This is a genomic window from Streptomyces sp. B21-105, from assembly GCF_036898465.1.
Taxonomy (GTDB): Bacteria; Actinomycetota; Actinomycetes; order Streptomycetales; family Streptomycetaceae; genus Streptomyces.
Window position 1 is genome coordinate 7,906,544 of sequence record NZ_JARUMJ010000001.1, and the last position, 114,338, is coordinate 8,020,881.

The window sequence follows — 114,338 nt, forward strand, 5'->3', positions numbered from 1 at the left end:
GCGCCCTCCAGGCTCACGTAGAGGCTGAACCACTCCGGCAGGACGTCGTGGTAGCGCTGCCACCAGCCGGGACGGTTCGCCTCCTCGGTGAGCGAGACGAACGCCTCCGCCTCGTCCCGGGGGACGCCGTACTCCTCCAGCAGGACCTGCACGTACGGGACTTTCAGTGCGACGTCGGCCGTCTCCATGCGCCGTACGGTCGCCGGGGCGACGCGCAGCGCACGGGCCGCCTCGTCGCGGCTGAGGCTTGCCGCCTCGCGCAGTTCCTGCAGCCGCCTGCCGAGTACCACCTGGCCCACCGTGGGCGCGGGCCGTCGCTCACTCACCCCACGTCTCCCCTGCGTGTCGAGGCACGCGGGCCAGTGTGTCACGTCCAGGCCGCGATCTCACGGGTAGCGGAGCAGGGCATTCAATCGGGGACGGATCGGCGACTGATCGAGGATGGATCGGGGACGGATCGGGGACGGATCGGGGACGGATCGGGGACTGATCGGGGACGGATCGGGGACGGATCGGGGACTGATCGGGGATGGATCAGCGCCGGACCAGGGCTGGATCGGGGGCGAGGGCCGGCTGTGCGTCAGTCGATCAGGCCGTGCAGGTACTTGGCCGTCGCCGGGTCGGCGGGCAGGAACGTCTCGATGGCGAGCTCGGCGACCGTCACGTCCATGGGAGTGTTGAAAGTGGCGACCGAAGAGATGAAGGAGAGAACCCGCCCCTCGTGCTCGATCAGCATCGGCAGCGCGAAATAGGGGACGGGCTCGCTCGGTTCCGCGGGCGACCCGGTCTGCGCGACCGGATAGGCGGCCACCTCCTCGTACAGCTCCCGCAGCGGCCCCGAGCGGTACAGGGCGATCTGGCGTTCCATCTGCGCGAGCAGGTGACCGCGCCACTCGGGCAGATTGCGGATGCGCGGCGCGAGGCCCTGCGGGTGCAGGGTGAGACGCATGGCGTTCAGCGGCGGCGCCAACAGGGACTCCGGCACGCCCTCCAGCAGCATCGCGATGCCCCGGTTGGCCGCCACCACGTCGTAGCGGGCGTCCATGACCAGCGCCGGATACGGCTCGTAACCCTGGATCAGCCGTTCCAGGCCAGAGCGCAGCGCCTCCAGCGCCGGGTCGTCCAGCGGGGTCTGCGGGAAACGCGGTGCGTAACCGGCCGCCAGCAGCAGGGCGTTGCGCTCACGCACGGGCACCTCGAGCTGCTCGGCCAGCCGCAGCACCATGTCCTCGCTCGGCCGGGAACGACCCGTCTCGACGAAGCTGATGTGCCGGGCCGAGGAGTCGGCGCGCAGCGCCAGCTCCAGCTGACTCATCCGGCGCCGTTCCCGCCAGGCCCGCAGCAACGGGCCCACGCCACCGCCCGCGCCGACGGGGACGGCGGATGCGGCGGGGGTGGCGGATGCGGAGGATGCGCTGGGGGTGGTGGATGCGGCGGTGGCGTCTGTACCGGTCGCGGCTACGGTCATGCTCACGACCGTAGTTCACCCACAGGGAGCGCACTCACCTGGCCGGACGGATCGGCGCGACGGGCCGGCGACGGCACCCCGGATCGTCGTGATCCCCGGGTAGCCCCGCTGACCAGGGCCGTCCCGGCATTCCTGTGGCACGCTGGACAGGTACGCGACACCCACGAAGGGAGCCGGCCATGGCCGAACCGCTGTCGCCGAGCGAGATCGAGGAGCGTCTGGGCGAGCTGCCAGGCTGGTCCCTGGACGACGGCCGTCTCACCCGCGCCTACCGGCTCGACTCGCATTTCGCCGCGACCTCCCTGGTCATCCATGTCGCACAGATCCAGGAGGAGCTCAACCACCACTCCGACCTCACTCTCGGCTACAACACCGTGTCGCTGAGCGTGCACACCCATAGTGCGGGTGGCGCCGTCACAGGCCTGGACGTCGAGCTCGCCCGCCGCGTGGAGGCCGTGGCCCCCGCGCACGGGGCGCACTGACCCGCGCGGCCGGCGAGGGGGGCGGGCGGTGCTGGACTACGACAAGGAAGCCGAACGCTACGACACCCTGCGTGGCGGCGAGCCCCGGGCCGCCGCGGCGGCGGACGGCGTCCTCGGCCTGGTGCCGGGCGGGGCGCGCAGCCTGCTGGACGTCGCGTGCGGCACCGGCATCGTCACCCGGCGGCTCGCCGACGCACGGGCCGGCCTGCGCGTGACGGGCGTGGACCGGGCCCCGGCCATGGCCGGCCACGCCGCCGCCCGGCTGCCGGGCGCGGTGGTCCTCGCCGACGCCCGCCGGCTCCCCTTCGGCGCGGAACGATTCGACGCCGTCAGCAGTGTCTGGCTGCTGCACCTCGTGGAGGACCCGGCTGACGCGCGGCGGATCGTCGCCGAGTGCGCCCGGGTACTGCGTCCGGGCGGGGTGTACGTCACCACGGTCGACAAGGGCGCGTCGCACAACGTGGGCAGCGACATCGATGTCGTGCTGGCCTCACGTCCCCCTCGGCCGGCCTCGGACGCCGCCGCGCTCGTGGAGTCGTACGCCGTCGCCTCCGGCCTGGTCCCCGCTGGGCAGGCCTGCTTTCCCGGCCGAGGGCAGGGCCGCAGCCCGCGCCGGGCCATCGCCGACCTGCGACGCGGCTGGTTCGTCACGCTGCCGCCCGGACACCCGCTGGCCGACGGTTTCGCCGCGCGGCTCGCCGCCCTGCCCGACCAGGACCGGCCCCGCCCGGATCCCGTGTTCGCCCTGAGAGCGTTTCGGAAGCCGCTTCCAGGCCAGTTGCCGGCGCGGGCGTCGGCGCACTCGCCGGCGGGGTGCCACCCGGGCCCGCAGGACGTCTGAACCAGGCTGCCCGCCTGCCCGGCGGGCAATGCGGGAACCGCTTTCCGGCCTGTTGCCGGGCAGTTTCGTTGCGGGAACCGCTTCCTGGCCTGTTGCCCCGCCACGGTCGTTTCGGAAGCCGCTTCCAGGCCTGTTGCCGGGCAGTTTCGTTGCGGGAACCGCTTCCCGGCCTGTTGCCCCGCCACGATCGTTTCGGAAGCCGCTTCCAGGCCTGTTGCCGGGCGCGTTCGTTTCGGAAGCCGCTTTCTTCCCGGTCTGTCCACCCGTGCTCCAGGAGCAAGGCCGGTCCGGACGGCGTGCGCCTGAACCCAACCGCCCGACCCGGCAACTCGGCCGACCGCGGCGGCGACTGAGAGAGCGGAACCCGTCCGTCCCTCTCAGGAGGTACGTCTCGTGCAGCAGCCGCACCCGCACCCCCCTCGGCAGCCGCGAACACCGCGAACACCGCGATCACCGCGGGAGCAGTCGCCGCAGTCCCGTCCGCGCCGGCACCGCAGACGCAGGGCTGTCCTCACCGCGCTGGCCTGCGCCGCGGTCCTGGTGGGCGCCGGACCGACCGCCCTCGGCACCGGCGCGTCCCCCGCACTCGAGCTCACGCGCGCGGGAGCAGCCCCCCTGGCCGCGACCGCTCGTCAGGTCGAGGCCCTCGACCGGGGCGTCGTGAGCGTGCACACCGACAGCGGAAACCTGGTCAGCTGGCGCTGGCTCGGAACCGATTCCGACACGGTTTCCTTCAATGTGTACCGGGCCGGCACGAAGGTGAACGCCACGCCGGTCACCGGCTCCACGAACTACTTCCACGCAGGCGCCCCCGCACAGGCCGACTACACGGTCCGCGCGATCGTGGGCGGCGTCGAACAGGCCGACTCCGTCCACGCCGTGCAGTTGCGCACCGGCTACAAGGACGTTCCGCTCACGCCGCCGGCCGGCGGCACCACCCCCGACGGCGTGGCCTACACCTACGAGGCCAACGACGCCTCCGTCGGCGATCTGGACGGCGACGGCGCGCTGGACATCGTCCTGAAGTGGCAGCCGACGAACGCGAAGGACAACTCCCAGTCGGGCTACACCGGAAACACGTTTCTCGACGGAGTCAAGCTCGACGGGACCCGCCTGTGGCGGATCGACCTGGGCCGCAACATCCGTTCCGGCGCCCACTACACGCAGTTCCAGGTCTACGACTACGACGGCGACCGTCAGGCCGAGGTCGCTGTGAAGACCTCCGACGGCACCGTCGACGGCGGCGGCACGGTGATCGGCAGTGCCTCCGCAGACCACCGCAACTCCAGCGGGTACGTGCTGACCGGCCCCGAGTACCTGACCATGTTCAACGGCCGGACCGGGCGGGCGATGCAGTCCGTCGGCTACGTCCCGGCGCGGGGCACGGTCTCGTCCTGGGGCGACTCGTACGGAAACCGCGTCGACCGTTTTCTTGCCGGAACCGCTTACCTGGACGGTGCCCGCCCGTCACTGATCATGGCACGCGGTTACTACACGCGTACCGTGATCGCGGCCTGGGACTGGCGCGGCGGCGCTTTCACCCGCCGCTGGACCTTCGACACCAACTCCTCGTCCAACACCGGCAAGGGGTACGACGGCCAGGGCTCGCACAGCCTCTCCGTCGGCGACGTCGACGGCGACGGCAAGGACGAGATCGTCTACGGCGCGATGGCGGTGGACGACAACGGCAGCGGACTGTGGACGACGAAGACCGGGCACGGCGACGCCCAGCACCTGGGCGACCTAGACCCCTCACACGCTGGCCTGGAGTACTTCAAGGTCTCGGAATCTGCCGGTCAGCCCGCCGAGCTGTACATCGACCCGGCGAAGGGAACCGTGAACTGGAAGCTGGCGGCCTGCTGCGACAACGGCCGCGGAGTCGCCGGCGACATCTGGGCGGGCAACGCCGGCGCCGAAGTCTGGTCGGCATCCGACAGTTCGATCCGCGACGAGGCGGGCGCGACCAAGGGGCGGGAGCCGTCCTCCGTCAACTTCCTCTCCTGGTGGGACGCCGATCCCGTCCGCGAACTCCTCGACGGCACCCGCATCGACAAGTACGGGCCGTCCTCGGACACCCGGCTGCTGACCGGCTCCGGCGTCCACTCCAACAACAGCACCAAGGCGACCCCGTCCCTGTCGGGGGACATCCTCGGCGACTGGCGTGAGGAGGTCGTCTGGCCGACCAGCGACAACCGGGCCCTGCGCGTCTACTCGACGCCGTACGAGACGAGCACGCGGATCACGACCCTGCTGCACGACACGATGTACCGCACCGGTCTGGCCTGGCAGAACACCGCCTACAACCAGCCGCCGCACCCGAGCTTCTTCCTCGGCGACGGCATGGCCACCGCGCCCAGGCCGGCGGTCTACACGCCCTGACGAAGAGCTGAGGCGGCCCCGCCCGGTCCGGGCGGAGCCGCCTCCTCACGCTCGTGCGTCAAGCGGGTTCGGTTCAGGGCCTTCGGCACGTTCCCGTAGAACGTGATGGTCGGCCGACCACGCGAGGTACGAGCGAAAAGGGGGCCGTGGTGCTGAACGACATCGTCCGGTCGCCCGCTGCGCGGCTCACCCCACCGCGCAGCTCCGGTCGCCCAGTCTGAACGCCGTCGGTTCGGTGTTCGTGCCCGACCAACTGCCCGTGAAGCCGAAGCTGACGGACGAGCCGGCGGCCACGTTGCCGTTCCAGGCGATGTTCTTCGCCGTCACCGTCGAACCTGACTGGGTGTGGTCGGCGTTCCACAGCTGGGAGATGCTCTGCCCGCCTGTGAACGTCCAGTTGAGGCTCCAGCCGGACCAGGCGCTCGTGCCGGTGTTGGTGAGCTTGACGTCCGCCTGGAACCCGCCCGACCACTGGTTGGTGATCGTGTATTTCACCGCACAGGCGCCCGTCGGCGTGGGCGTCGGGTCCGTGCCGCCGTCCCCGCCCCCGTCACCGCCGCCGGTGTCGGAGGTGTCGCCGTAGATCACCCCCCGGCCGTTGGTCGAGACGTACACCCGCCCGTACACCCGCGGGTCGCCGGTGATGGCCGCGCCGGTCCAACCCCACTGATGGGCGTCGTCGTTGATGCGCGTCCAGGTGACTCCCTTGTCCGTCGAACGGAAGACGCCACGGACCCCGGCGATCTTCGCGCTGGTGTAGAGCGTCTGGTACGAGGCGCCCGCGGCCGCCTTGCCGAAGCCGATCGTGTCGGCCTGCTGCACGGACGACAGCTTGGTGAAGGTGGCTCCGGAGTCGGTGGAGTGCCACAGGCCGTACGCCCCGTCGCTCGCCCCGCCGGCCAGCCAGACGTCGCCCTTGCCGCCGGGCAGCGCCTTGAACCGCACGCTGTCGCCGCTCGGCAGACCGCTCGCGGCGGACGCGGTGAACGTCGCGCCGCCGTCCGAACTCACGTAGAACTTGCCGGACTTGAAGCCGTAGAAGGTTCTGGCGTCGACCCGGTCGGATTCGACGACCGCCCCGGCGGGGATACCGCTCGACGCCGACCAGGAGGTGCCGAACCCGGTGGCGTACTGCACGCCGGTGCCCTCCGGACTCCACACGAAGCGGCTGCCGTCCGCGGACGCGGCGACCGTGCCGCCGCCGCTGACACCCGAAGGGTCGGTTCCCGCGAACCAGTTGGCCCCGTTGTCCGTCGAGAACGCCACATGCGGCCCCGAGTCGAGATTGCCGACCCGCACCACGGTGCCGGGGTTCGTCTCGGCGAAGTCCAGGCTCGTCGTCGTCGTGAAGTTCGGGGAGGTGAACATCATCGACGGCACCTGCGTCAGGTCCGTGTGGCGGAAGCCGCCGATGTCACCGAGCGCGCTCAGCAGCGGGGCGCCGGTCGGGGGAGAGGCGAGGTCGTTGACCGCCGTCTCCTCCAGTCCCCGCACCATCGGCTTGACGGTGAACTGGCCGCCGCTGTCCCAGTTGGCGAGGTTCTCCGTGCCGTAGATGGTCGCGCCCGTCCCGTACATCATGCGGCTGGAGTTGAACGGGTCGATCTCCAACGCCTCGGTCATCCAGCCGAGTTTGGGCGCCTGCTCCGGCGGCGACGGATTCGCGCCCCAGGTCAGCCACGGCGACGAGGAGACGTCCATCGTGAAGCGGTTGGAGCGGTTGGGGTACGAGGTGTAGTCCCAGGCCTTCGTCCAGGCTCCGCCGCTGTTCGTGGAACGGAAGATCTGGGTGTCCGGCCACCAGGCGCTGTAGGCGGTGGCCATGACGGTGCCCGGCTTCTGCCGGTCGATCGTCAGTCCGCTGAAGCCGTAGTAGGTGTCGGCCTCCGCCACCGGGGAGACGTCCGTCCAGGTCCCGGTGGCCGTCGCATAGCGCCACAACCGGCCCTTGCCGCCGTCGTACGGCCCGCCCTTGTCACTGTAGGCCAGGTACAGGTAGCCGTTGACGGCGTCCAGGACGCCCTTGTGCGCCAGATATCCCGTCGGCTGCCCGGCCAGCCGCGACCAGGTCGCGCCGGCGTCCGTCGAGCGGTACACCGCGTTGTCCTTGTCCGCCACCCCGACGTAGATCGTCTTGGTGGCGGTGCCGGACGTGCCCGTCGACTCGTCGAAGGTGACCCAGACGATGCCCTGGTTGTCGGACGCGTACCCGCTCGTGTCGGTCGGATCCTGCTGGTAGTTGCCGACGTTGGGGAAGTTCGCCACCTGCGACCACGAGACGCCCGAGTCCGTCGACCGCCACAGGCCCTTGCCGCTCGGCGCGCCCAGGTACAGCACGCTGTTGCGGTTCGGGTCGACGGCGAGCCGCTCGCCCATGCCCCGGCCCGGCATGTTCCCGCCCAGCTTGAAGGGCAGGTCCGTCTTCTGCCAGGCGGCGCCCCGGTCGGCGGAGCGCAGCACCGCCCCGTTCCCCGGATCCCAGCTGTTGGTGTAGGTGCCGACCGCCGCGTACACCTTGTTCGGGTCGACGGAGTCGGAGGCCAGGCTCACCACGCCGGTGTGCCCCCAGTCCGTCCAGCCGACCGAGTCCAGCAACGGCGTCCACGTCTTGCTCGACTCCTGCCAGCGGTACGCGCCGCCGATGTCGGTGCGCGCGTAGGCGAGGTTCTTCTCCTTGCGGTTGAAGACGATGCCCGGCACGAAGCCGCCACCGTCGATCCGGGCGTTCTTCCAGCTGTACGACTCGGCGGCCAGTGCCGTCTTCGGGCTGCCGTCCGCGGCCAGCACGGGCGGGCTGCCCGCGATCAGACCGGCGGCGAGCGCCAGTACGGCCGTGAGGATGCGGGTTCTTCGCACGGTGGGGGTCCTTCCTCGCGAAATGCCATGGGAGGGGACGGTGCGGGGGGAGGTGCGGGACGTGCGGTCGCCCAGGGCGCGGTCGCCGTGGGGGCGGTGGGTGCGGTGGGTGCCGTCGCCCGGGAACCGGGGTTGCCGGCGGGGACGCGCCGGGAGGCGGCGGGACGTGCGATTGCCGGGCGGCCCCCTGTGCGGGTGGGGGCCGCCCGGCCAGGGCCCCGTCGTCCGGTGACGGAGCCACGTACGCGAAGCCTCGAGCGGTTCCGCGGGGGAGCGGTGCCCCCCGCGCCCCGGGGCCCCGAAGGGGCGACCAGGGGGCGCGGGGAACTGCGCGACCGGCCACGTCCGGCCCGCAGCCGAACACCGCCCGACCCGCGGAGCGCTCAGCGGGGGTTTATTCGAGAAGCTCCGCGTACGAGCCCATGGCCAGGGCGATGTCCGCCTGGGCCCAGAAGCGGTGGTACGTGAACACGGGCGCGGCGCCGCCCGCGAGATAGCTCTCGATCTTCGACCAGGCCGGGTCGTTCTTGTAGAACGATCGCAGCGAGGCGAAGGTCGAGGAGGAGCTGATCGTGTCGCCGTTCGGCATCGTGCCGCTGAAGCCGCTCGGGACGTACACGCCGTCGTCGAAGCGGTTGTAGTCGGCGCGGGTCTCCGGGACCGCGATGCCGAGGGCGTCCTGGTTGTGGGACCACATGCCGTCCAGGAGCGCCTTCGCCGTCGTCTTCGCCTCCGTGTCACCGGACTTGGCGGCGTAGTACGTCAGCGTCTTGGCGTACGCGGCGGCCACGCCGACGTCGTCGGTGTAATCGGCGACGGTGACATGAAGTCCGTTGTTTGCGCCCGGACTTGACGCGTTCCAGGTGTCGGGCTGACCCGACCACTGGAGCGTGGAGGGGATCCGGAAGGTGCCGTCCGGGTTGATCGTGGTCTTGGACAGCGCCCAGTCGACCCACTTGTCGAGGACCGCCTTCGCGCTCGCGTTCCCCGTCTGCTGGTAGTACTCGGCCACCCGCTCCATCGACCACGCCTGGAAGCCGAACCACTGGTTGGACGGCGGGTCGTGGTAGACGGGCTGCTGGTCGTAGTACATGCCGTAGAAGGTCGACGTGCCGGCCGGGGGAGTCGCGTAGCGGCCCGCCCAGCTGTTCGTCGCGCCGCCCGCGATGGCGCCCTCGCTGGACTGCAGCCAGCGGTAGAACTCCAGCTGCCGGGTGAGCGACTTCGCCCAGTCCGCCTGGCCCGTCGCCGACTTGGGCTTCAGGTCGGCATAGCTGCTGAGCGCGTAGGCGGCCAGGGGGTTCTGGTAGCCGCCGTGGGTGTGACTGGAGCCGATGCGCCACGCCCAGCCGGCGCTGGTGTCGGTCGCGCCGCCCCAGGCGTAGTACCAGGACAGCAGGTAGTGCGAGGCGTCCTTGCCGGTGCCGGCCGGGCAGGCGGTCGGTCCGACGCAGTTGCCGATCTTCTTGAAGTACTTGTCGTACATCGCGTAGCGCAGGTAGTCGCCCATCTTCGCCGCCTTGCCGACGGCCGCGGAGACGGCGCTGCCCTTGCCCTGGGCCTTGGCCCAGATGTCCGCCCAGTACGCGGCCTGCACGACGCGTGCGTCGGCGTCGGGGGCGTTGGTGAACTTCCACTGCTTGGCGTAGGAGGCGTCACCGGTGAAGAGGTCCAGGTAACCGTTCTTGCCGCCGTACTTGAAGGCGTCGCAAGTCGGTTGCGGAACCGTTTCCCACACCGATTCCTGCGCGCCGCGCTGGAAGGTGTTGATGTACGACGGACCGGTGTCGGTCGGGCCCGCCTCGCACTTGCCGGGCGAGTTGCCGTAGCCGTAGGTGTTGTCCACGTCCTGCAGCCAGTGCATGCCGTAGACGTCGTCCGTGCCGTACGCGGACTTCAGTTCGCCCGCGATCGGATCCGACCCCACGGACACCCCGGTGTCCAGCTTCGCCGGATACTCGTTCGGCGTGTCCAGCTCGGGTGCGTAGGTGGCCGGCTTGGAGGCGTTGTAGAAGGAGTTCGTCGGCTGGTCGGCGTGGGTGGGGATCATGTACTTCTCCATGATGTCCCAGGCGCCGTTGAACTTGGTCCAGTCGCCGGTGATCTTCCCGTACATCGCCTGCAGCCACAGCAGGTAGCTGTAGGCCTCGGACGTGGTCTCGTGGCCCTGGTCCGGGGCTTCGACGATCAGCGTCTCGACCGAGTGGTACGGGATGCCCTCGGGGGAGAAGTAGCCGTTCGCCGGGTTGGTGATCTTGCCGTAGAGGTCGAGGAAGCGGGCGTCGTACGCCTTTGTCCCGGCGATCTCGGTGGCCGTGACCGTCGCCTTCGCGTGTCCGGTGGCCGTCGACTCGAAGGTCGCGGCGCCCGTGCCGGAGGCGTTGGCGGTGATGGTCACGTTCTGGGCGGTGTTCCAGTTCGACGGGGTGAAGGTCAGGCTCGCGCCGCCGGTCACCGTCAGGCCCGTGTTGCCGGCGGTTCGGGCGGTCGTGACGGTCACGTTGGCCGAGGGCTGGGTCGACAGCTTCAGCGTGAACGTGCCCGTCTTGCCCTGCTGGACGGCCAGTTGGGTGGTGGAGGCGACCACGGCGGGCCCGGAGGCGACCGTGATGCCGACCGGTGTGGACGACGCCGACGCGCCCAGGCTGTCGTAGGCCTTGGCGACCAGGGAGTGGTTGCCGACGGACAGCCCCGAGGCGGACAGGGTGTACGGCGCGCTGGTGTCCGTGCCCAGCAGTGTCGTGTCGTCGTAGAACTCGATCTTGGTGATGGTCGCGTTGTCGGCGGCGGCGGCGGTCGCCTGGAGCGGCACCGCGCCGCCCTGGGTGTAGACGGCGCCCGCGGTCGGGCTGGTCAGCACCGTGACCGGCGGCTGGTGCGCGCCGGCGCAAGGAGTGCCGTTGACCGCGAAGTTCGTGGGAGCGGCGTTCGCGCCGCTGTAGGTGAACTGCGCGCCCGTGCCGACCGCGGCGCCGGGAGCGATCGTCCCGTTGTAGGTGGCGTTGTTCACGGTGATCTGCTGACCGGACTGCGACCAGCTGCCGTTCCAGCCGTTCGACAGCTTCTGGTTGCCGGCGTAGGAGTACGTCAGGGCCCAGCCGCTGATCGGGTCGGTACCGCGGTTGGTGAGGGTCAGGTCGGCGGTGAACCCGGAGCCCCAGTCGTTGGTCTTGTAGTCGACGCTGCACTGAAGCGCGGCCGCCTGGGCGGGCGTCGTGCTCGTGCTCAGCATGGCGAGGGGGAGCGCGAGGGCCGCCACGGCGGCGGTCCACAGGCGCCGCGCCCCGCGGCGTCTGCGTGAGGGTTTCATGGTGCTGGTTCCTCCTTGCGGCTCGGGGAGTGGGGGAGGAGCAACAAGCCTTGAACCAGTGGGAGCGCTCCCATAGTGGGGATGCGGGTGAAGGCGGTCAAGATGTTTGAAGAGTCGAAAAGATTCGATGTCGGGAGTTGAGGGAAAGTCAGTCACTCCCATTGTTCTTTGCCTCCACTTGGCGCTAACTTCGAGACACCAGTGGGAGCGGTTCCATCAGTCGACGCGTCTGTCACGACGCGCCTGAGCTGCAAGGAGTCGCTCATGCGTCACCCCCCGCGTTCAGTACTTTTAGCCGTGGCCGGCACGAGCGCCCTTGTCGCGGGTGCCCTGTTACCGGTCGTCACGGCGCAAGGAGCGGCGCCTGCCTGCACGGTGGAGTACTCGGTCACCAGCCAGTGGGACACCGGTTTCCAGGGCGCCGTGAAGATCACCAACAACGCGGCGGCCGTGAGCAGTTGGAGTCTTGCCTTCGATTTCGCGGGCGGCCAGAAGGTCACCCAGGGCTGGAACGCCAAGTGGTCCCAGTCCGGGACGACGGTCACCGCCGCGAACGAGAGCTGGAACGGCTCCCTGGGCACGGGCGCGAGCGTCAGCGCGGGATTCATCGCCTCGAAGGCGGGGGCGAACGCCGTACCGACCACCTTCCGGCTCAACGGCACGACCTGCAACGCCGGCACCGACCCCACACCCACCCCTACACCCACCTCCACGCCGACCCCCACCGCACCGCCCTCGACCGTCCCGCCCGGCACCGGTGACGAGCCGCCCGCCCTGCACGTCTTGGGCAACAAGCTCGTGGACGCCGCCGGAAACACCCGCCGGCTGCTCGGCGTGAACCGCTCCGGCGGCGAGTTCATGTGCGTGCAGGGGCGCGGCATCTGGGACGGACCGGTCGACGACGCAGCCATCGCGGCGATCGCCGCCTGGCACGTCGGCACCGTCCGCATTCCGCTCAACGAGGAGTGCTGGCTGGGTCTTTCGAACATCGACCCCGCATACCGCGGCGCCACCTACGTCAACGCCGTGAAGGACCTGGTCGCCCGCGTCAAGGCGCACGGCATGACGCCGATCGTCGAACTGCACTGGACGTACGGCCAGTACACGGGCAACTCGGCCGGCTGTTCCGACGTGCACGCCGGCTGCCAGAAGCCGATGCCCGACATGCAGTACACGCCGTCGTTCTGGACGTCGGTCGCCAACGTCTTCAAGAACGACCAGAGCGTGGTCTTCGACCTGTTCAACGAGCCCTACCCGGACCGCGCCACCGCCACGACCGCCCAGGCGTGGCAGTGCTGGCGGGACGGCGGGACCTGCCCCGGCATCGGCTACGAGGTCGCCGGCATGCAGGACCTCGTCGACTCCGTACGGGCGACCGGGGCCAAGAACGTGATCCTGGCCGGCGGGATCGCCTACTCCAACGACCTCGGTCAGTGGCTGACCCACAAGCCCACCGACCCCACCGGCAATCTCGCCGCCGCGTACCACGTCTACAACTTCAACTCCTGTGCCAACGAGAACTGTTGGAACTCCACCCTCGCCCCCGTGGCCGCCCAGGTGCCGCTGGTGGCCGGGGAGATCGGCGAGAACACCTGCTCACATGGTTTCGTCGACCGCGTCATGAAGTGGTTCGACGATCGCGGCCTGTCGTACCTGGGCTGGACCTGGAACGCGTGGGACTGCTCCACCGGTCCGTCCCTCATCTCCGCCTACGACGGGACGCCCACGGCGTACGGCATCGGACTGCGCGACCATCTGCGCGCACTCGACGGATAGGCGCCACCCGGCAGAACAGCAGAACGGACAACACCCTCGACCACGAAGGAAACCCGCACTCATGAGCCGTAGCAGAACAGCGGTACTCGCCGCGCTGGCGCTGGTCGCCGGCGCCTCGGGGACGGCACTCGCCGTGGTCCCCGGTGACTCGGGGCTCGCCGCCGTCCCGTGCAGCGTCGACTACAAGGTGCAGAACGACTGGGGAAGCGGTTTCACCGCCGCCGTCACCGTCACCAACAACTCGGCTGCCAAGTCGAGTTGGGCGGTCAAGTGGTCGTACGCCGGCAGCCAGAAGGTCACCAACGCCTGGAACGCGAAGGTCACCCAGGCCGGTACGGCCGTCACCGCCGCCAATGAGACCTACAACGGGACGCTGGCGACCGGCGGTTCGGTCAGCTTCGGGTTCCAGGGCACCTACAGCGGCAGCAACGCCGTGCCGACCTCGTTCACCCTCGACGGGGCCACCTGCAACGTGGACGGCGGGACCGGTCCCACCGACCCCGGTCCGACGGACCCCGGCCCCACCGACCCCGGCCCCTCCAACAGGGTCGACAACCCCTACGCCGGCGCCAAGGTGTACGTGAACCCCGAATGGTCGGCGAACGCCGCCGCCGAGCCGGGCGGCAGCCGTATCTCCAGCCAGCCCACCGGTGTCTGGCTCGACCGCATCGCCGCCATCAACGGCGCAGGCGGCCACATGGGGCTGCGCGCCCACCTGGACGCGGCCCTCGCACAGAAGGGCAGCGGCGAAGAGGTCGTCCAGCTGGTCGTCTACGACCTCCCCGGGCGTGACTGCTCCGCCCTCGCCTCCAACGGCGAGCTCGGCCCGACGGAGATCGACAAGTACAAGACGCAGTTCATCGACCCGATCGCGGCGATCCTGTCCGACAGCAAGTACGCGGGGCTGCGGATCGTCACCACCGTCGAGATCGACTCGCTGCCCAACCTCGTCACCAACACGGGCAGCCGGCCGACCGCCACCCCGACCTGCGACGTTATGAAGGCCAACGGCAACTACGTGAAGGGCGTCGGCTACGCGCTGAACAAGCTCGGCGCCATTCCCAACGTCTACAACTACATCGACGCCGGTCACCACGGCTGGCTCGGCTGGGACGACAACTTCGCCGCCTCCGCCGAGATCATGTTCCAGGCCGCGAACGCCGAGGGCGCGACCGTCGACGACGTGCACGGCTTCATCACCAACACGGCGAACTACAGTGCCCTGAAGGAGAACAACTTCACCATCAACGACTCGGTGGCCGGCAAGTCGGTCCGTGAGTCCAAGTGGGTGGACTGGAACCGGTACACCGATGAGCTGTCGTACGCCCAGGCGTTCCGCAACCAGCTGGTCACGACCGGCTTCCGGTCCAACATCGGCATGCTGATCGACACCTCCCGCAACGGCTGGGGCGGCTCCGCCCGGCCCGCCGGCCCGGGCGCCACGACCAGCGTGGACACCTATGTGAACGGCGGACGTTACGACCGTCGGATCCACGTCGGCAACTGGTGCAACCAGTCCGGCGCCGGACTCGGCGAGCGCCCGAAGGCCGCTCCGGCTGCCGGGATCGACGCCTACGTCTGGATGAAGCCGCCGGGCGAGTCCGACGGTTCCAGCTCCGCCATCGCCAACGACGAGGGCAAGGGCTTCGACCGGATGTGCGACCCGACGTACACGGGCAACCCCCGCAACGGCAACAGCATGTCGGGCTCCCTGGCGAACGCACCGCTGTCCGGACACTGGTTCTCGGCCCAGTTCCAGCAGCTGATGCAGAACGCTTACCCCGCGCTGTAGGCGGCCGGTGAGCGGATCCGCACGACCGTGAAACAGGGGTGAAACGTGATCCGTCGGGCGGTCGGCCCTCCCGGGCCGGGCCCCGGCGGATCATTGTCCCGACGGCCGGGCGGGCCAGTCCAGCCGTTCCAGGACGCGGAAACGGGTGGAGAGGACAGGCGCAGAAACGGGCACAGAAAACGGGTGCGGAAACGGGTGCGGAGCGGCTTGCCGTCCGCGCCCGTCTTTTTGCCGTCCCGGCAACAGAAGTGGCCCTCCTCCGGTGCGTCGGCGCACGCTGACGGCACACCGGACGAGAGGCTGACCACCATGGCGCACCACCCGCACGCATCCCACGCCGACCAGGACACGCACGGCGACGGCCAACCGCACAGCCATGGCAATGGCAACGGCAACTGTCACCGCACCGACATCGACTGGGCCGAGCTGGCGCCGTATCTGGAGGCGCAGGCCGAACTCTTCACCCCTCTCTACGAGCGGGCCCTGTCCTGGCTCGGGAAGGAGGTGACCGAGCCCGGCCTGATCGTGGACGCGGGCAGCGGTCCCGGGGTCGTCTCCTGTCTGTTCGCCGAGACCTTCCCCGGGGCGCGCGTCCTGGCGGTCGACAGCTCCGAGCCGCTGCTCCGGCGGGCCGGGGAACGGGCGGCCCGACTCGGATACGCCGACCGGTTCGGCACCCTGGCCGGTGAACTGCCCGGCGTACTGGATGAGTTGGACTACCCGGCCAACCTGCTGTGGGCCGGGCGCAGCCTGCATCACCTGGGCGACCAGCGCGCCGCCCTGTCCGCCTTCGCGCAGCGCCTCGGGCCCGGCGGAACGCTGGCGATCATGGAGGGCGGACTGCCGACCCGGTTCCTGCCGCGCGACCTGGGCTTCGGGCGACCGGGCCTCGAGGCACGGCTCGACGCGCTGGAGGCGGAGCGGTTCGCGCGGATGCGGGCCGACCTGCCGGGCTCCGTGGCTGAGACGGAGGACTGGGCGGCGTTGCTCGGCGCCGTGGGCCTGAGGCGCAGCCGCAGCCGCAGCTTCCTGCTGGATCTGCCCGCGCCCGCCTCCGACCGGGCCCGCACCTACGTCGCGGAGAGCCTGTCCCGGCTGCGGGAAGGATTCGGCGAGGAGCTCGACCCCGTCGACCGCGCCACCGTCGACCGCCTCCTCGACCCGGACGACGAGGCGAGTGTGCACCGCCGGGCCGATGTCTTCGTGCTCGCCGCCCACACCGTGCACACCGCCGTACGGGCGGTCTGACGACGCAATCCGGTCATCGGTGATCGGTCATCGGTGACGGGAGATCGGTGTGCGGCGGGTGGGCCGGGGCGCTGAGCGGGCCGGCGGGCGGCCGGGCGTCGGCGGCAAGCACCGGCACGGCCGGGTTTCCGCTCCCGCAGGGACGCCCGTCAGGCGGTGCGGTTCACCGCGAACGCACGCTGGAAGATCACCGAGGGCGGGAAGCTGCTGCTGCCGGAGATCGGCGCGGTGGCGGTGTCATGGTCCCGAGCCCTGCCCGCGGTGCCGTCCTCGGTCACCGTGATCAAGGACGCAGCCGGACGGTCCTTCGCGTCCTCGTCGTCGACACCGATCCGGACGCCGATGCCGCCGTGATGCCCGCCACCGCCCAGAGCGTCGGTGTCGACCTGGGGCTGACCCGTTTCGCGGTCCTCTCCGACGGTACGAAGGTCGGCTCCCCGCGGTTTCTGCGCCGGGCGGAGAAGAAGCTGAAGAAGGCGCAGAAGGACCTCGCCCGCAAGCGGAAGGGGTCGAAGAACCGCGAGAAAGCGAGAGGGAGGGTCGCCCGGGCGCACGCGAAGGTCGCCGACGCGCGCCGCGAGTTCCACCACCAGCTCTCCACGAAGCTGATCCGCGAGAACCAAGCGGTCGCGGTGGAGGACCTGGCGGTCAGGGCACTGGCGCGCACGAGGCCGGCCAAGAGCGTGCACGACGCGGGCTGGTCACAGTTCACGGCCACGCTCGCGTACAAGGCGGAGCGGTACGGTCGCACCTTCGTCAAGATCGACCGGTTCGAGCCGACCGGCCAGGTCTGCTCCGCCTGCGGCCATAGTGACGGTCCCAAACCCCTCGACGTGCGCGAGTGGACCTGCCCCGCCTGCGGGACCGTCCACGACCGCGACGTGAACGCTGCACAGAACGTGAAACAGGCCGCCGGACCGGCGGTGACAGCCTGCGGAGCGCGGGTAAGACGCGGGACTCGTCCCGGCACAGCGCGAAGAAACAGGAAGCCACGGAATCCCTACAGGAATCTGTGCCGCATAGCGGCACGGCACCCCGTAGGGACGGCCGGAATCCTCGGGCTTCAGCCCGAGGAGCATGTCAAAGCCCGTGCGGGACGCGCCGGTCGGACCCGGCTGCCGCCGTCGAGGCGTGCGCGCGGGCGGTCGGCGGGCACGGCACTAGGCGTGACGGAGGTGCGCCGCTGCCTCTGCGCCTACTGCCCTGTCTGTGAGGGCACTTGACTTCGAGAGCGCTCCAGCTGATGGACTCCCCGCGGTGCACCGACACCGAACACCGAACACCGAACACGGAACACAGGGGAAGCCATGACCGACTCTCCGGTCACACTGATCACCGGCGGCGGCAGCGGCATCGGGGCCGCAGTTGCACGGCAACTGCTGGACCTCGGGCACCGGGTCGCCGTCACCGGCCGGGGCGAGGAGCGGCTGCGCGCGTTCGCCGCGGACCTCGGCGACCCGAAGGCCCTGTCGACGTTCGCCGGGAACGCCGCCGACTACGACAGCGTACGGTCGGCGGTGGACCGTACCCTCGACGCCTACGGTCGACTGGACGCGGTCGTCGCCAACGCGGGGACCGCCACCCATGACTCGGTCGCCGAGGGCGACCCGGCCGGGTGGACCGAGATGGTGCTGACCAACGTCCTCGGGCCCGCGCTGCTCATCCGGGCGTCGATCGACGCGCTGAAGGAGACCCGGGGACGGATCGTGCTGGTCGGCAGCGTCGCCGGCTTCGTGCCCACCCCGGGCAACCTGTACGGCGCGACCAAGTACGCGGTTACCGGACTTGCGGAGAACACTCGCCGCCAGGTCACCGAGTGGGGCGTCGGCGTGACGCTGGTCGCGCCCGGCCGGGTGGAGACCCCGTTCTGGGACAGCTACGGCAGCCTGCCGCCCGGCCATCTGCTGACCGCGGACCAGATCGCCGACTCCGTCGTGTGGGCCCTGCGGCAGCCCGCCGGAGTCGACGTCAACACCGTCGTCGTCCGGCCGATCGGGCAGCCCAACTGACGAGCCGCGCGACGCGCCGAGGGCGCCCCGGGCGGGGGCGCCCTCGATGCGAGTGGGGACCGTCAGCCGACGTCGAACGTGGCCGGGTCCGGACCGATGCGACGATCCTCGTTCAGGGCGCTGATCGCCGCGAGGTCCTCGGTGTCCAGGCTGAAGTCGAACACGTCGATGTTCTCCTTGATCCGCGACGGCGTCACGGACTTCGGGATCACCACGTTGCCGAGCTGGAGGTGCCAGCGCAGCACCACCTGGGCCGGCGTGCGGTCGTGCTTGCGGGCGATGGCCACCACCGCCGGGACCTCGAGCAGGCCCTTGCCCTGGCCGAGCGGGGACCAGGCCTCGGTGGCGATGCCCCGATCCGCGTGGAACGCGCGGGACTCCTGCTGCTGCAGATGCGGGTGCAGCTCGATCTGGTTGACGGCCGGCACGACCGACGTCTCGTCGATCAACCGCTCGAGGTGCTCCGGCAGGAAGTTCGACACGCCGATCGCCTTGACGCGGCCGTCGGCGAGGAGCTTCTCGAAGGCCTTGTACGTGTCGACGTACTGACCGCGGGCCGGCCGCGGCCAGTGGATCAGGTACAGGTCCACGTAGTCCAGGCCGAGCTTTGCCAGGGAAGCGTCGAAGGCGCGCAGCGTCGCGTCGTGTCCCTGGTCGGCGTTCCAGAGCTTCGTGGTGACGAAGACGTCCCGGCGGGGCACGCCGGAGGCGGCGAGGGCCTTGCCGGTGCCCTCCTCGTTGCCGTAGATCGCCGCTGTGTCGATGCTGCGGTACCCGGCCTCCAGTGCGGTGGTGACCGCCTGCTCCGCCTCGTCGTCCGGCACCTGCCAGACCCCGAAGCCCAGCTGGGGCATCTCGACGCCGTTGTTGAGGATGATCGGGGGACCTTGCTGCTCACGAGCTCTTGATCCTTCGGTTGTCCGTCAAGGGGTACAGCCATCGTCAACGATCACGACGGTCGATGCATTCCAGGTGTTCCTCCCCCTCCGGTACCCGCTCCCCGCCCGTCCAAGTCCTGAGGCCCCCTCCGACTCAGGAGTCCCGGGGACGTCGCAGGCTCAGGAGTTGTACAGCGCCTCGACCTCGTCCGCGTAAGCGTTCTCGATCGCCTTGCGCTTCAGTTTCAGTGACGGGGTCAGCAGCCCGTGTTCCTCGCTGAAGGGCTGGCCGAGGATGCGGAACGTGCGGATCGACTCCGCTTTCGAGACCAGCGTGTTGGCGGCCACCACCGCGCGGCGCACCTCTGCCTCCAGGTCGGCGTCGTGGACCAGCTCCGCGGGTGTCATCTGCGGCTTGTCGCGCATCTCCAGCCAGTGTTCGACGGCCTCGTGGTCGAGCGTGATCAGGGCGGCCACGAACGGCCGGTCGTTGCCCACCAGGAGGCACTGGTGGACCAGGGGGTGGTCGCGCACCCGCTCCTCCAGCAGCCCGGGCGCGACGCTCTTGCCCCCGGAGGTGACCAGGATCTCCTTCTTGCGGCCGGTGATGGTGAGATACCCGTCCTCGTCCAGGGCACCGAGGTCGCCGGTGGCCAGCCAGCCGTCGTGCAGCGCCTCGTCGGTGGCCTTGGGGTTGTTGAGGTACCCCTGGAAGACGTTGTCGCCGCGCAGCCAGATCTCGCCGTCGTCCGCGATGTGCACGGTCATGCCGGGGATGGGCTGGCCGACTGTGCCGTACCGGGTGCGCCCGGGCGGGTTCGCGGTCGCCGCCGCTGTCGTTTCCGTCAGGCCGTAGCCCTCGTAGATCTGCACGCCCGCGCCGGCGAAGAAGAGGCCGAGTCTGCGGTCCATGGCCGAGCCGCCGGACATCGCCTGCCGCACCCGGCCGCCCATGGCCGCGCGCAGCTTGGAGTAGACGAGCTTGTCGAACAGCTGGTGCTGCATGCGCAGCCCGGCCGACGGCCCCGGTCCGGTGCCCCAGGCCTTCGCCTCGATCGCCTCGGCGTAGTGCACGGCCACGTCGACGGCCTTCTCGAACGGCCCCGCCCTGCCTTCCCGTTCCGCCTTGCGCCGGGCGGAGCCGAACACCTTCTCGAAGATGTAGGGCACGGCCAGGAAGAACGTCGGGCGGAACGCCTGCAGGTCGGGGAGCAGCGCGGCCGCGTTGAGCTGCGGCTGGTGGCCGAAGCGGACCCTGCCGCGGATCGCGGCGATCTGCACCATCCGCCCGAAGACGTGCGCCAGGGGCAGGAACAGCAGGGTCGCCGCCTCGTCCCCTTTCCTGGAGTGGAACACCGGCTCCCAGCGTTCGATGACGGTGTCCGCCTCGAACATGAAGTTGCCGTGCGAGACGACGCAGCCCTTGGGCCGGCCGGTGGTCCCGGAGGTGTAGATGATCGTCGCGGTCGAGTCGGGGGTGACCGCCTCCCGGTGCCGGTGGACCACGTCGTCCTCGATGGCCGCGCCCGCGTCGTACAGCTCCTGCACGCAGCCCGAGTCCAGCTGCCACAGCTGTCGCAGCTGCGGGAGGCGGTCGATGACGGTGGCGATCGTCATCGCGTGGTCCTCGTGCTCGACGACGGCGGCGGTGCACTCGGCGTCGTAGAGCATCCAGAAGCACTGCTCGGCGGACGAGGAAGGGTAGACCGGCACCACCTGGGCGCCGATGGTCCACAGGGCGTAGTCGAACAGGGTCCACTCGTAGCGGGTGCGGGACATGATCGCGACGCGGTCGCCGAACCGGATGCCCCCGGCGAGGAGGCCTTTGGCCAGGGCGAGGACCTCGTCGCGGAACTCGGCGGAGGTGACGTCGCGCCATTCGCCGCGCTCGTCCTTGCGGCCGAGCGCGATGTAGTGCGGGTCGTCCTGGGCGTGCTGGAAGACGACGTCGGCCAGGCCGCCGACCGGCGGTGGCAGCGCCAACGCAGGGTTGGTGAACTCCCGCAAACTTCGCACCCCGCTTCCGCACCCCGTTTCTCATGGCCGCACAGCGCCGTGAAAGCTACCCCACCCGGCGACGGGGCGGGAGGGGTGCAAAAGGCGGGCGACGTTCCAGTTCGTGCTGGTCAGGGCGGGAAAAAGGGTTCACAAGGGGAAGGGTCGGACACAAAGCTGACGGTTGAGTAAGTTTCGGTACCGTAATCTCCACCGAATCTGCCCCTACCGCTTACGCCACCCGCCCCTCCCGCTGAGCCCCTCCTGCCGAGCCCCTCGCGGCGCGGAGCGGCGGGGCCCCGCCCGGGGGCGAGCCCGGGCCGGCGGGCGGTCACGCGGCCGGTTGCGGGGCGGTAGGCGGTTACGGGACGAGTTGCGGGGCGGTGTCGCGGCGCGCGTGCGGGGCGAGGTCGGTCGTGGGGCAGTAGGCGGTTACGGGACGGGTGGCGGGGCGGTGCCGCGGCGCGGCGGGTGGCGGCGAGGCCGGTCGTGGGGCGGTAGGCGGTTACGGGACGGGTGGCGAGGCCGTGGGTGGGGCGGTGGGCAATTGCGTGGCGCGTTGCGAGGCGGCGGGTCGTCGGTGCAGACGGTCGCCGCCTGCCAGGATCGCCGCTGCCAGAGCGTCGGCGGCGCTCTCGGCCGACGTGCGTCTGCGCCCGTGCACCAGCACGAAGTCGACCCTGCCCAGCTCGGGCAGCCCGGCCCGGTCCGGGATCCGCACCAGACCGGGCGGGATCAGGCCCCGGGAGTGCGCCATCACGCCCAGGCCCGCGCGGGCCGCGGCGATGAGACCGTTCAGGCTTCCGCTCGTGCACACGATCCGCCAGGGCCGCCCCTGGCGCTCCAGCGCCTCCAGCGCCAGGGCGCGGGTGATGCCCGGCGGCGGGAACACGATCAGCGGGACCGGTCGTCCGGCGTCCAGGCGCACCCGTTCCGCGCCGATCCAGACCAGCTCGTCGTGCCACACCGGCTCGCCGCGCGGATCCTCTGGGCGTCGCTTGGCCAGCACCAGGTCCAGTCTTCCCGCGGCGAGCCGCTCGTGCAGGGTGCCCGACAACTCCACCGTCAGCTCCAGATCGACCTCGGGGTGATCGGAGCGGAAACTTTCCAGAATCTCCGGCAACCGGGTCAGCACGAAGTCCTCGGACGCGCCGAAGCGCAGCCGGCCGCGCAGCCGGGTGCCGGTGAAGAACGCGGTGGCCTGCTCGTGGACGTCCAGGATCCGGTGCGCGAACCCGAGCATCGCCTCACCGTCCTCGGTCAGTTCCACCGAGTGCGTGTCCCGGGTGAACAGGACGCGTCCGGTCGCCTCCTCCAGTCGCCGCACGTGCTGACTGACGGTGGACTGGCGTAGCCCGAGCCGCCGCGCCGCCTGCGTGAAACTGAGCGTCTGGGCCACGGCGAGGAAGGTACGCAGATGGGAGGGGTCATACACACCGCCAGCCTAGCCTTGTCATCGTGATCCGTGATGACAGTGAGAGCGGTGTACGGGATTCCCGATCACGGACCGGGGGAGGACGATGGCTCGAGAAGGACGACGGCTCGACACGGACGACGGCTCCGCCGACGGTGCGGCGCGCGCAACGGGGTCGTAAGCCTTTTCAGGAACAAGCACCCCTTCGAACAGCACGTGGAGCACCGTGAAACGCTTGCAGTGGCCGAGTCGGATGCCGCTCGACCCCTACATCCTGCTGTTGCTCGCGACCGTCGGGCTCGCCGCGCTGTTTCCGGCGCGTGGCGGCGGCGCCGATGTGGCTTCCGGCGCCTCGACCGCGGCCATCGCCGTCCTCTTCTTCCTGTACGGCGCCCGCCTGTCCACCCGCGAGGCGCTGGACGGACTGAAGCACTGGCGACTGCATGTGACGGTTCTGGCCTGCACGTTCGTGGTCTTCCCGCTGCTCGGCCTGGCCGCCCGCGGCCTCGTGCCGGTCTTCCTCACCCACCCGCTCTACCAGGGGCTGCTGTTCCTGACCCTCGTCCCGTCGACCGTCCAGTCGTCGATCGTCTTCACCTCGATCGCCCGCGGCAACGTGCCTGCGGCGATCTGCGCGGGCTCCTTCTCGTCGCTGGTCGGCATCGTCGTCACCCCGCTGCTGGCGGCGGCCCTGCTCGGCAGCAGCGGCGGTGGTTTCTCCGCGGACTCGATCGTCGAGATCGTGCTGCAACTGCTCGTGCCGTTCCTCGCGGGGCAGGTGCTGCGCCGCTGGATCGGCGGCTTCGTCACCCGGCACAAGAAGGTGCTCTCATTCGTCGACCGCGGTTCGATCCTCCTCGTCGTCTACACCGCTTTCAGCGAGGGCATGGTCCAGGGCATCTGGCACCAGGTGAGCGCGGCGCGGCTGGGCGCGCTGCTCGTGGTCGAGGCCGTGCTGCTCGCGGTGATGCTCACCCTCACCTGGTACGGCGGCAGGGCGCTGCGGTTCGGCCGGGCGGACCGGATCGCCCTGCAGTTCGCCGGCTCCAAGAAGTCCCTGGCCGCCGGACTGCCCATGGCGAGCGTCCTGTTCGGCGCGCACGCCTCCCTCGCGGTACTGCCGCTGATGCTCTTCCACCAGATGCAGCTCATGGTCTGCGCGGTCATCGCCAAGCGACGGGCCCGCGATCCGCTGGAGCCGCCGCGCGAACACACCGGCGAGCGGACGTCGGCAACGGCGTGAAACGGCGTCGGGGCGGGGCCAGGGTGGGGTCAGGGCCGGGGGCCCGGCAGGGAGAAACCGTTACGACGGCTGCGCCCGACCTTCGCGCGCCCGTGAGGCGCACTGCTCGCGCCCCGCAGTCCGAGAAGTGCAGCAGTTCACGCGTCTGTTGATCCGGATCTCCGGCACGGACGGCTGACGGGGGATAACGTTCCGTCATGACCGTCCCTCTCGCGCTCGATCCCGCGCGCACCGCACTGATCCTCGTCGATCTGATGGACCGCATCGTCGCCCTCCCCCTGGCGCCCCGCAAGGGTGCCGAAGTGCTGGTGGCGGCACAGGAGTTGGCGGACTCCTTCCGCTCGGCCGGAGCCCTCGTCGTGCTCGTCCGCGTCGAGCGTCCGGGGGTCGCCGAGCAGCCGTCCGGCAGCGGACTGGTCCAGGGGCTGGCACGGGACGGCGACGTGGAGATCGTCAAACGCACGATCGGCGCCTTCCAGGGGACCGGACTGGACGAGCGTCTGCGTGAACGGGGCGTCACCACCTGCGTGTTCGCGGGCATCGCGACGAATCTTGGCGTAGAGTCCACCGCTCGCGCCGCCGGTGACCTCGGCTACGAGCTGGTCTTCGTCGAGGACGCGATGGCGGCCCTCACCGGGCCCGAGCACGAGGCGTCCGTGAAGCTCGACTTCCCCCGGCTCGGCACCGTGGCCCGCGCGGCCGACGTGCGCTTCGCGCGCGGCTGAGCCGGCGTCGGCACGGCACGGGGCGGGCGGCGGGCTGAGGAGGGCGCCGGCGGACGGCGCGAGGGGCGGCGGGCTCCGGACGCCCGGCGAGACGCCGCCCGGCCGGCCGACTGGGGCACCGCCCGACGGCGGGGCCGGAGCGCGAAAGCAGGCGATCCGACGGCGGCCCAAGACACGGCACGGGGAGGCGCGGCGCCGGGCACTCCGAAGCCGGAGGCGCGCCAGGGAACGGTCCGGCACAGGGGCAGGCCGGGCAAGGGCAGGGCCTGGCCAGTGGCGCGGGTTCCGGGACTGGGCGCCGGGCCGGATCCCGGATGAGCGTGGCGTGCCTGCAGCGGGTTCCTTGCGGCGCGCAGGGGGCGCTCCCCACCGGCCGCTGCCCCACCGGCCGGGCCTCGCCGGCCGGATGCGCGCTGGCCGGGCCCCCGCTGGGGGTGCGCGCCGGCCTCGGCCCCACGGCCCGGAGCCCTGCCGGTCGGGGCCCTGCGGCCCGGAGCCCCGCCGGTTGGAGCCTCGCGTCGGGTCTCGCTGGCCGGGGGCGTGCCGGCCGCGGGCGTGCTGGTCAGGGACTCGCGGTTGTGGCGTGGGGAACCGGGTCAGCCCTGGGCGGCCGCCGTGCTGAGGGCTATGCGGTCCTCTCCCGCGTACACGTTCATGGAGCTGCCACGCAGGAAGCCCACCAGGGTCAGCCCGGTCTCCGCGGCCAGGTCCACCGCCAGCGAGGAGGGCGCGGAGACCGCCGCGAGCACCGGGATGCCCGCCATCACCGCCTTCTGCGCCAGCTCGAACGAGGCCCGGCCCGAGACCATCAGGATCGCCCGCGACAGTGGCAGGTCGCCGTTCTGCAGGGCGCGGCCGACCAGCTTGTCCACCGCGTTGTGCCGGCCCACGTCCTCCCGGACGTCGAGCAGTTCGCCGTCCTCGGAGAACAGGGCCGCGCCATGCAGCCCCCCGGTCCGGTCGAACACCCGCTGGGTCGCGCGCAGCCGGTCGGGGAGGACGGCGAGCAGCTCGGGCCCGATCCGCAGCGGGGGAGTGTCGGCGACGGGCCAGCGCGTCGTCGTGCGGACCGCGTCCAGGCTCGCCTTGCCGCACAGGCCGCAGGAGGAGGTGGTGTAGACGTTGCGCTCGAGGGTGACGTCGGGGATCGCCACCCCGGGCGCAGTGCGCACGTCCACCACGTTGTAGGTGTTGCTCCCGTCGGCTGTGGCGCCCGCGCAGTAGACGATGTTCTGGAGGTCGTCCTGCTCGGCCAGCACGCCCTCGCTGACCAGGAAGCCGGCGGCCAGCGCGAAGTCGTCACCGGGCGTGCGCATCGTGATCGCCAGCGGCTTTCCGTTGAGCCGGATCTCCAGCGGCTCCTCGGCGACCAGGGTGTCCGGGCGGGTGGAGACCACGCCGTCCCTGATGCGGACCACCTTGCGTCGTTCGGTGACTCGTCCCATGTCGTGATCAGCCCCGGTTCTGTACGTGCTGGTAGCCGAAGCGGCCCTGGATGCAGAGGTTGCCGTGGGTCACCGGGTTGTCGTGCGGTGACGTGACCTTCACGATCTCATTGTCCTGCACATGGAGCGTGAGACCGCGGCCCACCCCTCCGACCCACCCCACCCCAGCCCACCCCGCAGCCGGACGGTCGGGCGGTCGGAAGCTCCGACCGTTCGGCGCATCCCGCCTACCGCTCACCGCAAACGCCCGTCGCTCCCCCTTCTCAGTGTCAGAAACAGGTTTCTACCGTTCAGGTTTCATGAGTCCCCCCATCGCACCGCCCGGCTGGAGCCGTTGGCTCGTCCCCCCGGCCGCCCTCTCGGTCCACCTCTCCATCGGTCAGGCCTACGCCTGGTCCGTGTTCAAACCGCCGCTGGAGTCCGCGCTCGGCCTCAGCGGCACGCAGAGCGCGCTTCCGTTCCAGCTCGCCATCGTGATGCTCGGCCTGTCCGCGGCCTTCGGCGGCACCCTGGTCGAGCGCAACGGGCCGCGCTGGGCGATGACCGTCGCCCTGGTCTGTTTCTCATCCGGTTTCCTGATCTCGGCCCTCGGCGCCGCCGTCGAGCAGTACTGGCTGATCGTCCTCGGCTACGGCTTCGTCGGCGGAATCGGGCTGGGAATCGGTTACATCTCGCCCGTCTCCACCCTGATCAAGTGGTTCCCGGACCGTCCCGGCATGGCCACCGGAATCGCCATCATGGGCTTCGGCGGCGGCGCGCTCATCGCCTCCCCCTGGTCGGCGCAGATGCTCCAGTCGTTCGGCTCCGACAGCTCGGGCATCGCCCTCGCGTTCCTCGTGCACGGTCTGTCGTACGCGGTCTTCATGACGTTGGGCGTCCTGCTGGTGCGGGTGCCGCGCGGTGAGCGGCCGGTCGCCGGCGCGCCGAGCGCCGTCGAGGGCGTGCAGGTCTCGGCGCGCAGCGCGGTGCGCACCCCGCAGTTCTGGTGCCTGTGGATCGTGCTCTGCATGAACGTGACCGCCGGCATCGGCATCCTCGAGAAGGCCGCGCCCATGATCTCGGACTTCTTCGCCGACACCTCCACCCCGGTCTCGGCCTCCGCGGCCGCCGGCTTCGTCGCCCTGCTGTCCGCGGCCAACATGGCCGGCCGGATCGGCTGGTCGTCCACCTCCGACCTCGTCGGGCGCAAGAACGTCTACCGTCTGTACCTGGGCGCCGGCGCCCTGATGTACGCCCTCATCGCCCTGATCGGCGACTCGTCGAAACCGCTTTTCGTCCTGTGCGCGCTGGTGATCCTCTCCTTCTACGGCGGGGGCTTCGCGACCATTCCCGCCTACCTCAAGGACCTGTTCGGGACCTATCAGGTGGGCGCGATCCACGGTCGGCTGCTCACGGCGTGGTCGACGGCCGGGGTGCTGGGTCCGCTGATCGTCAACTGGATCGCCGACCGCCAGGAGGCGGCCGGCAAGGACGGCTCGTCGCTGTACACCCTGTCCCTGTTCATCATGATCGGGCTGCTGGCCGTCGGTTTCGTCGCCAACGAGCTCGTCCGGCCCGTCGACGTCCGCCACCACGTACCCGCCCAGAGGAAGGCAGCCGATGCCGAACGACAGCAGCCCGAGTCCGCAGCCTGACCGGCGGCCGTTGACCGCCTTCGCCTGGCTGTGGGTGGGCGCGCCGCTTGTTTACGGGCTGTACGAGCTCGTGCGGAAGGCGACGCAGCTCTTCACCGGTTAGCGGTGATCTGGGGGCGCGTGTTCGGCGGGCGGGCGTTCGGCAGCTGCTCGGGCGTCCGAGAGCTATGGGGAAGCCGACAACCGGGGAACCGGTTTCCTGTCGCTTCACGCGCCCTCGTACCGGTGAGTCACTGATCAGACTGGTGGATCCCGCAACCCACGGCAACGAGGGGACCCCCCGAATGAACGGCTCGCGCATCACCGCCGTCGGCCACTACCAGCCCGCCAAGGTGCTCACCAACGAGGACCTGGCGGAACTGGTGGACACCAATGACGAGTGGATCAGGAGCCGGGTGGGCATCCGCACGCGCCACATCGCCGGTCCCGACGAGCCGGTGGACGAGCTCGCCGCGCACGCCGCGGCCAAGGCGCTCGCCACGGCGGGCCTCGCGCCGGACGAGATCGATCTGGTGCTCGTCGCCACCTCCACGGCCGTCGACCGCTCGCCCAACATGGCCGCGAGGGTCGCCGCCCGCCTCGGCATCCCGCAGCCCGCAGCGATGGACGTCAACGTCGTCTGCGCCGGCTTCACCCACGCGCTGGCCACCGCCGACCACACCCTCCGGGCCGGCGCCGCCACCCGGGCCCTGGTCATCGGCGCCGACAAGATGTCCGAGGTGACGGACTGGAGCGACCGCACCACCTGCGTGCTCGTCGGCGACGGAGCGGGCGCCGCCGTGGTCGAGTCCTGTCCCGACGGCGTCGAGCCCGGGATCGGGCCAGTGCTGTGGGGCTCGGTGCCCGAGATGGGGCACGCGGTGCGCATCGAGGGGCAGCCGGCCCGGTTCGCTCAGGAGGGGCAGAGCGTCTACCGCTGGGCCACCACCCGGCTGCCGCCGCTCGCCCGGCAGGCCTGCGAGCGGGCGGGATTCAAGCCCGAGGACCTGGCCGCCGTCGTTCTGCACCAGGCTAACCTGCGCATCATCGAGCCCCTCGCGGCGAAGATCGGAGCCGTCAACGCGGTCGTCGCGCGTGACGTCACCGAGTCGGGCAACACCTCCGCCGCCAGCATCCCGCTCGCCTTCTCCAAGCTCGTCGAGCAGGGCGCCGTCTCCACGGGCGACCCGGTGCTGCTGTTCGGCTTCGGCGGCAACCTGTCGTACGCCGGCCAGGTCGTACGCTGCCCGTGACCGCGTGCCGCGTGACCGCGTGCCGCGTGACCGCGTGACACGGCGAGGGGCGAGGGGCGAGCGGTGACACTGCCCCGGCCGGCGGGGGCCGCCCGGTGTACGGTCGTCCGCGCTCGGCCGACCACGGCCGTTCGCGACGTCGTCCGATGCGCCGCTCCGGCCGCGGTCGCCCGGCGCTTGCCCAGGAGGGGACCCGACCGATGTTGTCGCCAGGACTGCCGCAGGGCGCGGTGCCCAAGCTCGAACGGCCGGGCCCGCTGCGCGACCGCGTCTACGAGGCACTGCTCGAACTCATCACCACGCGTGCTCTGCAGCCCGGACGGCACCTCGTCGAGAGCGAACTCGCCAGTCACCTCGGCGTCTCACGGCAGCCGGTGCGTGAGGCGCTGCAGCGGCTGAACACCGAGGGCTGGGTCGATCTCCGGCCGGCCCAGGGTGCGTTCGTGCACGAGCCGACCGCGGAAGAGGCGGACCAACTCCTCGCCGTGCGCACCCTGCTGGAGACCGAAGCCGCACGTCTCGCGGCGGTTCACGCGGACGAGTCCGGCATCGCCGCCCTGAACGAGATCCTGACGCAGAGCGTGTCGGCCGGCACCGAGAACGCCGAGAACGCCGAGAACGACGTGGACGCCGAGAACGCTCGGGACGCCCGCTTCCACGCCAAGGTCATGGAGCTCGCGGGGAACGCGGTCCTCGCAGGGCTGGCGGCCCAGGTCGACCGCCGGGTGCGCTGGTACTGCCCGCCGATCGCACGGCAGCGCGGTCACCGGTCGTGGATCGAGCACCGCGACCTGATCGCGGCCATCGCCGACCGCGACGAACAGCGGGCCGCCCGGCTGATGCGCGAGCACACCGAGCACACCCGGCGGACCTGGGCCGCCGTTACCCTGCGCGGCCAGCGGATATGCAGGTGAGAGCCACCCCGAAAGCTTGGTATTGTTGTCCGTGTCGCCGCGGGGAACGCCTCGTCCGCGACATCACCTGGTCCGGGTGGCGGAATGGCAGACGCGCTAGCTTGAGGTGCTAGTGCCCTTTATCGGGCGTGGGGGTTCAAGTCCCCCCTCGGACACTCTCACTCTCCGTATCGAGCGGATTTCGCTCGGTAGTAATTCAATGGCCCGTATTCGGCGTTCGCCGGATGCGGGTTTTTGTTGTTTTCGGTATCGATTGGCTCCGAATGTCACGGAAGGCCGCTTATCGGTTGTCGTGTCGCGCTGCTTGATGCGGCCGTAACAAAGGCGGTCGCCCGGCCGTTCAACCGTCGCCCACCAGTACGGCTGACGGATCGTCAATGTTCATCTCGGTGGCCATATTGGCGGTCTGGTGTTCCTTCTTGTGGTGATACGATCACGCTCGCTTGTGAGCGGGCGGATGGGTGCAAGACGACATCTCCGGCTACGGGGGGCAGTCCGGGCGGTCGTCCGGTGCGGGCGGTCCGCCGGTCCACCCGCGTTGACGGGAATTCAGCAAATGGCCGTCAGTCGCCTGAAGAGAGTCTTATGACTGATTACATACAGAACCCGGTACTCTGGGCTCTCCTCGCCGCCGTACTCATCGCAGTCGCCCTGATTGTTCGCCAGCGCAGGGCGGCGCGGGCCTTAAGGCAGGAGATCGCGGGGCTCAGATCCCACTACTCCGCGTTGGAAAACGAGTACGCGCAATCTGTCGAGGCTGCTCAGGAAAGAGCCGAAGAGGCTACGAAAACGGTCCTCAAGTCCGCGATGCGGACCCTTCAGGGCCTCGCCGCGGAACAGCAGTTGATCGTTTCCCGGCTGCAGAACAAGTACGGCGAGTCGGTCATCCTCCAGGACCTCCTGGAGATCGACCACACCAACTCGCAGTTCGGCCGGCGCGCCCAGTCCATCGCGGTGCTCTGCGACGGATGGCTGGGACGCGCGCGCGATGTCGCGTCCGTGTACGACGTGGTGCGCAGCGCCCAGGGCAGGGTGCGGCACTACCGGCGGGTGGAGATCCTCTCCCAGGTCGACTTCGGCATCACGAGCCGTGCCGTCGAGCCCGTCGCACTGGCCCTCGCCGAGCTGCTCGACAACGCCACGAGCTATTCCAGCCCGGACACCGTCGTCGAGATCAACATTCGCACCGTGCCCAAGGGCATCTGCATCGTCGTCGACGACGCCGGTGTCGGTATGAACGACGAGGAGCGGGCCCGCGCGGACAAACTCCTGTCGACCGAGCGCGTGTCGGGCGTCTCCGGCCTCGGCAACCCCCCGCAGTTCGGCTTCGCGGTGATCGGCGTGCTCAGCGAGCGCTTCGGCTTCGAGGTGTCCGTGGACTCCACCTCGCCGTACGGAGGCGTTCGCGCCGTTCTCCTCCTGCCGCACGACCTGCTCACCAACGCACCCGAGCAGAAGGAACCGGCTCCGGTCGTTCCCGCTGCCTCGCCCGCCCCCGTAGGCGGCGGCCCCGAGACCGCGCTGACCGCGACCACCACGTCCGACGGCCTGCCGAGGCGGCGCCGCAAGCGGCCGATGGCCATCGTGCCCGGCAGCGCGTCGAACGCCTCCGGCTCCTCCCGCACGGGAGCGGAGACGGCGGCGATCATGGGCGCCTTCCAGCGCGGCACCCGGTCGGGCCGGGCCGCGCAGACGGACCCCGCGGAACAGTCGAGCACCCGTGGTGCAAGCAGCGAAGGGCATGAGTTCTCGTGATTGACGATCTGTCATGGATGCTTGACAGCGCCCTGGAGATTCCCGGGGCCCTGCACGCCGTCCTGATCTCCGCGGACGGCCTGCTGATGGCGCGGACGCAGGACTTCGACAAGGACGACGCGGACCGGGTGGCCGCCGCGATGAGCGGTGTGCAGTCGCTCAGCCGCTCTCTCGCCTTCTTCTGCGAGGACCCGCAGATGCGCTGGCGCCAGACGCTGGTCGAGTTCGAAGGCGGGTGGGTCTTCCTGATCTCCGCCGGTGAGGGCGCCTACCTCGGCGTCTCCGCCTCCCCGGACGTCGACATGGCGGACATCACCTTCCGGATGCAGCAGCTCGTCGGCCAGCTCGGCAAGGCGCTCACCACGCCGCCGCGCGAGAACCTCGGCGTGCGGTCATGACGGGCTACGGCGAACTCGAGCCGCAGACGCCGGAGTTAGTGCGTCCGTACGTCATCACCAAGGGTCGCGGGCTGCCCGACGAAGGGCAGCTGTCCCTCATCACGCTGGTCACGGCGGCCGCCGACCACGAGCAGCGGCCCACCAGGCTGTCCCCCGAGGAACAGAAGCTGCTGGACCTGTGCGAGGCCGGCTACCTCTCGGTCGCAGAGATCGCCGGGCACACCCAACTGCCCCTGGGAGTGGTGAAGATCCTCCTGGCCGCGCTCACCGAGGGCGGCTATCTCATCACCCGCCCGCCCGTCCAGCGGGCTCCGCTCGCCGACCGGGACATCCTGGAGGAGGTGCTGAATGGTCTCAGGGCCAAGTTTGGATGAGCAGGCGTACGTCAGGCGCGGTGAGACGCAGACGGCCGTCAAGATCCTCGTCGTGGGCCACTTCGCGGTCGGCAAGACCACGTTCATCGGGGCGATCTCCGAGATCGAGCCGCTGTCGACCGAGGAGACGATGACCCGGGCGGCCGAGGCGGTCGACGACCTCAAGGGCGTCCAGGGCAAGACCACCACCACGGTCGCCATGGACTTCGGCCGGCTGACCATCAGCGACCGGGTCGTGCTGTACCTGTTCGGAACGCCGGGCCAGCAGCGTTTCGTGCAGATGTGGGAGGACATGGCACGCGGCGCGCTCGGCGCGCTGGTGCTCGTCGACCCCGAGCGGCTCGCGGACTCCTTCGCCGTGATCGACCTGATCGAACAGTACGGACTCGACTACGCCATCGCCGTCAACCACTTCGACGGCGCCCCGCCGCGGGACGAGAACGCTCTGCGCGAAGCACTCGACCTGCTCGACGACACCCCCGTCGTCACCTGCGACGCGCGAGACGAGCGGTCGTCGGCCGACGCGCTGATCACCCTCGTCCGTCATCTGCAGGACCGTGCACACTAGGAGCACACATGGAACAACCCACCGCACCCGTGCCCCCGCCCGGGTGCCCGGCGCACCAGGCCGACGGCAGAGTGCCGTTGTACGGACCGGAGTTCGCGGCCGACCCGCAGGCCTACTACACCTACCTGCGCCACTACGGGCCCACCGCGCCCGTCGAGCTGTCACCGGGGGTGGAGGCCACCCTCGTCACGGACTACGCCTTCGCCCTGCAACTGCTCCAGGACTCCGGCGCGTTCCGTAAGGACGCGCGCCGCTGGCGGGACCTCAACGAAGGCCGCATCCCCGCGGACAGCCCGGTCGGGCCGCTGCTGTCCTACCGGCCCAACGCCATGTTCAGCGACGGCGCCGAGCACCACCGGCTGCGCCAGGCGATCACGGACAGCATGGCGCGCGTCGACTCGCGCAAGCTGAGCCAGACCACCGAGCAGGTCTCCAACTACCTGATCTCGCAGTTCGGTTCACGTGGCTCGGCCGATCTGCTCGGCGACTACGCCAAGCAGCTGCCGCTGTTCGTGTTCAACGAGCTGTTCGGCTGCACCGCCGACATCGGGGACCGCGTCGTCTTCGGCATCACCGGCATGTTCGACGGTGTGAACGCCGAGCAGGCGGTCGGGGTGATGTTCGGGGCCATCGGTGAACTCGTCGCGCTCAAGCGGTCCAAGCCCGGCGACGACGTCCCCTCGTGGCTGATGCAGCACCCGGCCAAGCTCACCGACGAGGAGATGGTCCACCAGATCGCCCTGCTGCTGGTGGCGGGCAACGAGCCGCTGCGCAACCTCATCGGCAACACACTGCACCGCCTGCTCACCCACGACGCGTACGCCCACCAGGGCGGTCTGATCGACGAGGCGATCGACGACACGCTGTGGGAGAACCCGCCGATGCAGAACCTCGGCGCCCACTACCCGGCGTCCGACATGGAGTTCGCCGGGCAGAAGCTGCACGCCGGCGACCTCGTGATGGTCAGCTACGCCGCGGCCAACACCGGCCCGGCGCTGACGGCGGCACGCCAGGCCGGCAGCAACCGCGCCCACCTCGCCTGGAGCGCGGGCCCGCACGCCTGCCCGTCCAAGGAACCCGCCCGGCAGATCACCGTGACGGCCATCGAGAACCTGCTGAACAAGCTGCCCGACGTCGAGCTGGCGGTGCCCACCGAGAGCCTGACCTGGCGGCCGGGCCCCTTCAACCGCGGACTCACGGTGCTGCCCGCCAAGTTCACCCCGGTGCAGATCGTCCAGCGGCCCGCGCCGGCCCGCAGCCAGGCCCCGGCACGTCCGCAGTACACCGCCCCGGCGGGCGGCAGGAACGAACGGGGAGGCGTGTGGAGCCAGTTCCTCAACTGGCTGACGAGGTGATTCACACAACACCTGCCAATCCCTCACCACTGCATGACGATTCAACCTCACGGGTAGTGAGGAACGCGGTGTCCCGTGTTGCTCACGAGTCAGAGGAGGTGTCGTGGACCATATATCCGCCGACGCCGTTTTCATACAACGCCCCATCGTCGTGCACACCCTGATACCCGCCTCCCCAGGCGGGTATCTTCGTGCCCGGCCCGTCGCCGGGGGCGAGGCCCGATGACCGCGCCGCGTCCCGGGTTCCCGGGCGAACCGGCGGCGGGCACGCTCGGCGGCCACGCGGTCCGTCAGTTACTGCGACTGAGCGAGATCGCGGGACTGTCCGCAGTCGACGCCGAGGTCTACGCGCGCACGCTTCTCGACGTGCTGGGACCCGTCGCCGAGCGCCCCCTGGAACTGCCGCCGCCCAGCCGCAGCTTCCTCTCGGACGATCACACGCCGGTGGAGTTCTCCCTCTCCTGCGAACCGGGCGCCCCGCCGACGCTGCGGGTGCTCCTCGAGCCGGGGGCCGGCGCCGGCGACCTGACGGACAACGGCCGCGCCGGACTGCGGGTGATACGGGAGATGGGCCGGCGCTGGGGCTTCGGCACCGACCGGCTCGACGACCTGGAGGACCTGTTCTTCCCGCCCTCGCCCGAGGGGCCGCTGGCGCTCTGGTGCGCGCTGGAGCTGCGTCCCGGCGGTGTCCCCAAGGTCAAGGCCTACCTGAATCCCGCGGCCTCGGGAGAGAGAAGGGCCGCCAAGACCGTACGGAAGGCTCTCAAGCGACTCGGTCACCACGAGGCGTTCAAGGCGCTCCCGGACGGCGACCGCCTGCTGTTCTTCGCCCTGGACCTCGGCGACTGGGCGGAGCCGCGGGTGAAGGTCTATCTCGCGCACCACGACCTGTCGGCCCCGGAGGCGGCCGCCCTGTCGCGCACGGGCGACGGGTCCGGCAGCGCGGAGATCGAGGAGTTCTTCCGCATCGTGACGGGGGAGGAGCACGACCCGCGATTCGTCCGCCGGCCCGTCCAGACCTGCCATGCCTTCACCGAGACGGCGACCGGTCTGCCGAGCGGCTTCACCGTCTACATCCCGGTCCGCGACTACGCCCGGCACGACGGCGAGGCCCTGGACCGGGCCGTGGCACTGCTCTCCCGCCACGGCATCGACCCGGGGCCGGTGCTGCGCGCCTCGGCCGCCGTCACCTCGCGGCAGCCGGAGGACGGTGTGGGACTCGTCGCCTATCTGGGACTGGCCCACCAACGGGGCCGTCCGCCCCGGGTGATGACGTACATCTCCTCGGAGGCGTACGAGGTCCGGCCGCCCGCGGTCGTGTCGCCGACCGACCTGCCGGCCGACGTGCCCGTGGAGGTGCCGGTGGACGTTTCGGCAGAAGTGCCGTCCGTCGTCCCGCCGCCGGCTCCCGTGCCTGCCGAGGCGTGAGCGTCGTGGTGGTCCGCACCCGGGAGTGAGAACGCCGAGGGGGGCCGTGCGCCGACGTCGTCGAACCGCTCCCCTCGCCCGTACGAGTCCCAAGCCACCGGGGCGCCCCTCCCGGTGGGTGGACGGACGCTCCTGGCTCGTCCCCGTTCTCGTCGACACCGACGCCGACATCAGGTGACGCGACGTCACTCCGCCCGCAGCTCCTCCAGGTAGGGCGCGACGTTGACCTGGATCGACGCTCCCTGCACCTGACCGTACTGACCGGCGATGCCGTCCAGGTAGCCGGAGATCTCCTTGCGCATGACCTCCCGCTCCGGCAGCGTCGCCCTGCCCGCCGCGATCCGTGCCACCCAGCGGGACTGGGCCTCCACCAGACGGGTGATGGAGCCGTGCGGGCGGACCAGGCCGACGAAGTGCAGACCGGGGTGGTCGGGCGCGACGACCCGCTTGTACAGCTCGACGGAGCCCTGCGGGCCGATCGGGCAGCCCGCCGGGAGGAACGGGTACGCCATGCGGTACCCCGTGCAGTGGACCACCGCGTCGGCGGGCACGGAGGTGCCGTCGGTGAAGACGACGCGGTCGGCGTCGAGGCGCTCGATCGCGGGCTTGGGGACGACCCCGCCGTGCCGGATACGGGTGAGGATCTCGTCGGAGACGGTCACGGCCGAAGCGAAGATCGGATGGTCCGGCTCGGGCAGCCCGTAGTCCGAGAGCTTGCCGCGCGCGATGAGCAGTGCCTGCTCGATGAAGCGGCGCTGCTCCGCGAGGGTCATGGCCGTCCACCACGTCGCCTCCGCGACGTCGTCCAACGGCATGCCGAAGAGCTGCTTGGGCACGATGTGCAGCCCCCGGCGCACGGACAGGAAGGTCTGCGCGGCGTACCGGGAGAGGTCGGCGGCGATGTCCACCGCCGAGGCCCCCAGCCCCACCACGACGACCCGCCGGCCGGTGAAGTCGCTCCCGTCGCGGTAGTCGAGTGCGTGGAGGACCGCTCCTTCGAACGTGTCGGAACCCGGGAGCGGAGCGGGCAGGACCGGTTCGGTGTTGTGCCCCGACGCGACGACGACATGGCTGAAGTCGCGTGTGGTGCGCCGCCCTTGGGCGTCCCGGCTGACCACCGTCCAGGAACCGCCGGCGCTCCGCGTGACGGACTCGACCGTCGTCCCCAGCTCGATGCGGTCCGTCACGCCGGCCCACTCGGCGAAGTCACGCAAGTACGCGGCGACGTCACTGTGCTTCGGGTAGACGGGGTAGGAGTCGGGCATCGGGTAGTCGGCGTAACCGGTGAGGCGCTTGTTGGTGTTGAGGTGCAGCGAGAGGTAGCCCGGCCCGCGTTCGCCGGCCTGCGCCTGCCGCCAGAGCCCACCGACCTCGGGCGCCTGCTCCAGGACGACGAAGTCGACGCCCTCGGATTTCAGAGCGTGTGCCGCCGCCAGCCCCGACAGCCCCGCACCGATGACACACAGACTCACGCGTTCCCCCACAGAAAAGACACCGATCTTTCGCGCACGGGCAATGGCATGCCCGTTCGGCACACACGCCACGCTTCGCACACCCGCGACAAGGATCACAGACGTGTTCGACCGGCCGAGGTGGAGCGGCGAGCATCAGTGGGTAGGGCGGACTTCGTGGGGCGGCCACCCACTTCGGGCGAGCGGCTGCGTGCGGCCGGTTACGGCAAGGTGTTGCGCGCGGACTGGCTGCGGGCGGTTGCGCAGGGGGCTACGCGGGGGCGGCTGCGGGCAAGGGGCTACGGCCGGGCGGTCACGGGCCGAGGGCTGTTGCGCGGGCGATCACGGGCAGGCGGCTGCGTGGGGGCGGTTACGGGTGGAGGGCTGCGCGCGGGCGGTTACGGGCGGGGGGTGGCCCACAGGCCGCGGACGTGTCCCAGGTGCCGGGTCATGACCTCGCGCACCGCCCGCTCGTCGCGGGCCAGCAGGGCGTCGAGGAGCTCCAGGTGTTCCTCGGCGGAGGCCAGCAGCCGCCCCGACGCGGACAGGGCGGTCAGCCCGTACAGCCGGGCCCGGCCGCGCAACTCGCGGACCACCTCGACGAGATGGGAGTTGCCGGCGAGGGCCAGCAGGCCCAGGTGGAAGCGGGTGTCGGCCTCCACGTAGGCGATGAGGTCGCCCGCGACCGCGGCGGCGACGATCTCGCGGGCCGCCGGACGCAGCGCCTCCAGGGACACCGGGTCGGCGGTGGTGGCCAGCGCGACCACGGTGGGGATCTCGATGAGCGCGCGGACGTGGGTGTACTCGTCCAGCTGCCGGTCGGAGACGTCGGTGACCCGGAACCCCTTGTTCGGGACGGCGTCGACCAGGCCCTCCTTCGCGAGGTCCAGCATCGCCTCGCGCACCGGGGTCGCCGAGACGCCGAAGCGGGCGGCGAGGGCCGGCGCCGAGTACACCTCGCCGGGCAGCAGCTCACCCGCGATCAGCGCGGCCCGCAGGGCGTCGGCGACCCGCTCGCGGTAGCTGCTGCGACGGCCGCCGAGCACCGGCAGGGCGGGCGCGGGCACTGCGGCCCGTGCGGGTGCCGCGGCCTGTGCGGGTGCAGCGGCCTGTGCGGGCATTGCGGCCTGTAGAGGTGCCGCGGCCTGTGCGGGCGCCGGTGAGGCGGGGGTCCGGCTGCTGGTGCGCGGGGCGGCCATGGGGGATCTCCTCGGACAGCTGTGCAATGTCACGTGCCACCAGTATCTATGCACCGGTCGGCTGTGCGGCGGGCACGTGTCTCGCGCGGTGCGGGCCGGTGGGCCGGACGCCGGTCAGAGCACGAAGCCGGCCGGGAAGGGGTCCGTGGGGTCCAGCAGGTACTGGGCCGTGCCGGTGATCCAGGCGCGGCCGGTGAAGCTGGGCAGCACCGCCGGACGCCCGGCGACCTCCGTCCGCCCGAGGAGCCGGCCCGTGAAGCGGGTACCGATGAACGACTCGTTCACGAACTCGGTGTGCAACGGCAGTTCACCTCGCGCGTGCAGCTGCGCCATGCGGGCACTGGTCCCGGTGCCGCACGGGGAGCGGTCGAACCAGCCGGGGTGGATGGCCATCGCGTGCCGGGAGTGCCGGGCGGTGGCGCCGGGCGCGTACAGGTGGACATGGTGGCAGCCGCGGATGGACGGATCCTCCGGATGGACCGGCTCCTCCTCGGAGTTGATCGCCTCCATGAGCGACAGCCCGGCGTCCAGGATGTCGTCCGCGCGGGCGCGGTCGAAGGGCAGCCCGAACTCCTCCAGCGGCAGGATCGCGTAGAAGTTCCCGCCGTACGCCAGGTCGTAGGTGACCGTGCGGCCGTCTGGCAGCACCGCCTTGCGGTCCAGCGCGACCGCGAAGGAGGGGACGTTGTGCAGCGTGACGGAGATGGCCGCCCCGTCCTCGACCGCCACATCGGCGACGACGAGCCCGGCCGGGGTGTCCAGCCGGATCGTGGTGACCGGTTCGACGACCTCGACCATGCCCGTCTCGACGAGCACGGTCGCCACGCCGATCGTGCCGTGCCCGCACATCGGGAGATAGCCGGACACCTCGATGTACAGGACGCCCCAGTCGCAGTCCGCCCGGGTCGGCGGCTGGAGGATCGCGCCGCTCATCGCGGAGTGCCCGCGCGGCTCGTTCATCAACAACTGCCGGACGTCGTCCCGGTGTTCGCGGAACCACAGCCGCCGCTCGTTCATGGTCGCGCCGGGAACGACGCCGATGCCGCCCGTGATCACCCGGGTCGGCATCCCTTCGGTGTGCGAGTCGACGGCGTGCAGGACGAGCTTGCTGCGCATGAGGTCCCTCTCCGGTCCGTGGGTTGCCCGACGTGCGACGCGCCCGCCGGGCGGTCGTCGTCCGCCGGTGTGGTGCCGTGACGGGGTGGGCGGCGGTGGTGGGGCGTCCCAGGTGGGTCGTCCGGTGTGCGCGCCGCGGGAGGGCGCGTCACGCGAGGCCTGCGGCGACGGCCTTCTCGGTGGCCGCGCGGACGGCCGCCTCCTGCTCCGGCAGCAGCGGGACCCGTGGCGGACGGCAGCGGCCGCCGTGCCGGCCCACCACGTCCATCGAGAGCTTGATGGCCTGGACGAACTCGACGCGCGAGTCCCAGCGCAGCAGCGGATGCAGTTGACGGTAGAGGGGGAGCGCGGTGGTGAGGTCACCGGCGACGGCGGCCCGGTACAGCTCCGCCGACGCCCTCGGCAGCGCGTTCGGGTAGCCGGCCACCCAGCCCTTCGCGCCGGCCACGGCCAGCTCCAGCAGCACGTCGTCCGCGCCGACCAACAGATCCAGTTCGGGGGCGAGTTCGGCGATGCGGTAGGCGCGGCGCACATCGCCGGAGAACTCCTTGACGGCGTGGACGTGCCCCTCGCCGTGCAGCCGCGCCAGCAGTTCGGGCACGAGGTCGACCTTGGTGTCGATCGGGTTGTTGTACGCCACGACCGGCAGGCCCGCCCGGGCCACCTCCGCGTAGTGGGCGACGACGGCCCGCTCGTCGGCGCGATAGGCGTTGGGCGGCAGCAGCATCACCGCCGAACAGCCCGCCCCGGCCGCCTGTTCGGCCCAGCGCCGGGCCTCGACCGAGCCGTACGCGGCGACCCCGGGCATGACGCGCGCCCCGCCCACGGCGGCCACCGCGGTCTCCACCACCCTGGCGCGCTCCTCGGGAGTGAGCACCTGGTACTCGCCCAGTGAGCCGTTGGGTACGACGCCGTCGCAGCCGTTCGCCACCAGCCAGGCGCAGTGCTCGGCATACCGGTCGTGGTCGACGCGGAGGTCGTCGTCGAACGGCAGCGCGGTGGCGACGAGGACGCCGTGCCAGGGGCGCCGCCGGGAGGCGGGGGAGGAGAGAGTCATGCGCGGGTCCCTTCGCGAGCGGTGACGCGGGGTGAGGTGTGACATGTCACGGGGTCGCCGGTGGATCGGTCGGGGCGTCCGCCAGGACGCCGAGCGGCACCGGGCGGGCCAGCAGCCGTCGTGCCGGGGTGAGCGCGCAGCCTGCCACACCGGCCACGCCGGGCTCGCACATGCGGCCCTGACACCAGCCCATGCCGGCCCTGGTCAGCAGTTTCACGGTGCGCAGATCACCGGCGCCGAGGGCGTCGACGGACTCGCGGACGGCGCCGGCGGACACCTCCTCGCAGCGGCACACGACTGTCTCGGCGGTCACCTGCTCCGCCCACCGCACGGGCTGCGCGGCATACGCGGCGTCCAGCGCTGTGAAGAAGGCCCGCAGCCGGTCACGGGTCCGGGCGGCCGGGGCCCAGCCGTCCGGGTCGGGAATCCGTCCCGTCAGTCTCGCCGCCGCCGACCGTCCGGCGATGTGTCCCTCCGCCAGCGACAGTGTCGCGCCGCCGACGCCCGTGGTCTCGCCCGCGGCCCAGACGCCGGGCACGTCGGTGCGCTGTTCGGCGTCGACCCACACGCCCGGTCCGTCGAGGCGGCAGCCGAGCCCGTCCGCGAGATCCGTGTGCGGCAGCAGACCGTGGCCGACGGCGAGGGTGTCGCAGGACAGCCGCCGTTGGCTGCCGGGCACGGGACGGCCGTCGGCGTCCAGCGCGGCCACGGTGACGGACTCCAGGCGCTCGACGCCATGGGCCTCCAGCACGGCATGACGGGTCATCACCGGAATGCGCCGGTAGGCCAGTCGGGCGGCGAAGGCGGCTCCCTCGGCGAGCTTCGCGGGTGCCGCCGCCCCGGCGCGGGCGCCGCGTGCGAGGCCTTTGGGGCCGGCCGACTCGACCAGGGCGACGACCTGGGCGCCGGCCGCCGCGAGTCCGGTCGCCACGGGCAGCAGCAGGGGGCCGGTGCCGGCGACGACGGCGGTACGGCCGGGCAGCGACAGCCCTCCCTTGAGCAGCGCCTGCGCACCGCCCGCGGTGACCACTCCGGGCAGGGTCCAGCCGGGGAACGGCAGGACCTTCTCGTATGCCCCGGTCGCCAGCAGCACCGCGTCGGCCCGCACGGCGGCGGACTCCGTCTGCCGCGGACCGAGCAGTGCGTGCACGACGAGAGCACCCGACTCCCGCTCCACACACCAGACATGACGATCACTCAGGTGCGTGACGCGGCCCGCGTCGACGTGGGTGTCGAGGCCGGCGCGCAGACGCTCCCAGGTGCGCCACTGGTGGTGCAGCGCCTCGGGGCGCCGGGCGCCGAGGCCGCGCGCGGGCTGCCGGTAGAACTGCCCGCCCGCCTCGGCGGCGGAGTCGATCAGCATCACGCGCACGCCGCGCGCCGCGGCCGCCACGGTGGCGGCGAGCCCGGCCGGGCCGGCGCCGATCACCGCGAGGAGCGGGCGGCGTTCACTCATCGTGGCCCGTCCCGGCCTGCGAGCGGACGACGGCCCCCGGTGCGGCCGGCACCAGGCAGGCCCGCTGGTCGGGGCGGCCGTCGACGGTGACGAGACAGTCGAAGCAGACTCCGATCCCGCAGAACACCCCGCGCGCCCGCTCCGCCCCGCGAGTCGTGCGCCAGGCCGTGACACCGGACGACCACAGGGCGGCGGCGAGGCTCTGCCCGGGCAGGGCCTGGATCTCCCGGTTGTCGAAGGTGACGGTGAACGGGGCGCCGGGACGGGCCCGGACCAGCCTCAGGGGGTTCACTGGGGGCCTCCTCGCTGAAGGGTTACGCACGGTCGGATCGGTCGGATCGGTCGGAACGATGGGAACGGTCGGATCGGTCGGATCGGTCGGAACGATGGGAACGGTCGGATCGGTCGGCAGGACGGCCGGGGGGCGGGGAATGGTGTGCGCGGTGCGGGCGGTCGAAGGGGGCGGAGGGGTCGAAGCGGTCGGGCCGGAACGGCGTCAGGTCCAGCTCCGGGCTCGCGTCGGTGAGCATCTGTGCGAGGAGCCGGCCCGTGCCGGTGGCGAGACCGATGCCCGCGCCCTCGTGTCCGCAGGCGTGGAACAGTCCGGGCGCCCGGGGGTCCGGGCCGATCGCGGGCAGGTGGTCGGGCAGGTAGGGGCGGAAACCGAGGTAGGTGCGCATCGCCCGGACGTGTTCCAGGAACGGGAACAGGCGGGTGGCCCCCGCCGCCAGGGCCCGCACGACCGGCAGTGAGAAGGACCTGTCGAACCCGACCCGTTCCCGGCTCGCGCCGATCAGTACGGGCCCGGCTGCGGTGCCCTCGACGACCGGGGAGGTCTGCAGGGCCGCCGAGTCGCTCGCCACGTCGGCCACGTAGTCGGCGGCGTACACCTTGTGCCGTACGCGCGGCGGCAGCGGCTCGGTGACCAGGACGAAGCCACGGCGGGGCAGCACGGGCAGCCCGACGCCGGCGAGCGCGGCGACCTCCGCTCCTTCGACGCCCGCCGCATTGATCACGGCCGGCGCGAGGATGTCGCCGCGGTCGGTCCGCACGCCCCGCACCGCGCCGCCCGGGCCGCGCAGGATCCGGGTCACCGTACGGCCGGTCTCCAGCCGTGCACCCGAGGCGCGCATCAGGTGGGCGGCGGCGAGGCTGGGCATGACCTGGGCGTCCTGCGGATACAGCACGCCGCCGGCGAGCCCCGGCGCCAAGTGGGGTTCCAGATCCTGAAGTTCACCCGCGTCGACAGGCACGGCCCGTACCCCGGCGGCGCGCTGCCCGGCCGAGAGGACCGTCAGCGCGGTGAGGGACTGGGCGGTCGACGCCACCACGAGGCCGCCCTTGGGCTCGTACTCCACGGCCGCGGCGAGCTCCTCCTGGGCCAGCTCGTGCCACAACCGGGAGGACAGCAGCGCCAGTTGGAGCTCGGGACCGGGCTCCTTGTCGGAGACGAGGAGATTGCCCTCGCCGGCGCCGGTGGTGCCGCCGGCCACCGGGCCCCGGTCCACCACGATCACGTCAAGACCGGCTCGCGCCGCGTACAGGGCACAGGCCGCGCCGACCATGCCCGCGCCGACGACCACCACGTCACCGCTCGGTCGCTTGGTCACGCCAGTAATATGTCACATGGCGCTGAGTCGAGGAAGAGGGCTTACAGGCGCGGCCCGATGGCTCATTGAGCCGGCCCGCTCAGCCCATTCAGCCCATTCAGCCGGCCCGCTGAGCCGCCGCGCTCAGTCGAACTCGCTGGGTTCGGGGGCCGGAGTGCGGCCCTCCCGGACGTCCTTGAGCCGTGTGGTGCCGTGACTCACCGCGTCCTTGGTGCTGTCGTGGTCCGCACCGTCGTAGCCGCCGTTGGTCACGGTGATCGCGTCGTCCCCGACCCGTACGGCCGCGACGTCCAGGGTGAGGGTCACCTTCGAGCCGCCGGAGGTCCCGGCCACCGTCACGGTGATGCCCTCACGGGCGTCCCCCGACTTCGGGAGGGAGGCTTCGACGACCTGCACGGTGCGGGTGGAGCCGTCGGACGCCTTCGCGGTGAACTCGTCGCACTCGGTGGTCAGCGACCCCAGCCAGTCCAGCGACTTGTCCAGGTCGTCCCGGTCGTAGGCGGCGACCTGGTAGAGCAGCCGGGAGTCGCCCTCGGTGAAGCCGGTGAGCTCCGACGCGCCGGACGGGCGGCCCAGCAGGTCGTCGCCGTACAGCCCGTCGAGCAGCCGCTGGCAGTCGGCGGCCTGTGTCTTGCCCGTGAGGAACTGCTGGGCGTCGACCGTGCCGATGAGCAGTTCGTCCTCCCAGGACTGGGCGGTCTTCTCCGTCACCTGCGACCAGTTGTCCTCCAGGTCGCCCTCGGTGATCAGAGCGGTCCGCGCACCGGCCGACGTCAGCGTGTTCTTGTCGGGGGAGGCGGTGGTCGTCCGTCGGGCCACGGGCGAGGCCGCGACGCCGGAGGCGCTGGCGGTGCTCGAGGCGCGCGACGGGCTGGACGCGCCGTCCTCCCCGTCGGAGCAGGCGGCCGCCGTGGCGAGCAGCGTTCCGGCGGCCAGGACGGCGGTCAGCACGCGCACCGCGTGTACCGCGCGCACCGGGCGGGCCGACCCGCCCGGGCGGCCGGGGCGGGTCGGCCCGGCCGGGCCCGACGGACGGGGCGGGCAGGTCGGGCGGGACGACGGACGAGGGGTGGTCACGGGTACCTCCAGAGGACGGGGTCGGCTGCCCTGCCCTCCACGGCACCACCGGCCGGGCCACCCGACCAGCGCAAGGAGCCGTACGGGTGAAGCCGCGGCGCAGGTGGGGGACGGCCCGGCGGGTGCCGGCCCGCCGGGAAAATGCGGGGTGGTGCGCACCGGGCGCAGGGCATCATGGCGATCCCGTCGCCTGATCGCGGCGCCGGGGTGATCATCGTCGGGGGAACGACCGGGGGGCACCTGTGACCGTCACCAACATCCTGCTGTCCGGCGTCGTCGGCTCGACCGCGTACGGACTCGCCCACGAGGGCTCAGACGTGGACCGGCTCGGCATGTTCGCCACCCCCACCGAGGAACTGCACGGCCTGCACACGCCGAAGGAGTCGCACGTCAGCACGGCGCCCGACCGCACCCTGCACGAGGCCGCGAAGTGGTGCCGGCTCGCGCTCGGCGGCAACCCGACCGTCATGGAACTCGTCTGGCTGCCCGACGAGCTGTACGAGGTGCGCACCCCGCTCGGCGACGAACTCATCGCCCTGCGCACCACGCTGCTCGGCGCCGGGCGGGTCCGCGACGCCTATCTCGGGTACGCCACCCAGCAGTTCCGCAAGCTGCGAAACCGCAGCGAGGACTCTCCCGCGGCGGGCGGCCGCAGACGCAGCGCCAAGCACGCCCGGCATCTCAAGCGGCTGTGCGCCCAGGGGTACGAGCTGTACTCCACGGGGCGGCTGACGATCCGGGTCGAGGACCCGGAGAGCTACCACCGGTTCGGCGAGGAGGTCGCCGCCGATCCCGACGCCGCGCTGCCGCTGCTGCGCCGCGTCGAGGAGGCGTTCGCCGAGACACGCAGCGCCCTGCCGGACCAGCCCGACGAGAGAGCGGCCGACGCCTGGCTGCGACGGGTCCGCAGGCAGTTCTACGCGCCGGCGTAGTCACGTCCCCGGATCCCCACGTCCCCACGTCCCCAGATCCCCACCTCCCCATGCCTGAACGAAGGCACGACGATAATTCGCGTGCCGGGCGGTTCCCTCGCTTCTACACTCGCAACAGATCGAGCGCGGCCGTCCAGGGCGGCGCGCCCGCCGTACCGTGACGAACGAGGGGAGCCCGGCCATGTGTGACCGCACCGCTGCTGCCGTCGCTCCCCGCTCCCGCTACGAGGTGATCCTCGTGTCCTCGTCCGTCCGGTGCCCGCTGCGCGGCCGGCACCGGATCTCCTGACGAAGGTCCGAGCGACACAACAGGCAGTCACTGCAACGTAAGTGACGGTGCGTCATCATGGCTCCGCCGCAGGATCGCCTGCGCCGGTCCGTGGCCTCCGCCCGTCCTCGCCCTCGCCCTCGTCCGGAACATCGCGCTGCCCGTTCCCAGGAACACCCCGAAAGGCCAAGGGCCGTGCGCAACAACCTCGATCGTGACCTCACCCGACTCTCCGTGGTCCGCAACCTGGGCATCCTCGCTCACGTCGACGCGGGCAAGACCACCGTCACGGAGCGGATCCTGTACGCCACCGGGACCACGCACAAGCGTGGCGAGGTCCACGACGGCACCACCGTCACCGACTTCGACCCGCAGGAGCGCGACCGCGGCATCACCATTTTCGCCGCGGCCGTCAGCTGCGAGTGGGAAGGCCACCGCGTCAACCTGATCGACACCCCCGGGCACGTCGACTTCGCCGACGAGGTGGAGCGGTCCCTGCGGGTGCTGGACGGGGCGGTCGCCGTGTTCGACGCCGTGGCCGGCGTGGAACCGCAGAGCGAGTCCGTGTGGCGGCAGGCCGACCGTTACGGCGTGCCCAGGATCGCCTTCGTGAACAAGCTGGACCGGGCCGGCGCCGACCTCGACGCCGCCGTGGAGTCCATCCGCACCCGTCTGCACCCCGTCCCGTTGGTCGTCCAACTGCCGATCGGGACGGAGGACGGCTTCGAGGGCGTCGTCGACCTGCTGCGCATGCGGGCGCTGACCTGGAACGCGGACGGCGGCGACACACCCGTCGAGGCACCCGTGGACACACCCGTGCCGGAAGAGCTGCGGGAGGAGGCGCTGCGCCGGCGCAGGCTGCTGGAGGAAGCCGTGGCGGAGCGGCACCCGGCCGCCCTGGAGGAGTTCTGCGACCAGGGGACGCTGTCGGCGCGGACGCTCTCCGGAGCCCTGCGCGACCTCACCCGCACGGGTGACGGGGTGGTCGTGCTGTGCGGCTCGGCCTACCGCAACCGCGGAATCCAGCCGCTGCTGGACGCCGTCGTCGCCTATCTGCCGTCGCCCCTGGACGTTCCGCCGGTGGCCGGTACGGATCCGGCGGGCACCGGCACCGACGCGGGCGCGGGCACCGGCACCGACGCGGGCGCGGGCGCGGGCAACGATGCCGGCGAGCGGCGTCCGGCCGACCCGGACGCGCCGTTCGCGGCCCTCGCGTTCAAGGTCAACGCCACCCCCACGGGCCGGCTGACCTACCTGAGGGTGTACTCGGGCACGATCGAGAAGGGAGACGCGGTGTGGGAGTCCGGCACGCGGCGCACCGAGCGCATCGGGCGGATCCTGCGGGTGCAGGCCGACCGGCACGCCCAGCTGGAGCGGGCGGTCGCGGGCGACATCGTGGCGGTCGTCGGGCTGAAGGCGGCTCGCGCGGGCTCGACGTTGTGCGCGCCGGAGGCCCCCCTCGTCCTCGAGCCGCCCGGCGTGGCGGCCCCGGTCGTCTCGGTGGCGGTGGAGGCGCGTACGAGTGCCGACGCCGACCGTCTGGCGTCGGCGCTGGCGCGGTCGGCCGAGGAGGACCCGTCGCTGGTGGTCAGGACCGATTCCGAGACCGGTCAGACGCTGCTGTCGGGCATGGGTGAACTGCATCTGGAGGTCGCGGTGGAGAAGATCCGCCGTAGCCTCGGGGTGGAGGTCACCGTCGGCCGTCCGAGGGTGACGTACCGCGAGACGGTCGCCCGGGGCGTGTCCGGTCTCGTCTTCCGGCACGTCAAACAGGACGGCGGGGCAGGGCAGTTCGCCCACATCGTGCTCGACGTCGAACCCCTCGACGCCGGGTCGCCGGGTGCGGAGGGCGGTGCCGCGACCGGGTTCGTGTTCCGGTCGGCCGTCGTCGGCGGACGGGTGCCGCAGGAGTACGTGCGCGCGGTCGAGGCCGGCTGCCGGGACGCCCTCGCCGAGGGCCCACTCGGCGGACACCCGGTCACCGGCCTCAGGGTCACCCTGACCGACGGGGCGACGCACGTGAAGGACTCCTCCGAGACGGCCTTCCGCACGGCCGGCCGGCTCGGGCTCCGGGAGGCCCTGCGCCGTTGCGCGATGGTGCTGCTGGAACCGGTCGTCGAGGTCACGGTCACTGTGCCCGAGGACGTGGTCGGCGGGGTTCTCGGCGACCTCGCCGGCCGTCGCGGACGGGTCACCGACTCGACCGTGCGCGGCGGTTCGGCGATCGTCACCGCGACCGTGCCGCTGGCCGAACTCTTCGGCTACGCGACCCGGTTGCGCAGCCGGACCCAGGGGCGCGGGGCTTTCTCGACCCGCCCGACGGGGTACGCCCCGGCCCCCGCGCCGACGGCGACGCCGACGCGGTAGATCCCGGCGCGGGGCCGCCAGATGTGCGGTCCCGGGGCCCCGGTGCGTGCCCGCGAACAGGTCGTGTTCACGGCGCGCACGGGGGTCCGGGGCGACGGTGGGCGGCCGGGGCGGCAGGCCCCGGCCGCCCACTGTCGGAAACCGGGTGCGAGGCCGCCGTCAGGGGTACGAGACCACCGTCGACGGCACCGTCGACGTGCCGGACGTCGGCGCGCCGAGGTCGTTGATCACGTGCTCGTACTGGCCCTGGCCGCCGAGCGAGACCACCAGCAGGTCGTGGAACTTCACGCCCGGCACGTTCGGGGCGGCGAAGCCGTGGTGCTGGACGATCGTGGGATCGACGTTGTAGAAGCAGTAACTGCCCAGGCCCCAGCCCTCGTGCGCGGTGACGTCGTCGCCGACCTTGTAGGCGGCGTAGCCCTTCAGCGTGCCGTTGCGGATCGCCTCCTGGTTCGGGGCGTCGTAGGCCTTCTCGTTCTGGAAGAAGATCGTGCGGCCGCGCTGTCCGTACCACTGCACGTCGTACTTGTTGAAGTGCTCGACGAACAGGCCCGTCGCCAGCACGTCGTGGCCGTTGACGACGACTCCGTAGTCGGCGCGGTTGGTCTCCCAGCCGACGCCTTCGCCGTGGTCGGCGCGCCAGACCCAGGTGTGGTCGACGATCGTGTGCCGGTTGTTGATGACCATGCTGGTGGTGGCCTTGCCGGGGCCCGCTCCGCCGATCCTGATGAACACGTCCTGCACGGTGGTCGGGTCGGCGGAGTGGTCGCGCCGTGCTCCGGGGGGACCGACCTCCAGCAGGGTCGCGGAGTTGACCGGGCCGGCGTCGATGAGGAAGCCCGCCAGCCGCACACCGCTCACGTCGGCGACCTTCAGCGCCGTGACGCCGTTGTCGGGGATCAGCGTGGCGTAGCCGAGGCCGAGGACGACGGTGCCGGCACGGTTCACCCGGATCGGCCGGTCGAGGTGGTAGATGCCCGGTGTGAGCAGCAGGTGCAGGCCCTGGTCGAGCGCCTGGTTGAGGGTGGCCGCGGAGACGCCCGGCCTGGCCACGTAGAACCGCGACAGGGGCAGCGAACTGCCGCGCGGAGTGCCGCGGCCCCAGGTCACACCGCGTGCGTCGGTGCGCTTGGCGGGCAGGAACACGCGGTAACCGCCGCGGTCGACGTACAGGAACGGTTTCTCCCGGGAGACGGGCGTCGTCTCGAGCGTGGTGTAGGGCGGGCTGGGGAAACTCTGGGCGGGCGCTCCCTCGACGCCCGAGAACACCATGTTCCACACGCCGTTGAGCCAGCTGCCGATGGCACTGTCCCGGGTGTACCACTGCTGCTGCGAGTAGGGGCCGATCTCGCCCTCGATCCGGCTGTCGGCGATGTAGCCGCCGCTGGCCCAACCGAAGCCGGACGGCGCGAGGTTGAGACCGCCGTGGATGTGCATCCGGCGGAACGGGGCCGCCTGGGCGACCGCCCACCGGTTGGTGCCGCTGACCGGGACGAGCGCGAGGTTCTCCGCCGAACGCCAGAAGTTCTGCGTGGCGTTGCCGCCGAACCAGCCCGCGTCGACGGTCACGTCACCGTTGATGGTGGTGTCGTCGGGGGAGAGGCCGAGCCCGGCGATGGAGGTGTAGAAGCCGAGTTGGGCGTTGAGTCCGTGGTAGACGCCGGGCTTGAACAGCAGGGCGTAGCGTCCGGCGCCGAACTGGGCCGACTCCTGCTGCCGGAACACCTCGTCGAGGCGGGCCTGGATGTCGGGGGTCGACGGGTCGAAGACGAGGACGTTCGGCCCGAGGTCACCGCCGCCCGGCAGGGCGCACGGACGCCGCCTGCCACTGCCACTGCCGCGCGAGGCGGCGGCTGACGCGGTGCCGTTCGGCGCCGCGGACGCCACGGACGCTGCAGACGCAGGGCCCGCCGGGGCGGCGGAGGCGGGGGCGGCGGCCATTGCGGTGAGGGCGGGTACGGCTGCGGCCGTGGCTGCGGCCGCGAGCACGGCTCTGCGGCGCACGGCCGGGGTGTCCGACGGCGGCTGGGCCTGGGGCATGGGCGGCTCTCCTCGGTGCGGGCCGCCCACGGGGGAGCGGCTGCCTAAAGGAAGTGAACGGGCACGTGCTTGAGAGCGCTCTCTCAGCGCAGAATGCTTCAACTACCCGAACGTGCGCGTCAAGTGGTGCGACCGGAGTTGTCCGGCCGAAAGGCAGCCCGCGCCGCGTCAGGACGCGGGGACGTGCGTCGGGGCCCGCCGTGGACCGGGCATCGTCAAAACGCCGACGGACGACGCATGGCTCATGCTGCGGCGTAGTCGGCGAGTGAAGGCTCCAACAGGCCGAAGGCGCTGTCCGCCTCCGCGATGACGGTGGCGGAGATCCGGGCGTTGTCCTGGCCGGTGAGGGTGAGTTCCTGGATGCGCTGGAACAGGGCGCGGTGCACGGCGCCGAGCAGGGCGGCGGCGGTGCGGGGGGTGATGTCGCCGCGGGGTGCGCCGGTCGCGTCGGCCAGGGCGTCGGCCAGGGCGGCCTCTCGCAGGTCGTGCAGGTCGCGCAGTCGGGCGGAGAGGGTGGGGCTGTCGGCGATTATGTGCGCGAAGTCGGGGCCGGAGAATCCGGCGACCGGGTCGGCAACCGTGGCCGCGTCGGTGAAGGCGCGGCGCAGGGCCGACAGGGCCGACTCGCCGACCTGACGGCTGGCCACCGTACCGGCCAGGGAGGCGATGAAGGCGTCCTGGTGATCCAGAGCCAGGTCCTCCTTGCGCGGGAAGTAGTTGGTCACCGTCTTCTTCGCCACCCGCGCGGCGACGGCGATCTCGGCGATGGTGGTCTGCTCGAAGCCGTGGGCGAGGAACAGGCCTGTGGCGACGTCGGAGATGAGTTGCCGGGTCTCCTGCTTCTTGGATTCCCGCAGGCCGGGAGGGGATGCGGGCGAGGTTTCACCAGTAGTCATGGAGCAATCTTACCCCCGTAGCATTTTTATGTTGACACCCTAAGTGTGCTCGTAGTAATTGTATGTCTGTCGCAAGTTTCCCCCGGAGCGAAGAACGGATACGCCCATGCCCGAGCGTCACCCCGCTGCCCTTCCGCTCACGCACGTCAAGACCGTCACCTCCCCGACCGGGCGGGACGGCCGAGGCCCGGTTCCGCCCTTCGGCAACCGGCGCCCCGACCGCTCCCTCCTGACACCGGCCCGGCGGATCCCCCCGAAGACCCGCAATCTGCCGCGCCGCTCCGGCTACTGACCCGCACTCACCCAGCACCCGCATTTCCGGCCCACGCGAAGCACACCAGGAGAAGCACCTTGCAGATCACCACGTCCACCGTCTCGCTCACCGTCGACGACGTCGCCGCCTCCCAGCGGTTCTTCACCACCCACCTCGGCTACGCCGAACAGGTCGCCGCCGAGGGATTCGCCTCCCTGTCGCGTGACGACGCCGCGGTGGACATCGTCCTGCTCGCACGGGGCAGCGAGGTGCTGCCGGCCGACCAGCGCGACCGACGCGCCTCCGGCCTGATCCTCGCCTTCACCACCACCGGCATCGAGCTCCAGGAGAAGCAGCTGCGCGCAGAGGGCGTCGAGATCACCATGCCGTTGCGCGAGGAGCCCTGGGGCGAGCGCCTCTTCCAGGTCACCGACCCCAACGGCGTGATCGTCCAGTTCGTCGAGTGGGTCGCCCCGTCCGGATCCGGAAACGCCTGACAGCCCCCGGCCCCACCGCTTCCGGCCACCCCGGGCCGCCCCGACAACACACGGCGCGGACCGGCTTTGTACGACATCGCGCACACCGGCGAAGGAGCTCACCCTTGTCACCTGATCCGACCACCGTTCACCCGCTGCCCGCCCATGACCGCGTGGTGTTCCTCAAGCCGCTGGTAACCTCGCCGAACATCGCCGTGGGCGCGTACACGTACTACGACGACCCGGACGGCGCCACGGACTTCGAGCGCCGCAACGTCCTCTACGCCTACGGGCCGGAGCGACTCGTCATCGGCAGGTACTGCGCCATCGCCTCGGGAACCAGGTTCCTGATGGCCGGCGCCGAGCATCCGACGATGGGCGTCTCGACGTACCCGTTCACCATGTTCGGCGGCCGGTGGACCGAGCAGACCCTGCACATCGTCACCGCCATGCCCAGCCGCGGCGACACCATCGTCGGCAACGACGTCTGGTTCGGATACGGGACGACCGTCATGCCCGGCGTACAAATCGGCGACGGCGCCATCATCGCCGCCCATGCCGTGGTCACCGCCGACGTCCCGCCCTACACGATCGTCGGCGGCAACCCGGCCAGACCGATCCGACAGCGCTTCGACGACGCCGACATCGAGCGGCTGCAGCGCGCCGCCTGGTGGGACTGGCCCGCCGACCTGGTCACCGAACACGCCCACACCATCATGGCCGGAACACCCGCCGACATCGAACGCATCGCCACCGAGCACGGACAGGGGGAGTCCCTTTGAGTCAGGTGACCCGGGCGTCCATCGAAGAGCACACGGTGGCCGACCACACGGCCGGACCCTACGCCCTCACCACGGGACCGGACGGCGCCCTGTGGTTCACCCTCGTCCATAGCGGCCGGATCGGCCGCCTCGTCCCCGGCGAGGAGCCGACGAGCCACCGGCTCGACCCCGACTGCGGGCCGACCGTCATCACCCAAGGCCCGGACGGCGCGCTGTGGTTCACCGAGTACCCGGCGGACCGGATCGGGCGGATCACCACCGGCGGCGTCGTCGAGGAGTTCGCATTGCCCGGCTCCGGACGCGGGCCGTTCGGCATCGCGGCGGGACCCGACGGCGCGCTGTGGTTCACCGAGACCGCCGCCGACCGCATCGGCCGCATCACGACAGAGGGCGCCGTCACCGAGTTCCCGCTCCCCGCCACGGGCGCGTTCCCGTCCGCGATCACCGCCGGCGGGGACGGCGGGATGTGGTTCACCCTCAACCAGGCCCACGCGATCGGGCGGATCGAGATGAACGGCACGATCAGCCTTCACTCCCTGCCGACGAACGATGCGGGGCCGGTGGGGATCGCGGCGGGACCCGACGGTGCGCTCTGGTTCACCGAGATCGCCGCCGGCCGGATCGGCCGGATCGATCCCGACGGGCGGATCACCGAGTTCCCGCTGCCCGACCGCGACGCACGGCCGCACGGCGTCACCGTCGACGGACAGGGCACCGCCTGGTTCACCGAATGGGGAGGCAACCGCGTCGGCATGATCACCCCCGCCGGCACGGTCACCGTCCACGACCTGCCCACGCCCCACTCCGAACCGCACGGCATCACCATCGGCCCTGACGGCGCCGTGTGGACCGCCCTTGAGATCGGCGCGCTCGCCCGCATCGCCCCGCCGGACAGCACCGACTGAACAGACACCCCCCTTCCCGCACCGTCAGCAGTGGCCGCCCGTACGGCGGCAGGAGAGGAAGCCCCATGAAATACGCACTCGTGATCTTTGAGACGGACGAGTCACGCCGCCGGATTCAGGACGACCGGGCCGCCTACCGCAAGGAATACGAAGGCTGGATCGGCAACCTGGCCGCGGCCGGCAAACTGGTCGGCGGCGAGGCCCTGGAGACAGAGCACGCCACTCCCGCGACGATCCGCAGAACGGTCGAGGGGACATCGGCAGTGACCGACGGGCCTGCGCAGACCGGCGAGGAGACCCTGGGCGGCTGGTTCATCGTCGAGGTGGCCGACCGCGCGGAAGCCGTCGAGCTGGCCAAGAGCCTCCCCACCCAGGAGACCATCGAGATCCGCCCGATTCTCGAATCCGCCTGAACAACGCCGGGGCCCGGCCCTATGGCACACCGCCCGGTCTCGGGGCCGCCGCTGTCGTGCCGCCTGGCGGCAGCCGTCCGGGGCGGACGAGCCATCATCGCGCAGCGAGCGGGAGCCGACTTCCAGGTGCGGTTCGTACGTCACGCGGACATCGTCCGCGACCACCGGGACCGGGACCGCGACCGGGACCGGAATCGGGGCCGGGGCCGGGGCCGCAAGGCAGTCTGCGTCGCGTCAGGACGCGGGGGCGTGCTTCGGGGCCCGGAGCCGGAACGCGCTCCGGATCAGCGAGACGCACGCCAGGGCACAGAACCACGCGCCCGGCTCCACGAAGGACAGGTCTCCTCGGAGGATGAGCAGGCTGCTCAACCAGAAGGCGTACAGCGCGGTGGTGAGGCCGGTGATCAGGAGGTGCAGACGCCGGAGCGGACGCGGCACGGCTTCCCAGGGAGAGCGCCGCAACGCGGCCAGCACCGCGCCGCACGAACCCAGCCCCGCCAGTGCGACCAGCGCGAACGGCCACGCACCGCCGAACGGCCAGATCGTCGCGTACATCCAGTACTGCTGGAACAGGTTCGCGACGATGGTCATGCGGTTGTGGAAGGGCAGACACAGGGCGAGCACCAGAGCCGCTCCGGCGAAGCCGAAGGGCAGAGCACGCAGAAGTGCCGAGGGCGGCGGGGACGGCGGGGTCACGTCCGTCGTCGGCGTGGCGGGCGGCACGGGTGGGGGGACCACGCCGGACGGAACCCCCGGACGCGGCCGTGCGGACGCGGCCCCGGCAGCCGCCCCCGGTCTGGTGCCTCCGGCTGTCGCGGCCCGTCCCGATCGCGCGGTCCCGGCGTTCGCGGGCTGCTTGGGCTGCTTGGGCTGCTTGGGCCGGGCGGTCGTGCCCGGTGCGGAGCGAGGGGCTCCGGCCGCAGTGGCGGCCGCCGGGTCGGCGGGGAGGGCTGAGCCGGCGGCGGTCGCCGTGGGGTGGGTCGAGGCGGACGGGGTCGCCTTCGGCCGGGGCCGGGCCGGCGGGGCGGGCGGAGAGGCCGGGGGCGCGACTCGAGGTTTCGGGGTCCGGGCCGCGGGAGACGCGGGCGGCCCCGTCACGCCGGGATCGGTGACCCTGGGATCGGCCAGGCCCGGATCGGCCACGCCGGGTCCGGTGACGGCCGCTCCGGTGAGGGTGGCCGACAGGGCGCGGGCGACCTGTCCGGGCAGCCAGGCGGCGGCCTCGGTGACGACTTCGGTGGGTGTGTAACCGCCCACGCCCGCCACCTGGGCCAGTTCCTCGATGAGTTCGCCCACCGCCGGGCGGTCGGCCGGGTTCTTGGCCAGACAGCGGGCGACGATCTCCAGACCCGGCCCGGGCAGCCGGTCGAGCCGGGGTTCCTCATAGGCGATGCGGAAGTTGAGCGACTGCGCCGAGCCGGTGCCGAAGGGGCCGGTGCCGACGGCCGCGTAGGTCAGCACCGCGCCGAACGCGAACACGTCGGTGGCCGGGGTGACCGGGTCGCCGGTGAGCTGTTCGGGAGCCATGAAACCGGGCGTGCCCAGGATCGTCCCGGTGCGGGTGAGCGCCGTGGACTCGGCCGCGACGGAGATCCCGAAGTCGACCACCCGGGGCCCGTCGGCGGAGATGAGCACGTTGGACGGCTTCAGGTCCCGGTGGACCAGACCGGCCGCGTGGATGGCCTCGAGGGCCTCGGCCAGGCCCGCGCCCAGCATGCGCACCGGGTCCACCGGCCAGGGGCCGTGTGCCGCGACGGCCTGGTCCAGGGCCATTCCGGGCACATAGGCGGTGGCCAGCCACGGCGGGGAACCATCGGGGTCGGCGTCGACCAGGGCGGCCGTGTAGAAGCCGGTGACCCTGCGGGCGGCCGCCACTTCCTGGGCGAACCTGCGGCGGAACCCCGGGTCCTCGGCCAGTTCGGCCCTGACCACCTTGACCGCCACCAGACGCCCGCTGGGCGAGCGACCCAGGAAGACCCGTCCCATCCCGCCGGCGCCCAGCAGCGCGGAGATCCGGTACCGGCCCACCTGCTGCGGATCGGTCGGCTTCAGCGCCTCCATCACGCTCCCCCTGAATCACCCCATGTGCGTGCGCACTCGCGTCATTACACACCACGCCCGCGACCGCGAAGCAGGGCAGCAGTTCCGTGAAGCATTTACGACTGCCCTCACGGCGGTGGCTGGAACGACAAGGTCGACGCCATCCTGTTCTGAAACACTGAGTACTGCTTCTTTCCTCGCAACCGACAGGACCTTCGACAAGCCCTATCGTTGCAGGTCAGGACAATGCCGGTGATTTAGTGCATCGGTGCAGGTGGGACGCTGTGCTGCTGGCGGTTTTGGGCGGGTAGACCCATGGGATGCATGAGGGGATTCGCCCCGATCTGATGATGCGCCAGATGATCTCGGGACATGGCAACGGGGCTCCCGGTAGGACAGGAGATCGACCAAGATCCGACTGTCTGCAAGGGAGCCCCGTTGGGCGCTCAGTCTGCCATCGCTGCTGCCTCAATCGTCATGTCGACGCCCCGGCCAGTGTCCCCTCGAAGTCCCCGAAGACGGTTGGAGCCGCAGTTCGGCGACCGGATCCGACTCGGCGTACTCACTGAGGAGATCACCCCCGAAGTGGTCGACGAGGTACTGGAGTTGACCGGAAGGGCCGAGCGCCGCCGCAGGCTCCTGCCGGCCCGCGCGGTGGTCTACTTCGTCCTGGCTCTCTGCCTGTTCAGCAGCTCCGACAGCACCGGGCCGCCGGGATACCGGGTGGTCCTGCGGACCCTGACCGAGAAACTGCGGCACCTGCCGGGCGGCCTCGTCCAGCGCCTGCCCACCAGTTCGGCCCTCACCAGAGCCCGCCAGCGCCTGGGCGACAAGCCGTTCCAGGCGCTCTTCGAACGCCGGTGCGGCGCCCAGGCGACACCCGCGACCCCAGGAGCGTTCGCCTTCGGCCTGCGGCTGGTCGCCTGGGACGGCACCGCGCTGGACGTACCGGACACCGCCGGGAACGCTGCCGCGTTCGGATTCACCGGCCGCGACGGCACCAACAAGAGCGGAAACCCGCAGGTCAGACTGATGTCTCTGATCGAGTGCGGCACCCACGCCATCATCGACGCGGCCTTCGACTCGATCGCCAGATTCAGCGAGCACAAGCTCGCCCGACGCCTGCTTGCCTCCCTGCGGCCGGGCATGCTGCTGCTGGCCGACCGCAACTTCGCCGGCCACGAGTTGTGGGGCCTGGTCGAGGCGACCGGCTGCCACCTCGCATGGCGGATCAAGAAGAACCTCGTCCTGCCACCGCTGTGGGTGCTGCCCGACGGCTCGTACGTGTCCGTCATGCCCACCCCCGCCGAGGGCCAGCGCCTGGGCAACGCCCGCTTCCACGGCCGCACCCCGACAGGGCTGCCTCAAGGACACCTCGTGCGCATCATCGACTACACCGTCACCGTCCGGTCCCAGGACAGGCCGGCCCTAACCGAGAAGTTCCGCCTGGCGACCAGCCTGCTCGACCACCGGCAGGCGCCCGCACGGCAGTTGGCCCAGCTCTACCACCAGCGCTGGGAGATCGAGAACGGCTTCGCGGAACTCAAAAACCGGCTACGAGGCGCCGGCTTCATCCTGCGCTCCAAGACCCCCGAGCTCATCTGCCAGGAGGTCTACGCACTCCTCACCGTCTACCAGGCACTGTCCGCGCTCAAAGTCCACGCAGCCGAACAGGGCGAGGTCGATCCCGACCGGATCTCCTTCACCACGATGGTGCAGCTCGCCCGGCTCACAACCGCCGGACAGACCGCAGCGAACCCGCAGATCCTGTGCACCGCCCGACTCGAAGTCGTCCAGGAACTCCTCAACGACCTCCTTCCCCCACGCCGCGACCGCCGCTGCCAACGACTGAAGAAACCACCGAGGAACACCTTCGAAGCCAAACGCCGGGACGAGCCCCGCCCTCCCAGCCGCGTCAGCTACTCACTCAAAGTCACGGGGAACCCAGGACACCTATCCTCACCTGCGGAAACACCCTAAATCACCGGCATTGCAGGTCAGGATCACTTCTCTTTTTTGATCACACCTCGGACGCCAGCCCACGTGAAAGCGCGAGGCTCGGTCGCGCCGGCCGGCCTGGACCTGTACGCCAGGGCCTGGGCGAGCACTTCGGCGTCCCGGCCCGGTCACGAGCATGCTCATGTCTTCGCTGCGGGTGGTGCCCCCGACCGGACCCGGAGCCGCAGCCGCTGCACTGCCTGATCCGCCACCGCGACAGCGTGCTGAGTAAACGCCAGGTCCTGGAGGACGTACGGGAGGCGGACTGGCGGGGGCGCTCGTACATCGTCGAGCTCTACATCAGCTACCCGCGCAAGAAGGTGGACACCCTGTTCGGGCGCAACGGCATCGAGACCGTGCGCGGGCTGGGGTACGGGTTGCCGAGCTGAGCGCCGGGACAGATTCTCGGTGCTTGCCGGAGGAGTTGTTCAACTGCGGCCGCCGACGTTCCGGAGCCGGTCGGTTACCGTAGCGAATCGCCGATCCGTCGGGAGAAGCTCGTTCTCCACTGGTGGACGGCACTTTTGAAGGTTCACTCGTCGTGCGAGGGGGCACCAATGAGAATCCGCAAGGCCATTTCCGCAGGGGTCGTCGTTGCGACCGCTGCCGTTGGCACGATCACCGCAGTCGGCGGCCCGGCCCAGGCCGCCTGGGAGCCACCGTTCAGGAAATGCACGTCATTCGATCAAGGTGGGTTCAGGGGTGACGTCTGTGTGGACCGGGTCGGCCTCGGACCACAGGAATTCCTCGGCCTGGGCCACATCCAGGCATTCCCCAGCAAGTGCGCCAAATTCCGGGTCGACGTCGTTGACCCCGATGGCACGGCGGTGCGTTCCGTGAACAACATCCCCTGCGCCACCGGGACGGTCGGTACCGCACGATATCTCGCCGAGCTGCACGTGAACGGCAGGGCGTATGCCCGCCTGGTCAGCTTCGACAGCGAGGGAAACACGCTGCTGTCGGTCAACTCTGAGATCATCGTCTCTCCGTTCGACAACCACTGAGGGGCTGACGACTGCCCCTACGGCGGCGGCTGGAACGACAAGGTCGACGCCATCCTGTTCTGACACACTGAGTTCGACCAGACCTGCTCCACCTGCGGCGTCGAAGACGGGCCCAAACCCCTGAACGTGCGGGAATGGACCTGCGCCGCCTGCGGACCGTCCACGACCGGGACATCAACGCCGCGATCAAAATCGATACGGCCGCCGGACTGGCGGTATCGGCCTGCGGAGCGCCGGTAGGGCCGGGAGCGATCCCGGCACAGCGCGAAGAAACAGGAAGCCACGGATTCCCGACCGCACCCTGTGCCGCGTAGCGGCACAGGGTGCGGTCGGGAAGGCCAGAATCCTCGCCCTTCAGGGCGAGGCGCAAGTCAAGTGAACGACCGCGCCCTCGAACTGGGCGAGCGCCTGGCCGGCTTGTCGCCGATCGCCGTCTTCAACCGCGCCGGTCACGGCATCGAGTCCATCGTCCCCGAGACCGCCCGCGTGTCGGCGCACGACATCGCGGCCGCAGTGTCCCGCAGTTCCTCGGCGACCACTATGAAACGCTGCCGCCGATCGTTGACGGCGCTGCGGCTCACGCCGTACCCACTGCGACGTCGGAATGGTCGGTGGAGCGGATTCACTGGCGCAAGCGCTGTTGTGCCTGTTCCTCGGCGGCGTCAAGTGCGGGTTCGAGTGTGGCGAGCGCGGAGCGGAGCAGGTCCGGTAGCGAGCCGGACGGCACGACGAGCCCACCGCTTGCGAGGGGTGCGGCCGGAGGTTGCAGCCACTGCTGGAGCGCGACCCGAACTGCAGCGGCCACGCTCGCCGCGAGCACGCGGGGGGCGGGCGTGCCCGTGTGGCCGAGGCGCTGGTCGATCGCGGCGGCGAGGGGGTGTTCGATCGCTGCGGCGGCGTCGAGGTACGTGTCACGCAGCGTGGGGCTGGCGGTGATCAGCAGTAGCTCATCCTGGTCGCGGGGTTCGGTGTACTGCTCCAGGATCGCTTCGGTCAAGGCGTCGGCGAGGCGGACGTGGGTGGGCCAGGCGGCCACGGCCGCGGCGACTCGGTGTTCCCGTTCGGCGGTGACGGCGGCGACGATCGCCTGTTCGCGACTGGAGAAGTAGTTGTTGTAGGTCCTCGGCGAGACCCCGGCTGCCTCGGCGATGTCGTCGACGCGGACGTTGGCGGGTCCGTGCTTGAGGGCCAGTCGAAGTGCCGCCTCGCGCAATGCCACTCGGGTGGCCTGCTTCTTCTCCTCGCGCAGTCCGGTCCGCTTTGTCGTCACCGTCGAAGCATCCCAGCTTGAGTGCGTGCACGCAAACTTGCGTGCACGCACTATTTGTTCTTACTCTCAGGCCCCCTACAGAAAGGTTCAGACGCATGCGAGCCAAGGGCATCTGCTACGACACCGGCTTCCTCCGCAATGGCAGCAGTTCCCGGGAGCACTTCGACCCCGCCCTGGTCAAGAGGGAGCTGACGATCATCCGCGACGATCTCCACTGCACGGCCGTCCACATCACCGGCGGCGACCCGGACCGCCTGGAGCTCGCCGCCCGTCACGCCGCCGAGCTCGGACTGGAGATCTGGTTCTCGCCCTACCCGCTGGAGCTGACGACCGACGAAATCCTCATCCTGATCGCCGAATGCGCAGAGCGGGCCGAGCGGCTCCGGACACAGGGAGCCGAGGTCGTGTTCGTCACAGGTGCTGAACTGAGCGTCATGAACCGTGGGTTCCTCGAAGGCGACAGCGCCGAAGAGCGAATCGGCTGGCTGCTGAGCGACCCGGCCCGTCGGCCCGAGAGGGTCGCCACAGTCGGCACCCGCCTCAACGCCTTCCTCCGCGAAGCCGTGGCGGTGGTCCGCGAGCGCTTCCACGGCAAGGTCACCTACGCCGCCATCCAGTTCGAAGCCGTCGACTGGGACTTGTTCGACTTCACGACCTTCGAACTCATCCGGTCCGCGGAGGTGGCCGACCGATTCCGAGACGCTGTGCGCAGCCTCGTCGCGCAGCCCAAACCGGTCGCTATCACCGGCTTCGGTACCGCCACCTGGCGCGGCGCGGGTGACGTCGCACCCCGCAGCATGGAAATCCTCGAAACCGACGAAGCCACCGGAGCTCCGCTCCGGCTGACCGGAGAATACGAGCGCGACGAGGCGGGCCAAGCGGCCTACCTGATCGACCTGCTGGAGATCTTCGACAGCGAGGGCGTCGACAGCGCCTTCGTATTCCTCTTCGCGTTGTACAACCTGCCCCACCGCCCCGAAGGCGATCCTCGCGACGACCTCGACCTCGCCAGTCTCGGCATCGTCAAGATCCTCGAAGACCGCCACGGCGACACTTATCCCGACCTGCCCTGGGAGCCCAAGGCCGCCTTTGCCGCGATCGCCGACCACTACCGCGACTGAGTCCGCTCGGGAGCAAGGCGTGGGGGACGGATGAGGCCCTGGAAGTCCTTCCGATGATCATGAGGTGGCCCGTGCCTGCTGCTGCATCCTCTCCCATCCCTGCCGCGCTGGTGAAACTGGGGCCTCTGGACGCCGGCCGGATCGCCGACCTGCGCCTGTACTTCGACTCGGTGCCCGACCCGCGCGCCCGCCGGGGCCGGTGGTACTCACTCACGGCGATCCTGTTGGTGTGTGCGTGCGCGGTCGTCTCGGGAGCGAGGAGCGTCGATGAACTCGCCGAGTGGGGCCAGCGTGCTTCGAACGCACTCCTGACAGTGATCGGGATCCGGCGCCACCTGCTCAGATGGCGGCGCTCTCCGGCGTCGGCCACGATCGGCCGTGTGCTCGGGGCTGTTGACGGTGACGCCCTGGACCGGGCGGCCGGCGCCTATCTGGCCGACCGGCACCGCGCCGCCACCGAACCCGCCCAGGCGCCGTCGCCCTCCGCGTCCCGGCAGCGGCGCGTGATCGCTGTCGACGGCAAAACACTCAAGGGATCAGCCCGTCTCACCGCGACGCGCCGGCATCTGCTCTCCGCGGTCACTCACGGCACCGTCGTGACCCTCGCCCAGGTTGAGGTCGGCGCGAAGACGAACGAGATCACACACTTCCGTCCGCTGCTGGCACCGCTTGACCTGACCGGCACCGTCGTCACCTTCGACGCCCTGCACTCGGTCAAGGCGAACATCTCCTGGCTGGTGGAAACCAAGAAGGCCCACTACATCGCGGTGATCAAGACCAACCAGCCCACCGCCTACGCCCAACTCGCCGGCCTGCCCTGGCAGTCCATCGCAGTCCAGCACACCGCCTCCGGGACCGGACACGGACGCCGAGAGTCCCGCTCGATCAAGACCTGCGGGATCGCCGACGAACTCGGCGGGATCGCCTTTCCCCACGCCCGCCTGGCCATTCGCGTCCACCGCCGCAAGCCCACCGGCGAACGTGAGACCCGTGAGAGTGTCTACGCCGTCACCAGCCTCGACGCCCACCAAGCCGGTCCCGCTGACCTGGCCGCCGCGATTCGCGGGCACTGGGGAGTGGAGAACTCCTCGCACTACATCAGGGACGTCACTTTCGCCGAGGACGCTTCCACCGTCCACGCCGGGACCGCACCACGGGCCATGGCGACCCTCCGCAACCTCGCCATCGGCGTGCTGAAAACCCTCGGAGCCGACAACATCGCCAAGACCACCCGGGCGATCCGCGACGAGCCCTACCGAGCACTCCCCATCCTGGGCATCACCAACGATCCGGACAGCTACGGAACTTGATCAAGCCCTGCGGGCAGGGCGGTCGCTCGGGTCAGGTGACCATGCGCTGTCCGGTCGCTGTCCACAGGTCGGTGAAGTCGTCGGTCCAGCGCCAGAGTTGGGGCAGGCGGGACCCGCTGTCACGGTGCAGGTGCGAGTGCTTCACAGTGCGGCCACGGCTCCTCGGCCGGCCACAGCAACGGCCCTCAGACCGAGCTTTCCCCGACCGACGGCGACCCGGGACGAGGGTGCAGCCGGATCGCAGGACGCGCCAACGGCGCAAGCTCGGGAAATACCTCGGCCAGGTCCACGGGCAGGGCAGGGCTGATGCAAGTTCCGGAGGCGTGCGGTTGGTCGGGTAGGACCGGTTGGGGCGGATAGCAGAGCAGGCACGGGCTTCGTGATCATCGTGGTGTCTAAGCCCGTTGATCATGAGGTGGCCCGTGCCTGCCGCAGTATCTTCCCCTATCCCCGCTGTCCTGCTGAAGCTGGGTCCGCTGGACGCGGACCGGGTCGCTGACCTGCGTCCCTACTTCGGCTCGGTGCCCGATCCGCGTTCGCGGCGGGGCCGGTGGTATTCCCTGACGGCGATCTTGCTGGTCTGTGCCTGTGCGGTCGTCTCGGGTGCGAGGAGCATCGATGAGCTGGCTGAATGGGGCGTGCACGCCTCCAGCGGGCTCTTGGCGGCTCTCGGTATCCGTGGCCATCCACTCAGGTGGCGACGCTGTCCGTCGGCGGCGACGATCGGGCGTGCGCTGGGGGCAGTTGACGGTGATGCCCTGGATCGGGCGGTGGGTGCCTACCTCGCGGACCGGCACCGTAGGGCCGTCGAATCAGCCGGCACCTCTGAGTCACGGCGCGTCATCGCCGTGGACGGCAAGGCGCTCAGGGGCTCCGCCCGCGGAGACACGGCCCGCCGTCACCTGCTTTCGGCGGTCACCCACGGCCGCGTCGCGACGCTCGCCCAAGTGGAGGTCGGTGCGAAGACGAATGAAACCAGGCACTTCAAGCCGCTGCTCGCGCCGCTGGACCTGGCCGGTGTCACGGTGACCTTCGACGCCCTGCACTCGGTCAAGGCGAACATCTCCTGGCTGGTCGAGACCAAGAAGGCGCACTACATCGCCGTGATCAAGACGAACCAGCCCATCGCCCACAGCCAGCTCGCGGCTCTGCCGTGGCGGGACATCGCCGTCCAGCACACCCGCTCGGAGACCGGGCACGGTCGGCGCGAGTCCCGTTCGATCAAGACCTGCGCCATCGCCGACGAACTCGGAGGTATCGCCTTTCCCTACGCCCGGCTGGCCATCCGCGTCCACCGCCGCCGCAAGGAAACCGGCCGCCGCGAAAGTCGTGAGAGCGTCTACGCCGTCACCAGCCTCGACGCCCACCAGGCCGGCCCGGCCGACCTGGCCGCCGCAATCCGTGGGCATTGGGGAGTGGAGAACTCCTCGCACCACATCCGAGACGTCACCTTCGCCGAGGACGCCTCCACCGTCCACACCGGCACCGCACCCCGCGCCATGGCCGCCTTCCGCAACCTCGCCATCGGCACCCTGAAGATCCTCGGAGCCGACAACATCGCCAAGACCACCCGAGCCATCCGAAACAAGCCCGAGCAAGCACTCCGAATCCTGGGCATCACCAACAACCCGGACACTCAAGGAACTTGATCAAGCCCTGCCCTGCCCGCCCACGACCCGAAAGACCTCGGAGACCCCGCACCGGACGGCCACCCGGCGATCATCGCTGCCCGCGTCCCGAAGAAACACCCGGAACCCGCCCGACACCCGTGATCAGAATTCACGCGGTGGATCGAGGCTGAGGGCCGCTGTGAAGGTCAACTCCCGTTACTCACATTTCGCCCTGCGCATGGCGGGCGCGGGGTGTGACCATTCTCCCTCATCACCCAAGCCACGGAGAATCCCCCGGCGCACCCTGGAAAGTTACAGGGTCACCCTGAATGTCAGTCGATTAGCATGGGCGTCATTGGATCCAGCCGAATGCAGGATCCAACCAAGGGGAGACAATCATGCGTTAGCAGGCGGCTGTTCATTCTCGTTGTCGGCTGTCCACTTTGCCAAGTCGTACGGCCACAGGTCTGGACCGACTCGTCGTACCGGTCCTCCTCGATGTCGAGCTTTTCAAGGAGGCTGAATCCGAGCTCGTTGTCCTCTTCTGCTCAACAGTCCTGCAGGCCGAACACCAGGCTTTTTCAATCGTGCGTGGCTGTGCCACCCGGGCGAGGAAAACTACTCGGCCGACCAAGCCGGCCCTGAACCGATCACCCAAAACGCAATGGTTCGTCACCGGAGACATGCAATTCCCAGTCGAGCAAGAAGGGGCAACAATGCGCACCAGGGCAATAGCTATCTCATTTGGAATGGCTGTCGCGTTCACGGGGATCTCAGTGCCCACGGCGAGCGCCTACGACAACTCGGACCTGTCGGTCCGGAGTTGGGAATACAACACCAGCGACTGCCCTTGCTCGAACAACAGCGGCCTCGACTACACCAGCTTCAAGGAGGACGCGGGCGGCGAGGCTTTGAAGCTGGTCGTGGAGAAGAACGGCGTCGCCGTGGCGCAGGTCGAGTTCCACCCGTCGGACGAGGTGCTGTACGTCTACGACGGCAAGAACGACGGCGACACGATCTACGTCCGGGCACATTGGTGGGAGGGCCTCAAGAAGGAGGCGACCTACTGGGCGCCGGGGACGTCCAAGGAAATCGATATGAACAGGGTTGAAATGGGAGAAGACGACGACCTCGACGAGGGTGAGTCCGTGTACTTCAGGCTCTACGACGACAAGGCTCTGACCGACCCGATCACCGACTGGTACGACTACGTCGCGCATGCCTGACGGCCTGACGGCCTGACGCATGGGGGTGGTTGACGATGACAACCACCCCGCTGGACGTTCCCGCGCTGTCACCAAGGCCCTCCATGGCACGGCCTGCCCGAGAAGGCCCTTTCAGGTGGGTGGACTGGTCGCGCTTGCAGACCGCATGACGGCGGGGGCGGCCAGGGCGGCAGGCGTAATGATCGCAGCGAGGCCGTTTCTTATGGATCACTCCATAAGTGCCGAGCTGCCCATGATGCGATAAGTCCATGCGACCTGAACACTGCGGGACCAGGAACCACATCGAGCTGTGGCATGACTGTGCGCTGCCGTCTGGACCAGGGCGGATCAGGTTCTGGACAGTAGTGCGTGGCTCGCTCCTGCCGATATTCGTCTGGACAGGCGTGGCCTGCTTCACATACTTCGTCTACAACCCGGTCGTGACTCTGGTCCTCGGTGGGCTTTTCGCCTTGTCGTTCATCGTGGGGTTCGGGCTGCGTCGCAGGGCAAGGCACTCGGTTCGCTGCAGCGCCTACGGTGCGCTGGGCGGAGTATTCGACAAGTCCATGGCCGGGTTCTGAGCCGTTCCGGCAGAGGGCGCCTGTCATTGGCTGGAGCGTGTTGCCCACGCCCAGTGGATCAGAAACGAGCCCCTGGGCAATTGCCCACTTCAGACGTCCTCTCAGGCGGGCTGTCCGGTCGAGGCTGTAGACCGCATGACGACAGGGGCGGCCAGGGCGGCAGGCGTGACGCAGCTCAACAGGACCACGGGCCACGCGGCCAGTCCCACGAAGAACGAGGTGGGGACACTGGCGCAGAGAGCGGCCATTGCGACCGCGACGACGTGAGCGGACCGGGAGGTCGGATCGGTGCTCATCGCCTTGGCCCAGAGCAGCACGACCATGATGGTTGCCAACTCGACGGCTGCTGCGGGGACGGCGACCTGGAGTGCAGCCGCCCACCGGTACCCGCTCTGCGTGCTCGCTCCGGACTGCGCCTCGAACACGCCGGAAAGCCAGTAGGAGAAAACCGCCAATGGTGCGACCGTCGACACCGCGACGTATCCCAGGCGGATCAGGAGCTGAAAGCCTTTCACGCTTCACCTTCACATCTGTCCCGGCTAATACCGGGATACTGGGATGTACCAGGACGCCACCCACTGCCTGACCAACACAGATTTCGTACGCGCTGTTGTAGGTCTTGCCGTCGTTATCGTTTTCCCGCCGGACGACGACAGACGTGCCTCTGGCTCGCCTAAGTGCCGGTACCGGGGTGTGGGTTGTGGCGCTTCACACTCCGGCTTCCGTCAGGAACGGGCTCGGGGGGCCCGACCAGGAGATGTGGAGGCTGTCTCGGGGGCGGGTGCAGGCGACGAAGAGGAGGCAGCGTTCGGACATCATGTCCGCCTCGTGCTGTTGGGGGTCGAGGTCGGGCGGGGTGATCGCCTTCGCGAACGGCAGGGCGTCCTCGGTGACGCCGACCACGGCGACGCAGCGGAACTCGAGGCCCTTGAAGGAGTGCATGGTGCCGACCCGGACGGCGTCCGCGCCCTTGGCCGTGTCGGCGGAGCGCAGGGCGACGGCGGGCAGGCCGGCCGCTTCGAGGTGGGCCACCGTCGTCGCGCACGTCTTGTTGAAGCGGGCGGTGACTCCGATGTCCGCCGGGCGCACCCCCGCGTCCAGCCATGCCCGTACCTGCGCCGCGAGCGCGTCGAGTTCGGCTTCCTCGGTCGCCGCCGCGTGGACGGTGGGACCGTCGCCGTGCAGGGCGGAGCGGTAGCCGAGCAGGGTGTCTTTGCGGTTGGCGTCCTCCAGCTCGGCGATCGGCCGGCCGACGAGCAGCGCGGTCGACCAGCGCAGGATCTCCTGCGTGCTGCGGTAGTTCTTGCGCAGCTTCACCGACCGTCCGGTCACCTTGATGCCGAGCGACCTCAGGGACACCTTCGAGTCGTAGATGCGCTGGTGGGGGTCGCCGGCGATGAACAGGTCGTCGGGGCGGGCGGGGACGGCCGCGCGCAGCAGACGCCACTGCGCCGGGTGCAGGTCCTGCGCCTCGTCCACCACGACGTGCCGGTACTGCGGGCCCTTCTCCTCCAGCAGCCGCGCGGCCTCCACGCACGTCTGCAGCCAGGTGCGGGCTCCGTCGGCGGCCAGATCGGCCGTGAACCGCTCGATCGTCTCCCACACCAGGGGCCGTTCGGCGGCCGCGAGCCGGCTTCCGCGGCCGCGCCGGTCCGCCGTCTCGTACGCGGCGAGGGTCGTGATGCCCTGGGCCAGGACGACGTGCCGGTACTCCTGGAGGAGGAACTGGGCGCTGCCGGGGAAGCCGGTCGCCTTCGCGGCCTTGCCCCAGCGGCTTTCCTCCGCGTTGTGCAGCAGCGGCCGCAGGGGCACCGCGCCGGGCGAGTCGGCGACGACACGGCTCGCGAAGCCGTCCACCGTCGAGATGTCCACCCGCGCGCGCAGCTCCGGGTCCTCCACCAGTGACTCGAGTCCGGCGCGCAGCGCGTTGACGAGCGCGTTGGTGTACGTGGTGAGGAGGACGCGGTCCCCGTCGCGCAGATGCCCCAGCAGGTGCTTGACGCGGTGCAGCGCGACCACGGTCTTGCCGGTGCCCGGCCCGCCGGTGACCTGGGCGGGCCCGGAGTAGGACGCCCGGTAGGCGACCTTGCGCTGGGAGGGGTGCAGGAACACCCGCCAGGCCGCGAACGGCTTCTCGAGGATGTCCCGCAGTTCCTCGGAGGCGGTGACCAGAGCGATGCGGGCCCGGCTGTGCCGGATCGCCGTCTCGTAGTCCTGGGTGTCCACCGGCTGCGACGACGCCTGCAACGCGGGTGCGACGATGTCCTGCCAGACCTCCTCGACGCTGCACCCCTCCGCGAGGTACTGCAGCACCTCCCGCTGGTCCTGCGGCAGCAGCGGCGCGAAGATCTCCAGCTGCTCCTTGTCGACGAGCGACCGGGCCTGCCGCAGCGTCTCGGCGTCGATGCCGAGCGCGGTGAGGTCCCCGTCGGAGAACTTCGCGAACAGCCGCTCCTTCGGTGACGTCAGCGCCACCCGCTCGTACGCCGGCGTGAGCTCGTCCAGCGTCGCCGCGTCGCGGATCTCGACGGCCCGTGTCACCTCGTTGATGCTGGACTTCTGCTTCTTCGCCCAGGCGATCGCCTTGTCGTGCTGCATGACCCGCAGCAGGACGAACGTGTCCCCGGTCGGCGGGGCGAGGACGACGCCGCGCCAGAACTGGTCGATGCGGATCGTCCGGATCTGCTTGTCCTTCGCGTTGGTCAGACTCTCCAGTTTCAGCCCGGGATCCTTGAAGAGCTGATCGAGGGTGAGCCGGCCGAACTTCTCCCACGCGTCCAGCACGCCCTTCCTCACCGGGGGCTGGAGTTTGGGGAGTTCGGCGAAGAACGCGATGTCGAAGGCGAGCTGCGGCATGGGTGGATCCTAAGCGCCGGGCGGGCCGGGGCGGGGGGAGAAGAGGCAGGTCAGGTGATCAGGCGGGGGATCCGGCCGGGCCGCCGTCGAGATCCAGACGGATCACCGCCAGCGTCTCGGCCACCTCGGCCGTGAGTTCGTCGTCCGGACCCCACACCACGCACAGGTCGGCGTGCAGCGGGTCCAGGACGCCGAGCGCGTCCGCGGTCCGGCCCTGCGCGAGCAGCAGCATGCCGATGTCGCGGCGCAGTTCGACGGCTTCCTCGCTCACGTCGCCGTCCACCGACCGTACGACGTCGAGGACGCCGTTCAGTCCGGCGAGCGCCTCCGTCACCTGGCCGAGTTCGCCGCGGCAGCGGGCCGCCTGGGCCCTGCTGTCCCGGGCGTCCGCGCTGCCGGGGCCGCTGACCCGCCCGTAGGCGTCGGCGAGAGCCTCGAACTCGGGCAGCGCGGCCCGGTGATCGCCCGCGAGCTGGCGGCTGACCGCCCGGTACATGCGCAGTCGCAGGACCGCCTTGTTCTCCGAGCCGAGGGCACGTGCGGCCGGCTCGATCACCTCGTCCACCACCTCGGTCGCCTGCGCGTAACGCTGCTCCTCCAGCAACGCCCGGTAGTGCGCGGCGACTTCGCGGATCTGTTCCCGCAGCGCCTCCCGCTCGGCCTCCGGAACGACGGGCGGCGCGTCGACCCCGGCGGCCGCCCCGGCGCGCGGCGCGTTCGCCGCCCCGGCGCGCGAGCGGGGCGCGTAGGGGCGGCGGAAGATGCCGGTCGGGTCGGGTGCGCCGACGGGCCCCGACCCGTCAGGCACGGCGTCCTCACCGGGCGGCGGCAGGAAGGGCCGCAGCCGCTCGTACACCTCCTGCACGTCGACGGGCCGCGCCTCGGGTGCCTTGCGGAGCAGGTGCAGGACGAGATCCTCCAGTTCCTCCGGCACGTCGGCCCGCAGCTGCCGCAGGGGCGTCGGGGGCGCGTTGACGTGCTGCATCATCAGGTGGAACTCGCCGTCCCCGCTGAACAGCGGCCGCCCGCAGAGGAGTTCGTGCAGCACGCAGCCCAGGGCATACAGGTCGGTGCGCGGCGTGACCCGTCCGCCGCGCACCTGTTCCGGCGCCATGTACTGGTGCGTCCCGATGGGGCTCCCGGTCGCCGTCAGCCGGGTGACGTCCGTCTGCAGGATGGCCGCGATGCCGAAGTCGAGCACCTTCACGGTGCCGTCGCGTGCGACGAGGATGTTGCCCGGCTTCAGGTCCCGGTGCACCACGGGCACGTCGTGCGCGTACGACAGCACGGTCGCCACCTGCGCCGCCACGGCCACCGCCCAGCTGACGGGCAGCGGCCGCGCCGGGTCCACGTACGCGGTCAGCGGCACGCCGTCGACCAGCTCCATCACCAGGAACAGCTGCTCGTACGACTCGTCCAGCACGGCGTCGTACACCTGCGGCACGCCGGGGTGCTGGATGCGGGCGGTGATCCGCGCCTCGCGCCGGAACCGTTTCGCGAACTCCTCCGCGAGGTGCGGTGACGTCACGGCCTGCGGACGGATCAGCTTCACGGCGACCGGCCGGTCCAGGACGGCGTCATAGCCCCGCCACACGTCCCCCATGCCGCCCTGGCCGAACTGCTCGAGCAGTTCGTAGCGTTCCGCGATCCGACGTCCGTCGTCCGGCACCTGACCCCCGCCCCGCCGCCCCCGTCGAGCGAACGTCCGAAATGATCTCCGCTGTGGTCGGAGACCAGTTTCGCCGCCCCGCCCCGGGCACGTCCAGCCGGATCGCGGGGCGGCCCGCGTCATCGGGTCAGGTCAGGTCTGTTCGGTTCAGGCCGGGTCTGCTCGGTTCAGGCCGGGGACGGTGCACTCCGCCCAGACGGTCTTGCCCGGACCGCCCGCGACGCGCGCCGTGCAGCCCCAGCGATCGGCCAGCTCCTCGACGAGCAGCAGCCCGCGACCGCCCTCGTCCGGTGCGGAGGCGCTGCGGATGCGCGGGAGGCGTTCGCCGCGGGTGTCGCTGACCTCGAGCCGTACGGTGCCGGCGGCCGGGTCCGCGGTGAGCAGGACGTGGAAGTCCCGTCCGGCGACGTGCCCGTGCCGTACCGCGTTCGCGCACAGTTCCGCCGCGACCAGGACGACGGCGTCGTGCGCGGCGCTGCCGTACGGGACGCCCCAGGCGTCGAGCCGGTGCCCGCACAGCCGTCGCGCCAGGCGGGCCCCACGCGGAGTGGAGCTGAAGCGCATCGCGAACCGGTGGGCGGTGAGGGGTGCTTGTGTTGCCGTCATGCACACACGGTGGCGTGTCGTGGCGTAGCGTGACCAGTGGTGACGCGCTGACGTCGGCTCTTCGTACGCGGCGGGCGCGGGCGCTGTACAGACGGTACGTGGGCGTGGGGGAGAGGCGGCAGGACGGTGACCATGCGGGACGAGGACGAGGAACAGCGGCAGCAGCGGCCGGAGGACGACCCGGGGACGGGCGTCGTCACCGCGTTCGGACGGCAGCTGAAGCTGCTGCGGGTGCGGGCCGGGCTCGAGCGCCCCGAGTTCGGCAGCCGGGTCGGCTACGCGGCCGACACGGTGGCGTCGATCGAGCAGGGACGGCGGATTCCCCAGGCCCGCTTCATCGACAAGGCCGACGAAGTACTCGGGGCGGGGGGCTTGTTGACGGCCCTCAAGGAGGAGGTGGGGCGGGCTCAGTACCCGGCGTTCTTCCGGGACGCGGCGAGGTTGGAAACGGACGCGCACGAGCTGTTCCTGTACGCGGTGCAAGCGGTTCCGGGGCTTCTGCAGACCGAGGAGTACACGCGTGCGCTGCTTGCCATGAGGCGTCCGCTGTTGGATGAGGACACGATCGAACAGCGGGTCGCGGCACGTCTGTTGCGCCAGCAGATCTTCACCCGCTGGCCTGCGCCGCTCCTGAGCTTCGTCATCGAGGAGGCTGTGCTCCGCAAGCCGTTCGGCGGTAAGGCGGTCCTGCGAGGTGTTCTTGAGAACATCTTGCTGGTCGGGGACAAGCGCAACGTCGAGATTCAGGTCATGCCGAACGACCGTGAGGACAACGCCGGCGTGGACGGTCCCTTCTCGTTGATCACACCGAAGATAGGTGACCAGATTGCGTACTTGGAGGTGCAAGGACGCAGCATCCTGGTCACGGACCGAGACGAGGTGCGGTCCATCTCAGCCCGTTATGGGATCATCCGAAGTCAGGCTCTCACTCCGCGAGAGTCCCTGGGATTCGTAGAGAAGGTGCTGGGAGAGCTATGAACACGGGTGAGTCGTGGCGCAAGAGCAGCTACAGCGGCGCGGAGGGTGGCGAGTGCGTCGAGGTCGCCGAGGCAAGCGGAGCCGTGTGGGTCCGTGACTCCAAGCGACCCGCAGAAGCCAGGTTGTCCTTCGGGGCCGAGGCGTGGGCGGGCTTTGTGCGGATGGCCGCAGCGTGCTGAACTGAACGGGAACTGACGGGACCCGGTGCGTGCAGCGCACCGGGTCCCGTCCTGTTCAGAGTGCGGAACGTGAGCTCTTGTCCGTTTCGTGGTTGAGGTTGGAGAAGGAGCGCTGGTCAAGGAGTGAGGCTGGCCCTCAGGCTTCGGGGCGGGCGAACAAGCCGGGTTCGGTTTCGACGAGGATGCCTCGGCTGACCAGGCGCTTCAGTTTGGAGCGGATGCCTTCGGTGTTCTTCGGGAGGATCGGCAAGTCGAGGGCCTGGCAGAGGTCGCGGGCGCGCATCGGCCGGCCCGCGTGGGCCAGGGCGGTGAGGATCTGCTGGTAGGCGGGGTGGTCCGGGATGCCGGGGCGGTCCGGGCCGGTGGCGGGTGAGGGCAGCGGGAGAGTGAGGAGGGTCTTGCGGGTGATGCGCAGGTTCTGGCTCTCCGCATCGATCTCGCCGAGCTGCCGGGTGAGTTCTTCGATGCCGGCCCTCAACTGCTCAGCCTGGTCGGCCAGTTCGCGCTCGCGGGCTTCGAGGCGTAGCGCAGGCTCTGCCGGTTCAGATGCACGACGCAGCGCTGCACAACGGTTTGGGGCCACACGTTCGCGACCGCGTCCGGCAGAGCCGACAGCCCGTCGCAGACCAGCATGAGGACGTTTCTGACCCCGCGATTGCGCAGGTCGGTGAGGACTTGCTGCCAGAACTTGGCACCCTCGCCGCCGTCGCCGGCCCACAGGCCGAGGACCTCGCGGTAGCCGTCGGCGGTGACCGCGATGGCCACGTAGATCGGCCTGTTGGCGACCTGCCCGTCACGGATCTTGGTTCTGTCGACGATCTTGTGATGCGGACGGCTGAGCACATTGCTTCGCCTGTTCGCGATCATGCATCGCGTGCTCTCGTGATGTGCTCCTGGAGCTGTTTCCGTCCCTGTCCGCGTTGCTGATAGAGGAGGTCGAGCGGCGACCGGACCAGGTCGTGCTGAGAACGCGGGTGCGCGCGACGACTGGCTTGTGTCGGTGCGGTCAGAGCTCGGCCCGGGTGCACGGTCGGTACGTACGCAGGCTGCGTGATGTCGCCGTGGGCGGGCTCGGTGTCGTGATCGAGTTATGCGTGCGCCGCTTCCGCTGCGAGAACCCTGCCTGCACGGCGGTGACGTTCGCTGAACAGATCGTGGGACTGACGACCCCGCACAGTCGGCAGACCCGCTATTGCGCGGGCTGCTGACGCGGATCGGGCTGGCCCTGGCCGGCCGGGCAGGAGCCCGCCTGGCCTCCGCGGTCGGCGTCACCGTGGGCAAGGACACGCTGCTGCGGCTGGTCAGAGCCATGCCCGAACCGGAGGCCGGCGAGGTGGAGGTCCTCGGCGTCGACGACTTCGCCTTCCGCAAGGGCCGTCACTACGGCACGGTGCTGATCGACATGGCTACCCACCGTCCACTGCATCTCTACGAGGGGCGCGAGGGCGAAGACCTCGCCGCATGGCTCCGCGACCACCCCGAGGTGAAGGTGATCTGCCGGGACCGGTCCAGCGGTTACGTGGAGGGCGCACGCATCGGAGCGCCGCAGGCCGAGCAGGTCGCTGATCGCTACCATCTGTGGGCCAATCTCGGACAGGCGGTCGAGAGGACAGTGAACGGTCATCGCTCCCGTCTGGCCGAACCGCCTTCACAACCCGCAGACACCCCCGACGAACCGCAGGTAGTCCAGCTGCCGACAGAGCTGAAGATCGTGACTCGGCTCCGTGAACAGCATGCTGCCGCCCACGAGCTGTGGCAGCAGGGGATGTCGAAGGCGGGGATCGGCCGGAAACTCGGACTGCACCAGGCCACCGTCCGCAAACTGGTTCACGCCCCCTCCGCGGACGACGTCGTCGCCAAAAGCCTGCAGCGGGCGCATGTCGTCGACCCGTATGTCGGCTACCTGCACCGGCGGTGGAACGAGGGCGTCAGAAACGCCACCCAGCTCTACCGCGAGATTCAGGAACAGGGCTATCCCGGGGGCGAGTTGGCCGTCCAACGTCATCTGCGGCAGTACCGCACCGGGCGCGGACACGCACCCGATCCGGGGCCGAAGCCTCCGTCGGTCCGCGACGTCACCTCATGGATCATGACTCACCCCGAACACCTGCGGGATGAAGACGCGGGCAAGCTTCACCAGCTGCCTGAACGCGATCCCGAGCTGGACCGGCTCACTCTTCACGTCAGGAAGTTCGCCGTCATGATGACCGCATGCCACGGCGACCGCCTCGAGGACTGGATCACTGGATCACCGAGGTCGAACGAGACTCCCTCGTCCCACTCGCGGGCTTCGCCCGCAACCTCCGCCGCGACTTCGACGCCGTCCGCAACGGACTGTCGCTTCCCCACAGTTCCGGCGCCGTCGAAGGCAACATCAACCGACTGAAGATGCTGAAACGGCAGATGTTCGGCAGGGCCAGCCTCGATCTCCTTCGCAAACGCGTCCTGCTCGCGCGATGAGTCCAGCCCGTCCGGATCACAAGATCGTCGACAGAACCGATCTTGACGTGGATGGCATCGACGAAGACGACCGGATAGACCGCGTCGAGCGGGCGGGTGCGCCACTCGTTCATCGAATCCAGGTCCTTGTCGGTGATCGTGGAGATCGTCTCCTTGGAGGTCTTCATCCCGTACACCTCCTCGAGGTGCGCGACGATCTCCCCGGAGGTCATGCCGCGGGCGGTCAGCGAGAGCACCATCTCGTCCAGAGCACCGGTGCGACGGGCGCCCTTGGGCAGGATGCGGGGCCGGAAAGTGCCCAGCCGGTCACGGGGGATCTGCAGCGTGATCGGCCCGACCTCGCTCATCACCTTCTTCGTGCGATACCCGTTGCCGCCCGAACGCGAGCTCCGCCCACCGCCGCGCTCCGCCTCGGCGGCCAGATGCTCATCCAGCTCGGCCTCCAGGGCGGCCTGCATCAGGTGCTGCGTGATCGCGGGCAGCAGACCGTCCTCACCGACTAGCCTCAGCCCGCCCCCGCGGACCCTGTCCTGGGCCAGCAGTGTCAGCGCGTCCAGCAGGTCCAGGCTCAGCCCGTCCACGGACTCCCGCGTTCTCCTCATGTCCGCACCGTCCGCGGCCGCCCCGCCGGCGGCAAGCGACACGCCGCCCACCGTCTCGAGAGAGTGAGTCTTCTGGATCGTCATCAGGTGTCCCCTCAGGTGAAGTTTCCACCTAACCTCGCGCTTTCACGAAGTGGGCTGTCCGGCAGGCGGTCAGGAAAGCAGAAAGTGCCTCTGACCAGCAATGCCGGTGATTTAGGGTGTTTCCGCAGGTGAGGATAGGTGTCCTGGGTTCCCCGTGACTTTGAGTGAGTAGCTGACGCGGCTGGGAGGGCGGGGCTCGTCCCGGCGTTTGGCTTCGAAGGTGTTCCTCGGTGGTTTCTTCAGTCGTTGGCAGCGGCGGTCGCGGCGTGGGGGAAGGAGGTCGTTGAGGAGTTCCTGGACGACTTCGAGTCGGGCGGTGCACAGGATCTGCGGGTTCGCTGCGGTCTGTCCGGCGGTTGTGAGCCGGGCGAGCTGCACCATCGTGGTGAAGGAGATCCGGTCGGGATCGACCTCGCCCTGTTCGGCTGCGTGGACTTTGAGCGCGGACAGTGCCTGGTAGACGGTGAGGAGTGCGTAGACCTCCTGGCAGATGAGCTCGGGGGTCTTGGAGCGCAGGATGAAGCCGGCGCCTCGTAGCCGGTTTTTGAGTTCCGCGAAGCCGTTCTCGATCTCCCAGCGCTGGTGGTAGAGCTGGGCCAACTGCCGTGCGGGCGCCTGCCGGTGGTCGAGCAGGCTGGTCGCCAGGCGGAACTTCTCGGTTAGGGCCGGCCTGTCCTGGGACCGGACGGTGACGGTGTAGTCGATGATGCGCACGAGGTGTCCTTGAGGCAGCCCTGTCGGGGTGCGGCCGTGGAAGCGGGCGTTGCCCAGGCGCTGGCCCTCGGCGGGGGTGGGCATGACGGACACGTACGAGCCGTCGGGCAGCACCCACAGCGGTGGCAGGACGAGGTTCTTCTTGATCCGCCATGCGAGGTGGCAGCCGGTCGCCTCGACCAGGCCCCACAACTCGTGGCCGGCGAAGTTGCGGTCGGCCAGCAGCAGCATGCCCGGCCGCAGGGAGGCAAGCAGGCGTCGGGCGAGCTTGTGCTCGCTGAATCTGGCGATCGAGTCGAAGGCCGCGTCGATGATGGCGTGGGTGCCGCACTCGATCAGAGACATCAGTCTGACCTGCGGGTTTCCGCTCTTGTTGGTGCCGTCGCGGCCGGTGAATCCGAACGCGGCAGCGTTCCCGGCGGTGTCCGGTACGTCCAGCGCGGTGCCGTCCCAGGCGACCAGCCGCAGGCCGAAGGCGAACGCTCCTGGGGTCGCGGGTGTCGCCTGGGCGCCGCACCGGCGTTCGAAGAGCGCCTGGAACGGCTTGTCGCCCAGGCGCTGGCGGGCTCTGGTGAGGGCCGAACTGGTGGGCAGGCGCTGGACGAGGCCGCCCGGCAGGTGCCGCAGTTTCTCGGTCAGGGTCCGCAGGACCACCCGGTATCCCGGCGGCCCGGTGCTGTCGGAGCTGCTGAACAGGCAGAGAGCCAGGACGAAGTAGACCACCGCGCGGGCCGGCAGGAGCCTGCGGCGGCGCTCGGCCCTTCCGGTCAACTCCAGTACCTCGTCGACCACTTCGGGGGTGATCTCCTCAGTGAGTACGCCGAGTCGGATCCGGTCGCCGAACTGCGGCTCCAACCGTCTTCGGGGACTTCGAGGGGACACTGGCCGGGGCGTCGACATGACGATTGAGGCAGCAGCGATGGCAGACTGAGCGCCCAACGGGGCTCCCTTGCAGACAGTCGGATCTTGGTCGATCTCCTGTCCTACCGGGAGCCCCGTTGCCATGTCCCGAGATCATCTGGCGCATCATCAGATCGGGGCGAATCCCCTCATGCATCCCATGGGTCTACCCGCCCAAAACCGCCAGCAGCACAGCGTCCCACCTGCACCGATGCACTAAATCACCGGCATTGCTCTGACCAGCAATGCCGGTGATTTAGGGTGTTTCCGCAGGTGAGGATAGGTGTCCTGGGTTCCCCGTGACTTTGAGTGAGTAGCTGACGCGGCTGGGAGGGCGGGGCTCGTCCCGGCGTTTGGCTTCGAAGGTGTTCCTCGGTGGTTTCTTCAGTCGTTGGCAGCGGCGGTCGCGGCGTGGGGGAAGGAGGTCGTTGAGGAGTTCCTGGACGACTTCGAGTCGGGCGGTGCACAGGATCTGCGGGTTCGCTGCGGTCTGTCCGGCGGTTGTGAGCCGGGCGAGCTGCACCATCGTGGTGAAGGAGATCCGGTCGGGATCGACCTCGCCCTGTTCGGCTGCGTGGACTTTGAGCGCGGACAGTGCCTGGTAGACGGTGAGGAGTGCGTAGACCTCCTGGCAGATGAGCTCGGGGGTCTTGGAGCGCAGGATGAAGCCGGCGCCTCGTAGCCGGTTTTTGAGTTCCGCGAAGCCGTTCTCGATCTCCCAGCGCTGGTGGTAGAGCTGGGCCAACTGCCGTGCGGGCGCCTGCCGGTGGTCGAGCAGGCTGGTCGCCAGGCGGAACTTCTCGGTTAGGGCCGGCCTGTCCTGGGACCGGACGGTGACGGTGTAGTCGATGATGCGCACGAGGTGTCCTTGAGGCAGCCCTGTCGGGGTGCGGCCGTGGAAGCGGGCGTTGCCCAGGCGCTGGCCCTCGGCGGGGGTGGGCATGACGGACACGTACGAGCCGTCGGGCAGCACCCACAGCGGTGGCAGGACGAGGTTCTTCTTGATCCGCCATGCGAGGTGGCAGCCGGTCGCCTCGACCAGGCCCCACAACTCGTGGCCGGCGAAGTTGCGGTCGGCCAGCAGCAGCATGCCCGGCCGCAGGGAGGCAAGCAGGCGTCGGGCGAGCTTGTGCTCGCTGAATCTGGCGATCGAGTCGAAGGCCGCGTCGATGATGGCGTGGGTGCCGCACTCGATCAGAGACATCAGTCTGACCTGCGGGTTTCCGCTCTTGTTGGTGCCGTCGCGGCCGGTGAATCCGAACGCGGCAGCGTTCCCGGCGGTGTCCGGTACGTCCAGCGCGGTGCCGTCCCAGGCGACCAGCCGCAGGCCGAAGGCGAACGCTCCTGGGGTCGCGGGTGTCGCCTGGGCGCCGCACCGGCGTTCGAAGAGCGCCTGGAACGGCTTGTCGCCCAGGCGCTGGCGGGCTCTGGTGAGGGCCGAACTGGTGGGCAGGCGCTGGACGAGGCCGCCCGGCAGGTGCCGCAGTTTCTCGGTCAGGGTCCGCAGGACCACCCGGTATCCCGGCGGCCCGGTGCTGTCGGAGCTGCTGAACAGGCAGAGAGCCAGGACGAAGTAGACCACCGCGCGGGCCGGCAGGAGCCTGCGGCGGCGCTCGGCCCTTCCGGTCAACTCCAGTACCTCGTCGACCACTTCGGGGGTGATCTCCTCAGTGAGTACGCCGAGTCGGATCCGGTCGCCGAACTGCGGCTCCAACCGTCTTCGGGGACTTCGAGGGGACACTGGCCGGGGCGTCGACATGACGATTGAGGCAGCAGCGATGGCAGACTGAGCGCCCAACGGGGCTCCCTTGCAGACAGTCGGATCTTGGTCGATCTCCTGTCCTACCGGGAGCCCCGTTGCCATGTCCCGAGATCATCTGGCGCATCATCAGATCGGGGCGAATCCCCTCATGCATCCCATGGGTCTACCCGCCCAAAACCGCCAGCAGCACAGCGTCCCACCTGCACCGATGCACTAAATCACCGGCATTGCTCTGACCAGCAATGCCGGTGATTTAGGGTGTTTCCGCAGGTGAGGATAGGTGTCCTGGGTTCCCCGTGACTTTGAGTGAGTAGCTGACGCGGCTGGGAGGGCGGGGCTCGTCCCGGCGTTTGGCTTCGAAGGTGTTCCTCGGTGGTTTCTTCAGTCGTTGGCAGCGGCGGTCGCGGCGTGGGGGAAGGAGGTCGTTGAGGAGTTCCTGGACGACTTCGAGTCGGGCGGTGCACAGGATCTGCGGGTTCGCTGCGGTCTGTCCGGCGGTTGTGAGCCGGGCGAGCTGCACCATCGTGGTGAAGGAGATCCGGTCGGGATCGACCTCGCCCTGTTCGGCTGCGTGGACTTTGAGCGCGGACAGTGCCTGGTAGACGGTGAGGAGTGCGTAGACCTCCTGGCAGATGAGCTCGGGGGTCTTGGAGCGCAGGATGAAGCCGGCGCCTCGTAGCCGGTTTTTGAGTTCCGCGAAGCCGTTCTCGATCTCCCAGCGCTGGTGGTAGAGCTGGGCCAACTGCCGTGCGGGCGCCTGCCGGTGGTCGAGCAGGCTGGTCGCCAGGCGGAACTTCTCGGTTAGGGCCGGCCTGTCCTGGGACCGGACGGTGACGGTGTAGTCGATGATGCGCACGAGGTGTCCTTGAGGCAGCCCTGTCGGGGTGCGGCCGTGGAAGCGGGCGTTGCCCAGGCGCTGGCCCTCGGCGGGGGTGGGCATGACGGACACGTACGAGCCGTCGGGCAGCACCCACAGCGGTGGCAGGACGAGGTTCTTCTTGATCCGCCATGCGAGGTGGCAGCCGGTCGCCTCGACCAGGCCCCACAACTCGTGGCCGGCGAAGTTGCGGTCGGCCAGCAGCAGCATGCCCGGCCGCAGGGAGGCAAGCAGGCGTCGGGCGAGCTTGTGCTCGCTGAATCTGGCGATCGAGTCGAAGGCCGCGTCGATGATGGCGTGGGTGCCGCACTCGATCAGAGACATCAGTCTGACCTGCGGGTTTCCGCTCTTGTTGGTGCCGTCGCGGCCGGTGAATCCGAACGCGGCAGCGTTCCCGGCGGTGTCCGGTACGTCCAGCGCGGTGCCGTCCCAGGCGACCAGCCGCAGGCCGAAGGCGAACGCTCCTGGGGTCGCGGGTGTCGCCTGGGCGCCGCACCGGCGTTCGAAGAGCGCCTGGAACGGCTTGTCGCCCAGGCGCTGGCGGGCTCTGGTGAGGGCCGAACTGGTGGGCGGGCGCTGGACGAGGCCGCCCGGCAGGTGCCGCAGTTTCTCGGTCAGGGTCCGCAGGACCACCCGGTATCCCGGCGGCCCGGTGCTGTCGGAGCTGCTGAACAGGCAGAGAGCCAGGACGAAGTAGACCACCGCGCGGGCCGGCAGGAGCCTGCGGCGGCGCTCGGCCCTTCCGGTCAACTCCAGTACCTCGTCGACCACTTCGGGGGTGATCTCCTCAGTGAGTACGCCGAGTCGGATCCGGTCGCCGAACTGCGGCTCCAACCGTCTTCGGGGACTTCGAGGGGACACTGGCCGGGGCGTCGACATGACGATTGAGGCAGCAGCGATGGCAGACTGAGCGCCCAACGGGGCTCCCTTGCAGACAGTCGGATCTTGGTCGATCTCCTGTCCTACCGGGAGCCCCGTTGCCATGTCCCGAGATCATCTGGCGCATCATCAGATCGGGGCGAATCCCCTCATGCATCCCATGGGTCTACCCGCCCAAAACCGCCAGCAGCACAGCGTCCCACCTGCACCGATGCACTAAATCACCGGCATTGCTCTGACCAGCAAGAATGAGGATTGTCGAGGTCCTTGTTCCTGCCACCGCCGGAGGCACTTCCCAGGTGAAGCACTCTATCGGGTCCTATCCCCGCGTCCGTGTCCAGGACGACGGCCGCCAGGTCGTCTCCCAGGCCGGGGCGGTCCTGCTCGTCGAAACAGTCCGCAAGATCGGTCTTGACCAGGCCATATCCCAGGCTCTGGCTCCGTGGCGCAAACCGCGGGCCGTCCACGACCCCGGCAAGGCCCTCCTGGACGTCGCCCTGGCGGTCGCACTGGGCGGGGATTGCCTCGCGGACGTCGCGATGCTGCGGTGTGAGCCGGCCGTCTTCGGCCCGGTCGCCTCCGACCCGACCATCTCCCGCCTGATCGACACCCTCGCCGCCTCCGGCGAGAAAGCCCTGCAGGCCATCCGGTCCGCACGCTCCGAAGTCCGCAACCGGGTCTGGTCGTTGGCCGGCGAGAACGCCCCGGACGCAGACGGCCAGGTCATCGTCGATCTCGACGGTGTCCTGGTGGTCGCGCATTCCGACAAGGAGGACGCGGCCCCGACCTGGAAGAAGACCTACGGCCATCACCCGCTGACCGCCTTCGTCGACCATGGACCGGGCGGCACCGGTGAGCCCGTCGCTGCCCTTCTGCGACCGGGAAATGCGGGCTCCAACACGGCAGCCGACCACATCACCACCGCGCGACTCGCCCTGGCTCAACTGCCGAAGCACTACCGGCGAGGGCGGCAGACCCTGATCCGCACCGACTCCGCGGGCGGCACCCACGACTTCGTGTCCTGGCTCGCCGGGCGAGGCCGATGGTTGTCCTACTCGGTCGGCATGGTGATCACCGAAGCGATCCACGAGCACGTGCTGAAGGTCCCCGCATCAGCCTGGACGCCGGCCGTCGAGACCGACGGTGAGGCCCGTGACGGGGCCTGGGTCGCCGAGCTCACCGGCAAGCTCCTTAACGGCTGGCCCAAGGGCATGCGACTGATCGTCCGAAAGGAACGGCCCCATCCCGGTGCTCAGTTGAGGATCACGGACGCGGACGGCATGCGAATCACGTGCTTCGCGACCAATACCCCTGACCGGCCGATCGCCGAGCTCGAGCTCCGTCACCGGCTACGGGCCCGGGCCGAGGACCGGATCCGGGCCGCCCGGGCCACCGGCCTGCGCAACCTGCCCCTGCACACAACAGCCCAGAACAAGGTCTGGCTCGAGGTCGTCCAGATCGCTCTCGACCTGCTGGCCTGGATGCCCATGCTCGCTCTCACCGGCAAGGCCCGACTCTGGGAACCCCGCCGCCTGCGATTCCGGCTGTTCTCCGCGGCCGCTCAGCTCGTCACCACCGGCCGCCGCAGGATTCTCCGCCTCACCCAGCACTGGCCCTGGACCGGCGAGATCACCACCGCTCTCGAACGGCTCACGCTCCTGCCCACCCCCGGCTGACCAGCAACCTCAACCGTCCCGACGACAGCACCACCCGATCCCGGGCAGTGGAACCCGGCGCCCACCCGACGCGACAACCGGGCCGCCGGCCTGCCCCCGTCAGCTCCGGAAAGCGAAAGGGCCCACCGACTCCGTCGGCGGACCCTCGCGAAAGATCGAGGCTAATTCATGACACTCCCTGTGTAGGGCAGATATCTGTGGAGTCGGCACGCCTAAGGGAAACGTCGTAGGCGGCTCAAGCGGCATCATCACCACGGGGCCGATCGACCCAAGTAACCCGAGCATGGGCAGCTGCCATAAGGGCTCCTGTAGTAGCAGTGGTGGAAAACCCGGTACTCACCGTGGTGGGTCTACAGCGGGGTCAAATTGCTTCGTATATGCATGTGATCCAGACATCTTCCGTAGAACTGGACTGGACCTGGGGGACAAGCCTCAAGACTTTCATGCTCCTACGCTCGCTCATGAATTTCCCAGATAGTCAAGAACACCCTTAAGACACTCCTGAGTGAGCCCGAGCGTACGACAGGTTGTGGTGGACCTGGCCGGGACGGCGTTCGGGAGGTGTCGTGCGATGTGAAGGGTGGCGTCTTCATGGGGGGCCCTCCCGGTACCGGTGGGGAGGGGCCTCCCGGCGCCAGTAGGGGGTCGTCAAATATCAAGGGAGCCGCAGGCGAAGCGAGAGCCCTACAGGAGCTTGAAGATCGGGGATATACCATCATGGGGACGCATGTGATGCTTGAAAACAAATTCGGGGATATAGCATACGCCGATATTATTGCTACCAAGCGCGGAAATGGTTTGGGTGCACCCGAATACTTTGAAGTGAAGAATGGTCCAGGGGCCAAGTTGACTGGACCGCAGAAAAAGGTGTATGGGCAACTGTCGGACGAAAGGGGCGTGATTTTGCGGTCCGATAAAATGAGTGAATGGGGTTTGAAGAATGGTGACTTGCTCCCGCAGGGCGACGTCAACATGATTCTTTATGGTGGGGCGAGGGCGTGGTAGAACAGGATGGTGAGGGGGTGCTTGTGAGCGGAAAGATGCACGACCAACAAGGAAGAGTGGGTGAGAGATGAGCTACGACCTGGCGGTTTGGCAAGGAGACGTGCCGGCGAGCAATCGCGAAGCGGCTAAGGTGCATGATCGCCTGTACGACGAGTATCTTGAGGGCGATGACCTGGTACCGTCGGTAAGTGCTATCGCTGAGTTCTTGGGCGCACTTACTGAGCGCTGGCCCGATAATGATGCCGGAGATGATACGCCCTGGGCTTCAGTGCCTCTTTCTGGAAGCGCAAGTGGGCCATATGTTTACATTGGGCTCGCATGGAGAACTGCAGATATGGCATCTGCTCATGTGGCGCAGGTCGCCAACAGGTTTGGTTTGATCTGCTTTGATCCTCAGATGCGGACGCTTCGGTCAAGCTAACCTCGCGCCTTCGCGCGCCCAGCAGACTCGGAGGTCTTCGTGATGTAGCTGATCTTGAGTCGTAAGCTCGTTGTCGCCTGCCGGTGGAAGTCCGGTCCGGGTAGCTGCCAGGAGGCCCGGTAGCAGACTGGCGGCGTCGGGGGGAAACGCCCGGCGTCGAAGCCGCTCGCAGTCGCCGCTCCCGCAGGCCCCGCCCGGGCCCGGGGTGCCGTCCCGCCGCAGACAGCGGATCAAGCTGGGCGCGACGGCTGCCGTGGCCCTGTTCGTCGGCGTCGGCATAGGGGCGGGCGGCAGCGGGTCGGCGTCCGGCGACACCACGGACGCAAAGGCCGCGCCCGGCCCCACGGTGACGGTGACCGAGGCGGCGCGGAGCGAGGCGGAACCCGCCCCCGCGGTCACGAAGACCGTGACCGCGACGGCCACGGCGACGGTCACCGCCCAGCCGAAGAAGGCCGCACCGGCCGGCCCCGAGGCCACGTTCTCCGGCGAGGGCGAGTACCTGGTCGGCGAGGACATCAAGCCCGGGACGTACAAGACAACCGGCCCCGACGGCGAGTTCGGCTGCTACTGGGAGCGGGCCAAGGACGCCAGCGGCGAGTTCGACTCGATCATCGCCAACAACAACCTGGAAGGGCCGGGCCGGGTGACCCTCCACAAGGGCGAGTACTTCAAGACCAACCGCTGCGCGGAGTGGAAGAAGGTCTCCTGACCCGCGTCGGCCGCCCAGCCCTCCCTGCCAGGTGTCAGCAGTCGCGCAGTTCTGCCGACTGGTTCAGGATCTGGGCTCGGGTGGAGGTGAAGCGGGTGTGGGTCTCGCCGCCGCGGGCTCCGGGGCGGAAAGCGGCGACGCGGTGGCAGTTCTGGAAGGCCAGGGTGATGTCGAAGTGGCGTTCCAGGCTGCCGCGGATGGCGTCGCTGGCGAGGGCGCGCAGCGGCTGGCCGCGCTCCTGCTCGGAGGCCGGCGGGGTCTGGTTGTCGGCGAACTCGCTGATGTAGCAGTGGAGTTGGGTGGAGAGGTCGGAGACGAGTCCACAACCCCGTTGTTAAGGTGGCCCCGCGAAGTCAGTGATCGAAACGGGGCGACGATGACATTCGACGATGAATGGGCGCAACTGGTCTCGCAGGCGAGGCAGAGGCAGAGCACGGGGATGCGGCTCGACCAACTGGAGCCGGGGTCGGGCGGGACGGGTGGCGAGGCCGGCTTGGACCTGGTCGTGAAGCAGGACGATCTCGGGGCGGTCGGCCATGAGGCTTTCCTGCTGCATGGCGAGTTGCACAAGAGGGCCGACATCGTCAGCGCGGGTGCCGACAAGAACGGGGAAGGCTCGACGGCAAGGGCTGCCCGGGAGTGCTCTGACCGCAACCTGACCATGGGCGGTGAACTGTATACGACTCTGTCGGTGTGGGACTCCCAGGTCAAGACCGTCCTGCAGATGTGTGCCCACATCTCCAATCATCTGGACTTCTCGAAGAAGCTGCACGCCAACGATGATGCGGCGATCGCGGCCTCCTTGCGGGGTCGGGACGGGACCGCCATGCCGGTCTCCGAGATCTCCAAGTACGTGCGCTGACGGGAGACTCGATGAGTGCTTTCGCCTACTCCGATCTGCTGGCGCTGGACCTCGGTCGACTGGGCACGGCCGTTACCGACTGGGGGACGATGGCCGGACGGCTGGCCGACCTCCAGACCGATGTCAGGGACGGGCTGCTGAAGAAGTCTGAGGCAGCCCGCTGGCAAGGCGTCAACGCCACCGTCACCAAGAATTTCGTCCGCAGCGCGGCCAAGGAGTTCGCAGATCTCCAGAGGGAGGCGCAGAGCATCCACAGTGTGCTCGCCGACGCGCACACCGAACTCGTGCAGATCCAGAAGAGAGCTGCGGCCCTGACCGATGAGGCTCGCAGAGGTGATCCGAACCGAACTCCTGATCCCGACCATGGCCTGCTGGTGACGGACGGTGCGAACGGGACGGTGAAGGTCATCGAGTCGGTGTGCGACGTCAACGGCACCTCGCAGCGCACCAAGGACAGGATGCAGTGGTACGCAGACACCCTCACCGGTCTCGTAGCTCATGCTGCCGAGATAGATGCCGCAGTCATCCGGGCGCTGAGGAAATCCCACGGCGGGGACCCGCACAACGCCGGCCACGCCACGTACACCTCGCTCGACGAGGACCAGCTGCCCCGTGCGATGAGTCTCGCCTCGTTGGGGGACGGCGCGAACGACGAACAGCGGGCAGAGCTGCGGCGATTGTGGCAGTCACTGAGCCCGGAGGCGCGCGCCGACCTCTGGAAGGAGCACAAGGACGACCTTCTTGCAGCCGGGGTGTTCCGTCCAACCGTCAAGCAGATCGCGCCGGACAGGGGGTCGGGACCGCACGGATCGGAGGAACCCGGATTCACCGAGTACCTGACCAAGGACAAGATGAGGATGCTGGCCTCGGGCTCCGACTGGGAGGGTATGAACGGAGCCATTGTCAAGAGTTGTGGATCGAGTCGTTCGCATCGGTGGTGCTGTCGCTGGGGTTGAGGAGGTAGGAGCCCCTCGCGACGCCTTGCAGGATGCTGTCGGCGGTTGCCTCAGCGGTCAGGGTGGTGGAATCCAGGACGTGGGCCTCATAGATACCCAGGTTGCGGAACTGGCCGTGCAGTGAGCGAATCGGCTCGGGGTCGGTCAGAGCGTCGTCGGCCCGGCTCGTTGCCCGTTCCAGTGTGGTGTGTTGGTCCGGCCGAAGGATGACGTAGCTCAGCGGCAGGGCCCGCTCCCGTGCCGTCACGCGGAAGAGGTCGATGAACCAGGGCCCGACGATGCCGTCGCAGATCACGTGGTATCCGCCGTCGGCGTAGCCGAACGCTGCTGAGACCAGTACCTGCAGGACTACTTGGTTCTGCTCGTGTGCTTCGGGCAGGTAAGGCGCGATCCAGCCCTGCTTGATATAGCGCCAAAAATCGTCGCTGTGCAGGTGGACGCTGGGAGTCAGGTGATCTGCCAGCAGTTGCGCCACGGTGCTCTTGCCTGCTCCGGGCGGCCCGGTCAGGACAATTACCTGACCGTGGTCAGGGGACGTCCGAGACAGGGGCGGCGGGTTCATGCCGCCACCGTGCCACGTTCGACCAGCACACCGCTTTCGAATTTGGCTCCCGCACGGACAAGGGGCACCAGGTGGGCGCCGGTGATCGCGCGCCAGCGGGCCTGGGCGGACTCTACGAGCTTGAACACCATCGCGAGTGCGGCGGCGGGGCTGCCGGCCCCGCGGGTGACCTTGGTGCGGAGCTTGACCGTGGAGAATGTCGACTCGATGGGGTTCGTGGTCCGCAGGTGGATCCAGTGCTCGGCAGGGAAGTCGTAGAACGTCAGCAGTTCCTCCCGGTCGTCGGTGATCTTCGCGACGGCCTTGGGCCATTTGGTGCCGTAGGTGCGGGCGAACGCATCGATCGCTTTCTCGGCGTGGGCGCGGTCCTCGGCGTTGTAGATCTCCTGCATCGCCTTCGTCGCGCCCGGCTGTGCGGATTTCGGCAGGCAGTTCGTGACATTGCGGGCCTTGTGAACCCAGCACCGCTGATGGCGGGCGGCCGGAAAGACCTCGGCCAGCGCCTTCCACAGGCCCATCGCGCCATCACCGACCACCAGCTCAGGGTCGCGCATGCCACGCCTGCGGCAGTCGCGCAGCAGGTCCGCCCACGACTCGGTCGACTCACGCAGGCCCTCCGCCAGCGCGATCAGTTCCTTGGTGCCGTCCAGGCGGACGCCGAGCAGGACCAGCACACACGAGTGCGTCTGCCCGAGCCTCACCTTGGGGTGCACGCCGTCGGCCCACACGTAGACGAAGTCGCGGTCTGACAGGTCCCTGGCCTGGAAGGCGGCATGGTCATCGCCCCACTGCCGCGTCAGCCGGGTCACCGTGGCTGGCGAGAGCCCGGCGGCCGATCCGAGGAACTGCTCCAGCGCGGGCACGAAGTCCCCGGACGACAGTCCGTGCAGGTAGAGCAGGGGTAGGACCTCGGAGATCTTCGGCGACTTGCGGCACCACGGCGGCAGGATCTTGGAGGAGAACCGCTTGCGTTCGCCGGTGGCCTCGTCCACGCGGCGGTCGTTCACCCGCGGTGCCCGCACCTCGACCGGGCCGGCGGCGGTGACGACGGTCCTGGGCCGGTGATGACCGTTGCGGACCACCAGCCGTCGGCCTGCCTCATCGGTCTCGGCAGCCAACTCGGCTATGTACTGGTTGACTTCTGCCTCCAGTGCCGCGGCGAGCATCCGCCGGGCGCCCTCACGGACGATCTCGTCGATCAGGGAACCGGACTGGGTGGAGCCATCCTCGGTGACTACGCTGAGCACGGACGTACCTTCCCGACCCGCGCGCCAACGCGGGCCTACTCGGTGACCATCACAGGATCATTCGGGAAGGTACGCCCTCCGCGTTCCACCCGGGACTGATCCACAGGTATCGAGCATTGCTCGTATGAACGACGCCTCCCGGCACATGCAGCACTACCTGGAGAACACAGGGGAGCCGCTGGATCTGCCAGTGGACAAGATGATGCACGATGACGAGGGCCTGCGTATCCACGCCGAGGAGGCGATCCGCGGGAAGCAGGACGCCTGGCGGGCACAGGCGCTGGAGGAGTTCCGGCGCAACGGAGGGGAGCCCGTCGCCCTGCCGGTGGAGACCAACAACAGCGACTACAGCTTCCCCCAGGGCACCCAGGACAACTGGTTCTACGCGGTCGGCTCCACTCGCACGAACGTCACCGGCGTGGTGACCGTCGTGCCGGGTGCCGACGGAGAGCCGAAAGTGGGTCTGGACTACCAGGTCAACGCCTGGGACCGGTACAACTGGGACCAGGGCAAGGGCGTCACGATCGGCCCGCTCAGCATTCCCGACGGTCAGCCGGCCCGGTTGCACGCCACCGGTCTCGCCCAGGAATTCGACATGCGGGGCAGCAGTTCCGTGAAGCACTACGATCTCGGTTCCGCGACGCCGAACGGCGATCCGCTGCCCGCGCCGGACGATCCGGGTCGTGACGGCAGTAGGCAGGACCCGGGCAGGGAGAGGACAAAGCGTTGAACCGCGTGGCCGCGGCAGTTCCGGCGCCGGGAAGGAGGCCCCGGCGGACGGGTGTGCGCAGGACGGTTCTCGTTCTCGCCCTGGCGTTGACCGTCGTGGCCGGGGTGGTCGTCACCCTGGCGCTGGTCGGTGACGGCGCTGTGTCCCGGGCGGCCGGCAAGGAGAAGGACTGCTGCTGGGAGAAGGGCGTCACGCCAGCCGCACTGGCCGGCCGGATCGGTCTCGGGATCCCCGAAGAGGCAACGGACCTGAGGGCCGCGGTGAAGGCCAACTCCCGTCACACCACCGGGATTGTGGCCTTCACGCTGCCCGAGGACGTCGCGGCCGGCTATCTCTCCCGCATGGTGCCCGAAGACACCGAGCTGATCGCCAACATCGCTCCGAAGCCCGACGCGTACAAGGGCGACGCTCCGTTCACGCACCTGGGGCTGACAGAGCCGGAGACGATCACCTCGCATCTGGGGAAGACCGAGCTGTGCCCGGAGGACACGAGCACCCCCGAGGGAAAGCATCTACGCCACTGTGTCGACCTCTATGCCCACGAGTTCGCCCCGGGCCGCACCAGGATCTACGTCAGGTCGACCGGCGTGGGCAGCGGCTGAGACCCCCATGGGCACGTGCCTGCCGGCCGCGTATGTGCCGGTCCCGAGAGTCTGGGTTCTGGGCAAATTCAATACGCCGTGCCAGAAGCCGCCTGGCGCAAGAGCAGCTACAGCACAGGTGGCGGCGGAGAGTGCCTGGAGGTCGCTGCCGTTCCCGGAGCCGTACTGGTCCGGGACTCCAAGCGCCCGGAAGGTGAGCGTCTGGCTGTCGGGGCCGAGGCGTGGGCGGGCTTTGTGCGGATGGCCGCAGCGCGCTGAACTGAGCGAGAACTGACGACGGGGCCCGGTGCGTGCAGTGGAGCACCGATAGCAGGGGCCGCCGGACAGTGACGAAACGGCCCTCATCGTGATCGCGGTGAGGGCCGTTGCCTTGCTGCCAGGTGTCAGCAGTCGCGCAGTTCTGCCGACTGGTTCAGGATCTGGGCTCGGGTGGAGGTGAAGCGGGTGTGGGTCTCGCCGCCGCGGGCTCCGGGGCGGAAGGCCGCGACGCGGTGGCAGTTCTGGAAGGCCAGGGCGATGTCGAAGTGGCGTTCCAGGCTGCCGCGGATGGCGTCGCTGGCGAGGGCGCGCAGGAGCTGGCCCCGCTCCTGCTCGGAGGCGGGCGGGGTCTGGTTGTCTGCGAACTCGGTGATCCCGGCGTGGAGTCGGGTGGAGAGGTCGGAGACGAGGTTGTAGGCGTAGGGGAGGGAGGTGCGGATCGTGTCCACGAAGTCCTCCTCGCGGATGGCACCGGCTTCGGCTTCGGCGAGGAGCTCGGGGGAGACGTCGAGAGACATGGGGGTCCTGTTCCTTTGGGGGGCAGCGGTGGGGGTGGTCAGAGGTGAGGCGTCAGGGGTGGCGTGAAGTCCGGGTCCACCTGGGTGGCCAGGTCCTGGCCGGTCGCCTCGTTCGCCCAGGAGCGGGCGTTGCGGAGGTGGAAGTGGACGGCGTGGCGGTGGAGGGCCTGCCGGTCCTTCGTTCCGCGGGCGTCGACCGTGCTGCGCAGGACGTCCAGAGCGTGCCGGTTGTGCTCCTCCAACTCGCCCTTGGGTGCGCCGCGTTCGGCCGAGCGGACCCAGGGGGAGAGGGCGACGTGGGTGAGGAGGTCGTCGCCCACCTCCTCCTTGAGGAACAGCAGGTCGTCCTCACCGGTCACCTTGTTGCCGACGACGGCGAGGGGGATGTCGTACTCGCGGGCGTGGTCGCGGTACTGGCGGTAGACGGAGACGCCCCGGCGGGTGGGCTCGGCCACCAGGAACGTCATGTCGAAGCGGGCGAACAGGCCGGAGGCGAAGGCGTCGGCGCCCGCCGTCATGTCCATCACCAGGTACTCGCCGGGGCCGTCGAGCAGGTGGCTCAGATAGAGCTCCACCGCGCCCAGCTTGGAGTGGTAGCAGGCCACCCCCAGGTCGCTCTCGTCGAACGCGCCGGTCACCATCAGCGGCACGCCGCCCACCCGTTGCACGTGCCGGGTGTGCAGCTCGTCGTCGCCGAGCAGCCGCAGCAGCCGTGAACCGCGGCCCGGCGGGGTCGTCTTGACCATCGCCTCGCGGGAGGCGATCCGCGGATTGTCGCCGCGCAGCAGGTCCTTGATGTCGCCCACGTGCTCGGCCAGCGGCGGGGCCGTGAACGCCGGTGCGCCGGCCGTGGGGTCCAGGGCCTCGGACAGGTGCTGGTTGATGTCGCCGTCCACGGCCAGCACCGGTGCGCCGGACTCCGCCAACCGGCGGGCGAACAAGGCCGACAGGGTCGTCTTGCCGCTGCCGCCCTTCCCCACGAATGCGACGCGCATCACACCGCCTTGATGAAAATGAATGTCATGTGGCTAGATTTAGGGGTGCCTCATGATCTCTGTCAAATCGACGCCCGGGGGGTGATGTCGTGATCACCCTCGCCCCGCTTACTGCATATGATGTGCAAGTGCGTGACTACTGCATAAGGCCTGCGGGCCCCGACGACCTGGACGGCGCCCGAGCCGTCATGCTGGACACCGTCTACCGGGACTTCGGCAGCGGTTACGTGCCCCACTGGCACCGCGACATCATCGATCCCGCCGCGGCCTACCTCGCCTCCGACCGCCACACCTTGCTGGTCGCGACCACCGTCGGGAGCGGCGGCGGCGGGCGTGGCCGCGAGGTCGTCGCCACCGCCGCCCTCGACTCCCGCGGCCCCGCGCATCCGCCGAACCCCCGGCACGTCGCCGAGCGCTACCCCTGCGGCACCACCGCGCAGTTGCGCCGCGTCTACGTCCGCCCCGAGCACCGCCGGCGCGGACTCGCCCGCCGGATGGTCGCCGAACTCCTCGCCTTCGCGGTCGCCGACGGCGGCTACCGCTCCGTCTATCTGCACACCGACCCCGCCGTCGAAGGAGCAGAGGCGTTCTGGCGGTCCCTCGCCACCGTCGTGCACGACGAACGGGAGGAGGCGGACGGCGGCCAGGGCGTCGTGCACTTCGACGTCCCGTTCGACGCCCTCCTCCCCGCCTACTTCGCGCCCAGCCCCAGCCCCAGCCCCAGCCCCAGCATCCGCTCCCGCACCACAGGCCGGTAACCCCATGCGCTTCGCCCGCCCCGCCCCGCTCGCCCCCCGCTCACCCCGCCCCCGGCTGCTCGCCGCCCTCTGCCTCGCCCCGCTGCTCACCGGCTGTTTCGCCGCCTCCGGCGACGACGGCGACAGCGAGGGGTCCGCCGCCGGGGACGGCGCCCGGCTGCGCGTCGCCCTCGCCTTCCCGCCCGCCGAGTACCTCTCCCCGCACGGCGCCGACGCGACGATCCTCAGCCGGCTCGGCGTCACCGAAGGGCTGACCTCCCTCGACGCCAACGGGGCCGCCGCCCCCGCGCTCGCCGCGTCCTGGCGCCGCGAGGACGACCGCACCTGGCTGTTCACCCTGCGCGAGGCCGACTTCCAGGACGGCACGGACGTCACTCCCGCCGCCGTCGCCGCCTCCCTCACCCGGGCCACCGCCGCCAAGCCGGCCCCGGCCGCCCTCGCCGGCGTCACCCTCACCGCGAAAGCCGCGGGCGGCACGGGCGTGCGCGTCACGACCGCGCAGCCCGACCCCGTCCTGCCCCTGCGGCTGTCCAGCCCCTCGCTCGCCGTCCTCTCTCCGAAGGCGTACGCGAAGAAGGGCACCGTCGACCCCGTCGGCACCGCCACCGGCCCCTTCGAACTCACCGACGTGAACGGGGCCGCCGCCGTCCGCCTCGACCGCTTCGACGACTACTGGGGCGGCCGGGCCCAGGCCTCCGGCGTCGACGTGCGGTTCATCGCCGACGGCAGCGCCCGCACCAACGCCCTGCGCACCGGCCAGGTCGACGTCGCCGAGTCGATACCCGTGGCCCAGGCCGCCGCCCTCGACGCGGACACCCGCCGCGAGACCGCCACCACCCGCACCACCAGCCTGCACCTCAACACGAAATCCGGCGTCTTCACGGACCCGGCACTGCGCGCCGCCGCCCGGGCCGCCGTCGACACCTCCGCCCTCGCCAAGGGCGTCTACGAAGGACACGCCGACCCCGGCGCCGGCATCTACGGCCCCGCCGTCACCTGGGCCGCGGGCAAGCGCGTCCAGCCCACCGGACGAGCGAAGGCCGCCACCCCCGGCGGGGTCTCCGTCACCCTCGCCACCTATGACAACCGGCCCGAACTCCCCGAAGTCGCCCAGGTGTTGAAGCAGCAGCTGGAGAAGGCCGGCTTCACGGTGAAGCTGGAGGTGCGCGAGTACTCGCGGCTGGAGACCGACGCCCTCGCCGGGAAGTTCGACGCCGTCGTCGGGGCCCGCAACAGCCTCCTGGACACCGGCGACCCGGTGTCGCTCCTGGCGAGCGACTTCACCTGCGGCGGCGGCTACAACCTCTCCCTGCTCTGCGACAAGGCGGTCGACCGGGCCGTCGGGACGGCACAGGCCGTCGCCGACACCGGCAAGCGGCAGGACGCCGTCATGGCCGCCGAGGCCGCGGTGCTCGGCACCGACGCCGTCGTCCCGCTGGTCCACCAGCGCATCGTCACCGGCGTCGACGACGACGTCAGCGGACTGCTCCTCGACCCCTACGAGCGCACCCTCGTCGGCATCGGGACCCGGCGCTGACCGGATACGGCGCCGACGACATGAGAAGCAAGGCGGGCACGCTGCTGTGGCGTGCCGTACTGGCCGCGCTGCTGGTGTGCGGGACCGGGCTGCTGCCGTGGATCTCGCACACCGACCCGGCGCTCACCGTGCTCAAGACACAGTCCGCCGACCGGGACGCCACCCCGCAGGCGCTCGCCGACGTCCGCGCCCGACTCGGCCTGGACGACGGCCCGCTGCACCTGCTCGGACAGTGGCTGGCGGGCCTGCCGCGCGGGGACGCCGGACGGTCCTGGATCTCCGGCGGACCGGTCATGCCCGACGTCCTCGCCGCCCTCGGCGCGTCACTGCTGCTGGTGACGGCAGCCCTCGTCGTCGCGCTGGTCACCGCCGCCGGCGTGTGCGCCCGCACCCTGCGCCTCGGCGCGCGAGGCGGCCTCGACGGCCGTCCCGCCGGAGGCTCCGGATCCGCCGTGCTGGCCGCGCTGCCGGAGTTCCTCATCGCCTCCGTCCTCGCCACGGTGGTCGGCGTGCAACTGGGCTGGCTGCCCGCCCTCGGCTGGTACGGCCCGCAGTGGACCGTGCTGCCCGCCCTCGCCCTCGGCCTGCCCGCCGGGGCCGTCCTCGGGCGGCTCCTCGACGACCAACTGCCCGCCGCCTTTGCCGAGCCCTGGGCGCTCGCCGCGGCCGCCCGCGGACTGCCCGTCCCGCGTATCGCCCGCAAGGCACTGCGCCGCTGCGTACCCGGACTGCTTCCCAACCTCGGACTGTTCCTGGTAGGACTGACCGGCGGATCCGTCGCCGTCGAGCAGATCTTCGACATCCCCGGCCTCGGCCGGACCACCCTCCAGGCGGCGATCGCCCAGGACCTGCCCGTCCTCCAGGCCGGCGTCCTCGTACTCGTCGCGCTCGCCGCCGTCACCACCGCCGTGGTCCGGCTCGCCGCCCGGCGGCTCATCGGACCCGCCCTGCGCGACGGGGCACTGCACACCCTGCACCGGCCGGCGCCGCCCGCCCGTCGGCTCCCGCCGCTCGCCCTCGGCGGCGCGCTGCTCGCCGTCATCCTCGCGGGGCTGCCCCGCGACCCGCTCGCCCTCGACACCGACGCCCGCCTCCAAGCCCCGTCCGCGACCCACCCGTTCGGAGCCGACGCCCTGGGCCGCGACGTCCTTGCCCGCGTCGCGCACGGCGCCCTCGACACCCTCACGCTCGCCCTCGCGATCAGCGCGGCCGCGCTGGCGGCCGGCGTCCTGCTCGGGCTGCTGCCCCGGCTGTCCGGGCCGCTCGTCGACACGGTGAACGCCGTCCCGCCCGTCCTCGCCGCGCTCCTGGTCGCCGCCGTCCGGGGCGGCGGAGCCTGGACGCCCGCCCTCGCCGTGGCCGTCGTCGCCTGGGCGCCGCTCGCCGCGCACACCTCCGCGCTGTTGCGCGAGGAACGGGCGACCCTCCACCTCACCGCCACCCGGGCCCTCGGCGCCGGACCCTGGCGACTGCTCACCGGCGAACTCCTGCCCGCCGTCCTGCCACCGGTCGCCCGCCACGCCCTCCTGCGGCTGCCCGGCATCGCCCTCGCCCTGGCCTCCCTCGGCTTCCTCGGCCTCGGCGCGCAGCCGCCGTCCCCCGAATGGGGCCTGCTGCTCGCCGAGAACCAGCCCTACGCCGAACGCGCCCCCTGGGCCGTCCTCGCCCCCGCCGCCGCCCTCGCCCTCCTCGGCGCCCTGGCGGTGACGGCGGCCGGACTGCGACCCCGCCCCCGACGACCCCGCCCACGACGACGCCGTACGGCAACGGACGCCGCCCTCGGCACGCACTCCAGCGAACGTCCCTCTTCGCAACCGGAGTTGGTGGGAGCGGCATGACGACCGTGCGGCTCCGAGCGCCTCACCGGACGAAGGGCGAGCCCCGACTCCCGTCCCTGCTCAAGCTGCTGATCGGCACTCAGTTCGCCTTCAACGTCGGCTTCTTCGCCGTGCTGCCGTTCCTCGCCGAGCACCTGGGCGACGCGGTGGGCATGGCCGGCTGGCTGGTCGGGTTCGTGCTGGGGCTGCGGACATTCAGCCAGCAGGGGCTGTTCGTGATCGGCGGGGCGCTCGCCGACCGCCACGGCGTACGGCCCGTCGTCCTCGCCGGGTGCGCGCTGCGCGTCGCCGGCTTCGTCTGGCTCGGCTACGCGCAGCAGACCTGGACGGTCATCGCGGCGGTGCTCCTGACCGGGTTCGCGGCCGCGCTGTTCTCGCCCGCCGTCGAGTCCGAGGCCGCACGGCAGGCCGTACTGCACGAGGACGCCGGCGGCGGTTCGCGGACCCGGGTACTGGCCCTGTTCACGGTCGCCGGACAGGCCGGGGCGTTCATCGGCCCGCTGCTCGGCGCGCTGCTCCTCGAGGTCGACTTCCGCACGGTGTGCCTGGCCGGCGCCGGGGTCTTCGTGCTCGTCCTCGCCGGTCACGCACGGCTGCTGCCACGGCACCTCCCCGGACGCGCCCGGGTCCGCGTGCGCGGCGGCATGCGACCACTGCTGCGCAACCGCCGCTTCCTCGCCCTGTGCTGCGCCTACGGCGCCTACCTCCTCGCCTACAACCAGCTCTACCTCGCCCTGCCCGCCGAGGTGGAGCGGGCGGCCGGTTCGCAGGCGCCGCTGGCCTGGCTGTTCGCGCTGTCCTCGCTGCTGGTGGTGACCGCCCAACTGCCCGTCACCCGGTGGGCGGGGGAGCGGATCGGCCCGCGCCGCTCGACGGCCGCCGGACTCGTGCTGATCGCCGCCGGGTTCGCCGTCGTGGCCGCCGCCCTGCCCGCCGGCCAAACCGGCACGGCCGGGCTGCTGCCCGCGGCCGGGTTCGTCGTACTGCTCACCCTCGGACAGATGCTCGTCGCACCCGCCGCCCGCGCCTGGGTGCCCGACCTCGCCGAGGAAGGCCGGCTCGGCCTGTACACCGGGGCGCTGTCCTCCGTCTCCGGGCTGATCGTGCTGCTCGGCAGCGCGGCCACCGGCGCACTCCTCGACACCGACCTGCCCACGGCCGTCCCCTGGCTGGCGCTGGCCGCACTGCCGGCGGCCGCCGTCCTGCTTCTGCCACGCCGCACGTGAACGCGGGCGCCGGGGGCGAGGCGCGGGCCGGGCGTGCGGGCTGCGGGCGAAGGCGTGTGTCGGGGTGTGCGCGGGCGGTGGTGGCGGTGTGGCGTGAACCCGGGCGGGTGTGGCTCGTCGGGTGCCGGGAGGGGCGCGGTGCCGGGCAGCGCTGCTGTCGACGCCGGTGACTTCACCGGCCGATGGTGCTGGGCGCTGCCGGGTCGGCCGTGGGTCTCCGCGTCCGCGTCCGGGTCCGGGTCCGGACCCGGGTCCGCAGGCTCGCGGGGGGCCGCCTTCGCCGTCGTACGGGCGCGCCCGAGGCGGTCGTCACCGCGAGGACTGCGAGGGGATTGCGAGGGGACGGCGAAGGGGCCGTGCCGGGGCCCCTTAGGGAGTTGCGGACTACACGAGCTCCAGGACCTTCTCCGCCGGGGTCTGCGCCGCGACCCGCGAGGTACGCCACAGCCACAGCACGTCCCGGCCGAACGACCACACCAGCGAGCCCAGCGCCAGCAGCACGACCGCGAAGTTCGCGGCGTACGGCAGCAGATCGGCGCCGGCCAGCAGCAACAGGACGCCCTGCAGCGCGGCGACCGTCTTGCGGGCGGTGCTCGGCGGCAGCGGGGCGTTGAGCCACGGGGCGACGCGGGCCGCCGCGACGAACACGTACCGCATCCCGCCGATCAGCAGCACCCACGGGCCCAGCGCCATCGACACGTACACGCTGAGCACCAGGATCAGGAACGCGTCGACCTCCATGTCGAACCGCGCGCCCAGCGCCGTCGAGGTGTTGGTGCGGCGGGCGACCTTGCCGTCGACGCCGTCGAGGATCAGGGCCACCGCCGTCAGACCGACCAGCAGCGACACCGGCGGCGCGCTCTCGAAGGAGTCCGCGACCAGCGCGGTCACCCCGCCGACCAGCGTCGCCCGGCCCAGCGTGACCCGGTTGGCCGGGCCGAACGAGCGCAGACTGGAACGGTGCAGCGCCCGCGAGAGGACCGCCCAGGTGGCGATGGCGAAGACGAGGCCGGTGACCCAGCCCGCCGGCCCCATGCCTATCGCCGTGCCGAGCAGGGCCAGCAACAGGATCTGCACGCCCGCTCCCACAGCGGTCTCCTGCTGGACCAGCCTCGCGTCGTAAGTGTTGTTCAGGGCCACCGCACGTTCCTCCGGCCAGATGACAGAGATGATCAGTGCCGCGTACTGTGCGCGGACTGTGCACACCTCGGTACGTGAACAGGTTCCCGATCGTTCAGGAGGATGCGGATGTCGACCGGCGCACGTGCGTTCTGGGTCACCTCTCCGGGAGAAGGCGAGATCCGCCACGTCGATGTTCGAGGCCCCGCCGAGGGCGAGGTCCTGGTGCGTTCGCTGTGGTCGGGCGTCAGCCGCGGCACGGAGACCCTCGTCTTCCGCGGCGGGGTGCCCGAGAGCCAGCACGCCGTCATGCGGGCCCCGTTCCAGGAGGGCGACTTCCCCGGGCCCGTGAAGTACGGCTATCTCAACGTGGGAGTGGTGGAGCAAGGTCCCGCGGCGCTCGTCGGGCGCACGGTCTTCTGCCTCTACCCGCACCAGACGCGGTACGTCGTCCCGGCGACGGCGGTGACCGTCGTACCGGACTCGGTGCCCGCCGAACGCGCCGTCCTCGCCGGCACCGTCGAGACGGCCGTCAACGCGCTGTGGGACGCCGCACCGCTGGCCGGCGACCGGATCGCGGTGGTCGGCGGCGGCATGGTCGGCTGCTCGGTGGCCGCGCTGCTCGCCCGCTTCCCCGGCGTGCGCGTACAGCTCGTCGACGCCGACCCGGCGCGCGCGACGATCGCGCAGGCGCTCGGCGTCGACTTCGCGACCCCCGCGGAAGCGGTCGGCGGCCGCGACCTCGTGGTGCACGCCAGCGCGACCGAACAGGGCCTCACCCGCTCCCTGGAACTCCTCGCCGACGAGGGCACGGTCCTCGAACTGAGCTGGTACGGCGACCGCAAGGTGTCCCTCCCGCTGGGCGAGGACTTCCACTCCCGCCGGCTGGTCGTCCGCAGCAGCCAGGTCGGCGCCGTCTCCCCGGCCCGCCGCGCCAGCCGCACCTACGCCGACCGGCTCGCCCTCGCGCTGGAGCTGCTGGCCGACCCGGCGCTCGACGCCCTTGTCACCGGAGACAGCGCCTTCGAGGAGCTGCCGGACGTCATGCCGAAACTCGCATCCGGCGAGATCCCCGCCCTGTGCCACCGCATCGGGTACGGACAGGAGCGCCTGACCTGAGAAAAAGCGTGAGATCCGGCTGAACGGGGGGAACCGGGGAGCCGTACTACACGGCACCCCCCGGTCGCCCAATGACCGGGGGACCAGACGCGCCGCACCTGGAGGGTCGTCCGTTGTTCAGTGTCACCGTCCGCGATCACATCATGATCGCCCACAGCTTCCGTGGCGAGGTCTTCGGGCCCGCGCAGCGCCTGCACGGAGCGACGTTCCTGGTGGACGCCACCTTCCGGCGCGAGCAGCTCGACGACGACAACATCGTCGTCGACATCGGACTCGCCACGCAGGAGCTCGGGGCCGTGGTCAGCGAGCTGAACTACCGCAACCTCGACAACGAGCCCGAATTCGCCGGGATCAACACGTCGACCGAGTTCCTCGCCAAGGTCGTCGCCGACCGGCTCGCGGAGCGCATCCACAAGGGCGCGCTCGGCGAGGGGGCCCGGGGCATCACCGCCATCGCCGTCTCGCTGCACGAGTCGCACATCGCCTGGGCGAGTTACGAGCGTGCGCTGTGACCGACACGACCCTGGAGAAGGCCGTGCCCGCGGCCCCGCTCGCCTACGTGCCGACGCAGGCGGCGCTCCCCAAGATCGGCGGGATCATCCCCATGTCCCTGCGCTCCGTGCACTTCGTGATGCCGGGCGGCGTCGACGACGCGGCGAACCCCAGCGGCGGCAACGCCTACGACCGCCGCCTCTGCCTGGATCTGCCCGGCTTCGGCTGGCAGGTCCACAAGCACCTGGTGTCCGGTTCCTGGCCCCGGCCGGAAGTGGCCGCCTGCGCGGAACTGGCCGCCACGCTGCGTGAGTTCCCTGACGGCACGATCGTCCTGCTCGACGGACTGGTCGCCTGCGGCGTCCCGGAGATCATCGCGCCGGAGGCCGAACGGCTGCGGCTCGTCGTCCTGGTGCACCTGCCGCTGGGCGACGAGCGCGGTCTCGCACCGGAGACCGCGGCCGAACTCGACGCCAAGGAGCGGGCCGTGCTGCGGGCCGTGCCCGCGGTGGTCGCCACCAGCGAGTGGGCGGTCCGCCGCCTCGTCTCCCACCACGGCCTCGCCCCCGAGCGCGTGCACGTCGCCGCCCCCGGCGCCGACATCGCCCCCCTCGCCTCCGGCACCGACGGGGTGTCCCGGCTGCTGTGCGTGGCCTCCGTGACCCCGCGCAAGGGCCAGCACCGGCTGGTGGAGGCGCTGGCCGCGGCCCGGGACCTGCCGTGGAGCTGCTCCTGCGTGGGCGGCCTCGGGCAGGACCCGGAGTACGTCGACCATCTGCGCGGCCTCATCCGCAGACACGGCCTCGAGGACCGGCTGGAGCTGGCGGGCCCCAAGTCGGGCGCCGCACTCGACGCCGCCTACGCCTCCGCCGACCTCATGGTCCTCACCTCCTACGCCGAGACGTACGGCATGGCCGTCACGGAGGCGCTGGCCCGCGGCATCCCGGTCCTCGCGACCGACGTCGGCGGGCTGCCCGAGGCGGTCGGCCGCGCCCCCGACGGCGGCGTCCCCGGCATCCTCGTCCCGCCGGAGGACCCGGCGGCGCTCGCCGCCGAACTGCGCGGCTGGTTCGGCGAGGCCGACGTGCGACGTCGCCTCAAGGCGGCCGCGCGCAGCCGCCGGGCGGCCCTGAACGGCTGGGCGAGCACCGCCCAGAGCCTGGCCGGCGTGCTTGGCCGGCTCCCCAGCGAGCCCCGGAGGGCGGCATGAGGAAGACGACGGCGACCCCGGCCGACGTGGCGCGACGCGTGGGCGGCATCACGGTCCAACCGGGCCGGACGGAGAACGGTTCTGTGGCGGAGACCGGCTCGGTGACGAAGACTCTGGTCGCCGGTGACGGCGGCCTCGTGCGCCCGTCCGCGGTGCACGGCGTCGAGGCCGTGGCGCCGGGCGTCATCGCCGGCGCCGGACCGGTCGGCCTGCCGGGCGAGCGGCCCACCGTGCGGCTGCGCGACAGCGGGCCGGAGGAGCAGCCCCGCTACGCCCCCGAGTGGCTGGAGCTGCGCGAGCCCGCCGACGCCGCCGCCCGGGCGCTGGACCTGCTCGACCCGCTGCGGATCCGGCTCGCCAACCTGCCCGGCCGCAGCGGGCTCGCCATCCACGACCTGGGCTGCGGCACCGGCTCCATGGGCCGCTGGCTGGCCCCCCGGCTGGACGGCCCCCAGCACTGGGTCCTGCACGACCGCGACCCCTACCTCCTGCACTTCGCGGCCGTCGCCTCGCCGCGGGCGGCCGCCGACGGCAGCCGGGTCACCGTGGAGACACGACGCGGCGACGTCGCCCGGCTCACCCCGGACGCGCTGGCCGGCGCCTCGCTGGTGACCGCCTCCGCGCTGCTCGACGTCCTCACCCGCGAGGAGATCGAGACGCTCGCCGCGGCCTGCGCGGGCGCGGGCTGCCCGGCGCTGCTGACGCTGTCGGTCGCCGGCCGCGTCGAGTTCAGCGCCCCGGACCCGCTCGACCAGGAGATCGCGGCCGCCTTCAACGACCACCAGCGGCGCGCCGGCCTCCTCGGGCCGGACGCCGTCGACGTCGCCTGCGAGGCGTTCGCCGAACACGGCGCGACCGTCAAGGTGCACCCCAGCCCGTGGCGGCTCGGCGCGGAGAACGTCGGCCTGACCGCGCAGTGGCTGCGCGGCTGGGTCGGCGCGGCCGTGGAGGAGCGCCCCGAACTGGCCGAGCGCGCCGAGCCCTACCTGGCGGCCCGGCTCGCCGCCTGCGCGGCGGGCGACCTGCACGTCACCGTGCACCACAGCGACCTGCTCGCGCTGGCCCGCCCCACGGGCGGAGCCGGATGAGCGCGGAGACGGTCGGCCCGCGGGTCCTCGCCGCGGCGGCGCCCGTGCTGTGGGGCGGGGCCGCCCGGCCTGCCGTCCTGCCTGCCGCCGTCCTGCCTGCTGCCCGGCGGCCGCCGCGCGGACCCGTGGCCGTCCGCACCGGGCCCGCCGTGTCCGAGGCCCGCATCGGGGTCATCGTGACCGAACCGCACACCGATTCACACACCGGGCCGCGCACCGATTCACACACCGAACCGCACACCGGGCCGCGCACCGGGTCGTCCCGGCTGGGGGGCCTGCGCGCACTGCGGGCTCTGCTCGCCCACCGTGCCCTGCGCACGCACTTCGGGACCGTCGCCGGAGTCGTCATCCTCACCGTCCTGCTGTGGCGGCTGGGCACCGGCGTCTTCCTGGACGGGCTGCGGCGGATCGACGCGCCGACCCTGCTGGCGGCGCTCGCCATCGGCGCGGTCACCACCGTGTTCAGCGCCTGGCGATGGGCACTGGTGGCCCGCGCGCTGCACATCCGGCTGCCGCTCGGCCCCGCCGTCGCCGACTACTACCGGGCCCTGTTCCTCAACTCGGCGCTGCCCGGCGGCGTCCTCGGCGACGTGCACCGCGCGGTCCGGCACGGGCAGAGCGCCGGCGACGTCGGACGCGGCGTGCGGGCCGTCGTCCTGGAGCGCACCGCGGGACAGCTGGTGCTGGCCGTGGCCGGCGTGACGATTCTGCTGACCCTGCCCTCCCCGGTCATGGCGGACGCCCGCCAGATCGCGCCGATCGTGCTGCTGGCCGGCGCGGGCGCGCTCGCCGTCGTCCTCGCCGTCCGCATGAACCGCGCCGCGCCGCGGCGTGGGGGGCGGCTGGCGGCGACGCTCGCCGAGGCGCGCGAGGGGCTGGTGTCGCGGCGCAACGGGCCGGGCGTCGCCCTGTCCTCGGCGGCCGTACTGACCGGGCACCTCGGGATGTTCGTGGTGGCCGCCCGGGTCGCCGGCTCCGGCGCCTCCGTGCTCACGCTGCTGCCTATCGCCGTCCTCGCCCTGCTCGCCATGGGCCTGCCGCTGAACGTCGGCGGCTGGGGCCCCCGCGAGGGCGTCACCGCGTGGGCGTTCGGCGCGGCCGGGCTCGGCGCGAGCACCGGCCTCGCGGTCGCCGTCGTGTACGGCGTGCTCAGCTTCGTCGCGGCGCTGCCGGGGGCGGTCGTGCTCGTCGTCCGCTGGTACGCGGGACTGCGCGACCGGAGCCCCGGCGCTGCCGAGGCCACTGAGACCGCCAAGGCCGCTGAGCCCGCCAAGGCCGCTGAGCCCGCTGAGCCCGCTGAGGCCGTGCTGACCACCGTGGCCGCCGAGGCCGTTCAGGCTTCGGAGGATTCCGCGGTGAGCAGCGAGAAATACGCGCCGAAGGAATCCGCCAGGCTCGCCAGGAGTTCCTTTCCCTTTTCCGCGGACCCGAGGGAAGGACGGCCGATGACGCCCGAATCGGTATAGGCGGACATTCCCAGCGTGAGCAGATGACGGCGGTCGTCCGCGACGAAATCGGCCGACTCGTAACCAGGCCGGACGAGTTCGGGGTGGGCGTGCAGCAGGATCGAGGTCTCGATCTCCCCGGCGTGCATGTCGGTGAGCAGCGAGGTCGACACCCCGGACCGCGTCAGCGCCGCCTCCCAGTCCTCCGGGGCCGGGAAGAGCGCCATCGGCTCACCTGCGGCGGTGGACTCCTGGACGACGTTGCCCAGGACGTAGTTCCCGCCGTGTCCGTTGACCAGCACCAGGGCCTCGACGCCCGAGCGGCGCAGCGACGCCGCGATGTCCCGTACCACCGCGTGAAGGGTCACCGAGGAGATGCTGACGGTTCCCGGCCAGGCCGCGTGCTCGTGCGAGCAGGCGATGGTCACCGGCGGGAGGAGGTGCACCGGGTACTCCCCGGCGATCTCCCGGGCGATGGCGCAGGCCACCAGGGTGTCGGTGGCCAGCGGCAGGTGCGGGCCGTGCTGTTCGAAGCTCCCGACGGGAAGAACCGCCACCTGCGTCGAGACGCCGGCGCCCCGGGTCCGTACGTCTTCGGTAGTGTCCGTCGGCACCAGTCCGTACGCCGCCGACCGTATGTCCGAACCACTCATTTCTTCCCGGCCCTTCGTCTCTGCTTAGGAACCAGATCATGACAGAAAAAATTGGCGTACTCGGCACGAAGACCCCGCAGCGCACCGGTGTGGAACGCGTGGTGAATGCCCCCCTGCCCACCGTGTACGGCAAATTCCAGGCGATCGGCTACATGGACCACGACCGAGGTGACGAACAAGTCGCCCTGGTGTACGGGGAGATAGGCGCCGAGGGGGTGCTGACCCGGCTGCATTCCGAATGCCTGACCGGAGACGCGTTCGGCTCCCAGCACTGCGAGTGCGGCGCGCAGTTGGAGTCCGCGCTGCAGGCGGTCGTCGCGGAGGGCAGCGGCATCGTCGTCTACCTGCGCGGCCACGAGGGCCGCGGCATCGGGCTGCTGGGCAAGCTGCGCGCGATGGCGTTGCAGGCGGAGGGCCTGGACACCGTCGAGGCGAACGTCGCTCTCGGGTTCCCGGTCGACGCCCGCGACTACAAGGTGGCCGCCGACATCCTGCGCGACCTGGGCGTGGACTCCGTCCGCCTGATGTCGAACAACCCGCGCAAGCGGGAGGCGCTGACGGACAACGGCATCAGGGTCGCCGAAGAGGTGCCGCTGCTGATCGAGCCGTGCGAGAACAACATCACCTACCTGCGCACCAAGCGGGAGCGGATGGACCACCGGCTCCCCCACCTGGACGCGGTGGCCCACTGGTCCTGAGCGAGCCACGGCCCCCGGCCCCTCGGCTCACGGCCCCGGACCCCCGGCTCGCGGCCTCGGTGCAAGGGCCGGGCCGGGGCCGCGGCCGGCCGGGAGGCGCGCCGCCTTCCGCCGTCAGTCCGTGATCGCCTCGTGCACCAGGCGCTTGAGGTCGGGGTAGAGCTTCAGGGACCGCCTCGGCCTCAGCTGGGTCAGGAACTGCACGCTCACGTCGTGGGCCGGGTCGACCCAGAAGGTCGTGGTCGCGACGCCGCTCCAGCCGTACGTGCCGAGGCCCGAGGGCGCTTGAGTGCGGCTCGGGTCGATGACGACGGAGACGCCGAGGCCGAAGCCGACGCCGTCGTTGCCGGGCTCGTCGTGGGCGGGGCGGCTGCCGAAGGCGCGTAGGTCGACGCCGTCGGGCAGGTGGCTGGCCGTCATCAGGTCGACCGTGTGCGGCTGGAGCAGCCGCACCCCGTCGAGCTCGCCGCGGCGGCGCAGCATCTCGGTGAAACGGTGGATGTCGTAGGCGGTCGCCACCATGCCGCCGCTGCCGGACAGGAAGCGGGGGCGGCCGGACAACGGCAGTCCCGGGATCGGCTCGATGCCGCCGCCGTCGCTGTCGCCGTACAGCTCCGCCAGCCGGCCGGCCTGCTCGGCCGTGACCTGGAAGCCGGCGTCGGGCATGCCGAGGGGGCGGAAGACCCGCTCGGCGACGAACTCGTCCAGGGCCTTGCCGGAGACGACCTCGATGACGCGGCCCAGGACGTTGGTGGCCACCGAGTAGTTCCACTGCGTGCCCGGCTCGAACTGCAGCGGCAGCCGCGCGTACGCCTCCACCGTCCCGGCCAGGTCCGAGCCCGGCAGTACCGCCGACTCCAGGCCGGCCCGACGGTAGAGGGCGTCGACGGGGTGACAGTGGTAGAAGGCGAAGGTGAGACCGGCGGTGTGCGTCATCAGGTGCTTCACCAGCAGGGGCCGCTCGAGCGGGCGGGTGGTGACATCCGCTCCGGAGCCGGCCTCGTACACCCGCATGCCGGCGAACGCCGGCAGATGGTCGGCCACCGGGTCGTCGAGCCGTAGCCGTCCCTCCTCCACCAGTATCAGCGCGGCCACCGAGGTGACCGGTTTGGTCATGGAGTAGATCCGGTAGAGGGTGTCGTGCTCGACGGGGAGTCCGGCGGCGATGTCGCGACGGCCGTACGCGGTCAGGTGGGCGACCCTGCCGCCGCGGGAGACGGCCAGCAGGAATCCGGGCAGGCGCCCTGCGTCGACCTGGCGGGTGACGTGCCGGTCGAGGCGGTCCAGCGCCTCCGGGTCCAGCCCGGCCTCGCTCGGTTCGGCCTCTTGTCGCAGCAGTGCCATCGTTCGTTCTCCTCCGGTGCGTTCGCTCGAGGCGTGGTCCCGGCCCGGCTCGACCGGACGGCCTCAGAACTCATCGTCGCGTAGGGACCGGCCGTGCGGACCCCTTTCGGCGTCAAGATCGATATGCGTCGCGTCGGCCGCCGACGAAACGCGGACGGCGGGAGGAGTGGGGACGGCGGGAGAAGCCGGGACGGCGGGAGGGGCGGGGGTCGGCCTGCCGGGCAGCGCGCGGCAGACCGGCAGTGCCGCGGCGGCGGCCAGGGCCAGCACGAGGAGCGGCGAGCGGGCCGGGCCGAGGCCCATGAGCACGGTCGCCGTCGCCACGCCCAGCACCGGCCCCACGTTCATCGCCGTCTGCTGCAGCCCGCCCGCGACCCCAGCCGACTCCGCGGGCGCCTGCCGCACGACGACATGGGTCGCCGCCACCATCACCGCCCCGAACCCCGCTCCCACCAGGGCGAACCCGGTGCAGAAGGAGAACGGCCCGACCGCCCGGGCGAGCACGAGGAGCCCGGCGGCGAGGACCGCTGTCGCGCCCGCGACCGTGGCACGGGCGCCGGCCCGGCGCAGCAGGACCGCGGAGGCGGGCGCGGCGGCCACCAGCAGCACGGCCAGCGGCAGACCGAGCAGGGCGGTGTGCAGCGCGGTGAGCCCCAGGCCGTCCTGGAGGACGTAGACGCAGGCGAACAGCCCGCCGTTGAGGGCCGCCGACGCGACGACGAGCATGCCGAGCGCCGCGCCCACCGCGGGGGAGCCGACGGCGTCCGACGGCAGCAGCGGGGAGACGGCACGTCGCTCGTGCCGGACGAACGCGACGCCGGCGAGCAGGGCGACGGGAGCCGACCAGCCGAGCGCGGGCAGTGTGACGAGGGTGTGCACCAGGCAGGCCAGGGCCGCCCCGAGCAGCAGGGCGCCCGGCAGGTCGAGCGCCACGCCCGCGGCGGGACGGGCCGGCTCCCGGGCGGCCAGGGCGAGGACGCCGAACAGCACCGTCGGCACGATGTTGAGGAGGAAGACGGCCCGCCAGCCGAACTCCGTGGCCAGCGCGCCGCCCACCACCGGACCGGCCGCCGCCGCCACGCCGATGGACGCGGTGCGCACGGCGAGGGCGGTCCGCAGCCGCTCGGGCGGGTACGCGGACCGCAGCATGCCCAGGGTGGCCGGTTGCAGCAGAGCGCCGAACACCCCCTGCACGACCCGCAGTCCGATCACCCAGCGCATGCCCGGCGCCAGCGCGAGACCCGCCGACGCGGCGCCGAAGCCGAGCATGCCGAGGGCGAAGAGGCGGCGGTGGCCGTAGCGGTCGCCGAGCCGTCCGGCGAACACCAACAGGCTTGCCACCGCGACGAGATACCCGGTGCCGGCCCACTGGACCTGGCTGAGGGAGGCGCCCAGGTCGCTGCGCAGGGCGGGCTGGGCGACGGTCAGGGCGGTGCCGTCCAGCGCGACCACCACGGCGCCGGCCACACTGCCGGTCAACGTCAGCGCCGGGGAGCGGCCGAAGCCCTTCACCGGCCCGCCTCCGGGCCGAGGTGCGCGTCGAGAACCGTGCGCAGCAGGGGGCGGAGGTCGTCCGTTCCGGTGGCGAGCTGGAGGCTGCCCCAGCGCCACAACTGGGCGATGCCGTGCAGGTTCGCCCACAGCGCGCCCGCGACCGCCCGGGCCTCGGGGACCGGGCCCGCGCTGCCGGGGCGGGCGGCGGCGACCAGCTCCACCAGCACGCCGAACAGCGGAAGGCTGGTGTCGCGCAGCTTCAAATGACCGCTCTCCAACAGGTCATGACGGAACATCAACTCATACATTCCGGGGTTCTCCATGGCGAACTCAAGGTAGGCGCGGGCCAGTTCGGCGAGTTCCGCACGCGGTTCGCGGGCCTCGCCGCCGCGCGCCGTCGTCACGCGGGCCGCGAGGTCGGTGAAGCCGCGGTGCGCGATCGCCGACAACAGCTCCAGGTGGGTGGGGAAGTGGCGTCGCGGCGCCCCGTGCGAGACGCCCGCCCGCCGCGCGATCTCCCGCAGCGTCAGCGCCGCGACGCCCTCACGGCCCACCAGCTCAACGCCGACGTCGATCAGACGGGAGCGCAGCTCCTGGCCTGGGGCGCTCGCGTGGTGGGGGGCGGGTGCAGGGGGCGGGGACGGGGGCTGGGACGGAGGCTGGGACTCGGGGCGGCTCATAGACATTGTCTACCAGCGCGAGGTAGACAGTGTCTACCATTCCTGCCCGGACGAGGGCGGCGTTCCGGTCGTAGGGCCTCAGGCGCAGGTCCGACGGCCGATGCCCCGGCGGCCGGGCGCGCCTAGGCTGCCGGGGCGGACGGACGCCGTCCGTGACACCGCTGGTGAGGAGAAGCAGAGATGCCCGTAGACGGCCGCAGTCACGTCCGTGTCGCCCGGCCCTCCCGCGACCTCGCCGCGGCCGAGCGGTTCTGGGCCGACGGGCTCGGCCTGCGGGTCCTCTGGCGGGCCGAGGGCGGCGACGAGCCCGGAGAGCACGAGCTGCTGATGCTCGGCTGGCCCGACGCCGGCTGGCACCTGGAGCTCGTCCACGAGCCCGGACGCCCCGTGGAACCCCGGCCGACGGAGGAGGACCTGCTGGTCGTCTACGTCGACGGCCCCGTTCCGGAGGAGCTGGTGGCCCGGCTGGAGCGGAGCGGCGGCAAGCAGGTGCGGTCGCCGAACCCGTACTGGAACGAGTGGGGAGTCACCGTCGAGGACCCCGACGGGTACCGGCTGGTGCTGTGCCGGCGCGGGTGGTCCAACGCCTGACCGCGTCGCCTGACCGCGATGCCTGACCGCACCGCCTGACCGCGACGCCTGACCCCAACGTCTGACCGCACCGCCTGTTCGCGGCGCCCCGGACTACTGGCGGCTCACCGTCCTGGTCACGCCGGCGACGACCGTGGTGGCCAGGATCCAGCCGGTCACGATGAGGACGTACGCCAGCCACTGGTATGGGCCGGCCGGCGCGTACGCGCTCTCCTGCCCGAAGGAGATCACCGGCAGCAGCAGGTCGAGGGTGAAGAAGACCGGGTTGAACGGCGGCGCCTCGCCCGCCTTGAGCGGGGCCGGGTGGTGCCCGGCGTACGCGAGCGAGCCGACGGCCAGCAGGGACAGCAGCCAGACGGCCGCGCGCAGCGGACGGAATCCGTAGCCGACGGCCGCGTCCTGAAGGTGGCCCCACGCGCGGCCGTACCAGGACAGGGTGCGGCGGTGCCGGCGCTGCTTGGCCAGCTGGACGACCCGGGCCGCCCGGTCGTCGCCGATCCGCCGGTAGGCGGCCGTCAACTGCTCGTAGGCGTGCGGGTCGAACGCGCCGTCGTCACGTTCCAGCATCGGCAGCCGCCGCTCGGCCGGCTCGTGCGGGGTGAGGAAGGTGTAGGTGAGGTCCAGCAGGCGCACCTGGTCGGGCAGCATCTCCGGGGCCAGCTGGAGCTGGCCCACTTCGGCCCGCCGCAGGTTGAGCCTGCCCTTGACCGGGGCGCCCTCGCGCAGCCACAGCTCCCCGATGACGCAGCTGCTCGCCCGCAGCGCGGTGCCGCCCGGGTTGGACAGGGTGGTGCGCAGCAGATCCACCCGGCCGGGGACGCGGGCGCCGCGCAGATCGATCCGGCCGTCCGCCCGCAGCCGCCGGCCCAACAGGTTGGAGCCCACCTCGAGGGACTCCGCCGTCAGCACCTGCGCGCCGGGGTTGCTCAGTTCGGCGTCCTCCAGGTCGATCGAGCCGGTCACGGAGGCGCCGTCGAGCCGGAAAAGGCCCCGCATGCGCAGGCCGCGGGCGCAGAGATCGTTGTCGATGGAGACCTGGTTGAACTGAAGGACGGGCTGGACCGGCTGGGCGGGCTGGACCGGCGGCTGACCGGGCGGCTGGGCGGGCTGGGCGGGGTCCGGGGCGGTGATCTGCGCCCCGTCGAGGTACAACGCGCCCGAGATCTGCGCTCTGCTGAGGCGCACCGGGCCGCTGATACGGCAGCGGGTCAGCCGTAGCCCGCCGTCGATCCGGGCGTGCGAGGCGTCCAGACCGGGCAGTTCGGACTCGCGCAGGCTGACGTAGGCGAGCTGAGCGCCGACCAGCCGCGGGGCCTCGTCGAAGCGGCACCGGACCAGCCGGAACATGCTGTCGACGACCGCCTGCCGCAGGTCCAGCAGGCCGGTGACATGCGCGCCGACGACTTTGAGGGCGGCTATCTCCCCCGGTTCCCGGGGGCCGTTGAGGAGCAGCGCCCGCAACACCGCCGCCCGCAGCACGGGTCGGGGCCAGTTTCCCTCGCCCGCGACGCGGAAGTCCACGGTCGCCCCCGTGGCGAAGGCCCGCCACACCCGTCGTTCGGCCGGTGTCAGTGTGTTGATCTCCATCAGCCGCGACTCTGGCGGGCCCTCGTGAGCGGTGTCAACCGCCTGTGCCCGTACGCCCGTAAGCCCCTCTGCCCGTAAGCCCCTCTGTCCGTAAGCCCCTCTGCCCTACGTCCTTACGCCCGTCCGCCGGTTCGGCCGGGTCTACTTCTCCGCCGACTCCACGGCGTGGCCGCCGAACTGGTTGCGCAGCGCGGCGATCATCTTCATCTGCAGCGAGTCGTCCTGCCGGGAGGCGAACCGCGCGAACAGCGACGCCGTGATGGCGGGCAGCGGCACGGCGTTGTCGATGGCGGCCTCGACGGTCCAGCGGCCCTCGCCGGAGTCCTCGGCGTAACCGCGCAGCTTGTCCAGGTGGGTGTCCTCGTCGAGGGCGTTGACCGCCAGGTCGAGCAGCCAGGACCGGATGACGGTGCCCTCCTGCCAGGACCGGAAGACCTCGCGCACGTTCTCCACCGAGTCGATCTTCTCCAGCAGCTCCCAGCCCTCGGCGTAGGCCTGCATCATGGCGTACTCGATGCCGTTGTGGACCATCTTCGAGAAGTGCCCGGCGCCGACCTTGCCCGCGTGGACGTAGCCGTACGGGCCGTCCGGCTTCAGGGCGTCGAAGATCGGCTGCACCCGGGCGATGTGCTCAGCGTCGCCGCCGACCATGAGGGCGTAGCCGTTCTGCAGGCCCCAGACGCCCCCTGAGACGCCCGCGTCGACGAAGCCGATGCCCTTGGCGCCGAGTTCGGCGGCGTGCTTCTCGTCGTCCGTCCAGCGGGAGTTGCCGCCGTCGACGACGGTGTCGCCGGGCTCGAGCAGGTCGCCGAGTTCGTCGACGACGGACTGGGTGGCGGCGCCGGCCGGGACCATCACCCACACCGTGCGCGGCGCCTCGAGGCTGCCGACGAGCTCGGCGAGGTCCTTGACGTCGGAGACCTCGGGGTTGCGGTCGAATCCGACGACGGTGTGGCCGGCGCGGCGGATCCGCTCGCGCATGTTGCCGCCCATCTTGCCCAGACCGACCAGGCCCAGCTGCATCGATGTCATGTCAGTTCTCTACTTCCTGAGTTCGCGGTAGGCGGCGACGAGAGCGGTGGTGGAGGGGTCGAGGCCGGGCACGTCGGCGCCTTCGGTGAGGGCCGGTTCGACGCGCTTGGCGAGGACCTTGCCGAGCTCCACGCCCCACTGGTCGAAGGAGTCGATGTTCCACACCGCGCCCTGCACGAACACCTTGTGCTCGTAGAGGGCGATGAGCTGGCCGAGCACCGACGGGGTCAGTGCGGTCGCCAGGATCGTGGTCGTGGGGTGGTCGCCCTGGAACGTCTTGTGGGCGACCAGCTCCTTTGGAACCCCTTCCGCGCGGACCTCCTCGGGCGTCCTGCCGAACGCCAGCGCCTGCGTCTGCGCGAAGAAGTTCGCCATCAACAGGTCGTGCTGGGCCGCCAGTTCGCCGCCCAGCTCGTCGACGGGCCGGGCGAAGCCGATGAAGTCCGCCGGGATGAGCTTCGTGCCCTGGTGGATCAACTGGTAGTAGGCGTGCTGCCCGTTGGTGCCGGGCGTGCCCCACACCACCGGCCCGGTCTGCCAGCTCACGGGCCGGCCCTCGCGGTCCACCGACTTGCCGTTGGACTCCATGTCCAGCTGCTGGAGATAGGCGGCGAACTTCGACAGATAGTGGCTGTAGGGCAGCACCGCGTGCGACTGGGCGTCGTGGAAGTTGCCGTACCAGACGCCCAGCAGGCCCAGGATCAGCGGGGCGTTCGACTCGGCAGGCGCGGTGCGGAAGTGCTCGTCGACGAGGTGGAACCCGTCGAGCAGCTCACGGAACCGGTCCGGGCCGACGGCGATCATCAGCGACAGGCCGATCGCCGAGTCGAAGGAGTAGCGGCCGCCGACCCAGTCCCAGAACTCGAACATGTTCGCCGTGTCGATGCCGAAGCCGGCGACCTTCCCGGCGTTCGTCGACAGCGCCACGAAGTGCCGGGCGACCGCCTTCTCGTCGCCGCCCAGCCCGTCCAGGAGCCAGGAACGGGCCGACGTGGCGTTGGTGATCGTCTCGATGGTGGTGAACGTCTTCGACGCGACGATGAACAGCGTCTCGGCCGGATCCAGGTCCCGGACCGCCTCGTGCAGGTCCGCGCCGTCCACGTTGGACACGAACCGGAACGTCAACTCGCGTGCGGTGTACGGCCGCAGCGCCTCGTAGGCCATCGCCGGGCCCAGGTCGGAACCGCCGATGCCGATGTTGACGACGTTGCGGATACGCCGCCCGGTGTGCCCGGTCCACTCGCCGGAGCGCACCCGCTCCGCGAAGCCGGCCATCCGGTCGAGCACGGCGTGCACCGCGGGGACCACGTTCTCTCCGTCGACCTCCACCACCGCGTCACGCGGCGCGCGCAGCGCGGTGTGCAGCACCGCACGGTCCTCGGTGAGGTTGATCCGCTCGCCGCGGAACATCGCGTCACGCAGCCCGAACACATCGGTGGCGGCAGCCAGTTCCTGCAGCAGCGCGAGGGTCTCGTCGGTGACGAGGTTCTTCGAGTAGTCGATGCGCAGATCACCGACGCGCACCACGTACCGCTCGGCGCGCTGCGGGTCCGTGGCGAACAGGTCCCGCAGACCCGCCTGCCGTCCGGCGCGGTGGTCGGCGAGGGCGGTCCACTCGGGCCGCCGGTCGGGACGGGGGGTGTCAGACATGAGCAGGGGTCTCCTTGGTGCCCTCGCCGCGCAGGGCGATGGCGTACATCTCGTCGGCGTCGAGGCGCCTGAGCTCCTCGGCGATGAGTTCGGAGGTGGTGCGGACCTTCAGCGCGAGGGTGCGCGAAGGCTGGCCGGGCAGGGTGAGCGTGGCCAGCGGGCCCTCGGGGCGGTCGATGACGATGTCGCCGTCCGCCGTGCCGAGCCGTACGGCCGTGACGACCGGGCCGTCGGTGACCACGCGGTCGATCGTGACCTTCAGCCGCGCCTCCAGCCAGCGGGCCAGCAGCTCCGCGGCGGGGTTGTCGGCCTCGGCCTCGACGGCGCCCGAGACGATCGGCACCCGGGCCTGGTCCAGGGCCGCCGCCAGCATCGAGCGCCACGGGGTGAGCCGGGTCCAGGCGAGATCGGTGTCGCCGGGCGCGTAGGAGCTCATCCGGGTCTCCAGGGCCCGCAGCGGGTTCTCGACGGCGTACAGGTCGGTGATCCTGCGCTGGGCCAGCGCGCCCAGCGGGTCCTTCGACGGGTTCTGCGGCGCGTCGACGGGCCACCACACGACGACCGGCGCGTCCGGCAGCAGCAGCGGCAGCACGACGGAGTCGGCGTGGTCGGAGACCTCGCCGTAGGTCCGCAGCACGACCGTCTCGCCGGTGCCGGCCTCCGAGCCGACCCGGACCTCGGCGTCCAGCCGCGACAGGGTGCGCTCGCGCGGGGTCCGGGCGTGCCGCTTGATGACGACGAGGGTGCGCGAGGGATGCTCGTGCGAGGCCTCCTCGGCCGCCTTGATCGCGTCGTAGGCGTTCTCCTCGTCCGTGACGATGACCATCGTCAGGACCATGCCCACGGCCGGTGTGCCGATGGCGCGGCGGCCCTTCACCAGCGCCTTGTTGATCTTGCTTGCAGTGGTGTCGGTCAGGTCGATCTTCATGGCCTGCGCCAGCTCCGTCCGTCTCGTGCGAGCATCTCGTCGGCTTCCTCGGGTCCCCAGCTGCCCGAGGGGTACTGCGCGGGCCTGCCGTGCCGTGCCCAGTACTCCTCGATCGGGTCGAGGATCTTCCAGGACTCTTCCACTTCCTGGTGGCGCGGGAACAGGTTGGCGTCGCCGAGCAGCACGTCCAGGATGAGGCGTTCGTACGCCTCGGGACTGGACTCGGTGAAGGACTCGCCGTAGGCGAAGTCCATCGTGACGTCCCGGATCTCCATGGAGGTGCCGGGCACCTTGGAGCCGAAGCGGACCGTGATGCCCTCGTCGGGCTGGACCCGGATGACGATGGCGTTCGCGCCGAGCTCCTCGGTGGCCGTGGAGTCGAAGGGGGAGTGCGGGGCCCGCTGGAAGACGACCGCGATCTCGGTCACGCGCCGGCCGAGGCGCTTGCCGGTGCGCAGGTAGAACGGGACGCCCGCCCAACGCCGGTTGTCGACGTTCAGCTTCACCGCGGCGAACGTGTCCGTCGTGGACGACGGGTCGATGCCGTCCTCATCGAGGTAGCCGCGCACCCTCTCACCGCCCTGCCAGGCAGCCGCGTACTGCGCCCGCACGGTGTGCAGGCCCAGGTCGTCGGGCAGCTTCACGGACCGCAGGACCTTGAGCTTCTCGGTGAGCAGCGAGGAGGCGTCGAAGGAGGCCGGCTCCTCCATGGCGGTCAGTGCCATCAGCTGGAGGAGGTGGTTCTGGATGACGTCACGGGCCGAGCCGATCCCGTCGTAGTAGCCG

Annotated in this window: 99 protein-coding genes, 1 tRNA gene and 8 pseudogenes (2 of these 108 running past the window's edge); 61 read left to right on the plus strand and 47 right to left on the minus strand. The window is 70.7% G+C overall.

The window, feature by feature from the left end; translation table 11 throughout:
• On the minus strand, positions 1-326 hold the beginning of the coding sequence (locus QA802_RS35405) for a Sco1979 family transcriptional regulator (RefSeq protein WP_334531543.1). The gene continues 538 nt to the left of window position 1, outside the view; 326 of the gene's 864 nt are visible here — the first part of the coding sequence; the start codon lies at positions 324-326; its stop codon lies beyond the left edge, outside the window.
• 254 nt (positions 327-580) lie between these two features.
• Positions 581-1,468 (minus strand): helix-turn-helix domain-containing protein, encoded by an 888-nt coding sequence (locus tag QA802_RS35410; RefSeq protein ID WP_334531546.1) that lies wholly within the window; start codon positions 1,466-1,468, stop codon positions 581-583.
• A gap of 179 nt (positions 1,469-1,647) precedes the next feature.
• On the opposite strand from QA802_RS35410, the gene QA802_RS35415 reads away from it, so the two are divergent.
• From QA802_RS35415 to QA802_RS35425, 3 genes are all read left to right on the plus strand, one after another.
• Complete coding sequence (locus tag QA802_RS35415; protein WP_334531549.1) at positions 1,648-1,950, plus strand: 4a-hydroxytetrahydrobiopterin dehydratase; 303 nt, start codon at positions 1,648-1,650, stop codon at positions 1,948-1,950.
• A gap of 28 nt (positions 1,951-1,978) precedes the next feature.
• Positions 1,979-2,791: a class I SAM-dependent methyltransferase gene (locus QA802_RS35420; RefSeq protein WP_334531552.1), complete on the plus strand. Its 813-nt coding sequence runs from the start codon at positions 1,979-1,981 to the stop codon at positions 2,789-2,791.
• Positions 2,792-3,310: 519 nt separating this feature from the next.
• The gene (locus tag QA802_RS35425) at positions 3,311-5,170 is read left to right on the plus strand and encodes a rhamnogalacturonan lyase (RefSeq protein ID WP_443042313.1); all 1,860 of its coding nucleotides are present in this window, start codon (positions 3,311-3,313) and stop codon (positions 5,168-5,170) included.
• A 186-nt stretch (positions 5,171-5,356) separates the two neighbouring features.
• Here QA802_RS35425 and QA802_RS35430 read toward each other — a convergent pair whose 3' ends face one another.
• Positions 5,357-8,026: a cellulose binding domain-containing protein gene (locus tag QA802_RS35430; RefSeq protein WP_334531555.1), complete on the minus strand. Its 2,670-nt coding sequence runs from the start codon at positions 8,024-8,026 to the stop codon at positions 5,357-5,359.
• A 394-nt stretch (positions 8,027-8,420) separates the two neighbouring features.
• Positions 8,421-11,336, minus strand: a complete 2,916-nt coding sequence (locus tag QA802_RS35435) for a glycoside hydrolase family 48 protein (protein WP_334531557.1) — start codon at positions 11,334-11,336, stop codon at positions 8,421-8,423.
• Between the two features lie 264 nt (positions 11,337-11,600).
• Here QA802_RS35435 and QA802_RS35440 point away from each other — a divergent pair, with 264 nt between their 5' ends.
• The 5 genes and pseudogenes from QA802_RS35440 (at position 11,601) to QA802_RS35460 (ending at position 18,161) form a co-directional block, all read left to right on the plus strand.
• Entirely contained in the window at positions 11,601-13,112 is a 1,512-nt protein-coding gene (locus tag QA802_RS35440) for a cellulase family glycosylhydrolase (RefSeq protein WP_334531560.1), read from the plus strand.
• A 61-nt stretch (positions 13,113-13,173) separates the two neighbouring features.
• Positions 13,174-14,904 (plus strand): glycoside hydrolase family 6 protein, encoded by a 1,731-nt coding sequence (locus tag QA802_RS35445; protein ID WP_334531563.1) that lies wholly within the window; start codon positions 13,174-13,176, stop codon positions 14,902-14,904.
• Between the two features lie 309 nt (positions 14,905-15,213).
• Entirely contained in the window at positions 15,214-16,152 is a 939-nt protein-coding gene (locus QA802_RS35450; RefSeq protein ID WP_334531566.1) for a class I SAM-dependent methyltransferase, read from the plus strand.
• Between the two features lie 120 nt (positions 16,153-16,272).
• Positions 16,273-17,175, plus strand: a pseudogene (locus QA802_RS35455) (RNA-guided endonuclease InsQ/TnpB family protein); the annotation flags it as partial.
• Between the two features lie 284 nt (positions 17,176-17,459).
• Positions 17,460-18,161, plus strand: coding sequence for an SDR family oxidoreductase (locus QA802_RS35460; protein WP_334531569.1), 702 nt, complete (start codon positions 17,460-17,462; stop codon positions 18,159-18,161).
• 62 nt (positions 18,162-18,223) lie between these two features.
• Here QA802_RS35460 and QA802_RS35465 read toward each other — a convergent pair whose 3' ends face one another.
• The 3 genes from QA802_RS35465 to QA802_RS35475 form a co-directional block, all read right to left on the minus strand.
• The gene (locus QA802_RS35465) at positions 18,224-19,015 is read right to left on the minus strand and encodes an aldo/keto reductase (protein WP_334531571.1); all 792 of its coding nucleotides are present in this window, start codon (positions 19,013-19,015) and stop codon (positions 18,224-18,226) included.
• Between the two features lie 204 nt (positions 19,016-19,219).
• A complete protein-coding gene (locus tag QA802_RS35470) occupies positions 19,220-21,046 on the minus strand; it encodes an AMP-dependent synthetase/ligase (RefSeq protein ID WP_334535073.1) in 1,827 nt (608 codons plus the stop codon).
• A gap of 493 nt (positions 21,047-21,539) precedes the next feature.
• Positions 21,540-22,469, minus strand: a complete 930-nt coding sequence (locus QA802_RS35475; protein WP_334531573.1) for a LysR substrate-binding domain-containing protein — start codon at positions 22,467-22,469, stop codon at positions 21,540-21,542.
• Positions 22,470-22,674: 205 nt separating this feature from the next.
• Here QA802_RS35475 and QA802_RS35480 point away from each other — a divergent pair, with 205 nt between their 5' ends.
• Entirely contained in the window at positions 22,675-23,691 is a 1,017-nt protein-coding gene (locus QA802_RS35480) for a bile acid:sodium symporter family protein (RefSeq protein WP_334531577.1), read from the plus strand.
• A gap of 197 nt (positions 23,692-23,888) precedes the next feature.
• Complete coding sequence (locus QA802_RS35485) at positions 23,889-24,416, plus strand: isochorismatase family protein (RefSeq protein WP_334531580.1); 528 nt, start codon at positions 23,889-23,891, stop codon at positions 24,414-24,416.
• A gap of 596 nt (positions 24,417-25,012) precedes the next feature.
• Here QA802_RS35485 and fdhD read toward each other — a convergent pair.
• Together fdhD and QA802_RS35495 are read right to left on the minus strand one after the other, a co-directional pair.
• The gene (fdhD, locus tag QA802_RS35490) at positions 25,013-25,861 is read right to left on the minus strand and encodes a formate dehydrogenase accessory sulfurtransferase FdhD (protein ID WP_334531584.1); all 849 of its coding nucleotides are present in this window, start codon (positions 25,859-25,861) and stop codon (positions 25,013-25,015) included.
• Between the two features lie 7 nt (positions 25,862-25,868).
• A pseudogene (locus QA802_RS35495) lies at positions 25,869-26,009 on the minus strand (2Fe-2S iron-sulfur cluster-binding protein); the annotation flags it as partial.
• 151 nt (positions 26,010-26,160) lie between these two features.
• Here QA802_RS35495 and QA802_RS35500 point away from each other — a divergent pair.
• The 11 genes from QA802_RS35500 to QA802_RS35545 all read left to right on the plus strand — a co-directional run bounded on the left by QA802_RS35500 (position 26,161) and on the right by QA802_RS35545 (position 35,519).
• Entirely contained in the window at positions 26,161-27,495 is a 1,335-nt protein-coding gene (locus QA802_RS35500; RefSeq protein WP_334531587.1) for an OFA family MFS transporter, read from the plus strand.
• Positions 27,461-27,598 carry an MFS transporter small subunit gene (locus QA802_RS41775; RefSeq protein ID WP_443042222.1) on the plus strand — a complete coding sequence of 46 codons (138 nt, stop codon included), beginning with the start codon at positions 27,461-27,463 and terminating at the stop codon, positions 27,596-27,598. Before QA802_RS35500 ends, QA802_RS41775 begins: the two co-directional genes overlap by 35 nt.
• 181 nt (positions 27,599-27,779) lie before the next feature.
• The gene (locus tag QA802_RS35505; RefSeq protein WP_319170363.1) at positions 27,780-28,727 is read left to right on the plus strand and encodes a beta-ketoacyl-ACP synthase III; all 948 of its coding nucleotides are present in this window, start codon (positions 27,780-27,782) and stop codon (positions 28,725-28,727) included.
• A 200-nt stretch (positions 28,728-28,927) separates the two neighbouring features.
• Positions 28,928-29,641 (plus strand): GntR family transcriptional regulator, encoded by a 714-nt coding sequence (locus tag QA802_RS35510; RefSeq protein ID WP_334531592.1) that lies wholly within the window; start codon positions 28,928-28,930, stop codon positions 29,639-29,641.
• Between the two features lie 70 nt (positions 29,642-29,711).
• Positions 29,712-29,796, plus strand: a tRNA-Leu gene (locus tag QA802_RS35515).
• 430 nt (positions 29,797-30,226) lie between these two features.
• Positions 30,227-31,396: an ATP-binding protein gene (locus QA802_RS35520; protein WP_319170365.1), complete on the plus strand. Its 1,170-nt coding sequence runs from the start codon at positions 30,227-30,229 to the stop codon at positions 31,394-31,396.
• Positions 31,393-31,794: a roadblock/LC7 domain-containing protein gene (locus QA802_RS35525; protein ID WP_319170366.1), complete on the plus strand. Its 402-nt coding sequence runs from the start codon at positions 31,393-31,395 to the stop codon at positions 31,792-31,794. The genes QA802_RS35520 and QA802_RS35525 overlap by 4 nt, the downstream gene beginning before the upstream one ends.
• On the plus strand, positions 31,791-32,168 hold the full coding sequence (locus QA802_RS35530) for a DUF742 domain-containing protein (protein WP_319170367.1): 378 nt from the start codon (positions 31,791-31,793) through the stop codon (positions 32,166-32,168). The genes QA802_RS35525 and QA802_RS35530 overlap by 4 nt, the downstream gene beginning before the upstream one ends.
• Positions 32,143-32,736, plus strand: a complete 594-nt coding sequence (locus QA802_RS35535) for a GTP-binding protein (RefSeq protein WP_319170368.1) — start codon at positions 32,143-32,145, stop codon at positions 32,734-32,736. The genes QA802_RS35530 and QA802_RS35535 overlap by 26 nt, the downstream gene beginning before the upstream one ends.
• Before the next feature lie 8 nt (positions 32,737-32,744).
• Positions 32,745-34,091 carry a cytochrome P450 gene (locus QA802_RS35540; protein WP_319170369.1) on the plus strand — a complete coding sequence of 449 codons (1,347 nt, stop codon included), beginning with the start codon at positions 32,745-32,747 and terminating at the stop codon, positions 34,089-34,091.
• A gap of 222 nt (positions 34,092-34,313) precedes the next feature.
• The gene (locus QA802_RS35545; RefSeq protein WP_319170370.1) at positions 34,314-35,519 is read left to right on the plus strand and encodes a tryptophan dimethylallyltransferase family protein; all 1,206 of its coding nucleotides are present in this window, start codon (positions 34,314-34,316) and stop codon (positions 35,517-35,519) included.
• A gap of 185 nt (positions 35,520-35,704) precedes the next feature.
• Here QA802_RS35545 and QA802_RS35550 read toward each other — a convergent pair whose 3' ends face one another.
• The 8 genes from QA802_RS35550 to QA802_RS35585 form a co-directional block, all read right to left on the minus strand.
• A complete protein-coding gene (locus QA802_RS35550; protein ID WP_319170371.1) occupies positions 35,705-36,991 on the minus strand; it encodes a flavin-containing monooxygenase in 1,287 nt (428 codons plus the stop codon).
• A gap of 377 nt (positions 36,992-37,368) precedes the next feature.
• The gene (locus QA802_RS35555; RefSeq protein WP_319170416.1) at positions 37,369-38,091 is read right to left on the minus strand and encodes a GntR family transcriptional regulator; all 723 of its coding nucleotides are present in this window, start codon (positions 38,089-38,091) and stop codon (positions 37,369-37,371) included.
• 192 nt (positions 38,092-38,283) lie between these two features.
• Complete coding sequence (locus QA802_RS35560) at positions 38,284-39,285, minus strand: proline racemase family protein (RefSeq protein ID WP_334531602.1); 1,002 nt, start codon at positions 39,283-39,285, stop codon at positions 38,284-38,286.
• A 148-nt stretch (positions 39,286-39,433) separates the two neighbouring features.
• Positions 39,434-40,342, minus strand: coding sequence for a dihydrodipicolinate synthase family protein (locus QA802_RS35565; protein WP_334531605.1), 909 nt, complete (start codon positions 40,340-40,342; stop codon positions 39,434-39,436).
• A 46-nt stretch (positions 40,343-40,388) separates the two neighbouring features.
• Positions 40,389-41,798, minus strand: a complete 1,410-nt coding sequence (locus QA802_RS35570; protein ID WP_334531608.1) for an FAD-dependent oxidoreductase — start codon at positions 41,796-41,798, stop codon at positions 40,389-40,391.
• Complete coding sequence (locus tag QA802_RS35575; protein ID WP_319170375.1) at positions 41,791-42,090, minus strand: (2Fe-2S)-binding protein; 300 nt, start codon at positions 42,088-42,090, stop codon at positions 41,791-41,793. The genes QA802_RS35570 and QA802_RS35575 overlap by 8 nt, the downstream gene beginning before the upstream one ends.
• 22 nt (positions 42,091-42,112) lie before the next feature.
• Positions 42,113-43,363 (minus strand): NAD(P)/FAD-dependent oxidoreductase, encoded by a 1,251-nt coding sequence (locus QA802_RS35580; RefSeq protein WP_443042314.1) that lies wholly within the window; start codon positions 43,361-43,363, stop codon positions 42,113-42,115.
• 168 nt (positions 43,364-43,531) lie between these two features.
• Positions 43,532-44,359, minus strand: coding sequence for a hypothetical protein (locus QA802_RS35585; protein WP_334535076.1), 828 nt, complete (start codon positions 44,357-44,359; stop codon positions 43,532-43,534).
• Between the two features lie 368 nt (positions 44,360-44,727).
• On the opposite strand from QA802_RS35585, the gene QA802_RS35590 reads away from it, so the two are divergent.
• Positions 44,728-45,417: a nucleotidyltransferase domain-containing protein gene (locus QA802_RS35590; protein ID WP_334531614.1), complete on the plus strand. Its 690-nt coding sequence runs from the start codon at positions 44,728-44,730 to the stop codon at positions 45,415-45,417.
• A 463-nt stretch (positions 45,418-45,880) separates the two neighbouring features.
• A complete protein-coding gene (fusA, locus tag QA802_RS35595) occupies positions 45,881-48,052 on the plus strand; it encodes an elongation factor G (protein WP_334531617.1) in 2,172 nt (723 codons plus the stop codon).
• Positions 48,053-48,211: 159 nt separating this feature from the next.
• Here the strand turns inward: fusA and QA802_RS35600 are convergent, their stop codons facing one another.
• Positions 48,212-50,092: a pectate lyase-like domain-containing protein gene (locus tag QA802_RS35600; RefSeq protein WP_334531619.1), complete on the minus strand. Its 1,881-nt coding sequence runs from the start codon at positions 50,090-50,092 to the stop codon at positions 48,212-48,214.
• Positions 50,093-50,334: 242 nt separating this feature from the next.
• Positions 50,335-50,988, minus strand: coding sequence for a TetR/AcrR family transcriptional regulator (locus QA802_RS35605; RefSeq protein WP_334531622.1), 654 nt, complete (start codon positions 50,986-50,988; stop codon positions 50,335-50,337).
• A gap of 106 nt (positions 50,989-51,094) precedes the next feature.
• Between QA802_RS35605 and QA802_RS35610 the strand changes: the two genes are divergently transcribed.
• The 5 genes from QA802_RS35610 to QA802_RS35630 all read left to right on the plus strand — a co-directional run bounded on the left by QA802_RS35610 (position 51,095) and on the right by QA802_RS35630 (position 53,817).
• Positions 51,095-51,280: a hypothetical protein gene (locus QA802_RS35610; RefSeq protein ID WP_334531625.1), complete on the plus strand. Its 186-nt coding sequence runs from the start codon at positions 51,095-51,097 to the stop codon at positions 51,278-51,280.
• A gap of 59 nt (positions 51,281-51,339) precedes the next feature.
• A complete protein-coding gene (locus tag QA802_RS35615; RefSeq protein ID WP_334531627.1) occupies positions 51,340-51,738 on the plus strand; it encodes a VOC family protein in 399 nt (132 codons plus the stop codon).
• A 104-nt stretch (positions 51,739-51,842) separates the two neighbouring features.
• The gene (locus QA802_RS35620) at positions 51,843-52,499 is read left to right on the plus strand and encodes a CatB-related O-acetyltransferase (RefSeq protein WP_334531630.1); all 657 of its coding nucleotides are present in this window, start codon (positions 51,843-51,845) and stop codon (positions 52,497-52,499) included.
• A 5-nt stretch (positions 52,500-52,504) separates the two neighbouring features.
• Positions 52,505-53,404, plus strand: coding sequence for a Vgb family protein (locus QA802_RS35625; protein ID WP_334535077.1), 900 nt, complete (start codon positions 52,505-52,507; stop codon positions 53,402-53,404).
• A gap of 65 nt (positions 53,405-53,469) precedes the next feature.
• Entirely contained in the window at positions 53,470-53,817 is a 348-nt protein-coding gene (locus QA802_RS35630; protein ID WP_334531633.1) for a YciI family protein, read from the plus strand.
• 234 nt (positions 53,818-54,051) lie between these two features.
• Here QA802_RS35630 and QA802_RS35635 read toward each other — a convergent pair whose 3' ends face one another.
• A complete protein-coding gene (locus QA802_RS35635; RefSeq protein ID WP_334531636.1) occupies positions 54,052-55,878 on the minus strand; it encodes a serine/threonine-protein kinase in 1,827 nt (608 codons plus the stop codon).
• Between the two features lie 501 nt (positions 55,879-56,379).
• Here QA802_RS35635 and QA802_RS35640 point away from each other — a divergent pair.
• From QA802_RS35640 to QA802_RS35655, 4 genes and pseudogenes are all read left to right on the plus strand, one after another.
• Positions 56,380-57,837, plus strand: a complete 1,458-nt coding sequence (locus QA802_RS35640; RefSeq protein WP_334522742.1) for an IS4 family transposase — start codon at positions 56,380-56,382, stop codon at positions 57,835-57,837.
• 221 nt (positions 57,838-58,058) lie between these two features.
• A complete protein-coding gene (locus QA802_RS35645) occupies positions 58,059-58,244 on the plus strand; it encodes a winged helix-turn-helix domain-containing protein (protein ID WP_334535079.1) in 186 nt (61 codons plus the stop codon).
• Between the two features lie 168 nt (positions 58,245-58,412).
• Positions 58,413-58,859 carry a hypothetical protein gene (locus tag QA802_RS35650; protein WP_334531639.1) on the plus strand — a complete coding sequence of 149 codons (447 nt, stop codon included), beginning with the start codon at positions 58,413-58,415 and terminating at the stop codon, positions 58,857-58,859.
• Between the two features lie 78 nt (positions 58,860-58,937).
• A pseudogene (locus QA802_RS35655) lies at positions 58,938-59,173 on the plus strand (zinc ribbon domain-containing protein); the annotation flags it as partial.
• Between the two features lie 135 nt (positions 59,174-59,308).
• Here QA802_RS35655 and QA802_RS35660 read toward each other — a convergent pair.
• On the minus strand, positions 59,309-59,440 hold the full coding sequence (locus QA802_RS35660; protein ID WP_334531642.1) for a hypothetical protein: 132 nt from the start codon (positions 59,438-59,440) through the stop codon (positions 59,309-59,311).
• 41 nt (positions 59,441-59,481) lie between these two features.
• Positions 59,482-60,129 (minus strand): TetR/AcrR family transcriptional regulator, encoded by a 648-nt coding sequence (locus tag QA802_RS35665; RefSeq protein WP_334531645.1) that lies wholly within the window; start codon positions 60,127-60,129, stop codon positions 59,482-59,484.
• Between the two features lie 95 nt (positions 60,130-60,224).
• Here QA802_RS35665 and QA802_RS35670 point away from each other — a divergent pair, with 95 nt between their 5' ends.
• The 4 genes from QA802_RS35670 to QA802_RS35685 all read left to right on the plus strand — a co-directional run bounded on the left by QA802_RS35670 (position 60,225) and on the right by QA802_RS35685 (position 65,396).
• On the plus strand, positions 60,225-61,250 hold the full coding sequence (locus QA802_RS35670) for a glycoside hydrolase family 113 protein (protein WP_334531648.1): 1,026 nt from the start codon (positions 60,225-60,227) through the stop codon (positions 61,248-61,250).
• A gap of 71 nt (positions 61,251-61,321) precedes the next feature.
• On the plus strand, positions 61,322-62,560 hold the full coding sequence (locus QA802_RS35675; protein ID WP_334531651.1) for an ISAs1 family transposase: 1,239 nt from the start codon (positions 61,322-61,324) through the stop codon (positions 62,558-62,560).
• Positions 62,561-63,129: 569 nt separating this feature from the next.
• Positions 63,130-64,209, plus strand: coding sequence for an ISAs1 family transposase (locus tag QA802_RS35680; protein ID WP_334535081.1), 1,080 nt, complete (start codon positions 63,130-63,132; stop codon positions 64,207-64,209).
• Between the two features lie 710 nt (positions 64,210-64,919).
• On the plus strand, positions 64,920-65,396 hold the full coding sequence (locus tag QA802_RS35685; RefSeq protein WP_334531653.1) for a hypothetical protein: 477 nt from the start codon (positions 64,920-64,922) through the stop codon (positions 65,394-65,396).
• Positions 65,397-66,057: 661 nt separating this feature from the next.
• On the opposite strand, the gene QA802_RS35690 is transcribed toward QA802_RS35685, so the two are convergent.
• The 4 genes from QA802_RS35690 to QA802_RS35705 all read right to left on the minus strand — a co-directional run bounded on the left by QA802_RS35690 (position 66,058) and on the right by QA802_RS35705 (position 71,087).
• A complete protein-coding gene (locus QA802_RS35690) occupies positions 66,058-66,471 on the minus strand; it encodes a hypothetical protein (RefSeq protein ID WP_334531656.1) in 414 nt (137 codons plus the stop codon).
• Positions 66,472-66,664: 193 nt separating this feature from the next.
• Complete coding sequence (locus QA802_RS35695) at positions 66,665-68,812, minus strand: UvrD-helicase domain-containing protein (RefSeq protein ID WP_334531659.1); 2,148 nt, start codon at positions 68,810-68,812, stop codon at positions 66,665-66,667.
• A gap of 58 nt (positions 68,813-68,870) precedes the next feature.
• Entirely contained in the window at positions 68,871-70,481 is a 1,611-nt protein-coding gene (locus QA802_RS35700; RefSeq protein WP_334531662.1) for a serine/threonine-protein kinase, read from the minus strand.
• Between the two features lie 147 nt (positions 70,482-70,628).
• On the minus strand, positions 70,629-71,087 hold the full coding sequence (locus tag QA802_RS35705; protein ID WP_334531665.1) for an ATP-binding protein: 459 nt from the start codon (positions 71,085-71,087) through the stop codon (positions 70,629-70,631).
• 132 nt (positions 71,088-71,219) lie between these two features.
• Here QA802_RS35705 and QA802_RS35710 point away from each other — a divergent pair, with 132 nt between their 5' ends.
• Both QA802_RS35710 and QA802_RS35715 read left to right on the plus strand, forming a co-directional pair.
• Positions 71,220-72,065, plus strand: coding sequence for a helix-turn-helix domain-containing protein (locus QA802_RS35710; protein WP_334531668.1), 846 nt, complete (start codon positions 71,220-71,222; stop codon positions 72,063-72,065).
• Positions 72,062-72,244, plus strand: a complete 183-nt coding sequence (locus tag QA802_RS35715) for a DUF397 domain-containing protein (protein ID WP_334531671.1) — start codon at positions 72,062-72,064, stop codon at positions 72,242-72,244. The genes QA802_RS35710 and QA802_RS35715 overlap by 4 nt, the downstream gene beginning before the upstream one ends.
• Before the next feature lie 136 nt (positions 72,245-72,380).
• Here the strand turns inward: QA802_RS35715 and QA802_RS35720 are convergent, their stop codons facing one another.
• Positions 72,381-72,722 (minus strand): hypothetical protein, encoded by a 342-nt coding sequence (locus tag QA802_RS35720; protein ID WP_334531674.1) that lies wholly within the window; start codon positions 72,720-72,722, stop codon positions 72,381-72,383.
• 35 nt (positions 72,723-72,757) lie between these two features.
• Positions 72,758-73,048: pseudogene (locus tag QA802_RS35725) on the minus strand (transposase); the annotation flags it as partial.
• Between the two features lie 170 nt (positions 73,049-73,218).
• Between QA802_RS35725 and QA802_RS41780 the strand changes: the two are divergent.
• From QA802_RS41780 to QA802_RS35735, 3 genes and pseudogenes are all read left to right on the plus strand, one after another.
• Positions 73,219-73,452, plus strand: coding sequence for a transposase family protein (locus QA802_RS41780; protein ID WP_443042315.1), 234 nt, complete (start codon positions 73,219-73,221; stop codon positions 73,450-73,452).
• 101 nt (positions 73,453-73,553) lie between these two features.
• Positions 73,554-73,868, plus strand: a pseudogene (locus QA802_RS35730) (ISL3 family transposase); the annotation flags it as partial.
• A gap of 587 nt (positions 73,869-74,455) precedes the next feature.
• The gene (locus tag QA802_RS35735) at positions 74,456-74,704 is read left to right on the plus strand and encodes a transposase (protein ID WP_334535083.1); all 249 of its coding nucleotides are present in this window, start codon (positions 74,456-74,458) and stop codon (positions 74,702-74,704) included.
• A 38-nt stretch (positions 74,705-74,742) separates the two neighbouring features.
• Here QA802_RS35735 and QA802_RS35740 read toward each other — a convergent pair.
• The 4 genes and pseudogenes from QA802_RS35740 to QA802_RS35755 all read right to left on the minus strand — a co-directional run.
• Positions 74,743-75,306, minus strand: a pseudogene (locus QA802_RS35740) (transposase); the annotation flags it as partial.
• Positions 75,307-75,501: 195 nt separating this feature from the next.
• The gene (locus QA802_RS35745) at positions 75,502-76,959 is read right to left on the minus strand and encodes an IS4 family transposase (protein ID WP_334522742.1); all 1,458 of its coding nucleotides are present in this window, start codon (positions 76,957-76,959) and stop codon (positions 75,502-75,504) included.
• A gap of 301 nt (positions 76,960-77,260) precedes the next feature.
• Positions 77,261-78,718 (minus strand): IS4 family transposase, encoded by a 1,458-nt coding sequence (locus tag QA802_RS35750; RefSeq protein WP_334522742.1) that lies wholly within the window; start codon positions 78,716-78,718, stop codon positions 77,261-77,263.
• Positions 78,719-79,019: 301 nt separating this feature from the next.
• Positions 79,020-80,477, minus strand: a complete 1,458-nt coding sequence (locus QA802_RS35755) for an IS4 family transposase (RefSeq protein ID WP_334531676.1) — start codon at positions 80,475-80,477, stop codon at positions 79,020-79,022.
• A 344-nt stretch (positions 80,478-80,821) separates the two neighbouring features.
• Here QA802_RS35755 and QA802_RS35760 point away from each other — a divergent pair, with 344 nt between their 5' ends.
• The 4 genes from QA802_RS35760 (at position 80,822) to QA802_RS35775 (ending at position 84,333) form a co-directional block, all read left to right on the plus strand.
• Positions 80,822-82,198: an IS1380 family transposase gene (locus tag QA802_RS35760; RefSeq protein ID WP_334531679.1), complete on the plus strand. Its 1,377-nt coding sequence runs from the start codon at positions 80,822-80,824 to the stop codon at positions 82,196-82,198.
• Between the two features lie 717 nt (positions 82,199-82,915).
• Positions 82,916-83,203: a hypothetical protein gene (locus QA802_RS35765; RefSeq protein ID WP_334531682.1), complete on the plus strand. Its 288-nt coding sequence runs from the start codon at positions 82,916-82,918 to the stop codon at positions 83,201-83,203.
• Between the two features lie 67 nt (positions 83,204-83,270).
• Positions 83,271-83,624 carry a hypothetical protein gene (locus tag QA802_RS35770; RefSeq protein WP_334531685.1) on the plus strand — a complete coding sequence of 118 codons (354 nt, stop codon included), beginning with the start codon at positions 83,271-83,273 and terminating at the stop codon, positions 83,622-83,624.
• Between the two features lie 205 nt (positions 83,625-83,829).
• The gene (locus tag QA802_RS35775) at positions 83,830-84,333 is read left to right on the plus strand and encodes an Rv1352/Rv1906c domain-containing protein (RefSeq protein WP_334531688.1); all 504 of its coding nucleotides are present in this window, start codon (positions 83,830-83,832) and stop codon (positions 84,331-84,333) included.
• Between the two features lie 34 nt (positions 84,334-84,367).
• Here QA802_RS35775 and QA802_RS35780 read toward each other — a convergent pair.
• Positions 84,368-84,652: pseudogene (locus QA802_RS35780) on the minus strand (SCO5389 family protein); the annotation flags it as partial.
• A gap of 57 nt (positions 84,653-84,709) precedes the next feature.
• Here QA802_RS35780 and QA802_RS35785 point away from each other — a divergent pair.
• A complete protein-coding gene (locus QA802_RS35785) occupies positions 84,710-85,195 on the plus strand; it encodes a hypothetical protein (protein WP_334535085.1) in 486 nt (161 codons plus the stop codon).
• Between the two features lie 11 nt (positions 85,196-85,206).
• Positions 85,207-86,151, plus strand: coding sequence for a hypothetical protein (locus QA802_RS35790; protein ID WP_334531691.1), 945 nt, complete (start codon positions 85,207-85,209; stop codon positions 86,149-86,151).
• On the opposite strand, the gene QA802_RS35795 is transcribed toward QA802_RS35790, so the two are convergent.
• Both QA802_RS35795 and QA802_RS35800 read right to left on the minus strand, forming a co-directional pair.
• Positions 86,099-86,713 (minus strand): AAA family ATPase, encoded by a 615-nt coding sequence (locus QA802_RS35795; RefSeq protein ID WP_334518866.1) that lies wholly within the window; start codon positions 86,711-86,713, stop codon positions 86,099-86,101. The two genes, QA802_RS35790 and QA802_RS35795, sit on opposite strands and share 53 nt — an antisense overlap.
• On the minus strand, positions 86,710-87,960 hold the full coding sequence (locus QA802_RS35800) for an IS256 family transposase (protein ID WP_334531694.1): 1,251 nt from the start codon (positions 87,958-87,960) through the stop codon (positions 86,710-86,712). The genes QA802_RS35795 and QA802_RS35800 overlap by 4 nt, the downstream gene beginning before the upstream one ends.
• A 124-nt stretch (positions 87,961-88,084) precedes the next feature.
• Here QA802_RS35800 and QA802_RS35805 point away from each other — a divergent pair, with 124 nt between their 5' ends.
• From QA802_RS35805 to QA802_RS35815, 3 genes are all read left to right on the plus strand, one after another.
• A complete protein-coding gene (locus QA802_RS35805) occupies positions 88,085-88,690 on the plus strand; it encodes a hypothetical protein (protein WP_334531697.1) in 606 nt (201 codons plus the stop codon).
• Positions 88,691-88,743: 53 nt separating this feature from the next.
• A complete protein-coding gene (locus QA802_RS35810) occupies positions 88,744-89,292 on the plus strand; it encodes a hypothetical protein (RefSeq protein ID WP_334531701.1) in 549 nt (182 codons plus the stop codon).
• A 78-nt stretch (positions 89,293-89,370) separates the two neighbouring features.
• Entirely contained in the window at positions 89,371-89,550 is a 180-nt protein-coding gene (locus QA802_RS35815) for a DUF397 domain-containing protein (protein WP_443042223.1), read from the plus strand.
• A 125-nt stretch (positions 89,551-89,675) separates the two neighbouring features.
• On the opposite strand, the gene QA802_RS35820 is transcribed toward QA802_RS35815, so the two are convergent.
• Positions 89,676-90,068, minus strand: a complete 393-nt coding sequence (locus QA802_RS35820; RefSeq protein ID WP_334531704.1) for an SCO5389 family protein — start codon at positions 90,066-90,068, stop codon at positions 89,676-89,678.
• A 38-nt stretch (positions 90,069-90,106) separates the two neighbouring features.
• Positions 90,107-91,063: an ATP-binding protein gene (locus QA802_RS35825; RefSeq protein ID WP_334531707.1), complete on the minus strand. Its 957-nt coding sequence runs from the start codon at positions 91,061-91,063 to the stop codon at positions 90,107-90,109.
• A 128-nt stretch (positions 91,064-91,191) separates the two neighbouring features.
• On the opposite strand from QA802_RS35825, the gene QA802_RS35830 reads away from it, so the two are divergent.
• The 4 genes from QA802_RS35830 to QA802_RS35845 are packed head-to-tail and all read left to right on the plus strand — an operon-like array spanning position 91,192 to position 96,422.
• Positions 91,192-91,821, plus strand: a complete 630-nt coding sequence (locus QA802_RS35830; protein WP_334531710.1) for a GNAT family N-acetyltransferase — start codon at positions 91,192-91,194, stop codon at positions 91,819-91,821.
• Between the two features lie 4 nt (positions 91,822-91,825).
• The gene (locus QA802_RS35835; protein WP_334531713.1) at positions 91,826-93,358 is read left to right on the plus strand and encodes an ABC transporter substrate-binding protein; all 1,533 of its coding nucleotides are present in this window, start codon (positions 91,826-91,828) and stop codon (positions 93,356-93,358) included.
• A gap of 20 nt (positions 93,359-93,378) precedes the next feature.
• The gene (locus QA802_RS35840) at positions 93,379-95,196 is read left to right on the plus strand and encodes an ABC transporter permease subunit (protein WP_334531716.1); all 1,818 of its coding nucleotides are present in this window, start codon (positions 93,379-93,381) and stop codon (positions 95,194-95,196) included.
• Positions 95,193-96,422: an MDR family MFS transporter gene (locus tag QA802_RS35845; protein WP_334531719.1), complete on the plus strand. Its 1,230-nt coding sequence runs from the start codon at positions 95,193-95,195 to the stop codon at positions 96,420-96,422. Before QA802_RS35840 ends, QA802_RS35845 begins: the two co-directional genes overlap by 4 nt.
• Positions 96,423-96,806: 384 nt before the next feature.
• Here the strand turns inward: QA802_RS35845 and QA802_RS35850 are convergent, their stop codons facing one another.
• Positions 96,807-97,562 (minus strand): CDP-alcohol phosphatidyltransferase family protein, encoded by a 756-nt coding sequence (locus tag QA802_RS35850; RefSeq protein ID WP_334531722.1) that lies wholly within the window; start codon positions 97,560-97,562, stop codon positions 96,807-96,809.
• A gap of 108 nt (positions 97,563-97,670) precedes the next feature.
• Here QA802_RS35850 and QA802_RS35855 point away from each other — a divergent pair, with 108 nt between their 5' ends.
• From QA802_RS35855 to QA802_RS35875, 5 genes are all read left to right on the plus strand, one after another.
• The gene (locus QA802_RS35855) at positions 97,671-98,660 is read left to right on the plus strand and encodes a zinc-dependent alcohol dehydrogenase (protein WP_334531725.1); all 990 of its coding nucleotides are present in this window, start codon (positions 97,671-97,673) and stop codon (positions 98,658-98,660) included.
• Positions 98,661-98,773: 113 nt separating this feature from the next.
• On the plus strand, positions 98,774-99,172 hold the full coding sequence (locus tag QA802_RS35860; RefSeq protein ID WP_319170398.1) for a 6-pyruvoyl trahydropterin synthase family protein: 399 nt from the start codon (positions 98,774-98,776) through the stop codon (positions 99,170-99,172).
• On the plus strand, positions 99,169-100,362 hold the full coding sequence (locus tag QA802_RS35865) for a glycosyltransferase family 4 protein (RefSeq protein ID WP_334531733.1): 1,194 nt from the start codon (positions 99,169-99,171) through the stop codon (positions 100,360-100,362). The genes QA802_RS35860 and QA802_RS35865 overlap by 4 nt, the downstream gene beginning before the upstream one ends.
• On the plus strand, positions 100,359-101,450 hold the full coding sequence (locus QA802_RS35870; protein WP_334531736.1) for a methyltransferase domain-containing protein: 1,092 nt from the start codon (positions 100,359-100,361) through the stop codon (positions 101,448-101,450). The genes QA802_RS35865 and QA802_RS35870 overlap by 4 nt, the downstream gene beginning before the upstream one ends.
• Entirely contained in the window at positions 101,447-102,916 is a 1,470-nt protein-coding gene (locus QA802_RS35875) for a lysylphosphatidylglycerol synthase transmembrane domain-containing protein (protein WP_443042224.1), read from the plus strand. Before QA802_RS35870 ends, QA802_RS35875 begins: the two co-directional genes overlap by 4 nt.
• On the opposite strand, the pseudogene QA802_RS35880 reads toward QA802_RS35875, so the two are convergent.
• Positions 102,889-103,548, minus strand: a pseudogene (locus QA802_RS35880) (creatininase family protein); the annotation flags it as partial. The gene QA802_RS35875 and the pseudogene QA802_RS35880 overlap by 28 nt on opposite strands.
• Before the next feature lie 38 nt (positions 103,549-103,586).
• Between QA802_RS35880 and ribA the strand changes: the two are divergent.
• On the plus strand, positions 103,587-104,246 hold the full coding sequence (gene ribA, locus QA802_RS35885) for a GTP cyclohydrolase II (protein WP_319170402.1): 660 nt from the start codon (positions 103,587-103,589) through the stop codon (positions 104,244-104,246).
• 114 nt (positions 104,247-104,360) lie between these two features.
• Here ribA and QA802_RS35890 read toward each other — a convergent pair whose 3' ends face one another.
• The 3 genes from QA802_RS35890 to QA802_RS35900 form a co-directional block, all read right to left on the minus strand.
• A complete protein-coding gene (locus tag QA802_RS35890; RefSeq protein ID WP_334531741.1) occupies positions 104,361-105,590 on the minus strand; it encodes a serine hydrolase domain-containing protein in 1,230 nt (409 codons plus the stop codon).
• A gap of 63 nt (positions 105,591-105,653) precedes the next feature.
• Positions 105,654-107,102, minus strand: coding sequence for an MFS transporter (locus QA802_RS35895; protein ID WP_334531744.1), 1,449 nt, complete (start codon positions 107,100-107,102; stop codon positions 105,654-105,656).
• Entirely contained in the window at positions 107,099-107,764 is a 666-nt protein-coding gene (locus QA802_RS35900; protein WP_334531746.1) for a TetR/AcrR family transcriptional regulator, read from the minus strand. The genes QA802_RS35895 and QA802_RS35900 overlap by 4 nt, the downstream gene beginning before the upstream one ends.
• A 180-nt stretch (positions 107,765-107,944) precedes the next feature.
• On the opposite strand from QA802_RS35900, the gene QA802_RS35905 reads away from it, so the two are divergent.
• Positions 107,945-108,355, plus strand: coding sequence for a VOC family protein (locus QA802_RS35905; RefSeq protein ID WP_334531748.1), 411 nt, complete (start codon positions 107,945-107,947; stop codon positions 108,353-108,355).
• 93 nt (positions 108,356-108,448) lie between these two features.
• On the opposite strand, the gene QA802_RS35910 is transcribed toward QA802_RS35905, so the two are convergent.
• The 5 genes from QA802_RS35910 to zwf form a co-directional block, all read right to left on the minus strand.
• Positions 108,449-109,942, minus strand: coding sequence for a membrane-associated oxidoreductase (locus QA802_RS35910; RefSeq protein ID WP_334531751.1), 1,494 nt, complete (start codon positions 109,940-109,942; stop codon positions 108,449-108,451).
• 141 nt (positions 109,943-110,083) lie between these two features.
• The gene (gnd, locus tag QA802_RS35915) at positions 110,084-110,965 is read right to left on the minus strand and encodes a phosphogluconate dehydrogenase (NAD(+)-dependent, decarboxylating) (protein ID WP_334535089.1); all 882 of its coding nucleotides are present in this window, start codon (positions 110,963-110,965) and stop codon (positions 110,084-110,086) included.
• An 18-nt stretch (positions 110,966-110,983) separates the two neighbouring features.
• Positions 110,984-112,624 (minus strand): glucose-6-phosphate isomerase, encoded by a 1,641-nt coding sequence (pgi, locus tag QA802_RS35920; RefSeq protein WP_334531754.1) that lies wholly within the window; start codon positions 112,622-112,624, stop codon positions 110,984-110,986.
• Positions 112,617-113,552 (minus strand): glucose-6-phosphate dehydrogenase assembly protein OpcA, encoded by a 936-nt coding sequence (gene opcA, locus QA802_RS35925; RefSeq protein WP_319171618.1) that lies wholly within the window; start codon positions 113,550-113,552, stop codon positions 112,617-112,619. Before opcA ends, pgi begins: the two co-directional genes overlap by 8 nt.
• Positions 113,549-114,338, minus strand: the 3' portion of a protein-coding gene (gene zwf, locus QA802_RS35930) for a glucose-6-phosphate dehydrogenase (protein ID WP_334531759.1). The gene runs 755 nt beyond the window's last position; the window shows 790 of its 1,545 coding nt (coding positions 756-1,545); the start codon falls outside the window, past its right edge; it ends in the stop codon at positions 113,549-113,551. Before zwf ends, opcA begins: the two co-directional genes overlap by 4 nt.

Excerpts from the sequence above, each read along its gene's own strand:
- QA802_RS35410 (WP_334531546.1), bottom strand. The coding sequence starts at position 1,468 with ATGACCGTAGCCGCGACCGGTACAGACGCCACCGCCGCATCCACCACC.
- QA802_RS35415 (WP_334531549.1), top strand. The coding sequence starts at position 1,648 with ATGGCCGAACCGCTGTCGCCGAGCGAGATCGAGGAGCGTCTGGGCGAG.
- QA802_RS35435 (WP_334531557.1), bottom strand. The coding sequence starts at position 11,336 with ATGAAACCCTCACGCAGACGCCGCGGGGCGCGGCGCCTGTGGACCGCC.
- QA802_RS35440 (WP_334531560.1), top strand. The coding sequence starts at position 11,601 with ATGCGTCACCCCCCGCGTTCAGTACTTTTAGCCGTGGCCGGCACGAGC.
- QA802_RS35445 (WP_334531563.1), top strand. The coding sequence starts at position 13,174 with ATGAGCCGTAGCAGAACAGCGGTACTCGCCGCGCTGGCGCTGGTCGCC.
- QA802_RS35450 (WP_334531566.1), top strand. The coding sequence starts at position 15,214 with ATGGCGCACCACCCGCACGCATCCCACGCCGACCAGGACACGCACGGC.
- QA802_RS35460 (WP_334531569.1), top strand. The coding sequence starts at position 17,460 with ATGACCGACTCTCCGGTCACACTGATCACCGGCGGCGGCAGCGGCATC.
- QA802_RS35465 (WP_334531571.1), bottom strand. The coding sequence starts at position 19,015 with ATGCCCCAGCTGGGCTTCGGGGTCTGGCAGGTGCCGGACGACGAGGCG.
- QA802_RS35485 (WP_334531580.1), top strand. The coding sequence starts at position 23,889 with ATGACCGTCCCTCTCGCGCTCGATCCCGCGCGCACCGCACTGATCCTC.
- fdhD (WP_334531584.1), bottom strand. The coding sequence starts at position 25,861 with ATGGGACGAGTCACCGAACGACGCAAGGTGGTCCGCATCAGGGACGGC.
- QA802_RS35500 (WP_334531587.1), top strand. The coding sequence starts at position 26,161 with ATGAGTCCCCCCATCGCACCGCCCGGCTGGAGCCGTTGGCTCGTCCCC.
- QA802_RS41775 (WP_443042222.1), top strand. The coding sequence starts at position 27,461 with ATGCCGAACGACAGCAGCCCGAGTCCGCAGCCTGACCGGCGGCCGTTG.
- QA802_RS35505 (WP_319170363.1), top strand. The coding sequence starts at position 27,780 with ATGAACGGCTCGCGCATCACCGCCGTCGGCCACTACCAGCCCGCCAAG.
- QA802_RS35510 (WP_334531592.1), top strand. The coding sequence starts at position 28,928 with ATGTTGTCGCCAGGACTGCCGCAGGGCGCGGTGCCCAAGCTCGAACGG.
- QA802_RS35520 (WP_319170365.1), top strand. The coding sequence starts at position 30,227 with ATGACTGATTACATACAGAACCCGGTACTCTGGGCTCTCCTCGCCGCC.
- QA802_RS35530 (WP_319170367.1), top strand. The coding sequence starts at position 31,791 with ATGACGGGCTACGGCGAACTCGAGCCGCAGACGCCGGAGTTAGTGCGT.
- QA802_RS35535 (WP_319170368.1), top strand. The coding sequence starts at position 32,143 with ATGGTCTCAGGGCCAAGTTTGGATGAGCAGGCGTACGTCAGGCGCGGT.
- QA802_RS35540 (WP_319170369.1), top strand. The coding sequence starts at position 32,745 with ATGGAACAACCCACCGCACCCGTGCCCCCGCCCGGGTGCCCGGCGCAC.
- QA802_RS35545 (WP_319170370.1), top strand. The coding sequence starts at position 34,314 with ATGACCGCGCCGCGTCCCGGGTTCCCGGGCGAACCGGCGGCGGGCACG.
- QA802_RS35555 (WP_319170416.1), bottom strand. The coding sequence starts at position 38,091 with ATGCCCGCACAGGCCGCTGCACCCGCACAGGCCGCGGCACCCGCACGG.
- QA802_RS35560 (WP_334531602.1), bottom strand. The coding sequence starts at position 39,285 with ATGCGCAGCAAGCTCGTCCTGCACGCCGTCGACTCGCACACCGAAGGG.
- QA802_RS35565 (WP_334531605.1), bottom strand. The coding sequence starts at position 40,342 with ATGACTCTCTCCTCCCCCGCCTCCCGGCGGCGCCCCTGGCACGGCGTC.
- QA802_RS35570 (WP_334531608.1), bottom strand. The coding sequence starts at position 41,798 with ATGAGTGAACGCCGCCCGCTCCTCGCGGTGATCGGCGCCGGCCCGGCC.
- QA802_RS35580 (WP_443042314.1), bottom strand. The coding sequence starts at position 43,363 with ATGGTCGGCGCGGCCTGTGCCCTGTACGCGGCGCGAGCCGGTCTTGAC.
- QA802_RS35600 (WP_334531619.1), bottom strand. The coding sequence starts at position 50,092 with ATGCCCCAGGCCCAGCCGCCGTCGGACACCCCGGCCGTGCGCCGCAGA.
- QA802_RS35605 (WP_334531622.1), bottom strand. The coding sequence starts at position 50,988 with ATGACTACTGGTGAAACCTCGCCCGCATCCCCTCCCGGCCTGCGGGAA.
- QA802_RS35610 (WP_334531625.1), top strand. The coding sequence starts at position 51,095 with ATGCCCGAGCGTCACCCCGCTGCCCTTCCGCTCACGCACGTCAAGACC.
- QA802_RS35630 (WP_334531633.1), top strand. The coding sequence starts at position 53,470 with ATGAAATACGCACTCGTGATCTTTGAGACGGACGAGTCACGCCGCCGG.
- QA802_RS35635 (WP_334531636.1), bottom strand. The coding sequence starts at position 55,878 with ATGGAGGCGCTGAAGCCGACCGATCCGCAGCAGGTGGGCCGGTACCGG.
- QA802_RS35650 (WP_334531639.1), top strand. The coding sequence starts at position 58,413 with ATGAGAATCCGCAAGGCCATTTCCGCAGGGGTCGTCGTTGCGACCGCT.
- QA802_RS35670 (WP_334531648.1), top strand. The coding sequence starts at position 60,225 with ATGCGAGCCAAGGGCATCTGCTACGACACCGGCTTCCTCCGCAATGGC.
- QA802_RS35685 (WP_334531653.1), top strand. The coding sequence starts at position 64,920 with ATGGCTGTCGCGTTCACGGGGATCTCAGTGCCCACGGCGAGCGCCTAC.
- QA802_RS35695 (WP_334531659.1), bottom strand. The coding sequence starts at position 68,812 with ATGCCGCAGCTCGCCTTCGACATCGCGTTCTTCGCCGAACTCCCCAAA.
- QA802_RS35705 (WP_334531665.1), bottom strand. The coding sequence starts at position 71,087 with ATGACGGCAACACAAGCACCCCTCACCGCCCACCGGTTCGCGATGCGC.
- QA802_RS35710 (WP_334531668.1), top strand. The coding sequence starts at position 71,220 with ATGCGGGACGAGGACGAGGAACAGCGGCAGCAGCGGCCGGAGGACGAC.
- QA802_RS35715 (WP_334531671.1), top strand. The coding sequence starts at position 72,062 with ATGAACACGGGTGAGTCGTGGCGCAAGAGCAGCTACAGCGGCGCGGAG.
- QA802_RS35735 (WP_334535083.1), top strand. The coding sequence starts at position 74,456 with ATGCCACGGCGACCGCCTCGAGGACTGGATCACTGGATCACCGAGGTC.
- QA802_RS35765 (WP_334531682.1), top strand. The coding sequence starts at position 82,916 with ATGGGGACGCATGTGATGCTTGAAAACAAATTCGGGGATATAGCATAC.
- QA802_RS35770 (WP_334531685.1), top strand. The coding sequence starts at position 83,271 with ATGAGCTACGACCTGGCGGTTTGGCAAGGAGACGTGCCGGCGAGCAAT.
- QA802_RS35785 (WP_334535085.1), top strand. The coding sequence starts at position 84,710 with ATGACATTCGACGATGAATGGGCGCAACTGGTCTCGCAGGCGAGGCAG.
- QA802_RS35790 (WP_334531691.1), top strand. The coding sequence starts at position 85,207 with ATGAGTGCTTTCGCCTACTCCGATCTGCTGGCGCTGGACCTCGGTCGA.
- QA802_RS35795 (WP_334518866.1), bottom strand. The coding sequence starts at position 86,713 with ATGAACCCGCCGCCCCTGTCTCGGACGTCCCCTGACCACGGTCAGGTA.
- QA802_RS35805 (WP_334531697.1), top strand. The coding sequence starts at position 88,085 with ATGAACGACGCCTCCCGGCACATGCAGCACTACCTGGAGAACACAGGG.
- QA802_RS35820 (WP_334531704.1), bottom strand. The coding sequence starts at position 90,068 with ATGTCTCTCGACGTCTCCCCCGAGCTCCTCGCCGAAGCCGAAGCCGGT.
- QA802_RS35825 (WP_334531707.1), bottom strand. The coding sequence starts at position 91,063 with ATGCGCGTCGCATTCGTGGGGAAGGGCGGCAGCGGCAAGACGACCCTG.
- QA802_RS35835 (WP_334531713.1), top strand. The coding sequence starts at position 91,826 with ATGCGCTTCGCCCGCCCCGCCCCGCTCGCCCCCCGCTCACCCCGCCCC.
- QA802_RS35840 (WP_334531716.1), top strand. The coding sequence starts at position 93,379 with ATGAGAAGCAAGGCGGGCACGCTGCTGTGGCGTGCCGTACTGGCCGCG.
- QA802_RS35845 (WP_334531719.1), top strand. The coding sequence starts at position 95,193 with ATGACGACCGTGCGGCTCCGAGCGCCTCACCGGACGAAGGGCGAGCCC.
- QA802_RS35855 (WP_334531725.1), top strand. The coding sequence starts at position 97,671 with ATGTCGACCGGCGCACGTGCGTTCTGGGTCACCTCTCCGGGAGAAGGC.
- QA802_RS35870 (WP_334531736.1), top strand. The coding sequence starts at position 100,359 with ATGAGGAAGACGACGGCGACCCCGGCCGACGTGGCGCGACGCGTGGGC.
- QA802_RS35875 (WP_443042224.1), top strand. The coding sequence starts at position 101,447 with ATGAGCGCGGAGACGGTCGGCCCGCGGGTCCTCGCCGCGGCGGCGCCC.
- ribA (WP_319170402.1), top strand. The coding sequence starts at position 103,587 with ATGACAGAAAAAATTGGCGTACTCGGCACGAAGACCCCGCAGCGCACC.
- QA802_RS35890 (WP_334531741.1), bottom strand. The coding sequence starts at position 105,590 with ATGGCACTGCTGCGACAAGAGGCCGAACCGAGCGAGGCCGGGCTGGAC.
- QA802_RS35900 (WP_334531746.1), bottom strand. The coding sequence starts at position 107,764 with ATGAGCCGCCCCGAGTCCCAGCCTCCGTCCCAGCCCCCGTCCCCGCCC.
- QA802_RS35905 (WP_334531748.1), top strand. The coding sequence starts at position 107,945 with ATGCCCGTAGACGGCCGCAGTCACGTCCGTGTCGCCCGGCCCTCCCGC.
- QA802_RS35910 (WP_334531751.1), bottom strand. The coding sequence starts at position 109,942 with ATGGAGATCAACACACTGACACCGGCCGAACGACGGGTGTGGCGGGCC.
- gnd (WP_334535089.1), bottom strand. The coding sequence starts at position 110,965 with ATGCAGCTGGGCCTGGTCGGTCTGGGCAAGATGGGCGGCAACATGCGC.
- pgi (WP_334531754.1), bottom strand. The coding sequence starts at position 112,624 with ATGTCTGACACCCCCCGTCCCGACCGGCGGCCCGAGTGGACCGCCCTC.
- opcA (WP_319171618.1), bottom strand. The coding sequence starts at position 113,552 with ATGAAGATCGACCTGACCGACACCACTGCAAGCAAGATCAACAAGGCG.